This is a genomic window from Pseudomonas sp. HS6 (genome assembly GCF_023375815.1).
Taxonomy (GTDB): Bacteria; Pseudomonadota; Gammaproteobacteria; order Pseudomonadales; family Pseudomonadaceae; genus Aquipseudomonas.
The window spans coordinates 56895-167093 of record NZ_CP067412.1 but is presented as its reverse complement, the minus strand read 5'-3'; the positions used below and the strand labels follow the sequence as shown (position 1 = coordinate 167093).

Annotated in this window: 114 protein-coding genes, 2 tRNA genes and 2 pseudogenes (1 of these 118 cut by a window edge); 70 read left to right on the top strand and 48 right to left on the bottom strand. The window is 59.0% G+C overall.

The window, feature by feature from the left end; genetic code table 11:
* The first annotated feature begins 52 nt into the window (after positions 1-52).
* Together JJN09_RS00835 and JJN09_RS00830 are read left to right on the top strand one after the other, a co-directional pair.
* Complete coding sequence (locus JJN09_RS00835; protein ID WP_249485049.1) at positions 53-643, top strand: YceI family protein; 591 nt, start codon at positions 53-55, stop codon at positions 641-643.
* 1 nt (position 644) lies between these two features.
* Positions 645-1802, top strand: a complete 1158-nt coding sequence (locus JJN09_RS00830) for a phosphatidylserine/phosphatidylglycerophosphate/cardiolipin synthase family protein (protein WP_249485048.1) — start codon at positions 645-647, stop codon at positions 1800-1802.
* 155 nt (positions 1803-1957) lie between these two features.
* On the opposite strand, the gene bglX is transcribed toward JJN09_RS00830, so the two are convergent.
* Positions 1958-4249, bottom strand: a complete 2292-nt coding sequence (gene bglX / locus JJN09_RS00825; RefSeq protein WP_249485047.1) for a beta-glucosidase BglX — start codon at positions 4247-4249, stop codon at positions 1958-1960.
* Positions 4250-4509: 260 nt separating this feature from the next.
* On the opposite strand from bglX, the gene JJN09_RS00820 reads away from it, so the two are divergent.
* The 4 genes from JJN09_RS00820 (at position 4510) to JJN09_RS00805 (ending at position 8068) form a co-directional block, all read left to right on the top strand.
* Positions 4510-5118: a LemA family protein gene (locus JJN09_RS00820; RefSeq protein WP_007957897.1), complete on the top strand. Its 609-nt coding sequence runs from the start codon at positions 4510-4512 to the stop codon at positions 5116-5118.
* A gap of 13 nt (positions 5119-5131) precedes the next feature.
* On the top strand, positions 5132-5884 hold the full coding sequence (locus JJN09_RS00815) for a YgcG family protein (protein WP_249485046.1): 753 nt from the start codon (positions 5132-5134) through the stop codon (positions 5882-5884).
* A 28-nt stretch (positions 5885-5912) separates the two neighbouring features.
* Positions 5913-6530: a TPM domain-containing protein gene (locus tag JJN09_RS00810; RefSeq protein WP_249485045.1), complete on the top strand. Its 618-nt coding sequence runs from the start codon at positions 5913-5915 to the stop codon at positions 6528-6530.
* A 311-nt stretch (positions 6531-6841) separates the two neighbouring features.
* On the top strand, positions 6842-8068 hold the full coding sequence (locus tag JJN09_RS00805; protein WP_249485044.1) for an SAM-dependent methyltransferase: 1227 nt from the start codon (positions 6842-6844) through the stop codon (positions 8066-8068).
* Here the strand turns inward: JJN09_RS00805 and JJN09_RS00800 are convergent.
* Complete coding sequence (locus JJN09_RS00800; RefSeq protein ID WP_096819455.1) at positions 8058-8972, bottom strand: DMT family transporter; 915 nt, start codon at positions 8970-8972, stop codon at positions 8058-8060. The two genes, JJN09_RS00805 and JJN09_RS00800, sit on opposite strands and share 11 nt — an antisense overlap.
* Before the next feature lie 169 nt (positions 8973-9141).
* On the opposite strand from JJN09_RS00800, the gene JJN09_RS00795 reads away from it, so the two are divergent.
* Positions 9142-9723, top strand: a complete 582-nt coding sequence (locus tag JJN09_RS00795; RefSeq protein WP_007957909.1) for a DJ-1/PfpI family protein — start codon at positions 9142-9144, stop codon at positions 9721-9723.
* Between the two features lie 22 nt (positions 9724-9745).
* Positions 9746-10090: a YegP family protein gene (locus tag JJN09_RS00790; protein ID WP_249485043.1), complete on the top strand. Its 345-nt coding sequence runs from the start codon at positions 9746-9748 to the stop codon at positions 10088-10090.
* 129 nt (positions 10091-10219) lie between these two features.
* Here the strand turns inward: JJN09_RS00790 and JJN09_RS00785 are convergent, their stop codons facing one another.
* Positions 10220-11101, bottom strand: a complete 882-nt coding sequence (locus JJN09_RS00785; RefSeq protein WP_249485042.1) for a dihydrodipicolinate synthase family protein — start codon at positions 11099-11101, stop codon at positions 10220-10222.
* A gap of 26 nt (positions 11102-11127) precedes the next feature.
* Positions 11128-11910: an aldolase gene (locus tag JJN09_RS00780; RefSeq protein WP_102622181.1), complete on the bottom strand. Its 783-nt coding sequence runs from the start codon at positions 11908-11910 to the stop codon at positions 11128-11130.
* Positions 11911-12018: 108 nt separating this feature from the next.
* Between JJN09_RS00780 and JJN09_RS00775 the strand changes: the two genes are divergently transcribed.
* Positions 12019-12561, top strand: a complete 543-nt coding sequence (locus tag JJN09_RS00775; RefSeq protein WP_249485041.1) for a helix-turn-helix domain-containing protein — start codon at positions 12019-12021, stop codon at positions 12559-12561.
* Here the strand turns inward: JJN09_RS00775 and JJN09_RS00770 are convergent, their stop codons facing one another.
* Positions 12562-13581 carry a DUF4917 family protein gene (locus JJN09_RS00770; RefSeq protein WP_249485040.1) on the bottom strand — a complete coding sequence of 340 codons (1020 nt, stop codon included), beginning with the start codon at positions 13579-13581 and terminating at the stop codon, positions 12562-12564. It lies immediately after the preceding gene.
* A gap of 154 nt (positions 13582-13735) precedes the next feature.
* On the opposite strand from JJN09_RS00770, the gene yiaY reads away from it, so the two are divergent.
* Complete coding sequence (yiaY, locus tag JJN09_RS00765; protein WP_249485039.1) at positions 13736-14884, top strand: L-threonine dehydrogenase; 1149 nt, start codon at positions 13736-13738, stop codon at positions 14882-14884.
* Here the strand turns inward: yiaY and JJN09_RS00760 are convergent.
* From JJN09_RS00760 to JJN09_RS00750, 3 genes are all read right to left on the bottom strand, one after another.
* On the bottom strand, positions 14881-16047 hold the full coding sequence (locus tag JJN09_RS00760; RefSeq protein ID WP_249485038.1) for a multidrug effflux MFS transporter: 1167 nt from the start codon (positions 16045-16047) through the stop codon (positions 14881-14883). The genes yiaY and JJN09_RS00760 overlap by 4 nt on opposite strands.
* 17 nt (positions 16048-16064) lie before the next feature.
* Positions 16065-17300: an aminotransferase class I/II-fold pyridoxal phosphate-dependent enzyme gene (locus tag JJN09_RS00755; protein WP_249485037.1), complete on the bottom strand. Its 1236-nt coding sequence runs from the start codon at positions 17298-17300 to the stop codon at positions 16065-16067.
* Between the two features lie 208 nt (positions 17301-17508).
* A complete protein-coding gene (locus JJN09_RS00750) occupies positions 17509-17997 on the bottom strand; it encodes a DMT family transporter (RefSeq protein WP_249485036.1) in 489 nt (162 codons plus the stop codon).
* 79 nt (positions 17998-18076) lie between these two features.
* On the opposite strand from JJN09_RS00750, the gene JJN09_RS00745 reads away from it, so the two are divergent.
* The 8 genes from JJN09_RS00745 to JJN09_RS00710 all read left to right on the top strand — a co-directional run bounded on the left by JJN09_RS00745 (position 18077) and on the right by JJN09_RS00710 (position 23900).
* Positions 18077-18988 (top strand): LysR family transcriptional regulator, encoded by a 912-nt coding sequence (locus tag JJN09_RS00745; protein ID WP_249485035.1) that lies wholly within the window; start codon positions 18077-18079, stop codon positions 18986-18988.
* 20 nt (positions 18989-19008) lie between these two features.
* Complete coding sequence (locus JJN09_RS00740) at positions 19009-19746, top strand: hypothetical protein (RefSeq protein WP_249485034.1); 738 nt, start codon at positions 19009-19011, stop codon at positions 19744-19746.
* Between the two features lie 35 nt (positions 19747-19781).
* Entirely contained in the window at positions 19782-20498 is a 717-nt protein-coding gene (locus JJN09_RS00735) for a hypothetical protein (RefSeq protein ID WP_249485033.1), read from the top strand.
* Between the two features lie 4 nt (positions 20499-20502).
* On the top strand, positions 20503-20919 hold the full coding sequence (gene fos / locus JJN09_RS00730; RefSeq protein ID WP_249485032.1) for a fosfomycin resistance glutathione transferase: 417 nt from the start codon (positions 20503-20505) through the stop codon (positions 20917-20919).
* A 60-nt stretch (positions 20920-20979) separates the two neighbouring features.
* Positions 20980-21618: a LysE family translocator gene (locus JJN09_RS00725; protein WP_249485031.1), complete on the top strand. Its 639-nt coding sequence runs from the start codon at positions 20980-20982 to the stop codon at positions 21616-21618.
* A gap of 77 nt (positions 21619-21695) precedes the next feature.
* Positions 21696-23045, top strand: coding sequence for a bifunctional diguanylate cyclase/phosphodiesterase (locus JJN09_RS00720; protein ID WP_249485030.1), 1350 nt, complete (start codon positions 21696-21698; stop codon positions 23043-23045).
* A gap of 117 nt (positions 23046-23162) precedes the next feature.
* Entirely contained in the window at positions 23163-23321 is a 159-nt protein-coding gene (locus tag JJN09_RS00715) for a KGG domain-containing protein (RefSeq protein WP_249485029.1), read from the top strand.
* A gap of 75 nt (positions 23322-23396) precedes the next feature.
* The gene (locus JJN09_RS00710; protein WP_249485028.1) at positions 23397-23900 is read left to right on the top strand and encodes a DUF4142 domain-containing protein; all 504 of its coding nucleotides are present in this window, start codon (positions 23397-23399) and stop codon (positions 23898-23900) included.
* 48 nt (positions 23901-23948) lie between these two features.
* On the opposite strand, the gene JJN09_RS00705 is transcribed toward JJN09_RS00710, so the two are convergent.
* From JJN09_RS00705 to JJN09_RS00695, 3 genes are all read right to left on the bottom strand, one after another.
* The gene (locus JJN09_RS00705) at positions 23949-24359 is read right to left on the bottom strand and encodes a low affinity iron permease family protein (RefSeq protein WP_249485027.1); all 411 of its coding nucleotides are present in this window, start codon (positions 24357-24359) and stop codon (positions 23949-23951) included.
* Between the two features lie 144 nt (positions 24360-24503).
* Complete coding sequence (locus tag JJN09_RS00700) at positions 24504-25043, bottom strand: AidA/PixA family protein (protein WP_249485026.1); 540 nt, start codon at positions 25041-25043, stop codon at positions 24504-24506.
* A 123-nt stretch (positions 25044-25166) separates the two neighbouring features.
* On the bottom strand, positions 25167-25670 hold the full coding sequence (locus JJN09_RS00695; protein WP_007957947.1) for an inclusion body family protein: 504 nt from the start codon (positions 25668-25670) through the stop codon (positions 25167-25169).
* A gap of 374 nt (positions 25671-26044) precedes the next feature.
* Between JJN09_RS00695 and tam the strand changes: the two genes are divergently transcribed.
* Positions 26045-26815, top strand: a complete 771-nt coding sequence (gene tam / locus JJN09_RS00690) for a trans-aconitate 2-methyltransferase (protein WP_249485025.1) — start codon at positions 26045-26047, stop codon at positions 26813-26815.
* 39 nt (positions 26816-26854) lie between these two features.
* Here tam and JJN09_RS00685 read toward each other — a convergent pair whose 3' ends face one another.
* From JJN09_RS00685 to JJN09_RS00650, 8 genes are all read right to left on the bottom strand, one after another.
* On the bottom strand, positions 26855-27583 hold the full coding sequence (locus tag JJN09_RS00685) for a bifunctional 2-polyprenyl-6-hydroxyphenol methylase/3-demethylubiquinol 3-O-methyltransferase UbiG (RefSeq protein ID WP_249485024.1): 729 nt from the start codon (positions 27581-27583) through the stop codon (positions 26855-26857).
* 235 nt (positions 27584-27818) lie between these two features.
* Positions 27819-28226: a type II toxin-antitoxin system HicB family antitoxin gene (locus JJN09_RS00680; RefSeq protein WP_085710213.1), complete on the bottom strand. Its 408-nt coding sequence runs from the start codon at positions 28224-28226 to the stop codon at positions 27819-27821.
* Positions 28227-28262: 36 nt separating this feature from the next.
* Positions 28263-28442 carry a type II toxin-antitoxin system HicA family toxin gene (locus JJN09_RS00675; RefSeq protein WP_007957952.1) on the bottom strand — a complete coding sequence of 60 codons (180 nt, stop codon included), beginning with the start codon at positions 28440-28442 and terminating at the stop codon, positions 28263-28265.
* A gap of 447 nt (positions 28443-28889) precedes the next feature.
* Positions 28890-28963, bottom strand: a tRNA-Gly gene (locus tag JJN09_RS00670).
* 169 nt (positions 28964-29132) lie between these two features.
* Entirely contained in the window at positions 29133-30017 is an 885-nt protein-coding gene (locus JJN09_RS00665; RefSeq protein ID WP_249485023.1) for an alpha/beta fold hydrolase, read from the bottom strand.
* 316 nt (positions 30018-30333) lie between these two features.
* Complete coding sequence (locus JJN09_RS00660; RefSeq protein ID WP_249485022.1) at positions 30334-31026, bottom strand: pseudouridine synthase; 693 nt, start codon at positions 31024-31026, stop codon at positions 30334-30336.
* 33 nt (positions 31027-31059) lie between these two features.
* Positions 31060-31278 (bottom strand): cysteine-rich CWC family protein, encoded by a 219-nt coding sequence (locus JJN09_RS00655; protein WP_302852072.1) that lies wholly within the window; start codon positions 31276-31278, stop codon positions 31060-31062.
* Between the two features lie 4 nt (positions 31279-31282).
* Positions 31283-32770: a sensor domain-containing diguanylate cyclase gene (locus JJN09_RS00650; protein ID WP_249485020.1), complete on the bottom strand. Its 1488-nt coding sequence runs from the start codon at positions 32768-32770 to the stop codon at positions 31283-31285.
* A gap of 207 nt (positions 32771-32977) precedes the next feature.
* Between JJN09_RS00650 and JJN09_RS00645 the strand changes: the two genes are divergently transcribed.
* From JJN09_RS00645 to JJN09_RS00625, 5 genes are all read left to right on the top strand, one after another.
* A complete protein-coding gene (locus JJN09_RS00645) occupies positions 32978-33241 on the top strand; it encodes a hypothetical protein (RefSeq protein ID WP_249485019.1) in 264 nt (87 codons plus the stop codon).
* Between the two features lie 178 nt (positions 33242-33419).
* Entirely contained in the window at positions 33420-33821 is a 402-nt protein-coding gene (locus JJN09_RS00640) for a hypothetical protein (protein ID WP_249485018.1), read from the top strand.
* A 202-nt stretch (positions 33822-34023) separates the two neighbouring features.
* Positions 34024-35223 carry a glycosyltransferase family 4 protein gene (locus JJN09_RS00635; RefSeq protein WP_249485017.1) on the top strand — a complete coding sequence of 400 codons (1200 nt, stop codon included), beginning with the start codon at positions 34024-34026 and terminating at the stop codon, positions 35221-35223.
* Positions 35224-35269: 46 nt separating this feature from the next.
* Positions 35270-36130 carry a hypothetical protein gene (locus tag JJN09_RS00630; protein WP_249485016.1) on the top strand — a complete coding sequence of 287 codons (861 nt, stop codon included), beginning with the start codon at positions 35270-35272 and terminating at the stop codon, positions 36128-36130.
* A gap of 2 nt (positions 36131-36132) precedes the next feature.
* A complete protein-coding gene (locus tag JJN09_RS00625; RefSeq protein WP_249485015.1) occupies positions 36133-41691 on the top strand; it encodes a calcium-binding protein in 5559 nt (1852 codons plus the stop codon).
* A 76-nt stretch (positions 41692-41767) separates the two neighbouring features.
* Here JJN09_RS00625 and JJN09_RS00620 read toward each other — a convergent pair whose 3' ends face one another.
* Positions 41768-42880 (bottom strand): enoyl-CoA hydratase/isomerase family protein, encoded by a 1113-nt coding sequence (locus JJN09_RS00620; RefSeq protein ID WP_249485014.1) that lies wholly within the window; start codon positions 42878-42880, stop codon positions 41768-41770.
* 132 nt (positions 42881-43012) lie between these two features.
* Between JJN09_RS00620 and ung the strand changes: the two genes are divergently transcribed.
* Positions 43013-43708, top strand: a complete 696-nt coding sequence (gene ung / locus JJN09_RS00615) for a uracil-DNA glycosylase (RefSeq protein ID WP_085605867.1) — start codon at positions 43013-43015, stop codon at positions 43706-43708.
* 3 nt (positions 43709-43711) lie between these two features.
* Here ung and JJN09_RS00610 read toward each other — a convergent pair whose 3' ends face one another.
* The 5 genes from JJN09_RS00610 to JJN09_RS00590 are packed head-to-tail and all read right to left on the bottom strand — an operon-like array spanning position 43712 to position 49075.
* Positions 43712-44740, bottom strand: coding sequence for an AbrB family transcriptional regulator (locus JJN09_RS00610; protein ID WP_249485013.1), 1029 nt, complete (start codon positions 44738-44740; stop codon positions 43712-43714).
* Positions 44733-46247 (bottom strand): tripartite tricarboxylate transporter permease, encoded by a 1515-nt coding sequence (locus JJN09_RS00605; RefSeq protein ID WP_249485012.1) that lies wholly within the window; start codon positions 46245-46247, stop codon positions 44733-44735. The genes JJN09_RS00610 and JJN09_RS00605 overlap by 8 nt, the downstream gene beginning before the upstream one ends.
* A gap of 1 nt (position 46248) precedes the next feature.
* Positions 46249-46707 (bottom strand): tripartite tricarboxylate transporter TctB family protein, encoded by a 459-nt coding sequence (locus tag JJN09_RS00600; protein WP_249485011.1) that lies wholly within the window; start codon positions 46705-46707, stop codon positions 46249-46251.
* Between the two features lie 58 nt (positions 46708-46765).
* Positions 46766-47743, bottom strand: coding sequence for a tripartite tricarboxylate transporter substrate binding protein (locus JJN09_RS00595; RefSeq protein ID WP_249485010.1), 978 nt, complete (start codon positions 47741-47743; stop codon positions 46766-46768).
* Between the two features lie 39 nt (positions 47744-47782).
* Positions 47783-49075, bottom strand: coding sequence for an OprD family porin (locus tag JJN09_RS00590; protein ID WP_192560018.1), 1293 nt, complete (start codon positions 49073-49075; stop codon positions 47783-47785).
* Positions 49076-49312: 237 nt separating this feature from the next.
* On the opposite strand from JJN09_RS00590, the gene JJN09_RS00585 reads away from it, so the two are divergent.
* Complete coding sequence (locus JJN09_RS00585) at positions 49313-49984, top strand: response regulator (protein ID WP_249485009.1); 672 nt, start codon at positions 49313-49315, stop codon at positions 49982-49984.
* On the top strand, positions 49977-51362 hold the full coding sequence (locus JJN09_RS00580) for a sensor histidine kinase (RefSeq protein ID WP_249485008.1): 1386 nt from the start codon (positions 49977-49979) through the stop codon (positions 51360-51362). Before JJN09_RS00585 ends, JJN09_RS00580 begins: the two co-directional genes overlap by 8 nt.
* A gap of 3 nt (positions 51363-51365) precedes the next feature.
* On the opposite strand, the gene JJN09_RS00575 is transcribed toward JJN09_RS00580, so the two are convergent.
* Positions 51366-52187, bottom strand: coding sequence for an HDOD domain-containing protein (locus tag JJN09_RS00575; RefSeq protein WP_096819418.1), 822 nt, complete (start codon positions 52185-52187; stop codon positions 51366-51368).
* A 34-nt stretch (positions 52188-52221) separates the two neighbouring features.
* Positions 52222-53163, bottom strand: coding sequence for a folate-binding protein YgfZ (locus tag JJN09_RS00570; RefSeq protein WP_249485007.1), 942 nt, complete (start codon positions 53161-53163; stop codon positions 52222-52224).
* Between the two features lie 149 nt (positions 53164-53312).
* Between JJN09_RS00570 and JJN09_RS00565 the strand changes: the two genes are divergently transcribed.
* Together JJN09_RS00565 and JJN09_RS00560 are read left to right on the top strand one after the other, a co-directional pair.
* Positions 53313-53567 (top strand): succinate dehydrogenase assembly factor 2, encoded by a 255-nt coding sequence (locus JJN09_RS00565; protein WP_007957989.1) that lies wholly within the window; start codon positions 53313-53315, stop codon positions 53565-53567.
* Positions 53551-54003: a protein YgfX gene (locus JJN09_RS00560; RefSeq protein ID WP_249485006.1), complete on the top strand. Its 453-nt coding sequence runs from the start codon at positions 53551-53553 to the stop codon at positions 54001-54003. The genes JJN09_RS00565 and JJN09_RS00560 overlap by 17 nt, the downstream gene beginning before the upstream one ends.
* On the opposite strand, the gene nadB is transcribed toward JJN09_RS00560, so the two are convergent.
* Positions 53972-55588, bottom strand: coding sequence for an L-aspartate oxidase (nadB, locus tag JJN09_RS00555; protein WP_249485005.1), 1617 nt, complete (start codon positions 55586-55588; stop codon positions 53972-53974). The two genes, JJN09_RS00560 and nadB, sit on opposite strands and share 32 nt — an antisense overlap.
* A gap of 558 nt (positions 55589-56146) precedes the next feature.
* On the opposite strand from nadB, the gene rpoE reads away from it, so the two are divergent.
* The 4 genes from rpoE (at position 56147) to JJN09_RS00535 (ending at position 59974) form a co-directional block, all read left to right on the top strand.
* Positions 56147-56728: an RNA polymerase sigma factor RpoE gene (gene rpoE, locus JJN09_RS00550; protein WP_003172477.1), complete on the top strand. Its 582-nt coding sequence runs from the start codon at positions 56147-56149 to the stop codon at positions 56726-56728.
* Positions 56729-56759: 31 nt separating this feature from the next.
* A complete protein-coding gene (locus JJN09_RS00545; RefSeq protein WP_065257639.1) occupies positions 56760-57347 on the top strand; it encodes a sigma-E factor negative regulatory protein in 588 nt (195 codons plus the stop codon).
* Between the two features lie 8 nt (positions 57348-57355).
* Positions 57356-58318, top strand: coding sequence for a MucB/RseB C-terminal domain-containing protein (locus tag JJN09_RS00540; RefSeq protein WP_249485004.1), 963 nt, complete (start codon positions 57356-57358; stop codon positions 58316-58318).
* Between the two features lie 207 nt (positions 58319-58525).
* Entirely contained in the window at positions 58526-59974 is a 1449-nt protein-coding gene (locus JJN09_RS00535; RefSeq protein ID WP_249485003.1) for a DegQ family serine endoprotease, read from the top strand.
* Positions 59975-60052: 78 nt separating this feature from the next.
* Here JJN09_RS00535 and JJN09_RS00530 read toward each other — a convergent pair whose 3' ends face one another.
* Entirely contained in the window at positions 60053-61486 is a 1434-nt protein-coding gene (locus tag JJN09_RS00530; protein WP_249485002.1) for a M48 family metalloprotease, read from the bottom strand.
* Positions 61487-61583: 97 nt separating this feature from the next.
* Here JJN09_RS00530 and JJN09_RS00525 point away from each other — a divergent pair, with 97 nt between their 5' ends.
* On the top strand, positions 61584-61823 hold the full coding sequence (locus JJN09_RS00525) for a sulfurtransferase TusA family protein (RefSeq protein WP_249485001.1): 240 nt from the start codon (positions 61584-61586) through the stop codon (positions 61821-61823).
* A gap of 32 nt (positions 61824-61855) precedes the next feature.
* The gene (locus JJN09_RS00520) at positions 61856-62926 is read left to right on the top strand and encodes an AI-2E family transporter (RefSeq protein WP_249485000.1); all 1071 of its coding nucleotides are present in this window, start codon (positions 61856-61858) and stop codon (positions 62924-62926) included.
* A 34-nt stretch (positions 62927-62960) separates the two neighbouring features.
* Here the strand turns inward: JJN09_RS00520 and JJN09_RS00515 are convergent, their stop codons facing one another.
* Both JJN09_RS00515 and JJN09_RS00510 read right to left on the bottom strand, forming a co-directional pair.
* Entirely contained in the window at positions 62961-63434 is a 474-nt protein-coding gene (locus tag JJN09_RS00515) for a peroxiredoxin (protein ID WP_249484999.1), read from the bottom strand.
* Positions 63435-63444: 10 nt separating this feature from the next.
* Positions 63445-64005, bottom strand: coding sequence for a glycine cleavage system protein R (locus tag JJN09_RS00510; protein ID WP_249484998.1), 561 nt, complete (start codon positions 64003-64005; stop codon positions 63445-63447).
* Positions 64006-64315: 310 nt separating this feature from the next.
* On the opposite strand from JJN09_RS00510, the gene dapA reads away from it, so the two are divergent.
* The 8 genes from dapA to JJN09_RS00470 all read left to right on the top strand — a co-directional run bounded on the left by dapA (position 64316) and on the right by JJN09_RS00470 (position 70094).
* On the top strand, positions 64316-65194 hold the full coding sequence (dapA, locus tag JJN09_RS00505) for a 4-hydroxy-tetrahydrodipicolinate synthase (RefSeq protein WP_096819406.1): 879 nt from the start codon (positions 64316-64318) through the stop codon (positions 65192-65194).
* A gap of 17 nt (positions 65195-65211) precedes the next feature.
* The gene (bamC, locus tag JJN09_RS00500; RefSeq protein WP_249484997.1) at positions 65212-66327 is read left to right on the top strand and encodes an outer membrane protein assembly factor BamC; all 1116 of its coding nucleotides are present in this window, start codon (positions 65212-65214) and stop codon (positions 66325-66327) included.
* A 4-nt stretch (positions 66328-66331) separates the two neighbouring features.
* Positions 66332-67090: an MBL fold metallo-hydrolase gene (locus JJN09_RS00495; protein ID WP_249484996.1), complete on the top strand. Its 759-nt coding sequence runs from the start codon at positions 66332-66334 to the stop codon at positions 67088-67090.
* A 28-nt stretch (positions 67091-67118) separates the two neighbouring features.
* On the top strand, positions 67119-67832 hold the full coding sequence (gene purC / locus JJN09_RS00490; RefSeq protein WP_077571533.1) for a phosphoribosylaminoimidazolesuccinocarboxamide synthase: 714 nt from the start codon (positions 67119-67121) through the stop codon (positions 67830-67832).
* 83 nt (positions 67833-67915) lie between these two features.
* Positions 67916-68005 (top strand) — tRNA-Ser (locus tag JJN09_RS00485).
* 381 nt (positions 68006-68386) lie between these two features.
* Positions 68387-69046, top strand: coding sequence for a hypothetical protein (locus JJN09_RS00480; protein ID WP_249484995.1), 660 nt, complete (start codon positions 68387-68389; stop codon positions 69044-69046).
* An 8-nt stretch (positions 69047-69054) separates the two neighbouring features.
* A complete protein-coding gene (locus tag JJN09_RS00475) occupies positions 69055-69498 on the top strand; it encodes a DUF488 family protein (protein ID WP_249484994.1) in 444 nt (147 codons plus the stop codon).
* Positions 69495-70094 (top strand): DUF4326 domain-containing protein, encoded by a 600-nt coding sequence (locus JJN09_RS00470; RefSeq protein ID WP_249484993.1) that lies wholly within the window; start codon positions 69495-69497, stop codon positions 70092-70094. Before JJN09_RS00475 ends, JJN09_RS00470 begins: the two co-directional genes overlap by 4 nt.
* 200 nt (positions 70095-70294) lie before the next feature.
* On the opposite strand, the gene JJN09_RS00465 is transcribed toward JJN09_RS00470, so the two are convergent.
* Positions 70295-70585, bottom strand: a complete 291-nt coding sequence (locus tag JJN09_RS00465) for a DUF3077 domain-containing protein (RefSeq protein WP_249484992.1) — start codon at positions 70583-70585, stop codon at positions 70295-70297.
* Positions 70586-71069: 484 nt separating this feature from the next.
* On the opposite strand from JJN09_RS00465, the pseudogene JJN09_RS00460 reads away from it, so the two are divergent.
* Together JJN09_RS00460 and ppk2 are read left to right on the top strand one after the other, a co-directional pair.
* Positions 71070-71270, top strand: a pseudogene (locus JJN09_RS00460) (type II toxin-antitoxin system HicB family antitoxin); the annotation flags it as partial.
* A 112-nt stretch (positions 71271-71382) separates the two neighbouring features.
* Positions 71383-72207 (top strand): polyphosphate kinase 2, encoded by an 825-nt coding sequence (gene ppk2 / locus JJN09_RS00455; RefSeq protein WP_249484991.1) that lies wholly within the window; start codon positions 71383-71385, stop codon positions 72205-72207.
* Positions 72208-72293: 86 nt separating this feature from the next.
* On the opposite strand, the gene JJN09_RS00450 is transcribed toward ppk2, so the two are convergent.
* Positions 72294-72485: a DUF1508 domain-containing protein gene (locus tag JJN09_RS00450; protein WP_249484990.1), complete on the bottom strand. Its 192-nt coding sequence runs from the start codon at positions 72483-72485 to the stop codon at positions 72294-72296.
* Positions 72486-72766: 281 nt separating this feature from the next.
* Here JJN09_RS00450 and JJN09_RS00445 point away from each other — a divergent pair, with 281 nt between their 5' ends.
* The 7 genes from JJN09_RS00445 (at position 72767) to JJN09_RS00415 (ending at position 79616) form a co-directional block, all read left to right on the top strand.
* The gene (locus JJN09_RS00445) at positions 72767-73732 is read left to right on the top strand and encodes a glycosyltransferase family 2 protein (protein WP_249490876.1); all 966 of its coding nucleotides are present in this window, start codon (positions 72767-72769) and stop codon (positions 73730-73732) included.
* 3 nt (positions 73733-73735) lie between these two features.
* Positions 73736-74446 carry a bifunctional 2-polyprenyl-6-hydroxyphenol methylase/3-demethylubiquinol 3-O-methyltransferase UbiG gene (locus JJN09_RS00440; protein WP_249484989.1) on the top strand — a complete coding sequence of 237 codons (711 nt, stop codon included), beginning with the start codon at positions 73736-73738 and terminating at the stop codon, positions 74444-74446.
* On the top strand, positions 74443-74829 hold the full coding sequence (locus tag JJN09_RS00435; RefSeq protein WP_249484988.1) for a GtrA family protein: 387 nt from the start codon (positions 74443-74445) through the stop codon (positions 74827-74829). The genes JJN09_RS00440 and JJN09_RS00435 overlap by 4 nt, the downstream gene beginning before the upstream one ends.
* The gene (locus JJN09_RS00430) at positions 74826-76934 is read left to right on the top strand and encodes a DUF6311 domain-containing protein (RefSeq protein WP_249490875.1); all 2109 of its coding nucleotides are present in this window, start codon (positions 74826-74828) and stop codon (positions 76932-76934) included. The genes JJN09_RS00435 and JJN09_RS00430 overlap by 4 nt, the downstream gene beginning before the upstream one ends.
* Before the next feature lie 71 nt (positions 76935-77005).
* Positions 77006-77926, top strand: coding sequence for a LysR substrate-binding domain-containing protein (locus tag JJN09_RS00425; RefSeq protein ID WP_249484987.1), 921 nt, complete (start codon positions 77006-77008; stop codon positions 77924-77926).
* Between the two features lie 62 nt (positions 77927-77988).
* Entirely contained in the window at positions 77989-79197 is a 1209-nt protein-coding gene (locus JJN09_RS00420) for a low temperature requirement protein A (RefSeq protein WP_249484986.1), read from the top strand.
* 53 nt (positions 79198-79250) lie between these two features.
* On the top strand, positions 79251-79616 hold the full coding sequence (locus JJN09_RS00415) for a 5-carboxymethyl-2-hydroxymuconate Delta-isomerase (RefSeq protein WP_114881804.1): 366 nt from the start codon (positions 79251-79253) through the stop codon (positions 79614-79616).
* A gap of 3 nt (positions 79617-79619) precedes the next feature.
* On the opposite strand, the gene JJN09_RS00410 is transcribed toward JJN09_RS00415, so the two are convergent.
* The gene (locus JJN09_RS00410; protein WP_249484985.1) at positions 79620-80555 is read right to left on the bottom strand and encodes a LysR family transcriptional regulator; all 936 of its coding nucleotides are present in this window, start codon (positions 80553-80555) and stop codon (positions 79620-79622) included.
* A gap of 213 nt (positions 80556-80768) precedes the next feature.
* A complete protein-coding gene (locus JJN09_RS00405) occupies positions 80769-81953 on the bottom strand; it encodes a cyanate transporter (protein ID WP_249484984.1) in 1185 nt (394 codons plus the stop codon).
* Between the two features lie 308 nt (positions 81954-82261).
* On the opposite strand from JJN09_RS00405, the gene JJN09_RS00400 reads away from it, so the two are divergent.
* The 4 genes from JJN09_RS00400 to JJN09_RS00385 all read left to right on the top strand — a co-directional run bounded on the left by JJN09_RS00400 (position 82262) and on the right by JJN09_RS00385 (position 86505).
* On the top strand, positions 82262-83911 hold the full coding sequence (locus JJN09_RS00400) for a phosphoethanolamine transferase (RefSeq protein WP_249484983.1): 1650 nt from the start codon (positions 82262-82264) through the stop codon (positions 83909-83911).
* Positions 83912-84042: 131 nt separating this feature from the next.
* Positions 84043-85176, top strand: a complete 1134-nt coding sequence (gene rnd, locus JJN09_RS00395; protein WP_249484982.1) for a ribonuclease D — start codon at positions 84043-84045, stop codon at positions 85174-85176.
* Entirely contained in the window at positions 85173-85466 is a 294-nt protein-coding gene (locus JJN09_RS00390; RefSeq protein WP_249484981.1) for a YcgL domain-containing protein, read from the top strand. The genes rnd and JJN09_RS00390 overlap by 4 nt, the downstream gene beginning before the upstream one ends.
* Before the next feature lie 106 nt (positions 85467-85572).
* Positions 85573-86505 carry a D-2-hydroxyacid dehydrogenase gene (locus JJN09_RS00385; protein WP_249484980.1) on the top strand — a complete coding sequence of 311 codons (933 nt, stop codon included), beginning with the start codon at positions 85573-85575 and terminating at the stop codon, positions 86503-86505.
* Between the two features lie 52 nt (positions 86506-86557).
* Here the strand turns inward: JJN09_RS00385 and JJN09_RS00380 are convergent, their stop codons facing one another.
* On the bottom strand, positions 86558-87151 hold the full coding sequence (locus JJN09_RS00380) for a nitroreductase family protein (protein ID WP_249484979.1): 594 nt from the start codon (positions 87149-87151) through the stop codon (positions 86558-86560).
* A gap of 283 nt (positions 87152-87434) precedes the next feature.
* Here JJN09_RS00380 and JJN09_RS00375 point away from each other — a divergent pair, with 283 nt between their 5' ends.
* Together JJN09_RS00375 and JJN09_RS00370 are read left to right on the top strand one after the other, a co-directional pair.
* Positions 87435-87884, top strand: coding sequence for a YcgN family cysteine cluster protein (locus tag JJN09_RS00375; protein WP_025110643.1), 450 nt, complete (start codon positions 87435-87437; stop codon positions 87882-87884).
* Positions 87885-87980: 96 nt separating this feature from the next.
* A complete protein-coding gene (locus tag JJN09_RS00370; RefSeq protein WP_249484978.1) occupies positions 87981-89210 on the top strand; it encodes a hypothetical protein in 1230 nt (409 codons plus the stop codon).
* Between the two features lie 127 nt (positions 89211-89337).
* Here JJN09_RS00370 and JJN09_RS00365 read toward each other — a convergent pair whose 3' ends face one another.
* From JJN09_RS00365 to JJN09_RS00350, 4 genes are all read right to left on the bottom strand, one after another.
* Positions 89338-89715: a DUF2892 domain-containing protein gene (locus JJN09_RS00365; RefSeq protein WP_096819384.1), complete on the bottom strand. Its 378-nt coding sequence runs from the start codon at positions 89713-89715 to the stop codon at positions 89338-89340.
* An 81-nt stretch (positions 89716-89796) separates the two neighbouring features.
* Positions 89797-90267, bottom strand: a complete 471-nt coding sequence (locus JJN09_RS00360) for an RNA methyltransferase (RefSeq protein ID WP_007958066.1) — start codon at positions 90265-90267, stop codon at positions 89797-89799.
* Between the two features lie 134 nt (positions 90268-90401).
* A complete protein-coding gene (locus tag JJN09_RS00355) occupies positions 90402-90773 on the bottom strand; it encodes a YajD family HNH nuclease (RefSeq protein ID WP_007944009.1) in 372 nt (123 codons plus the stop codon).
* Between the two features lie 49 nt (positions 90774-90822).
* Complete coding sequence (locus JJN09_RS00350) at positions 90823-91509, bottom strand: hypothetical protein (protein ID WP_011332930.1); 687 nt, start codon at positions 91507-91509, stop codon at positions 90823-90825.
* A 79-nt stretch (positions 91510-91588) separates the two neighbouring features.
* Between JJN09_RS00350 and JJN09_RS00345 the strand changes: the two genes are divergently transcribed.
* Positions 91589-91873 carry a hypothetical protein gene (locus tag JJN09_RS00345; protein ID WP_249484977.1) on the top strand — a complete coding sequence of 95 codons (285 nt, stop codon included), beginning with the start codon at positions 91589-91591 and terminating at the stop codon, positions 91871-91873.
* On the opposite strand, the gene JJN09_RS00340 is transcribed toward JJN09_RS00345, so the two are convergent.
* Positions 91870-92343, bottom strand: a complete 474-nt coding sequence (locus JJN09_RS00340) for a cyclic nucleotide-binding domain-containing protein (RefSeq protein WP_249484976.1) — start codon at positions 92341-92343, stop codon at positions 91870-91872. The genes JJN09_RS00345 and JJN09_RS00340 overlap by 4 nt on opposite strands.
* A 108-nt stretch (positions 92344-92451) precedes the next feature.
* Positions 92452-94506: a S9 family peptidase gene (locus JJN09_RS00335; RefSeq protein ID WP_249484975.1), complete on the bottom strand. Its 2055-nt coding sequence runs from the start codon at positions 94504-94506 to the stop codon at positions 92452-92454.
* 99 nt (positions 94507-94605) lie between these two features.
* Between JJN09_RS00335 and JJN09_RS00330 the strand changes: the two genes are divergently transcribed.
* From JJN09_RS00330 to JJN09_RS00320, 3 genes are read left to right on the top strand one after another with little or no spacing between them, the layout of a single operon-like run.
* A complete protein-coding gene (locus JJN09_RS00330) occupies positions 94606-95106 on the top strand; it encodes an MFS transporter (protein WP_249484974.1) in 501 nt (166 codons plus the stop codon).
* 16 nt (positions 95107-95122) lie between these two features.
* Positions 95123-95899 (top strand): class II glutamine amidotransferase, encoded by a 777-nt coding sequence (locus JJN09_RS00325; RefSeq protein WP_100847538.1) that lies wholly within the window; start codon positions 95123-95125, stop codon positions 95897-95899.
* Between the two features lie 13 nt (positions 95900-95912).
* Positions 95913-96455, top strand: coding sequence for a DUF2937 family protein (locus JJN09_RS00320; protein ID WP_102620227.1), 543 nt, complete (start codon positions 95913-95915; stop codon positions 96453-96455).
* 4 nt (positions 96456-96459) lie between these two features.
* On the opposite strand, the gene JJN09_RS00315 is transcribed toward JJN09_RS00320, so the two are convergent.
* On the bottom strand, positions 96460-97374 hold the full coding sequence (locus tag JJN09_RS00315; RefSeq protein ID WP_249484973.1) for a LysR family transcriptional regulator: 915 nt from the start codon (positions 97372-97374) through the stop codon (positions 96460-96462).
* Positions 97375-97520: 146 nt separating this feature from the next.
* Between JJN09_RS00315 and JJN09_RS00310 the strand changes: the two genes are divergently transcribed.
* From JJN09_RS00310 to JJN09_RS00295, 4 genes are all read left to right on the top strand, one after another.
* Positions 97521-98807 (top strand): MFS transporter, encoded by a 1287-nt coding sequence (locus JJN09_RS00310; RefSeq protein WP_249484972.1) that lies wholly within the window; start codon positions 97521-97523, stop codon positions 98805-98807.
* 66 nt (positions 98808-98873) lie between these two features.
* On the top strand, positions 98874-99626 hold the full coding sequence (locus JJN09_RS00305; RefSeq protein ID WP_249484971.1) for a 5-oxoprolinase subunit PxpA: 753 nt from the start codon (positions 98874-98876) through the stop codon (positions 99624-99626).
* Positions 99623-100327, top strand: coding sequence for an allophanate hydrolase subunit 1 (locus tag JJN09_RS00300; protein WP_249484970.1), 705 nt, complete (start codon positions 99623-99625; stop codon positions 100325-100327). The genes JJN09_RS00305 and JJN09_RS00300 overlap by 4 nt, the downstream gene beginning before the upstream one ends.
* Positions 100324-101238, top strand: a complete 915-nt coding sequence (locus JJN09_RS00295) for a biotin-dependent carboxyltransferase family protein (protein ID WP_249484969.1) — start codon at positions 100324-100326, stop codon at positions 101236-101238. The genes JJN09_RS00300 and JJN09_RS00295 overlap by 4 nt, the downstream gene beginning before the upstream one ends.
* A 37-nt stretch (positions 101239-101275) precedes the next feature.
* On the opposite strand, the gene JJN09_RS00290 is transcribed toward JJN09_RS00295, so the two are convergent.
* Together JJN09_RS00290 and JJN09_RS00285 are read right to left on the bottom strand one after the other, a co-directional pair.
* Entirely contained in the window at positions 101276-102454 is a 1179-nt protein-coding gene (locus JJN09_RS00290) for a VWA domain-containing protein (protein ID WP_064388394.1), read from the bottom strand.
* A 12-nt stretch (positions 102455-102466) separates the two neighbouring features.
* Entirely contained in the window at positions 102467-103312 is an 846-nt protein-coding gene (locus tag JJN09_RS00285; RefSeq protein ID WP_007911294.1) for a MoxR family ATPase, read from the bottom strand.
* Between the two features lie 225 nt (positions 103313-103537).
* Between JJN09_RS00285 and JJN09_RS00280 the strand changes: the two are divergent.
* Positions 103538-103804 (top strand): annotated as a pseudogene (locus JJN09_RS00280) (DUF2442 domain-containing protein); the annotation flags it as partial.
* On the opposite strand, the gene JJN09_RS00275 reads toward JJN09_RS00280, so the two are convergent.
* Complete coding sequence (locus JJN09_RS00275; RefSeq protein WP_249484967.1) at positions 103800-104876, bottom strand: DUF748 domain-containing protein; 1077 nt, start codon at positions 104874-104876, stop codon at positions 103800-103802. The pseudogene JJN09_RS00280 and the gene JJN09_RS00275 overlap by 5 nt on opposite strands.
* A gap of 129 nt (positions 104877-105005) precedes the next feature.
* On the opposite strand from JJN09_RS00275, the gene cysK reads away from it, so the two are divergent.
* The 3 genes from cysK to JJN09_RS00260 all read left to right on the top strand — a co-directional run bounded on the left by cysK (position 105006) and on the right by JJN09_RS00260 (position 108622).
* Positions 105006-105980 carry a cysteine synthase A gene (gene cysK, locus JJN09_RS00270; RefSeq protein WP_249484966.1) on the top strand — a complete coding sequence of 325 codons (975 nt, stop codon included), beginning with the start codon at positions 105006-105008 and terminating at the stop codon, positions 105978-105980.
* Positions 105981-106167: 187 nt separating this feature from the next.
* Positions 106168-107106: an aspartyl/asparaginyl beta-hydroxylase domain-containing protein gene (locus JJN09_RS00265; RefSeq protein ID WP_249484965.1), complete on the top strand. Its 939-nt coding sequence runs from the start codon at positions 106168-106170 to the stop codon at positions 107104-107106.
* Positions 107107-107758: 652 nt separating this feature from the next.
* Positions 107759-108622, top strand: coding sequence for a DMT family transporter (locus tag JJN09_RS00260; protein ID WP_249484964.1), 864 nt, complete (start codon positions 107759-107761; stop codon positions 108620-108622).
* Positions 108623-108679: 57 nt separating this feature from the next.
* Here JJN09_RS00260 and JJN09_RS00255 read toward each other — a convergent pair whose 3' ends face one another.
* A complete protein-coding gene (locus JJN09_RS00255) occupies positions 108680-109588 on the bottom strand; it encodes a DMT family transporter (RefSeq protein WP_249484963.1) in 909 nt (302 codons plus the stop codon).
* Between the two features lie 84 nt (positions 109589-109672).
* Positions 109673-110199: the final stretch of a methyl-accepting chemotaxis protein gene (locus tag JJN09_RS00250; RefSeq protein ID WP_249484962.1), read on the bottom strand. Its footprint extends 1099 nt past the window's final position; 527 of the gene's 1626 nt are visible here — the last part of the coding sequence; its start codon lies off the right edge, out of view; the stop codon is at positions 109673-109675.

The window sequence follows — 110199 nt, the reverse complement described above, 5'->3', positions numbered from 1 at the left end:
CCGCCACAGGCAGTTAAGGTTCGTGCAGGTTTATCGGCCCCACGAGTCTTCAATGTTCAACCGTTCTCTGTGCAACGCCTTGGCGGGCCTGCTGCTGGGCGCCGCTACGCTGCCGGCCCAGGCCAACTGGTATCTGGACGGCGAGTCGTCGCGGCTGTCGTTCGTCAGCACGAAAAACGCCAATATTTCCGAGGTGCAGCGTTTTCTGGTGCTGCACGGCAAAGTCGATCCCGATGGCCGCGCCGAAGTCGAGGTCGAGCTGGACTCGATCAACAGCGGCATCCCGCTGCGTGACGAGCGCATGCGCAAGGAACTGTTCCAGATCGAGCAATTCCCCGAAGCGACCATCACCACGCAAATCGACCTGCGCCCGATCAATGATCTGGCCCCCGGCGCGCAGCTTGAATTGCGCCTGTCGTTGACCGTCAACCTGCACGGCAAACAGCACGAATACCCCGCCGAACTGCTCGCCACGCGCCTCGATGACCGACGCTTTCAAGTGGTAACGCTGGAGCCGCTGGTGATCAGCGCCGAGGATTTCGATCTGCTGTCGGGCCTGGAAAGCTTGCGCAACATGGCCGGCCTGTCGGCCATCAGTCTGTCGGTGCCGGTGGGTGCGGTGCTGATCTTCACGGCGCGCTGACATGCGCGGCGCAGTGTTTCCGTGGCGTGACGGCAATCGCTTCGAACTGTTGATCGACGGCCCGCAATTCTTCCCGCGCATGCTCGAAGAAATCGCCCGCGCCCATGAACAGATCGAACTGGAGCTGTACCTGGTGGAGGCCGGCGCCTGTGCCGAAACCGTGGTTCAGGCGCTGGTGCTGGCGGCGGAGCGGGGCGTGCGGGTGCGTTGCCTGTTCGATGATTACGGCAGCCTGGCTTTTACCCTGACCTTGCGTCAGCGCCTGACGCTCGCCGGTGTCGAGCTGCGTTTTTACAATCGCCTGAACTGGCGGCGCTGGGTCGGTAATTTCTATCGCGACCACCGCAAGCTGTTGCTGGTCGATCAGCGTCTGGCGGTGGTCGGCGGCACCGGGGTGACCGACGAATTCTGGACGCCGGGCCACGACACCAGCGAATGGCACGAAGTGATGGTGCAGATCACGGGCCCCTTGGTGCTCGACTGGCAATTGCTGTTCGACCGCCAATGGATCGCTAACCGCCATCGACGCGCCTGGAAGCCCCATGCGAATTTCGGCCTGCCGCGGTTGCCGCGTGTACCCGACACGGGCGAGGGCATGGGCCGCGTGGCCTACGCCGACGCCCGCCAGCATCGCGACATTCTGCAATCGCTGTTCCGCGCGCTGAACAGCGGCCAGAAGCGCATCTGGTTGGCGACGCCGTACTTCCTGCCGACCTGGAAAATCCGCCGCTCCCTGCGCAAGGCTGCCGCTCGTGGCCTCGACGTGCGCCTGCTGCTCACCGGGCCGCGCACCGATCACCCGTCGGTCCGTTACGCCGGGCATCGCTACTACCCGCGCCTGCTCAAGGCCGGGGTGAAGATCTTCGAATATCAGCCGTGTTTCCTGCACCTGAAAATGGTGTTGGTGGACGATTGGGTGAGCATCGGTTCGTGCAATTTCGATCACTGGAACCTGCGCTTCAACCTTGAGGCGAATCTGGAGGCGCTGGATCCGTCACTGACGGCCGCGGTGGTGGGGAGTTTCGAGAATGACTTCGGCCTGAGTCAGCAAGTGAGTCTGGAGGAATGGCAGCGCCGGCCATTGTGGCGGCGGGTGAAGCAGCGGATCTGGGGCTGGGTGGATCGGGTGGTGGTCAACCTGTTGGATAGACGCGGATAGTCGCAGTTTTCATACCTTTATAAGGACCTGTGGGAGCTGCGGTGCGACGACTCGACTTGCCAGCGATGAGGCCGGCACATTCAACATCTTCGTTGACTGTCCGTCCGCCATCGCTGGCAAGCCAGCTCCCACAGGTTTTTGCAGTGTGACAACTGTTACAGCAATTCAAAGCTCTGCTGCGTCACGTCCTGGGAATCCAGGCCGATCTGCACGTTGAACTTGCCAGGCTCTGCCGCGTACTTGAGCTGGGCGTTGTAGAACTTCAGGTCATCTTCGGTGATGGTGAAGTGCACGACTTTCTGCTCGCCGGCCTTGAGCATGATTTTCTGGAAGTTCTTCAGCTCCTTGACCGGACGGATCATCGAGCCGGTGACGTCCTGGATGTACAGCTGCACCACGGTTTCGCCGTCACGTTTGCCGGTGTTTTTCACCGTGACACTGGCGTCGAGCTTGCCGGTGGTGTTCAGGGTGGTCGACGACAGCGCCATGTCGCTCAGGCTGAAATCGGTGTAGCTCAGGCCGTAGCCGAACGGGAACAGGGGCCCGGTGGTGTCATCGAAATACTGCGAGGTGTAGTTGCCCGGTTTGCCCGGCGTGAACGGCCGGCCAATGCTCAGGTGGTTGTAGTAGGTCGGGATCTGGCCCACGGAACGCGGGAAGGTCACTGGCAGTTTGCCCGACGGGTTGTAGTCGCCGAACAGCACGTCGGCAATGGCGTTGCCGCCCTCGGTGCCGCTGAACCAGGTTTCCAGAATCGCGTCAGCCTGTTCTTTTTCCTGAAGGATCGTCAGCGGACGGCCGTTCATCAGCACCAGCACCAACGGCTTGCCGGTGGCTTTCAGGGCACGGATCAGCTCGCGCTGGTTTTCCGGGATGTTCAGGTCGGTACGGCTGGACGATTCGTGGGACATGCCACGGGACTCGCCCACGGCCGCAACGATTACGTCAGCGTCCTTGGCGGCTTTCACCGCTTCGTCGATCAGCACGTTGGCCGGGCGCGGGTCATCGACCACTTCCGGCGCATCGAAGTTGAGGAAGTTCAGGTAGTCGAGGACCTTCTTGTCGCTGGTGATGTTGGCACCACGGGCGTAGATCAGGTTCGACTTGTCGCCGATGACGCTGCTCATACCATCGAACAGAGTGACCGATTGCGCCGGACGACCAGCAGCGGCCCAACTGCCCATCATGTCGATCGGCGCCTTGGCCAGCGGGCCGACCAGCGCGACTTTCGCGGTTTTCTTCAGCGGCAGGGTTTCGTTCTGGTTCTTCAGCAGTACCAGGCTGCGACGGGCGACGTCACGGGCGTCGGCGCGGTGCAGACGGCTGTCGGCGTAGGTGTCGACCGGATCGTCTTCAGCCTTGCCGATGCGCAGGTACGGGTCCTTGAACAGGCCCATGTCGTACTTGGCCCCGAGCACTTCACGCACGGCGTTGTCGATGTCTTTCTGTTCGATTTCGCCGGACTTGAGCAGCCCCGGCAGTTCTTTGCCGTACAGGGTGTCGTTCATGCTCATGTCGATGCCGGCCTTGATCGCCAGTTTCGCGGCTTCACGACCGTCGGCGGCCACGCCGTGTTTGATCAGCTCGAAGATCGCGCCGTGGTCGCTGACCGCCAGACCCTTGAAGCCCCAGTCCTTGCGCAGCAAATCGTTCATCAGCCAGGTGTTGGCGGTGGCCGGGATACCGTTGATCGAGTTCAACGCGACCATCACGCCACCGGCGCCGGCATCAATCGCAGCGCGGTACGGCGGAAGGTAATCCTGGTACATCTTCACCGGGCTCATGTCCACGGTGTTGTAGTCGCGACCACCCTCGACCGCGCCATACAGGGCGAAGTGCTTGACGCTGGCCATGATGCTGTCGGCCGCGCTCGGCGTGTCGCCCTGATAGGCCTTGACCATGACTTTGGCAATGCGCGAGGTCAGGTAGGTGTCTTCACCGAAACCTTCGGAGCTGCGGCCCCAGCGCGGGTCGCGGGAAATGTCGACCATCGGCGCGAAGGTGATGTCGAGACTGTCGGCTGCGGCTTCCTTGGCGGCAACGCGCCCGGACTGACCGATGGCGTCCATGTCCCAGCTCGACGCCAGGGCCAGGGGAATCGGGAAAATCGTACGGTGACCGTGGATCACGTCGTACGCGAAAAACATCGGGATCTTCAGGCGGCTGCGCATGGCAGCGTCCTGCATCGGACGGTTTTCCGGGCGGGTGATCGAGTTGAACGTGCCACCGATGTTGCCAGCGGCGATCTCTTTACGGATCAGTTCGCGCGGCATTTCCGGGCCGATGCTGATCAGGCGCAACTGGCCGATCTTCTCGTCGAGGGTCATTTGCTTCATCAGGTTGCTGATGAACGCGTCCTTGTTTTCCAGGGGTACCGGGGTCGTGGCGGCCAGTACTTGATGACTGGCCAGGCTGACGAACAGGCCCAGCAAACACAGCTTCTTCATGAATAGTTTTCTCAAGGGCCTAAACGGCGTTGCAATGCCGGCCAGCCAAAATTTAGGGAGCGACTATTGTTGTTCGGGTGCTGATTCAGAAAACGACAGCCGAATGTACGTCGAAATTTTCGGCGACGTGATCGCGCAGGGCCTCTTTTTAGCCCATCGGCCCGCCGCAATCCAGTGGCGCGGGCGATTATGCCCCAACCGTCGGCTGAGAATGTTTCGCGAGTCATTATTCATGAAATGTGCAAGGGAGCACCCGTCCGATGAATGTCAGTCCTGTCTACCGCTCGCGTTTGCAGGTCGCCACCTTGCTGGTGCTGGCCACGTTGTTGACCGCCTGCGGCATCAACAACATTCCCACCCTCGACGAACAGGCCAAGGCCGCCTGGGGCCAGGTGCAGAACCAGTATCAGCGCCGCGCCGACCTGATCCCCAATCTAGTGGAAACCGTGAAGGGTTACGCCAAGCATGAGGAAGAAACTCTGACCGCCGTCATCGAGGCCCGGGCCAAGGCGACGTCGATCCAGGTCGATGCCAGCACCCTCGACAACCCGGAAAAACTCAAGCAGTTCCAGCAGGCCCAGGATCAACTGACCGGTGCCTTGAGCCGCTTGATGGTGGTGTCCGAGCGTTATCCGGACCTGAAGGCCAACCAGAACTTCCTCGCCCTGCAATCGCAACTTGAAGGCACGGAAAACCGCATCGCCGTGGCCCGCCGGGATTTCATTCTGGCGGTGCAGAAATACAACACCGAGATTCGCACCTTTCCCGGTCGCCTGTGGCACAGCGTGATGTACAGCGACTTGCCGATCCGCGAAACCTTTGAAGCCACCAGCCCCGGCGCGGACAAGGCCCCGGAAGTGAAGTTCTGAGCCGGGGATGCCCATGCGTGTGTTGAAGATGGGCCTGGTGCTGATGCTGTGGCTGTTCGCCGTCAGCGCCCGGGCCGAGTTGACCTTTCCGGCGCTGACCGGACGGGTGGTGGACGACGCGCAGATGATCGAGCCGTCGGTACGCGCGCAACTGAATCAACAGTTGCAGGCCCACGAGCAGGCGACCGGCGAGCAGTTGGTGGTCGTGACGTTGCCGAACCTGCAAGGTTCCACCATCGAGGACTACGGCGTCGAACTCGGGCGGCACTGGGGCATCGGCCAGAAGGACAAGAACAACGGCGCACTGTTGATCGTCGCCCGGGACGAGCGCAAATTGCGCATCGAAGTCGGCTACGGGCTGGAGGATCGCCTCACCGATGCCCAGAGTTCGGTGATCATCCATCAGGTGATCACGCCGTCGTTCAAGGCGGGTAATTTCAGCAAGGGCATCAGCGACGGTGTCGCGGCGATGCTGGTGGTGCTGGGCGGTAATCCGCTGGACGAACCTTCCACGGTGTATGAATCGGCTGGCGATCCGTCGGACGATTTTGTCTCGCGGCACCCGGCGCTGTTTGTATTTCTGGTGATGTTGTTCATCCTGACTGTTTTTGTCTGCCAGATGCTCGGTATCCTTCCCGCCGGCCGGGGCGGCTCCGGAGGAGGGGGCGGCTTTGGTGGCGGAGGTTTTGGCGGCGGCGGTGGAGGCGGGGGCTTCAGCGGCGGCGGTGGCAGTTTCGGCGGGGGCGGATCCTCCGGCGGCTGGTGATAACAATAATGAGCAGGCACTTCACGACATGGCATTACTGACTGAACACGAACAACGCAAAGTCGCCGAGGCCATCGCCCGGGTCGAGCGCGACACCGACGCCGAGCTGGTGACGGTGCTCGCGGCCCGCGCCGACGACTACGCATACATCCCGCTGCTGTGGGGCAGCTTGCTGGCGCTGGTGGTCCCGGGCATCGTGCACTACCTGACCGGGTGGCTGACGATGCACAGCCTGCTGCTGGTGCAGTGGGTCAGTTTTGTCGTGCTGTGCCTGGTGTTTCGCCTGCCCAAGGTCACCACCCATCTGATCCCTCGCCATGTCCGCCACTGGCGCGCCTCGAACCTGGCGCGTCGGCAGTTTCTCGAACAGAACCTGCATCACACGGTGGGCAGCACCGGCATGCTGATTTTTGTCTGCGAGGCCGAGCGGTATGTGGAAATTCTGGTGGATGAAGGGATTTCCAAAAAACTGGATAACAAGAGCTGGGATTCGATTGTTGCGGTGTTTACCGAGCAGGTGCGGCAGGGGCAGACGTTGCAGGGCTTCGTGACCTGTATCGAGGCGTGCGGGGAATTGCTCAAGGTGCATGTGCCGGTGACGCAGGTGAGGAATGAGTTGCCGAATCGGTTGGTGGTGTTGGGGTAGTTTCGGCAGTTTTATAGGACTTGAGATCGCAGCCCTCACCCCAGCCCTCTCCCGGTGGGAGAGGGAGCCGACCGAGTTGTCTGCCGCTATCCATCGACCTGAAATATCGAGTCGATTATGGATTCACGTGCACTCGTTCAAGTCGGTGTACCTCCTCAATATCCCCCAATCGGTCCCCTCTCCCTCCGGGAGAGGGCTAGGGTGAGGGCCGCTTTTAAAAACCGTTCGGTAAATAAGAGCGTGTCCCCAACCCCCATCCCCCCTAAAATAGCGGCCATTCCCGATTTGCCCGTCCGAGGCCGCTTTTTCTCATGTCCGTTACCACCCCATCTGCCAAACCGGCCCCCGATCACCACGCCCAGTTCATCGAGCTGCTGCAAACCAGCCTCGAACAGAACGGCTTCATCAAACTGGTGCTGGCCAAGTACGTCGGCGAAGAAGCGGACTTGCAGCGGATCATCATCAAGCCGGTGACGGTCAAGGCACAGCCGTGCCTGTCGTTCGTTTATCGCTACAAGACCCGCGACATCACCAAGAACCTGCCGCTGGACGAAGCGGTGGCGACGATTGCCGGGCTGCTGCCGGCGGCGTTCAAAAATGCGCATTTGCTGGCGCTGACTGACGAAGCTCAGCTCGAATACAGCAAAAAGGGCAAGAGTTCGCTGTTCATGAGCAAACCCCAGCAATTGCGCGAAGTGCCGTCCGCCGAGCATAACCGCGAGAAGAACCGCTTCCTCGATCTGAACCGGCCGTTCCTCAAGGACCTGGGCGTGACCAACGCGCAACACGAGCTGATCCCGGCGATGTCGCGCAAGTGGAAGCAGATCAACAAGTTCATCGAAGTGTTCAGCCACGCCCTGACGTCCTCGCCGCTGGCTCTGGACAAACCGGTGCGGGTGGCGGATTTCGGTTCGGGCAAGGGTTACCTGACGTTCGCCATTCATGACTATCTGCGCAACACGTTAAAGGCCGAGGGCGAAGTCACCGGCGTCGAGCTGCGTGAAGAGATGGTCAACCTGTGCAACGCCGCCGCTACGAAACTCGAACACCCGGGGTTGGTGTTCAAGTGTGGCGATGTGCGCAGCGTGGCGCCGAGCGAGCTGGAGGTGATGATCGCCCTGCATGCCTGCGACATCGCCACCGACTACGCGATCCACACCGGTATCCGTTCCGGCGCATCGATCATCATGTGCTCGCCGTGCTGCCACAAACAGATCCGCTTGCAGATCCAGAGCCCGGCGCTGCTCAAACCGATGCTGCAATACGGTCTGCATCTGGGCCAGCAGGCGGAAATGGTCACCGACAGTCTGCGTGCGCTGTTCCTCGAAGCCTGCGGTTACGAGACCAAGGTGTTCGAGTTCATCTCCCTGGACCACACCAACAAGAACAAGATGATTCTGGCGGTGAAGCGCGCCGAGCCTGTGGACCCGACTCAGCTGCTGGTGAAAATCCAGGAACTGAAAGCGTTCTACCAGATCAGCGAGCACTGTCTCGAAACGCTGCTGCTTGCCGATGGCCTGCTGCCGCTCAAGGCTTGAGCTGAACCCCGGCCGGTAACGTGCCCGGTTGAGCCGGGCGCACCGCGGTCTTGCGCCCGAGCATCACCGTCGCGATCACGCCACAGGCGAACAGCCAGGTGATCGGCTCCACGTGTTCCCCGAAGAACAGTGCGGAAAACGCGATGGTGAAGAAGATCTGCAACAACTGGATCTGACTGACCCGGGCAATGCCGCCCATGGCCAGGCCGGCGTACCAGGCGAAGAACCCCAGGAACTGCGAAAACAGCGCGACGTAGCCGAAGGCCCACCAGGTTTTCGTCGACACCGCGCCCTGATGCTGGATCGCCAGATACAACACCGGGCCGATCAACAACGGCGTCGACAGCACCAGCGCCCAGCAGATCACCTGCCATCCGCCCATCTCCCGGGCCAGGCGTCCGCCCTCGGCATAACCCAGACCGCCCACCGCAATCGCACCCAACATCAACAAATCCCCGGCCTGAATGCTGCCGGCGCCGGTGTACAGCGCATAACCCAGCACCAGCGCACTGCCCAGCGCGGCGCAGGCCCAGAAGGCTTTCGACGGTCGTTCATGGGACAGCCATGCGGCGTACAGCGCCACGCACAGCGGCTGTAAACCGTTGACCAGCGCGCCGTGGGACGCTGGCAACGTCTGCATGGCCCACGCGGAGAGCACCGGGAAACCGAGAATCACCCCGGCGATCACCAGACTCAGGCCTTTGACCTGCTGCCAGGTCGGCCACTTTTCCCGTCGCCACAACAACAGCAGTGCCGCCGGAATTGCCGCGAACAACGCGCGGCCGAGGCCGTTGAGCAGCGGGTGCAGTTCCTGCACCACGATGCGGGTGAAGGGCAGGGTAAGGCTGAAAATCACCACGCCGAGCAGGCCGAGGGCCATGCCGGTGTTTTCGCGCGAAGACATGAGATAAACCAGATTCGAAGGTGACAGGGAGGTGTCTTCATCTAGCCACAAACCGCGGCAATCGGGCTGTTACAGCTAGGCGCAGAGTTATCCATACAGTTTGCGAACGGCATCGCGGTCCTTGGGCTACTTTGAATACTCCTGTGCATTCACCAGAGGAGTCCTGTCCATGGCCGCGAAAAAGATTCTGATGCTGGTCGGCGATTACGTCGAAGACTACGAAGTGATGGTGCCGTTCCAGGCCCTGCAAATGGTCGGTCACACCGTGCACGCCGTGTGCCCGGACAAGGCCGCCGGCAAGACCGTGCGCACCGCGATCCATGACTTCGAAGGCGACCAGACCTACAGCGAGAAACCCGGTCACCAGTTTGCCCTGAACTTCGATTTCGCCAAGGTCGATGCCAAGGATTACGACGCGTTGCTGGTGCCCGGTGGTCGCGCGCCGGAATACCTGCGGCTGAACGAAAAAGTCCTGGAACTGGTGCGAGCCTTCGACAAGGCCGGCAAGCCGATTGCTGCTGTCTGCCATGGCGCGCAACTGCTGGCGGCGGCGGGGATTCTCGAGGGCCGAGAGTGCAGCGCCTATCCGGCCTGTGCCCCGGAAGTGCGGCTGGCCGGCGGTACCTACATCGACATCCCGGTCACGGACGGCCATGTCCAGGGCAATCTGGCCACGGCTCCCGCCTGGCCGGCGCATCCGAAATGGCTGGCCGGTTTCCTTGGTTTGCTTGGGACCAAAATCACCCTGTGACACCTCGAAAAGGAGAAACAGTATGTCCGGATGGTACGAAGTCAGTAAAAGCAGCAATGGCCAGTTCAGGTTCGTGCTGAAAGCGGCGAATGCCGAAACGATTCTGACCAGCGAGCTCTACACCACCCGCAGCGCCGCCGACAACGGCATCGCCTCGGTGCAGGCCAACAGTCCGCTGGACGAGCGTTACGAGAAGAAATCGACGAAGGACGGGCATCCGTACTTCAACCTCAAGGCTGCCAATCACCAGATCATTGGCAGCAGCGAGTCGTATTCATCGGACGCGGCGTGCGCCAAAGGCATTGCTGCCGTGAAGGCCAACGGGCCGACCAAAGTGATCAAGGACAAAACCCTGCCCGTCCTCTGAATTCAATACATATCCCTGTGGGAGCCGGGCTTGCCCGCGATGGCGATATATCAGTCAACACCAGTGTTGAATGTTATGGCCTCATCGCGGGCAAGCCCGGCTCCCACAGGTTTTTTGTGTGGCTGAAGGTCAGCCCAGGGTTTTGAGAATGACCTGCAACTGATTGCGCCCGGCCTCGCTCAACGGGAACACCGGCAAACGTGGATCGCCGACTTCCAGCCCGGTGTCACGCAGCCCGGCCTTGATCGTCGCCGGCAAGCCGCCCTTGAGAATGAAGTCCAGCAGCGGCAACTGGCGGTAGAACAGCTCCCGCGCCTTGCCCAGATCCCCCGCCAGTGTGGCTTCGTACAGATCCAGATTGAGTTGCGGAATCAGGTTCGGCGCCGCCGTGCACCAGCCCTTGGCCCCGGCCGCAAAGGCCTCCAGCGCCAGCGGATTGCAGCCGTTGTAGAACGGCACCCGGCCTTCGCCGAGCAGTTGCAGCTTGTGCATGCGCTGGATGTCGCCGGTGCTCTCCTTGACCATGGTCACGTTTTCCACGCCGTTGACGATGCGCAGGATCAGCTCCACCGACATGTCGGTGCCGCTGGTGGCCGGGTTGTTGTAGAGCATGATCGGCACGCCGATGCTGTCGCCGATGGCACGGTAATGGGCGAGGATTTCCGCCTCGGTGAGCTTCCAGTAAGACGCCGGCAGCACCATCACCACATCGGCGCCGTGAGCTTCGGCAAAGCGTGCACGGCGTACGGCTTTGGCGGTGGTCAGGTCGGACACGCTGACCACGGTCGGCACGCGTTTGGCCACGTGCTTGATGCTGAATTCGGCGACCTGGTCCCACTCCGCATCGCTCAGGTAGGCGCCTTCGCCGGTGCTGCCCAGCGGCGCGATGGCATGGACGCCGCCGTCGATCAGCCGATCGATCGAACGACCCAGGGCCGGCAGATCAAGACCTTCGCCATGGGCGCTGAACGGGGTGATGGTGTAGCCGATGATGCCGTGAATGTTGGACATGAGAGTGCTCCGCAAGGATGAGGTGTTCAGTTCAGGCAATCGGCGTGTTGGCGCAGGTTCTGCCGGGCGTAGTAGTTGAATGCGGCAGCGTGGCGTTTGGGTTTCGACACCCAGTCGTGCGCCTCGCGACCCAGTTCGGGAATGATCGGTTTGATCGTCCCGGCGGCCATCGCCAGCAATTGCAGTTTGGCGGCGCGCTCGATCAGTTGCGCGATGACACACGCTTCCTCGATGGTCGTACCGGTGGACAACTGACCGTGGTGGGAAAGCAGGATCGCCCGTTTGTCGCCCAACGCGCCGGCAATCAACTCGCCTTCTTCGTTGCCCACCGGCACACCCGGCCAGCCTTCAAGGAACGCGCAATCGTCGTACAGCGGACACAGGTCCATGTGGGAAATCTGCAACGGTACTTCGAGCATCGACAGCGCGGCAATGTGCGTCGGGTGGGTGTGGATGATGCAGTTCACGTCCGGCCGGGCGCGGTACACCCAGCTGTGGAAACGGTTGGCCGGGTTGGCCATGCCGTGGCCCTCGAGCACCTCCAGGTCTTCGTTGACCAGCAGCAGATTGCTCGCGGTGATTTCATCGAAACCCAGGCCCAGTTGCTGAGTGTAGTAAGTGCCCGGCTGCGGACCACGGGCGGTAATCTGCCCGGCGAGGCCCGAATCGTGGCCGCTTTCGAAGAGGATCCGGCAGGTCAGGGCCAGCTTTTGCCGGTCCGTCCACGTATTATCCGCCAGGCTTTTTTGCATCTGGGTCAGCGCTTGCTTGACCAGTTCGTCTTTGGGTAGTGCTAATGTCTTCGCCATATCCGTGTCCTGTGGTGGTTGCCATGGATGACACTTAAGAGGCTATATGACACTTTGTGTCATTGGCAAGGACAAATCGTCTTTCCTTTGCTGGATTAATCGCTTCGCATGTCTATCCGTTTGAAATTATTGAGAAAAAAACTTGGCGTAACCCTTGAGGCACTGGCCGAGAAATCCGGCATGACCAAGAGTTATCTGTCGAAAGTCGAGCGTGGGTTGAACACGCCGTCGATTGCCGCCGCGCTGAAACTGGCGAAAGCGCTGAACGTGAAGGTCGAGGAATTGTTCTCCGAAGACAACGTCAGCCTCGACAGCTACAGCCTGGTGCGTAGCCACGAGCGCCAGTCGCTGGCGGCCAACGATCACAGCCCGGGTTATGCGGTGCTGGCCCATCAGGTCAGCGAGCGCAGTCTGCTGCCGTTCATCATTTATCCGCCGAGCGAATTCACCGACAAGACCTTCAAGGAACACTTGGGCGAGGAATTCCTGTTCGTCCACGAAGGCCGGGTCGAAGTGGACTTCGTGAGCGAACGGGTGCTGCTGGAGCGGGGCGATGCGCTGCACTTCAATGCGCAGAAACCCCATCGCATCCGCTCAGTGGGCGAGGTGCAGGCGCAGTTGCTGGTGGTGGTGCACAGCAGCGAGGAGTGATCAGACTTCGACGGGCACCGACAGCTTTGGATGGCCCAGTGCATGGCTCTTCGAATCAAAGAAGCGCAACTCGGCGCCCGTACCCTCGAACACCTTTGCGTAGTGGCGCTTCTGGTGCTGGATGAACGCCGCGCTGCGCGGATAGATCGAGATCGCCACGGTCTGCGGTTTCGCCAGACGCAGGGCGCGGACGATGTGATCGTCCTGCTCGCCCAAGGCATGGCCGAAGATGCACAGGCTGTCGCCGTGCGCGAGTAACTGGTCGTAGCAGAACGACAGGTAATCGGAACTGCGGATGGTCTTGAGTTTGTCCGCGCTCGGCCCTTCATTGACGAACAACGGCACATCATCAAGGGTTTTGATCGTGTTGTTGATCGCGAAGCTGCCCAGTAGGGTGCCCTCGGTGGCAGTCATTTTGCGGGCGCTGCCGTTCAGATTGCGCACCAGATGCAGGCCGCCGTGCAGGTACAGCAGACGCGGTTTTTCGGTGTGGCTTTCGCACAAGTCGAAACTGGCGTCGGGACCGTTGAACAGGTCGTCGATGGCTTCGCCCTGGTGTTGCAGGGCCCAGTAGTTGAGCAGGTCGTAATTGGTGGTGAACACCGTACGGTAACTCGCCAGTTCACGGTTCAGAATGCTCAGGGTCGAGGCTTCGACCAGTCGCCACGGAATGTGCAAATCGTGGACGGCGTTGATCAGCGCTTCCTTGATCGCGTAGTAGCGATTGCGCGGCGCGGCCGAACTGACGGCCAGTGCCTTGTTGACCCGGCTGGTGGTTTTCAGGGCGCCAAGTACCTGTTCGAAACTGCGCGTCTGCATTGCGTCGAACACGCTCAGTTCCGATGGACTCAGAGGTTTTTCTTCCACCGTGCGGGCGCTTTCGAACAGCGAGTCGTAGCCGAAATCGTCCCACACCGCGCGACTGGCGCCGTTGCCCACCAGCAAACCACGGAAGTCGGTGGTGGCGCGCAACGCGTTCCAGTCTTCGAGTGTGGCGTCGACATCCAGAAAATCGGTCATTGCAGGGCACGTCTCAAAACAAGGGGCAGATGGGCGGCGACTTTATCACGAGCGGGCATTGAGCCAGATCAACATCCGCCGTGACCGATCGGTCGATCCTGTATGCATCCGCCGAATCGCAGGAGTCGATTCGGCCCCTGTCAGGAGACGCGCCATGAGCAGCACCTTTTTTATTCCCGCGGTAAACATCATGGGCAGCGGCTGCCTGGACGAGGCCATGAATGCGATCCGCAACTACGGTTTTCGCAAGGCGCTGATTGTCACCGACGCCGGATTGGCCAAAGCCGGTGTGGCGACCATGATCGCCGAGAAACTGGCGATGCAGGACATCGATTCGGTGATCTTCGACGGCGCCAAGCCGAATCCGAGCATCGCCAATGTCGAAGCCGGGCTGGAACTGCTCAAGGACAGTCGTTGCGATTTCGTGGTGTCACTCGGCGGCGGCTCGCCCCACGACTGCGCCAAGGGCATCGCCCTGTGTGCGACCAACGGCGGACAGATCCGCGACTATGAAGGCGTCGATCAATCGGCCAAGCCGCAATTGCCTTTGATCGCCATCAACACCACCGCCGGCACGGCCAGCGAGATGACGCGCTTCTGCATCATCACCGACGAAACCCGTCACGTGAAAATGGCCATTGTCGACCGTAACGTCACGCCGCTGCTGTCGGTCAACGACCCGGCGCTGATGGTCGCCATGCCGAAAGGCCTGACCGCCGCCACCGGCATGGACGCGCTGACCCACGCCATCGAAGCCTACGTGTCCACCGCCGCCAACCCGATCACCGACGCCTGCGCGTTGAAGGCGATGACCCTGATCAGCAACAACCTGCGCCTGGCGGTTCGCGACGGCAGCGACCTCGCCGCACGGGAAAACATGGCGTATGCGCAGTTCCTCGCCGGCATGGCGTTCAACAATGCGTCGCTTGGCTACGTGCACGCGATGGCGCACCAGTTGGGCGGTTTCTACGATTTGCCTCACGGGGTGTGCAACGCGGTGTTGTTGCCCCATGTGCAGACGTTCAACGCGCTGGTCTGCGCCGATCGCCTCACCGATGTGGCTCACGCCATGGGTGCCGACATTCGCGGTTTCAGCCCGGAGGAGGGTGCGCAAGCCGCGATTGCCGCGATCCGTTGCCTGGCCAAAGACGTCGATATCCCCGGTGGCCTGCGTGACCTCGGCGCCAAATGCACCGACATCCCGATACTCGCCGCCAACGCACTGAAAGACGCCTGCGGTTTGACCAACCCGCGTGCGGCGGATCAACGGCAGATCGAAGAGATTTTCCGCAGCGCGTTTTAAGCGCGATGGCGACCGGGCGCGAACTTCACGCAGAGCACCGCGCCCAATGCCAGTACGCAACACAGCAGCGACAGCGGCCACGCTTGCGGACTGGCGAACAGGCTGGCCACCGCGCCGATCAGCGCAGCCATCAATTGGTGGATGAAACCGCTCAGGGCCATCGCGTAGGCGCCGGCAATCGGCGCTCCATCGTTGGCCCGTGACAGGCTGATCGGGTAGTTCAGCGACTGGCCGAACACGGCGACGCAGTAAGGCAGCCACAGCAACCAGGCTATCGAACTGGCCAGCAGGCTTCCAGCCAGCATCACCCCGCTGCCGGCCAGCACCAATCCCACACCCCACGCCATCAACCGATGTTGACCGGTACGCAGCACAAAGCGGTTGACCGCCAGCGCCCCCAGAAAATACGCCGCACTGATCGGCCAGCCCAGCAGCCCGTATTCGGTGGTCGACCAATTGAACGGGCCTTGCAGAATCAACGGTGCCGCGCTGTTGAATGCGATGATCACGCCATAGCCCAGACCGCCCGCGAGCGCCGGCAGTAGAAACGCCCGATGGGTCAGAATCCTTCCGTAGACCGCCCAGGGCGAAGCGGTTGTGGGAGCCTCGACAAGCTCCGGAAAGTTCAGGCGCGAGACAATCGCGGCCATCAACAGGCTGACCGCACCCAGCAGATAAAAGATCGCCTGCCAGCCCAGCGTCACCTGAATGAGCGAACCGGCGTATTGCCCGATGCCGAGCGCGACAACGAACGAAATCGAAATCCACGACAGTGCCTTCGCCAGCAGATCACCCCGGAAACTGTCACGAATCAGCACCCGCGCCATCACCGAAATGCCGCTGGCGCCAATCCCCTGAAGCAGTCGCATCAGCAGGAATGACTCCAGTGTCGAGCCCAGCGGCAACGCCAGATTTGCCAGCCCATAAATCCCCAGCGCTGCCAACAGCACCGGTTTACGGCCGATGCGCTGCGCCAGACTGCCCCAGAGCAGCATCGGCAGCGCCATGCCGATCAGGTACAGCGACAAGCCCCAGGCCACCTGCGTTGCATCGACCTGCAAATGCCCGGCGATCTGCGGCAACGCCGGCAGGTAAATGCTCATGCCCAGTTGGGCGAGGAACACGGTGGAGCAGGTGATGAGCAGGATGAGGCTGGGGTTCATGAGTCGTCCGTGAGGGTTCAGCGGTCGCGATGGCCGCCGTGCGTCAGTAACAGTTCGATGATCAGATCACAGAAGTGGTGGATCAATGGGGTTTCCATATCGGCACGCAGGGTAACTCGGATCGCGGCTTTACCTTGAGCCACCACCGGGAAAAATACCGCGCTGGTGAAAAAGCCATGTTCGGCCAGTTCAATGGCGATTCGATTAGCCAGAGCGGCTTCGCCGCAGTTGATCAGGCGGATGGCCATCGGGCTGCCGTGTTGTTCGGTGCTCAACAGACTGTCGAACAGACGAATATTGGCCTGGAGCCGAACCTGCAAGACCCGCAGTTCGGCACTGCGATGCAGTTCGATTGACGCCATTCCCGCGCCGATGGCCGCGCAGTTGAGGCTTTGCGACCAGTTGCTCGGACCGCCGTAACGCTGGATCAATTTCTTCTGCCGCTCATTCCCGAGCATCACCAGACCGCCGCTGGCCCCGAACGACTTGGCCAGCGAAGCCACGATCAGGCAATCCTCTTCCAGCGCCGGCATTCTAGGCCGCACAAGGCCGGCACCGTTGCTGCCGACCGCCGACAACGCGTGGGAATCGTCCAGATAAAGAAACAGGCCATAGCGTTCTTTCAGATATAGCAGACCGTCCAGATTGGCGACGCCACCCATGCTGTAGGCACCGTCGGCGATGTAGGCGACGCAGGTGTGGCGCTGGCAAACCGATTCGAGAAAATCCATGTCGTTGTGGGGCGATGTCAGCACTTGGGTTTCATCGGCGCAGCTGGCTTTCAGGTGATGCATCGAATAGTGGGCCAGGCGATCGAACACCATCATCGGCGGGCGGTTTTGGGTGAACACGCCACTGGCCAGCAGCGGCAGGATGCCGGCGCTCGCAGCGCTGCAGGACAGACTGCTCAGACACACCGCGCTAAATAATTGCGACAGTTCGCTTTCGTATTGATCGAGCAATGCCAGCTTGCAGCGGTTTTTCGAGTTGGCAACGCGCAGGGTGCCGGTTTCACGTAGCGCCGCGATGGCACCTTCAAGCAGGGCAGGATGGTGATCGAGCCCCAGATAGGACGTGGTGCAGAAGTGATGAAACTGGCGCCCGTGCTGATCGAGCAAGTGGTTGCAGCCTTTGACCTCGACGTTGAGGGCGGCGATTTTTCCAGCTTCGGCGGCTTCCCAATCGTGGTCTGCCAAAGCGATGACTTTGCGATAGTTGGAGAAGGTGTTGAGGGAATCCGTCAGATGATTCAAAGGCAGCTCTCCTTGAGCATGGCAATCCATGGGGTGTTTCAATTTGTGTGTGTTGCCAGACTTTACAGAGAGCTTCGCAGGGCCATAATCGGCTGTATCCGATAGCGCTGAGGGCCGTTGGAGTTTTGCTTGTAGGGCGATGCCTTGTCGGGTTGTAAGGCGATGAAATGCCCGACAACCCTTGTAGTGAAGGGCTTACCTTTGTCTGTTATCCGACGGCTGTTGCGCTCTTTTCCAGCGCCGGGGAGAACTGGATCAACACCACGCCCGCCATCAACAGCACCGCGCCGAGTACCCGAGGCAATGTGAGTTGCTTCTCCAGTAGCCCGAACAAACCGAAGTGATCCAGCACCATCGACGCCAGCACTTGTCCGGCCAACGCCAGCGCGACAAAGCCTGAAGCGCCGAGCTTCGGCACAAGCATCACCGCCAATGCCACAAAACACACCCCGAACGCGCCCCCGGCCCACATCCACAGCGGCGCCTTGCCGATGAACGCCAGCGATGGCAACGGCAAACGCAGCGCGACGATCACCGGCAACAACACCAGAACGCTCACCAGCAGTGACGCCAATGTCGCCCACAAGGGATGTCCAAGCCCCCTGGCCAGATTGGTGTTGATTGCACTTTGAAAAGGCACCACCGCCCCGGCCAATGCCGCGAGCAACAACAGGCCGGCCCACTGCAACGTACTCATGATCGTTCTCCAGCAAAGGTTTTGCTGGACTCTAGGGTATTCGTCGCGCAGATTTAAATTCTGTTTTGTCATCCGGAACATGCATCAGATGAATGATCTGCGGCGCATCGATCTCAACCTGCTGGTGATCCTCGAAGCCTTGCTCAGCGAGCAGCACGTGACCCGCGCCGCCGAGCGTCTGCACTTGAGTCAACCGGCGGTCAGCCATGCGTTGGCCCGCTTGCGCGACTTGCTGGGTGATCCACTGCTGGTGCGTGCCGGTGCGGGGCTGGTGCCGACCGCTCGGGCGCTGGAGCTGGTTGCGCCGCTGGCCGAAGCGCTGGCTCAGGTGCAATCGCTGCTGGCGCCGAACACCTTTGACCCGGCCAGCGCGCGCCGGACCTTTCGGCTTGCGATGTCGGATTACGGCGCGGCGATTATCTTGCCCAGCCTGATTCGCACATTGCGCACGGAAGCCCCGGGCATCGATCTGCAAATCAGCCATGCCAGCCGTGAAGGCATGGTTGAAGGTTTGCTCAACGGCGACATCGACCTCGCGGCCGGTGTGCTCCCGGAATTGCCCGGCGAATTGCACAGCACGCCGCTGTTCGAGGAGCGCTATGTCTGTCTGTTGGACCGCCAGAGCCTTCCTGCCGATGGGCATCTGGACATGGCAACCTACCTCGCACGTCCTCATGTCCTACTGGAAATGCGCGGCAGCGGCACCCCGGAAATCGAACGAACCCTGACCGCCCTGCGCGAACGCCGCCGCGTCGCCATCAGCCTGCCGCACTGGAGCGTTGCACCGCAGTTCATCAGCGGCACGGATCTGATTTTGACTGTGGCCTCGCGGGCGTTGAACGATATTGATGAAGAGGCGCTGATCGTCGTGACACCGCCGTTCGAGATCGCGCCATTCACCTTCGTCTCGGCGTGGCACAAGCGGCGGGGCGGGGATCAGGCGTTGAACTGGTTGAATCGGCGGATCGGGGAGGGGATAGTGCGCGGCTGAAAAATATCAAGGAGCGGGGCGTGACAGTGAAGTCTTGGGTGGTGGGGTATCTGGCGCTTTGCGGGGCGTTGCTGGCAGGGCAGGTGTTGGCTGATTGTGTGCCTGCGCCGGTGGCGGGGGAGCGAGACTTTTCTGTTTGCAAGGAGTGGCCGGCTTATCCTGGTATGACGCTCAAGGCCGTCTCTAAATTTGAGCCGGATCCGGTGTATGGCAAAACCGGTGATGTCGGTAGTTACGATCTTGCTCTCTCTGTTGTTTCGGTCGAGGATTCAGAACCTCTGGCCACCTATTACAAGCTTTCTGCATTCCAGTCCGATGCTTTCGCTCTGGAAAGTGTTGAGTTCGATACCGCGCGCTACAAATTGACCCCTGAAATTCGGGCTTTTGGTGTTCGGGTCGTCTTCAAAGGCTCCTCCCGCGTCAATCCCATGGATGAGACTTCGCTGTCCCTTTACGTGAAAGAAGGCGACACGTTACGCCCAGTGCTGGATCGGCTTGTGGTGTATGGCTACAACGGAGAGTGGGATGGAAATTGTGAGGGCGAGCGTGCCAGTACCCTCCGCACGATCGAGATTGGAAAGACCAGTTCTCATGGTTACGCCGATCTGATTGTCAAATCGGTGACTACGGGAATTGTTGGCAAAGGTGATCCAGACACTTGTGATGAGAAAACCACAACCGCTAAACCTGTACTGACCACCCTTCACTACGACGGAAAATCATACGTCTTGCCTAAAGGTTTCCAGGCCATCGAGTGATACAGATCCAACGCGACTTATTTCAAGGAAGAACAATGCTCACCCCGACCCGACTTTTCATAGCCCTCAGCTTTTTCGCGATCACCGCTCAGGCGCAGCCAGCCTGCGTGACAAAGAATCACGACGACCAATCGCTCTCGCGCTGCAAACCATGGCCGGCGTTCAAGGAGCAAGTGATTGCCCTCAAGTCCACGTATGTACCGGACGCAGGCAGTGACGATGCGGGTGTGTTTGATCTGGATCTGGCGGTGCTGAACAGCACCAACGCCAAGCCGATTGCCACTTACACCAAACCCGGGGCTTACAACACTGATGCCATCCGGTTCGACGACCTGGTGATCGATACGGCCCGTTACAGGCTGGCGCCGGATGTCCGTGCCTTTGGTCTGCGGTCGAAGTTCGAGCACAGTTCAAGTGCCATTCCCTACGAAAAAACCGACCTGACACTTTATGTGCGCGAGGGTAATAAACTGCGCCCGGTTCTGGATGGCCTGGTGGTTTACAAGAATAACGGTGAGTGGCTGGAAAACTGTGTGGGTGAAGGTCAGCAAATTCGCCGAACCGTGGAAATCGGCCCGACCAGCCACAACGGTTATTCCGACCTGATCATTACTTCAAGCGGCACGGCGATGAAAACCGTCAAATCCGGCAAGGAATGCGTTTCCCAGGATTCCCCACTGAAGAAAACCCAAATCACCCTGACCTACGACGGCAAGCAATACACCATCCCTGAAGACTTCAGAGGTTACTGACCCGATGCTCACCGGCCTCAACCACCTGACCCTCGCCGTCACCGACCTGGACCGCAGCCTCGCGTTCTACCGTGACGTCCTGAAGTTGCGAGTCGAGGCCACGTGGGATGCCGGTGCCTATCTGTCACTCCCGGGCCTGTGGCTGTGCCTGTCGCTTGATGCGCAACGCCAATCCGAGCCCGCCGTCGACTACACCCACTACGCCTTCAGCCTCGATGCGGCGGACTTTCCGCTGTTCGTGCAACAGCTTCGCGCCGCGAATGTGCAGGAATGGCGCGACAACCGCAGCGAAGGTGCGTCGTTCTACTTCCTCGACCCAGACGGCCACAAACTTGAAGCCCACGTGGGCGACCTCGCCTCGCGACTGGCCGCGTGTCGGCAAAAGCCCTACGTGGGGATGCGTTTTTTCAACGAGTCGTGAATATTCACAAACCGCTGGGATAGACTGGCGGCCACGTTTTCCGGCGCTTGCAGGTTTTCCATGACTCCATCGTTGCTTATGGCCGTGCTGGCCTCGGGTTTCATCTACGGCATCACACCGGGGCCGGGTGTACTGGCGGTGTTTGGCATCGGCGCCGCGCGGGGCCGGCGGGCCGGGGCGGGGTTCCTGTGCGGGCATTTACTGGGCGATGTGATCTGGTGCAGCACGGCGTTGATCGCGATTGTCGGCGCCCGGGAAATCGGTAGCACCGCGTTCGATGTGCTCGGAGTGCTCAGCGGTCTGTACCTGTTCTGGCTCGGCTGGCGCGCGGTGCGGGCCAAACGCAGCAACGGTGATCAGCCCCAGGGCGCTGCGCGTCAGCCGTTCTGGCACGGCATCCTGTTCGGGTTGACCAACCCCAAGGCCTACCCGGTGGCAGTGGCGACGTTCACCGCGCTGCTGTCGAGCCGCGCCGAACTGCTCAACTGGTCGATGCTGCCGATGCTGATCGCCTTGAGCTTCCTCGGCGGATTGCTCGCCTACGCTATTCTCATTGGCATTGTCGGCGCCCGACAGGTGCGCACGCTGTATCAGCGCCATGAACTGGCCATCACCCGGTTGTGCGGGGTAATGTTTATCGGTTTCGCCATCAACGCCCTGGTGCATGCGTTACCGGGGCTGATGCCGAACAAGGCTTGAAATTGATCGCTGGGATGCGAGGTCGAGGTCAGGGACGGTTGATCAGTGCTGCATTGTCCGGACACCCACGCTGAACCATGGAAAGTCGAAATTCTGCACCGTTGGCGAGTTATATCGATCTGTTGCTGGACGCCGTGTGCGCAGTCGACAAGCAGGGCCGTTTCGTTTTTGTCAGCGCGGCCTGCGAGCGGATTCTCGGCTACACGCCTGACGAACTGATCGGCCAGTCGATGATCGACTATGTCTATCCCGCCGACCGCGAACGCACCTTGTCCGCCGCCAGCGACATCATGGGCGGCGAGCCCAAGCACAATTTCGAGAACCGCTACGTGCGCAAGGACGGCAGCGTCGTGCACATTCTATGGTCGGCGCGCTGGTCTGAAGTCGATCAACTGCGCATTGCCGTGGCTCGGGACATCACCGAGCGCAAACTCGCCGAATCCCGGCAGGCGGCGTTGTATGCGATCTCCGAAGCGGCGCATGCGGCGGAGGATCTGCTGGCGCTGTTCAAGCGCATTCACATGATTATTGGCGAGTGGCTGCCGGCGCTGAATTTCTCCGTGGCGCTGTACGACGAACACTGCGCACAGCTGAATTTCCCCTACCACGTCGACGATGACGAGTTGCAACCGGAGCAACCCGGCACCGTGACCGGCCGGCTGTGCGCCGAAGTGATCCGCAGCGGCCAACCGATCCTGCTGACTCCGGATTGCCCGCACGCACCACCGGGTTTCGAAGCTCTGGTGGCGGGGCAGCAATCGCCGTGCTGGCTCGGCGTGCCACTAAGCTCGAAGAATGGCACCATTGGCGCGTTGATCGTCAAAAGCCTGGCCGGCGGCGAGCGCTACACTGAGCGCGACAAGGAACTGCTGCAATATGTCTGTGCCCAGGTCGCCACGGCCATCGAGCGCCAGCAATTGCACGCCCGTCTGCGGCGCATGGCGCAATACGATCAGTTGACCCAGTTGCCCAACCGCGAATTGCTGCGTGATCGGCTCAAGGCTGCGCTTGCTGGTGCGCGGGAGCAGTCGGGGTTCATGGCGCTGCTGTATGTCGATCTGGATCGCTTCAAACAGGTCAATGACACCTACGGTCACGGCGTTGGCGACATGCTCCTGCAAACTGTGGCCAATCGGCTCAAGGGCTGCGTGCGCGAGACCGACACAGTGGCGCGGATTGGCGGCGATGAGTTTGTGGTGCTACTGCATAGCGTCCATGCCTCCGACGATGCCGACGGCGTCGCGGAAAAAATCCGACAAGTGTTGGTGCAACCGATGCGTCTGGACGGGCACAACCTGCACATCGAACCGAGCATCGGCGTCGCCCGCTATCCCGAGCATGGCAGCGAAGAACAGCAACTGTTCCGCCACGCTGACCAGGCCATGTATGCCGCCAAACGGCAGAATCACCGGGCACGGGATATCTGACTGCCATCATCCGTTCGTCGCGGCAACGGCAACTTTTCTAAACCTTTGGCGGCTGGTGAATTCACAATCCAGGTGGGCATCTGCTCGCTACGATCAAATACCAAGAGGTAGAGAATCATGCCTAATTCAAGAAACTCGAACTCGGGAAACTTCGCCAACGATAAGACGAAGGCCTCTGAAGCCGGTCGCAAGGGTGGGAAAACCACCACCACGACGGTCGATAAAGAGCCTGCGAAAACAGACATGGGCCGCAAGCCTGCTCAGAAATCGAAGTAGTCGGCGAGGGTTGTTTTGATTGAGAGGCGGGGGCGAAAGCTCCCGTTTGAATTTCGAGAGAAGGAGGGCGCGACCATGAACCGCATGGCCACCCGAGTACGCAACGCAAGTTTTGTCACCCTGCTGGGGCTGTGCGCCGGCAGTGCTTTCGCCCAGTCGCCCGCCGACTTCATCAACGATGCATCGGCCAAAGGCATGGCCGACATCGAGGCCAGTCGTCTGGCGCATCAGAAGTCCGAGTCCAAGGAGGTCAAGGACTACACCATCGTGGTCATCAACGACCGCACGACCGCCAACCAGCACCTGGCGAAAATCGCCAAGAAGCTGGATCTGCCTGTCGCCCCCCGTGAAGAAGTCGCGGACAAGGCCAAGGCGTTGATGCCGGAAGTGAAGGATGGCGCAACCTTCGATCAGGCCTACGCCGCCAGTCAGGTCAAAGCCACCGAGGAAGCCATCCAGCAGATCCAGCAGGAAGCGCAGACCACCGACGTGCCAGAGATCAAAGCCTTCGCCGACGAGACCCTGCCGAAACTGCAAAACCATCTGCAAATGGCCCGGGCGCTGCAAGCCAGCCGCTGATAACGGGTCAAACAAAAACGGCGCTCAACGCGCCGTTTTTTGTTTTGCTCAGCAATCATTCAAATCCTGTTTCGGCTGGCTCTTGTGGCCGAGCCCCTCAAGATTGAACACCTCGCCTTCACCCATGGCGCGGTAGTGTCGGCGCAGGGCCTCCAGTTGTTTTAGGTCCAGCGACTCCAGCCCAAGCATCGCGTTCTGCGCCTCCTTGTTCACCCGCAGCAACTCATCGAGTTTCAAATGCAGGATGTCAGTGTCACGGTTCTGGGTGTTCTGGATCAGGAACACCATCAGGAACGTGATGATCGTGGTCGAGGTATTGATGATCAGTTGCCAGGTGTCGTTGAAATGAAAAAACGGCCCGCTCAACCCCCACAACCCAATCAGAATCAAAGCCCCCATGAACGTCTTGGGGCTGCCGGCCCAGAGTGCGAGCGTCTGGGAAATCTTTGCGAATTTCATGGCTGTGTTCCTTGTTGGAGGGAGCTTGAAATTCAGACAGCGGGGCGGGTGTGAAAATTCTACTGACACCCCGTTGTTCCTCACGACAGTTGGCTACTACGACTGACAAAGAAACCGGCTCAAGTGGCCGGTTTCTTTTGCGACTTAGTTCGTCACCTCTATGTTTGCAGCCCACCTGAAATAACCCACGGCCTCACATTGCTGATTGACCAGCATGAAGTTCGTTTCGAGTCTGGCCATACCTGATGCCCTGGTCGTACACGCCCAGAAGTGATCGTGGGCCTTCTGGCTAGCGGGTTCGGTCGGAGCGTCGGGGTTGGGAGCGGGAATGGTGAGGTTCGGGTGAACTTCCAGATGAAGCCCTGAAAGAACGGTGCTGGTATCAATTTTCATGTCGTAGACCACAACGCTGTGCTCGGCGATGAGGCTGACGGTTCTCCCGCGCAAATGAACAATACGACCAATGTCGATGGGTAAAGTGATGTTGCTGTCACTTTTGGCTTTTTTTTGAGAGTTATCATCTGTAGCAAAAAAGACGAACCCATCACTGATGCTCGTGGGTGAACTGGCATCCAGACTGGGGGCCGGATAGCGCGAGCGTATTGATTCGGCATCGACAATCAACAGAATGTCGTGCGCGTTTTCGGTGATGGATGACGGTGAGGGGATCGGTTCGGAGGTCATCATGGATTCCTTTCATGATGTTGGCGCAGGACGCCAACCGCCTCGGCCGGCCGTGCATCCTGGTATGGCCGAGGCGGTAGCGAATCCGTCGAGCCCCTTGTCGCCAAGGGGCCCAAAGCAACGTCAGTTGTGAATGGAAATGAACGGATCCCACGAGCAGCAGCCGATGATCTGGCAGTTGCGGTCAACGATCAGGAAGTGGAAGTGATAGGTCACGCGACCGCACGACAGGGTCTCCGACGACCAGTAGTGGTTATCGACTTTCTGGCAGCTGGGGACCGATGGATTGCTGGTGTTTGGTACCGCAACGCAGGCCGTAGCCTTGCGCGGCGAGGGCGGGGAGATCAGGTCGGCGCCCTGGTTGCCGATGAATTTGTAGAAGATCACGGCGGTTTCGAAGCTTTGCGACAGGCTGGTTTCACGCCAGCGAATCAAATCGCCGACCTGTGCCTTCAGGTCCAGTTCACCACCGGCCTGGCCGCTGACCACGTTGTCCTGGTTGGTGACCATGTACACATGATGCCAGTCGATCAGCGTCGGATTTTTCGGATCTTTGCTGATGCCAGGATACTTTTTCAGAATGGTTTCGGTGTCGATCGTGACCAGCACATCCGTGACTCGAGACATGGTAAAGCTCCTTGTTCATAGTGATTGCCTGATATTGGTTTCAGGCACGACAACGTTGCTTGCCATTCGGCCGTTGCGAGCACACTACTGCCGGAACCCATCGGTCACGAGAGATGAGCGGACCTGCTCCCTGCAGGACTACTGATAGATCGGGTTCCTTCCGATTGCCGCAAACTGACTATAGGCAGGTATTGCAGGCTGTCAAAATTGCGTTTAATCCGTTCGACGGACGGTCAGTTGAGTGATAAGCCCCAGCGATTTGGCGATAAGCATCGAAACGCCGGACATGGTTTGCAATCTGTCGGTCTGGAGCTGAGTGCGGCCTAGCCTGTATCGTAACGAACCGCTGGAATGCCCCCCGACAGGAGAACGCAATGACCTGGTCCGCCAAGCAATACGTCGCTTTTGAAGATGAACGCACCCGCCCGGCCCGTGACTTGCTGGCAGCGATTCCCACGCCCGAGGCCCGTTCCGTGGTCGATATTGGTTGTGGCCCCGGCAACTCGACCGAGCTTCTGGTGGATCGTTTTCCGGGGGCGAAAGTGCAGGGGCTCGACAGCTCGGCGGACATGATCGATGCCGCGCGCAAGCGTCTGCCGCAGTTGCAGTTCGAAGTGGCGGACATTGATAAATGGGCCGATGAAGGGCCGTTCGATGTGATCTTCGCCAACGCGGTGTTGCAGTGGGTGCCGGATCACGGGACGTTGCTGCCGGCGTTGGCAGGCAAGTTGGCGCAGGGTGGCAGTCTGGCGATCCAGATGCCGGACAACCTCAATGAGCCGTCTCACCGGTTGATGCGCGAAGTCGCCGCCAACGGGCCTTGGGCCCGCAAACTGGCGGGTGCGGCTGGGCAGCGGACCGAGATGGCGGATGCCAGTGCCTATTTCTCAATGTTGCGCCCGCATTGCACACGGGTCGATGTGTGGCGCACCACGTATCACCATCAATTGGCGGGCGGGGCTTCAGGCGTCGTTGAATGGTTCAAGGGCAGCGGTTTGATTCCGTTCCTCAGTCCGCTGACGGAAACGGAGCGGGCGGAATATCTGGCGCAATATCTGGCGGAGGTTGCGAAGGCTTATCCGGCGCTGGCGGATGGTTCGGTGTTGTTGCCGTTCCCTCGGTTGTTCATTGTCGCCACTCGCTGATACGAAAAGGGCCGATTTGATCGGCCCTTTCTTTTGCGGTCAGCGCTGTACGGCGACCAGCATCATCATCGGCCGCTCGCGTTCTTCGGCGAGGGCCGGTTGTGCGGCCACTTCAGCATCGCTCGGGCCCCACTCATTGACGTGTTGAATCGTAAACCCGGCGTCGATCAACGTGTTGAGCAGCGTGCCGACCGTACGATGCTGCTTGATCACACCTTCAGCGAGCCAGTTGGTCACTCGTTCGCCTTCCATCTGATAGCTGTCCAGCGGCCAGCGCTTATTGCCTTCGCTGTCGATCAGCCATCCCGGATTACGCGGCGCCATGAAGATCGGGTGCTCGATGGAGAACACGAAATGCGCACCGGGTTTAAGCGCGTCATGCAGCTTGGCAAACAGCCCCGAGAGATCCTTGATGTAATGCAGGGCCAGTGAGCTGTAGGCCAGATCGAAAGTGCAGGTAGGCAAATCGAGCTGTTCCAGGTCGGCACGTTCGTAGCGAATGTTCGCGGCTGAGGTGGTTTCCTTCGCCCGTTCGAGCATTTTCTCCGAGACATCCAGCCCCAGTACTTCGGCCGCGCCTTGTTCGCTTGCCCAGCGGCAGAGCCAGCCGTAGCCGCAACCCAAGTCCACCACCTGCAAACCGTGCAGGGAGGGCAACAAGGCTTTCAGCGCGGGCCATTCCGGCGCGGCATCGAGGCCGCCGATGGAGCGGTTCATCTGGCTGTAGCCCTGAAAAAATTCGGGATCGTCGTAGATGTTCTGGGTCATGGGTTTGCTGCTCTTTTAAATTTGATTTGAGTGGCTTGGGAGCCACGGTTTTGAATCCCTCGAAAGGTGATGGCGCGTATTCGTCGATGGCCGCGCAGGGGGAGGGTGGTGTGCGATGGGGAAATGCTAGCGGGTCGTGGCGAGGGTGAGAACCGTACGAGTGTTGGGGATCTGTAATCGCGGTTTTTCGTAAAAGCAAGAAACCGGTCTTCAAGACCGGCTTTCAGTAATCAGTTCAACCCTGCTGCAACACCTTAAGCGCCGCTGAAGCCAAGAACCCGGAGCGGCTTTTTTCCTCCGGATGGTGCAACACGTATTCATCGATACGGTTGAGTAGATAGCCCGGCAAAGTGATGTTGAGTTTCTGAGCTTTGCCCAGGTATTTGGTTACATCGATGTCCACCAACGCCCACGTGCAGCCAGCGTATTTTGGATTGGCGGCATGCAGCGTGACCTTGTTGGCGGGCGGGATGGGCGAGCCGTCTTCGGCCAGAATCTCGAAATGGCCTTCAATGGCTTCGCGGGCCATCGCCATCGCGTCATCCAGATCATCTCCAGCGGAGAAACAGCCCGGAATATCCGGCACCTCCACTCCCCAGGCATGTCCTTCATCACCCACTGAAATCGCAATTGGGTAAAGCATGTGTGTTGTCCTCCGCAGCGCAATCGACTTGACGGGTCAAAGCAGCGCCTGCTGCAAAATACTGATGGCCGTTTTCTTGAGCAGATCCTTCTTCGGGTGAGGCACTGTGACCAAACCAGGTTTGGTCGGATGCTTGAAGTGATGATGACTGCCCCTGACCCGCACCAGATACCAACCGTCTGCGACGAGTTGGCCAATTAGAAAACGGCTGTTCACAACACCTCCTTGTGGTGTGCTTGGTGGGTACTATACCCGCGATTTTTTCTCGATCAACACTATAACCACCGAGCGGTCATCGTCCTGTGATGGGGCTGGTGTTCACGAAGGAGTCTAGGCGGGGATACTTCAGCAGGATTGGGAGTGTATTGCGGGCCGTTTCCATGAAATCCAATGGGTTGGCGTTGAGGCTGAACAGGCGTGGGGCCCTGGCCAAAGTAAATTTTTGAGGCAGGTAGTGGTTCTAACTCCAATATTTTGGGGCTTATCCCGATTTGGGCGCGATAACCCACAGTTAAATGGAGTTAAGCAGTCGAAGTAATGTCCGCCCTCGGCGTATTGGGGGGATTCGCTCCAAATCCCAGACACAAAAAAACCGGCCATCAAGGCCGGTTTTTTCTGTTTGCGTATCCCCCGTCAAACCACGACGCAGGACATAAATTCAATTGGAGCGGGTGAAGGGAATCGAACCCTCGTTATCAGCTTGGGAAGCTGGAGTAATGCCATTATACGACACCCGCTCAGAGCGGCTGACTTTGTACCAGACTCGGCCACTGATTTGAAGTTTTCTTTGCGTGTGGCGAGCGGAAAAGCCTGAATCAGAGCCAAATCGGTCAATCGCGGGCAAGCGCTACGGGCTGGAGGACGGCTAAAACTCAGACCCGCAGGCTTGCTCGCGATGACACTGTTTCAAATGGCCAATGCATGGTGATCCTGGACTAACTGGTAACGCGTTCGGCTGGCCTGTTGCGCCGGTTTCAGGAAACCGAGCAGGGCGTTCTGGCTGTCCCGGCAGGCCGACTTGTGTTCCATGTCGAGGAAGTGACCGGTGGCCTGCAGGGTGGTGAAGGTGCTTTGCGCCACGTGGTTGCCGAACAGGCGGGCATCTTCAGCGGCGGTGTATTCGTCCCATTCGCCGTTCATGAACAGCACCGGTACGTTGATTTTCTTCGCCGCGTTCAGATAGCACTGACGGTCACTGTGCAGCACGTTGCTGATGTGAAAGTGCATCTGCCCGTATTCGTGTTCGGCGAGGCTGCTGACGTGGCGATAATTGAAGCGCTTGAACAGCGACGGCAGGTGTTTGCCGATGGTGTTGTTGACCAGATGCCCGACCCGGTCGCCGTCGCGTTTGCCGAGGCATTCGACGCCGCGCTCGAGGTAATCGAGCATGTGCGCGTTGACCACCGGAGAGAACGAGCTGATCACGGCTTTTTCGATGCGCCGGGGTTGATGGGCGAGGGCGACCATGGTCGCGGCGCCACCCCAGGAGAACGACAGCACGTGTTCGGCCGCGAAGTGGTCGATCAGCTCCAGCAGGATCAGACCTTCGACTTCTTTCGTCAGATGTTTCTCGTGACGGTTGTGGACTTTCGACTTGCCCGCGTAGGGCTGGTCGTAGCAGACCACGTTGAATTGCGGGTGCAGATTTTTCACGGTTTGTGCAAACGACGCAGTCGTGGCCATCGAGCCGTTGACCAGGATGATGGTCTTTTCTGCGGCGTCTGCGCGATAGAACTCCGTGTAAACCCGATACTGACCCTGTATATCCAGCACAGCGATTTCTGGCCTCATGTCATAAGACTCCTGGCAAGCAAGCGGGTATGCGCGCAAATAGAGATTGCACGAGCTTTGTGACAGGTAGGCATACGCCTGGAATTTTGGAGCCCATGTCGATCCGTTACGGCAGGTCGACGGGTATTGTTATTGGCGGGCAATTTGCCGGCTGAGGCGGAGCCCTGAGGGCTCTCTACCGGCAAAAGGTTTCTTAGAAGTTATGTGTGACTCATCGGTCACAATTTGGCCGACGTCCTGATTCAAGCAGGGGGATCCGGATCGCGCAAGTGCCGTTGGTAAATTGTTCGACAACTTCTGCTGAGCGGTCGGCTGCTTAGAACAAATGAATCTCTTCGGTGCGCAAGGCGCGGTACTCGCCCGGTTTTAGCGCGTGATCCAGCGGCAGCGGGCCCATGGATTCACGGTGCAGGCGCAGCACTTTGTTGTTGAAGTGGCCGAACATGCGCTTCACCTGATGGTAACGACCCTCGACGATACTCAGCCGCGCCGTTCGTGGGCCAAGCACTTCCAACTGCGCCGGTTGGGTGGTCAGGTCCTCGAAGGCGAAGTAGATCCCCTCTGCAAACTTGATCGCATATTCCGGGCCGATGTCCTGTTCGGTCTCGACGTAATAGACCTTCGGCAGTTTGGTTTGCGGCTGGGTCAGGCGCCGGGACCAAGTGCCATCGTTGGTGATCAGCATCAGGCCGGTGGTGTTGAAGTCCAGGCGCCCGGCGATGTGCAGGTCGTCCTTGTCCGGCTCATGGATCAGATCGAGCACGGTCGGATGCTCGGGATCGCGGGTGGCGCTGACACAGCCCTGAGGTTTGTAGAGCATGAAATAGCGCGCCGGTTTGCCGCTTTGCAGCACTTCGTCGTCGACTTCGACACGACTGAATTCCAGGACTTCGCAGTGGGGATCGCTGACGACTTTTCCGTCAACGCGCACGCGCTTTTCCACCAGCAACAGGCGAACCTGCTTGCGGTTGTAGCGGGGCAGGTTACTGAGGAAACGGTCGACGCGCATGATCAGGAATCGGCAGGTAGCGGGGCGCGCATCTTACGGGATCGACGGCGTGGCCGCTTGCAGTTGCGCCTCGACCTGGGCGCAACGCGGGCACAGGCAGGATTGGTCGCGCAGTTCCGGCGGCAGGGCTTCGAGTACCGCCGGGTCGATGCTCACGCCGTAGCACCAGCAGGCACGGTCGGCGGTGCGCGGGTCGGCCAGGGTGCAGTCGTTGCGGGCACCGCAGGCCGGGCAGAGGTCAGGTTTGTTCAGAGTTTCAGGCATAGGTCGATTGATGCATTTCCACGCAGGTGCGGTTGCGGCCGGTTTGTTTGGCCCGGTACATCGCATGATCGGCCCGGGACAGCAGGCTGTGCAAGGTGTCATCACGTTGCAGTGTGGTGGCGCCGATGCTGACCGTCAGATTCAGGGTGTGACCGTTGTAGGCATATTCATGCTGTTCGACGTGCTGGCGGATCTTCTCGGCAATTTTCTGACCGGTCTCACCGTCGGTGTCCTTCAGCAGAACGATGAATTCCTCACCGCCCCAACGGCAGACGATGTCGGAATGGCGCAGGCAGCTTTGCAGGTCCCGGGCAAAACCGATCAAAACCTGATCGCCGGCCATGTGCCCGTAGGTGTCGTTCAATACCTTGAAGTGATCGAGGTCCAGCAGCAGCGCAGTCAGCGGTTTCGGTTCGCGATGGGCTTCCTGCAAGGCCTGCGCGGCGAGCAGGTCGAATCCGCGCCGGTTGGGCAGTTCGGTGAGGCTGTCGAGGGTGGCCTGGGCCTGGATTTTTTCCTGATAGCGTCGGATCAACCGGTTGACCAGCGCCAGCACGATCAACGTCACCAATAGGCAGATCAGCAGGTTGAGGTACAGCGACTGGCGGATTTCGCTCAGCGCACCGTCCTCACGTTTGTCGACAAACAGGTACCAGTTCAGCTCCGGAATAAACCGCACGTTGAGGAAATGTCCCTGGCCGTGGGCGGAATATTCATAGCTGCCGCTGTGGGGTTTAGGCAACTGGGTGACCAGACTTTTCATGCTGTCGAGGTCCGTCAGGCTTTTCCCGACCCGCGCACCTTCCGGCCCGCCCTCGGCGCCGGTCAAGACCAGTCGGCCGAAGGTGTCGACAAAGTACACGCTGCGTTGGTAACGCTGCTGATACTTGTCGATCAGCTTGATCACCGCGTCCACCGTTAGCCCGACGCCGGCGGCGCCGATGAAGCGGTCGTTGTAATCGAAGACCTTGTAGTTGATGAAGAAGGTCATGTTGTCTTTGTTGGCCAGGTCCGGGTCGACGTTGATCTCGTACGGATCCTTCATGTCGCGCACGCGGAAGTACCAGGCGTCGCGCGGCTCGTCGATTTTCACCTGCTTGAGCACACCCTTGGCGTGGTAGTAGGTGTGGGTGCTGTTGGAAACGAAGAACGCGGTATAGGCGCCGTAATGGGTCATGACCTCGTCGAGATAACGGGTCATCTGATCACTGTCTTTCTCGCCGTTCACCACCCAGTCGCGCATGAAGGTGTCACGGGACATCATCGAGGAAATCAGGATCGGTCTGACGAGGTCTTTCTGGATTTCCGAATACACCGTGTCGGACGTCAGCGGCAGTTCGGTGTTGACGATGTTGTCGCGGATCGATGCCCGCGAGGCGTAGTAGCTGAGCAGCGAAGTGGCGAGAAAACCTGCGCCGAGGAGGGCGACCAGAGTCAATACCAGCGAACGTTGAGAGTAAAACGCAGATCTGAGCGGCATTGGCAATTCCGTCGACGGTGGCCCGATGGCAGCATTCTAGTGGCAGTGACGGGGAAAAGGTTGCGGCATATTTGCCTGAAATGAGCAGCCTGTTGCGCCGCTGATCCGACGGGCGCTGGAAGTTGGCACTCGGTAACGGTTTACCAGTCAAAACTCTTGTCAGCCGGTCTGTGCCGACTGCTGTCGCAGGTCTTTCAGGAGGCCGTCATGCGTATTTCAAAATTGCTGCGTCGGGTGCTGCTGGGAGCAGTGCTCGGTCTTGGGCTGTCCGGTTGTTACTACTACGGTGGCGGCTACGACGTTTACTCCCCGCCTTACTACTATCCCGGCTACTACTCGCCCTATTACTACGGTGGTTATTACGGCCCGCGCTACTACGGTGGCGGCCGCTATTACTATGGTGGCTATGGCTATCGCGGCGGTTACGGACGGGGTTATCACGGCGGTGGATACCATGGCGGTCACCACTAATCAGCGGCTGAATGGCGGCGTTTGCGGATGAACAAGATTTCATGAATCACTTGTTTCAAGTTGTTACTGAAACGCACCAGATTCAGAAAACGCTGTCAGACATTTCGTCAGTCGCCGAATAAAAGACTGACGCCTGCCAGCGTCGCTGGTGTGGCTACCCGCGGTCCAGGAGGCCGCCATGTATCGCCGAATTCTTCTGCTTGCCGTGATGCTTTTTTCGATTGGCGGTTGCGTCCCTTATTCCTACGGAGACAGCTATTACAGGTCAGAGGTCTACAGCTCTCAGTCTCCTTCGTACTACAACAGCGGTGGCACTTATTACAGCGGCGGCAGCACCTACTATTCGGCCCCGCGTTACTACCAGCCAGCGCCACGCTATTACCATCCGGCTCCACGCTACTATTCGGCGCCTCGTTACTATCAACCGGCCCCGCGTTACTACGAGAGCCGCCGCTGGCATGGCGATGATCGCGGACGCTGGGATGGCCACCGTCGCGGTGGTTGGGACGACCACCGCGGTCGTGGCGACTATGACCGCCATAGCGGACGCGGCGATCACTGGCGCGGCAACCGCTGGTAACTACCCGCAAAAAAGCGGCGCATTGAGCGCCGCTTTTTTTGCCTGTTTTTCGGCAATAACGTGTATCGAACCATCTCCTAGGAGGTTCTCGGAACCCTCCTACAGTTTTATTTCTGAACATTTGTTAGCGTTTGTATGCACATATTGATGTTGAAAAACTTCAATTTCAGTGAGGTGTATAAGCGCGGGATATTGCTCAGATATGAATCTTCTTATCATTCATCAGAATTTTCCCGGTCAATTTCGTCATGTGGCGTTGGAAGCATTGCGCAGGCGTCTGGGAGTCATTGCAGTTGGACGTGATACAGCACCAGGTGTTGCCGGTGTAAGGTTGTATCGATATAGGCCGTCAAGAAAGAAATTTAACGGCGTTCATTGCTATTTACATAAGTATGAAGAAGCTGTTTCCGATGGGCAGAAAGTTAAAAGAATATTGTTGGGGCTTAATCGGGCAGGTTTTCAGCCTGATGTAATACTCGCACATCCAGGGTGGGGCGAAACGCTATTCGTCAAGGATGTGTACCCCGATGTGCCTCTAGTTCATTTCTGTGAGTACTATTACCGAGCGCATGGGGCAGACTCTGGTTTCGATCCTGAATTTCCCTGTGCGATGGACGCGTCTTCAAGACTTAGAGTTTTGAACTCGCTGCATCTTCTGAGTATTGAACAATGTGATGTCGGGATTGCGCCTACACAATGGCAGCGCAGTCTTTTTCCACAAGCGTACCAATCTAAGATTCGTGTCATTCACGAAGGTGTTGTCCAAGTTGTCGAGTTGGAAAAGGTCGAGTCTGTAACGTTGCCAAACGGGTGCGTGATAAAAGCAGGTCAGCCTGTCGTGACTTATGTCGCCAGAAATCTTGAACCGTATCGTGGGTTTCATAGTTTTATGAGAGCCATTCCCTGTATTCAGGAAAAGTGCCCGAGTGCGCAGATCATTGTAGTGGGCGGGGATGATGTCAGTTATGGACGGATGCCCGTTGGATACCCGAACTGGCGGAGCAAGATGCTCGCGGAAGTGGATGTTGATATTTCTAGCGTTCACTTTGTAGGGAGGTTGCCTTATCAAACCTATAGATCGGTTCTTGTTCTTTCAAAGGCTCACGTGTATTTGACATATCCGTTTGTACTGTCGTGGTCTCTATTGGAGGCAATGGCGTCTGGCTGTGTTGTCGTCGGCTCAGATACCGCTCCCGTACGGGAAGTTATCGAGAGTGAAGTCAACGGAATACTTGTGGACTTTTTTGATGCTGAAAAAATCGCCACGGCAGTGTGTAGGGTTTTAACGTCTTTCGGTGGCTTTGAGTCTATGAAGGACGCGGCGAGGTTGAAGGCAAGCGAATTCGATGTGGTTAAAGGAGTAAGCGGCTACTTCGAAGTGTTCAAGGAGTTGATGAGGTGAGTTGTCTCGAGTGATGTGATTGGTCATTTTAAAATGGAGATTTGAAATGCTGAAGATGTCTCGCAGGGAAGTTTTTCGTCAGTGCAGACGGGCGGTTAAATATGGTGTGTTGCTAGCGATCTGTTATTGGATGGTTGATTTCTATATCCGGTGGGAAGAGGCAGCAGAAAAGCGGGCGATTTATCAGAAAAAACAGGGGGAGTGCAGCAGGAAACTGGCGGGTATGGAGCAGGTCCCTATCCTTGGCGGCAGTCTGCTGGACCGGACAAGGATTCCCGGGTTCCATTTTGGGTCGACAGTAAGGAGCGACGGTTCCTGTATTGCCGATCTTCTTGATGGGTCATTCTGGTGGACGGGAAAAGAACTGTTTCCTGTGTATGAAACTCTTGGGGTAGAACCACCCAGCAGCTGGACGCATTACCACGTTACCGCCAGGCTTTTCACAAGAAGGGATACCACGGCACCGCACAACATGGGCGGGCGGCATGTGAATTGGCCGGATGAACTGATTGTTAAGCTGAAAAATTATCCAGGCCTGGAACTTTGGCTTACCGCGCCTCCACCCAGTATCAAAAATGAATTCTCTGTTCGAATTTTTGTTATGCAGGACTGGCGCCGGCGTGATGGAACACCACGGAAGATAAATTGTATTGGTTTAAATTCGCCCGAATCTAAAGCTTCTGCCAGTGGTTTGAGTAAAGCATATCTTTTGAAAATGAATAAGGAGCAGTTGGAGAATTTGGAGTTTGGGAGTTTACGTACGTATTGTACGGTCGAGTTGCACCATTTCGACTTTGCAGGTGGGGATGCTCGTATACATTTGGGTACCGAGGGCTTGCGGGGTGCTCCAGAAGCGCTTAAGGCTGTCAGCGACTATCTTTCACATTCAATTATTACAGGGAAGTGAATATGAGCTATATATTCAGTGATTTGGAAAAGTCGGAAATTTTGCAGGCTGCAAATATTTGTGAGGGAATGAAATTCAATGTCGAGGAGGAAGAGTATTTTGCGATGGCAGTGGAGGGGCGAAACTGTGCTGTACTTTATCGTACATTGTCGAATATTTTGGGTGGGAAGTTTTTAGGCGGTTCTGCGTTCGATGAGAGCGTAATGGGCATTTTTAAAGATGCCAAACTCTGGCTCGATGTAGCAATTGATGCAAATGGCGGAGTGGGCGCTTATTCTGCATTGATCCGAGCTTATACCCTGCGGCAGGGGGAGTTAAGGTTAAATAAAAAAATCAGCGATTCGAAGATGCAACAGTCATCTAATCAGGTGGCTGTCAATCTCATGAATACGTTGATAAAAGGCTCCGTTGAGCATGATTTGGCTCCATGGACTGTGCCCTCCATAAGCCAAATTGCAGAAATCGATGCGAGCGCTATTGGTAAAGTATTATTTCGTGAAGATGTTGGTGACATTGATACGGCTACCAGTCGTAATGCGGGATGGTCTGGAACAATCGGCTTTAGCCTGCTGGGTGGAGAAAGACCCTATGAAACCTGGCGATTGATCTCCGCCGGTGACCCGGATTCCCATATAAAAGGGAATCATGGTCTTGCCAGATTCAACAGGCTAGATGACCTAAAGAATATTCTGTTTGCCGTGGATTCATACGGCATGGCCTTGCAGGCGGTGATCAAAAACTTCGGGTTGAATATGGTCGAAAGCCTGTTCTCAGTCCTACCCGAACAAATAAATATCGCTCTCGCCAGTGGCAGTATCAATCCGCTTATTCAGCACGTGGTGAGAGGTACGCCAATTTCACCTATTGTCAGACTGATATTGCGATATAACCTGAATGACTTCTTTGACATGCTCAGGCGGACATACGATGGAAATTCGGCCGCCACACCTACCACCGATGAAACCTTCGTCTCCAACGCCTACACATTTTTCTCCGCACTTTCTCCGGCTCAATCGCAAAGTATCGTTACCAGAACCATTGGCGAGTACGGCAGCGCCAGCGACTGGGCCAAGTTGGCCGCCCAGGCAACGCCCATCGGCGTCGCGTTACGCAATTCTCTCCAGCAGTTAAGTGAGGTCGTGATTGAACGATCCGATGGTTTTTCCGGACACGGATTGGAGCTTTACGATCCCGAAACGGGGGAGGGCTTCATCACTGAGCAATGGCTTGCTGATCGCTCTGAAATGCTGGCCCGGCTGATTTCCCGAACCAATGGATCGTTCGGTCGAAACACTGTCCAGACCTTTTCCTATTCGGATTTGGCGTCGGGCAAACAGGCCCCGATGACCACAGGCGTCGCGAACCCCCTGGTCATGTTTGGTGATGACGGCGGACGATCATTTGGTGGCGGGGCAAATACCGATCATCTTTACGGCGGTGGCGGCAACGATTCAATCAGTGGGCTGTCCGGTAATGACGTTATCCAGGCGGGTAGCGGTAACGACTCTATAACAGGAGACGAAGGGAACGACGCGTTGTACGGGATGGCGGGTAATGATGTTTTGGTGGGTGGCAGAGGCGATGACTTTCTGGCCGGTGGGTCGGGGAAGGATCGGTATGAGTTTTCCAGCGGAGATGGGATAGACGAGATCTTTGAGGCGGACGTTGAGGGCGCGTTGCTGATAAATGGACTTCCGATTCCACCTCTCGAACGCAGTGCTCCCCTCAGCAATATCTGGCTTACGGAAGATCGAGCCATCAGCTTGACCCTCATTGAAGATCAGGCTGAAAACACGCTGAACATCAAATACGGACTGAGTGATCTCATCGTCGTAAAGAACTTCAAGCCGGGGATGCTTGGCATTGATCTTCCTGATTACCAGGACCAGACGTTCCCCGCTCCAGATCTGGTCCTTCAAGGCGACTGGAAAGTTAAAGATAACGACCCGAATGTTCGTGGGGATCAACCTTCCTATGATCAGTTGGGCAACGCCCTGCTTATGCCCAACGTCAAGCAGAGGAACAAAGCCGATTTGCTTTACGGGTCACCGAAGGATGACCTCATCGTTGGTCTTGGCGGGTCTGATCGATTGTTCGGCAAAGAGGGGAACGACCGCTTATTCGGCTACAAACAGTCGACGCTAGAAAAAGCCCTTGCTGATACTGCAAAGGGGAAGAACAGCCGTGGAGATTGGCTGGATGGAGGGCCGGGTGATGATCTGCTTGTCGGCACTGCCTCGCGAGACGTGCTGCTCGGTGGAAACGGTCGAGACACGTTGATTGGGGGAGCAGGCGACGACAATTTATCCGGAGATGAGGCGACCGGAATGCTCGAGCAAAACTGGGAATACAAGAGAGTTAACGTTCTAATCCCCGGTGGAATCACGAGCATGCGTACGGTTTTCGATAACGCTTCTCTGAACAAAACCTTGGAGGGAGGCAATGATGTTCTCTATGGCCAGGGTGGCCGGGACTTTATCAATGGAGGCGGGGGAGATGATCTGCTTGACGGCGGAAGTGAAGACGACATGTTGGCCGGTGAAGGAGGTAATGACACGCTGTCCGGCGGGACCGGCAATGACACATTGTTCGGAGATAACCTGGATTGGGGCGGTGGTCTCCACAGCCGCCACCATGGCAACGATTTGTTGGAGGGTGGCAGTGGCGATGACGCTTTAGCCGGCAACGGTGGTAGCGACGTGTTGTACGGAGGCTCCGGCAATGATGTTCTGAACGGTGATGACGATGTGTTGCGAGGTATTTCGGGTGATGCCGCCCATTTTTTTGGAAGTGATTTTCTGGATGGCGGCGCGGGCAACGACACCCTTTGGGGCGGCGGTGCTGGGGATTCACTTTTCGGTGGCTCCGGTAACGATGATTTGGCAGGTGATTACCCCGACCACCCGATTCATTATCACGGTGATGATTTTCTTGATGGCGGTACGGGTGACGACACACTCCGAGGTTTTGGTGGCTCCGACACTCTGATAGGCGGGGCAGGCGCTGATGCTCTGGATGGCGATGCACATGAATTGCAAGCGGGCGGAACCAACAATGACCAGATTCGAGGCGATGCAGGAAACGACACGCTATGGGGAGGTTTGGGTGCCGATACGCTTTTCGGAGGTGCCGATGACGACATCTTGATGGGGGACTACGAGCAAACCTCCGAAGAGGAACACGGCGCCGATTATCTTGACGGTGGTTCAGGCAACGACACTTTACTGGGCGGTGGTGGAAACGACACTTTGGTTGGCGGGGAGGGAGTCGATTATTTACGCGGCGGCCGTGGCGATAATGTGTTCGATGGTGGCGCCGGCAACGATTATCTGGAAGGGATGCAGGGTAACGATGTTTTCTATTTCGGAGTGGGCGATGGACTGGATGTTGTTACCGATACAGGTGGCAACAATGTCGTAAGTTTTGGCGATGGATTTTCTGCGGAGAACCTGCAGGCCAAGATCGTCAATCTTGAGGCGGGCACGGCGTTGCGGCTCTCGAATGGTTTTGGTGACGCACTTCTGATTCGTCACCATGAAAAGTGGGCAGGTTCGACGTTCAGATTTAACGATGGCGTGATCCTGAACTTTCAGGATGTAATCAAATTAACGGTGCAACCGGCAGATGTAACGGATCCGTCCGCGACTATTGCTGCGGTACCCGATCCCGAAAAAAAGCAGGACATTGAGAGTGAGAGCGAAGCAGTCGTCCAGACACTGCCCGATGACTTAGCCGCTTCTACTGAGAGGGAAGACAGTGACGCGGGTCATCACACCGCGTGGCATATCCTTTTTCTTTCGGAACTGAAAGCAAAGCGCTCAGCGGACAGGCAGGCATCAGGATTTGCACTGAACGAGCAGGGTGTTTGGGTTCGAAGTCATATTGCTACCGACGAAAGTGGCTACGCCATTAGCGCCGAACTGATCCATGAGGATGTTGAAGTCGGAGTCTTTTCCAAAACACCTGAGTGGATGGGGGCGATTGCCGCTGACGCCGTGGTGAGTGAAAGGCAGTCAATCTTTGCAACGAAAACCACGTTCAAGTTTGTAAAAACTGAAGCAGCGCAATTACCGGAACAAAAGCCAAAGTATTATCCGTCTGGCTCCAGTTATTCAGGGTTTTCGTTCAATTTGGGCGATGCTGTAGTCGAAGATATAGACCAAATGGGCGCTATTCAGGGGTGGTATGTGTATCCCGCTGGCAGTTTCGAAAATCATGAAACTGTTCGTAAAGCGTTTCGCTGGAGTTTTACTACCCAAACGATCAAGCATAAAGTTGTTCATGGTAATGACGCTGGCGGCAGGGTAAATCTCGAAGTGGGAAATCTCTTTCATGGCGGTGCAGGAGATGACTTGGTGGTTACCTATGCTGGTTCAGTGCTTGAGTACGGCGGGGGGAACGACAGGATCCCTGGCGCATTTTTATCGGCTGGCGCAGGCAACGACACACTGCTCGGCTCCGCGGGGGCCGATTATTTGATCAGTGGGCCGGGAGAAGATCGGCTTTACGGCGAAAACGGTCCCGACACTTACATCGTAGAAGCGCATGATGGCGCAACCACCATTATTGCCGACGTTCTTGACCCCGTTTTTTTGCGTCCCGAGGTTGGAGACTCTGGGTGGCATGAAGAGTTAGGGGCGCTTGATATGGATACAGTCGTTCTTCCAGAAGAGGCGAACCCAGATAAGCTGCAGTTAACCTGGGGCGCTGTGTTGGTTGAGGTGGTAAATATTGAACTGTTACCCGTTCCAACACAGGGTGCTTATCGCCAACCGCCTCGAGCCCAGATGCTATACACCACACTCAATATCACATGGGGCGGATCTCAAACAGTACGAATTGTTTTGCCAAATCCGAATGATCTCAGTGGTTCCGGAATAGAAAGGGTGAGGTTTTCCGACGGATCGAACATCAGTTTGAAAGACCTCGTTAGCCGATTAGGCAATGCCCCCGATACTTATCAACACGGCATCACCGTTCAGGGCGCTGCTCAGGTTAAGTCTTTTCGAGACAATCTTTTTTTGCCGCTTGTGGGCGGTCGCGGTAATGACACCCTCAACGGCGCTGGTGAAATAAAGGGAATGCAAGGAGATGACCTGCTCGGCGGTGGCTCAGGCGATGACGTGATTTACGGTGGGCCGGGCAATGACACCTTGTCCGGTGGTGGGGGCAATGATGTGTATAAATATGATGGTCTCGGACGAGACCTGGTAGTCAATGCCGGTGGCGGAACTGACGGTATAGACTTTTCTGAGGTCGGGCTGTCGATTGATCAACTCAAGTTCCACCGTGAACGGGATGATCTCGTCATCGTAGTCAGTTATGGCATGTCTCCAAAGATTCGTGTCTCCGAACACTTTTCAGGAGGCGATGCCGCTATCAGCTTCATCCGCGTTCAAGGAGAAGAGGGAGCTGTTAAAAATTACACGGCGAACCAGCTCGCTGAGCTTTTGCACCCTCTACCTCCGTTACGGGATGTAGAGGGTCTCTTGTCGAGAAACGATGAGGAGTCGTTGCAGGCAATGAAGGAAATAATCGAGTTTTACGAGTTGAATGTCTGATCGCAGCCAATTCGCGATTGGCTCGAGCTTCCCTCGACAGAGCCCAAGAGACTGCCATCGCGGGCAATAATCGGTTTTAGTATTGCGACAGATCCGCCAACGGATGCCGTCCCTCCCAGACTTTGTGAAAGTGCGCCTCGACCACCGCGTCCGGCACCCGCGCGATGTCCGGCCAGTGCCAGTGCGGTTTGTGATCCTTGTCGATCAGTCGCGCCCGAACCCCTTCGCTGAATTCCGGATGCCGACAGCAATTGAGGCTCAGGGTGTATTCCATCTGAAAGACTTCGGCCAGCGACAAGTGGCGGGCGCGGACAATCTGCTCCCAGACCAAGTGCGCGGTCAGTGGTGAGCCTTCGCTCATGGTTTTTGCCGCCCGGGCAATCAACAGATCACTGCTGTCCCGTTGCAGGCTGATGGCTTTCCAGGCGCAGGTCACGTCGCTGACATCCAACAGTTCATCGATCTGCCGACGGCGCGGCAACCATTGCGCTTCCGGCATTTGCGCCACGGCTTCCTGCTGCAACGCCTTGAGCAGGCTGTTGAGCTGCATCGCGGTCTGTTCCTGCCAGTTCAACTGCAACAAACCGTCGATCAGTTCCTGCTGCTGTTCATCGAGCAGGAAGCGGTCGGCCAGATCCAGATCGATCGCATCGCGACCGTTCATGTGCGCGCCGGTCAGACCAAGGAACAAACCGAGCTTGCCCGGTAGCCGCGACAGAAACCAACTGGCGCCGACATCCGGGTACAGGCCGATGCTGATCTCCGGCATTGCCAGACGACTGCTCGGCGTGACGATCCGGATGCTCGCGCCTTGCAGCAGACCCATACCGCCGCCGAGCACATAACCATGTCCCCAGCAGATCAACGGTTTCGGGTAGGTGTGCAGGCTGTAATCCAGACGGTATTCAGCGTTGAAAAACTGTGCGGCCAGCGGCGGCACTTCGCCGGGATGGGCGCGACAGGCCTCCACCAGGCTGCGCACTTCGCCGCCGGCGCAGAAGGCCTTGGCGCCATTGCCTCGCAGCAGCACGCAGACGATTTGCGGATCCTTGGCCCAGGCGTTCAGTTTGTCGCTCAGGGCGTGGATCATCGGCAGGGACAGCGCATTGAGCGACTTTTCGGCATCCAGACTGGCCACGCCGATGCGCGCGCCGTCGGTGCCGGTGAGTTCTTCGAAGTGCAGATTCATCGTGACCTCGATCGGGAATTTGAACGATCAGTATGATCGCTGTGTGGGAAAGTGCCGGATCTGCGTCAGATCAATTGACAAGCGTGGTCGGCTTTCCTAGGGTTCGCCCCATTGTTTTTGCCGGGTATGACCATGACTGCTGACGACCGTATCAAACTCGAACCGAGCTGGAAGGAGGCACTGCGTGCCGAATTCGACCAGCCTTACATGGCAGAGTTGCGCACTTTTCTGCAGCAGGAGCGGGCGGCCGGCAAGGAAATCTATCCGCCGGGCCCAATGATTTTCAACGCGTTGAATTCGACGCCGCTGGACAAAGTAAAAGTGGTCATCCTCGGCCAGGACCCGTACCACGGCCCGGGCCAGGCCCACGGCTTGTGCTTCTCGGTGCAACCGGGCGTGCCGGCGCCGCCGTCGCTGGTCAACATCTATAAAGAGTTGAAACGCGACCTGAACATCGACATTCCCAACCACGGCTACTTGCAGAGCTGGGCCGATCAGGGCGTGTTGATGCTCAACACCACCATGACCGTCGAGCGCGCCAACGCCAATGCGCACAAGGACAAGGGCTGGCAGTTCTTTACGGACCGGATCATCGAAGTGGTCAGCCAGCAGCAACCGCATCTGGTGTTCATGCTCTGGGGCGCGCATGCGCAGAGTAAACAGAAGCTGATCGACGCCACCAAGCATCTGGTGTTGACGTCGGTGCACCCGTCGCCGCTGTCGGCCTATCGTGGCTTCCTCGGCTGCGGGCACTTCAGCCGCACCAACAAATTCCTCGAACAGAATGGCGAGGCGCCGATCGAGTGGCGCCTGCCGTCGGTGGTCTGATGCTCAGGGCTGGCGGTTCCAGTATTTAAACAACGGTTCCGCCAGAAACAACACGAATAACAATCGCATCACCTGCATCGCCGTCACCAGCGGCACCGACAGTTGCAGGGTTTCTGCCGTCAGGCTCATCTCTGCGATCCCGCCAGGCATCATGCCCAACGTCAGCGAACGCAGATCCAGATGCGTCATTGCACTCAGTCCCAACGCCGCCAGCGTCGCGATCAGCATGGTCAACGCCGTGCCAATCAGCGTGCGCCCCATGAACGACGGTGCTCGGCGGAAGAACTGTCGGTTGAAGTGACAACCCAGACCGCTGCCGATCAGCCACTGGCCAATCTGGCTGCCGCCATTGGGCAGACCGATGTGCAGATCCCAGCCGATACTCACCGCCGCGCTGACCAGCAACGGCCCGAACAACCATGGATTGGGTTGACGCAGGCGTTGCCAGATCCACGCGAGCAAGCCGCCCGCCGGAAACAGAATCGCCAGCCAGCGCCAATCGACGCTGCCGGCGTGAGAAATCGGATTGCCGTCGCCCAGCAGGTACTTGAACGCCGCCGGCACACACAACACCACCACCAACACCCGCAAACTCTGCCCGGCCGCGACATGGCTGAGCATCGCGCCGTTGCGTGCGCCGAGGTTGACCATTTCGCCGGAGCCGCCGGGCATGCTGGAGAAAAACGCCGTGGCGCGATCCTCGCCGGTGCGGCGCATCAGCCACACGCCGACCACCGCTGACAGGCTGGTGACCAGCGCACCGAAGAAGATCAGGCCAAAGTGACTCAACACCTGCTCCATCACCAGTGGGGTGAAGTGCAGGCCGATACCGATCCCGACGATCCACTGGCCGCACTTGCGGCCGCCAGGGATTTCCGTGAGTTGCCACGGGGTCAGGCAGCGCACCAGGATGATCGCCAGCAACGAGCCGACCATCCACGGCAGCGGCCAGCCGATCTGGCTGGCGACATAGCCGCCCAGCAGACCGACCAGCGGGGTTCCCCACCAGGTTTTGAAGGACCGATCAAACATCGGCCACAGCACGCCGTGCGACGGAGCGTTTACGCCAGATGCGGATGATCGGCACCAGCAACATCGCCACGATCAGCCCCCAGACGCTGAGGGTGATCCCGCTCGACCAGAGGATGTCCAGCGAACCGTTGGAGATCGACAGCGCGCGGCGCAGGTTTTGCTCCATCAGACCGCCGAGGATGAAACCCAGCAGCACCGGCGACAACGGGAAGTCGAGCTTGCGCAGGATGTAACCGAAGATACCGATGCCGATCATCAGGAACAGATCGAACGTGGTCGCGTGCACCGCGTACACGCCGATGGCGGTGATGATCGCGATCATCGGCACCAGCGCCCAGTTCGGCACGGCGAGGATGCGGGTGAAGATACGGATCATCGGGATGTTCAGGATCACCAGCATGATGTTGGCGATGAACAGCGAAGCGATCAGGCCCCAGACAATGTCCGGTTGTTGCTGGAACAGCAGCGGGCCGGGGGTGATGTTGTACAGCGACAGCGCGCCGATCATCACCGCCGTGGTGCCCGAACCCGGCACGCCGAGGGTCAGCATTGGCACCAGCGCACCGCAGGCTTCGGCACCGATAGCGGTTTCCGGTGCGGCGAGACCACGCTTGTCGCCCTGTCCGAATTTGCTGTTGGGGCCGGCGATTTTCTTCTCGGTCATGTAGGCCACGGCGCTGGCCAGGGTCGCGCCGGCACCCGGCAACACGCCCATGATGAAACCGAGCACGCCGCAGCGCAGGTTCACCGCGAACACCGACGCGGCTTCCTTGAAGTTGAACATCATGCGTCCGGTGGCTTTGAACGCTTCCTGGCCACGGTGGGTTTTTTCCAGCAGCAAAAGGATTTCACTGATGGAGAACAGACCCAGCACCAACACCACAAACTGAATGCCGTCGGTAAGGTGAATGTTGTCCCCGGTGAAGCGATAGACGCCGCTGTTGGCGTCGATCCCGACGGTGGACAGGAACAGACCGATCAGCGCCGCAATAAAGGTTTTCAGCGGTCGGTCACCAGCCATGCCGCCGAGACAGACGATCGCGAACACCATCAGCACGAAGTATTCGGCAGGCCCGAACGCAATCGCCCACTTCGCCAGAATCGGCGCAAAGATCACCATGCCGCAGGTCGCGATAAACGCGCCGATGAACGAGCTCCAGGCCGACAGTGACAACGCCACACCGGCCAGGCCCTGACGAGCCATCGGGTAACCGTCGAGGGTGGTCATTACGGTGGAGGCTTCGCCCGGGATGTTCAGCAGGATCGAACTGATCCGGCCGCCGTATTCGCAACCCAGATACACCGCCGCCAGCAGAATCAGCGCCGATTCCGGTGGCAGACCGAGAGCAAAGGCAATCGGGATCAGCAGCGCCACGCCGTTGATCGGCCCCAGCCCCGGCAACAGGCCGACGATGGTGCCGATCAAGGTGCCGCTCAGCGCGGTGACGAGGTTGTAAGGCGTCAGCGCGACCCCGAAACCGTGACTCAAATATCCAAGCGTATCCATATCAGTTCTCCAGAACGTCGAGCAGGCCCAGAGGCAGTGGAACGTCCATGACTTTGTCGAACAGCAGGTACAGGCCGATGCTCAGCAAACTGATGATGATCGAGCCGGGCAGCCAGCGGCCTCCGTACAGACGGGCCATCGGAATGCCGACCAGAATGCTGCTGAGGATGAAGCCCAAGGGTTCGAACAGACCGGCGAACACCACCAGCAACAACACGCAGACACCGATTTTCTTCAGTGTTTCGCGGTCCAGCGGCGGGTCTTCTTCGGTGTGTTTGATCGGGGAGGGGCGGTAGATCATGTAGACCAGCGCCAGCCCCATCAGCCCGAGCATCAGCAACGGGAAGGCGCGAGGGCCGATCGGTTCGTAGGAAAAGGGTGCCTGATAAGGCCAGGCCATCAGTATCAGGCTGACGCAAGCCAGCAGCAGTACCGACGCAAAGATGCGTTGAACGAGCATGAGGAACTCCTGGGCCACGGCCTCGATGCGCGAGGCCATGACCGCTAGACAGAGACGATCACTGGATCAGGCCGAACTCTTTGGCCAGCACTTTGTAGTCCGCGACTTGCTTCTTCACGTAGGTGTCCAGCTCCGGGCCGGTCATGGCGAACGGGAACAGTTCACGCTGATCGCGCAGCTTGGCGAACTCTTCGGAGGCCAGCAGTTTGTCGAAGGCGTTTTTCCACCAGGCGTAGTCTTCGTCGCTGACTTTCGGCCCGAGGTAGAAGCCGCGCACCACCGGCCAGACGATGTCGTAACCCTGTTCCCTGGCAGTCGGGATGCCTTTCATTTCCGGCTCGTCGAGGCGGTTTTCGGCGAAGACTGCCAGCAGGCGCATATCACCGCTCTGGATGTGTGGCATGGAGTCGGAGATGTCGGTGCTGCCGACCTGGATGTGGCCGCCGAGCAGAGCGGTGGCGATTTCGCCGCCACCTTCGAGGGCGACGTAACGCAGGTCGCGCGGGTTGATCCCGGCGGCTTTTGCGATCAGTGCGGTCTGCATCCAGTCCTGGCTACCCACGGTGCCGCCGGAACCGATCACCACTTTGCTCGGGTCTTTTTTCAGCGCCTGTACCAGATCGTCGAGGTTCTTGTAGGGCGAATCGCTTTTCACCGCGATGGCACCGTAACTGGTGCCGACCGCCGCCAGCCAGCGCACGTTGGTTTCATCGAAACGTCCGAACTTGCCCTGTGCCAGGTTCAGCAGAGAACCGCTCGACCACGCCACCAGTGTGCCCGCATCCGCCGGACGCTGGGCGACCACCGCGTTGTACGCCACCGCGCCGACACCGCCGGGCATGTAGGTCACGCGCATCGGTTTGGTCAGCAGTTTTTCGTTGACCAGCGCGCTTTGCGCCAGTTTGCAGGTCAGGTCAAAACCGCCGCCGGGGGAGGCTGGGGCGATGCATTCCGGACGCTTCGGTTCGGCCATCAGTTGGCCGGCGAACAGCATGACGCCAGCGGCTAGAGCAACTTTACGCAGTGATAAGTTCATCTATGTCTCCTTGGGAGTTGTTGTTATGGACGTACTGAATTACCAAAGGGCAACGCTATAGCTCACCAGCAGACGCACTTCATCGGCATCGCGAGCGGAGTAGTTGGAACGGTAAGTGGCATTACGCAAACGCACGGCAACGTCCTTCAGGGCGCCGCTTTGTACTACATATTTGATCTCGGTGTTGCGCTCCCACTCTTTGCCTTCGTCACCGTTCTTGAGCTTGATGTTGTCACCGCTCAAGTAGCGACTCATGAAGCTCAGGCCGGGGATACCGAGTTTGGCGAAGTCGAAGTCGTAGCGCGCCTGCCACGAGCGTTCTTCGGCGCCGGCGAAGTCGTTGATCTGCACGAAGTTGACCAGGTACGGGTCGCTGCCATCGACATACGGGAATGCGCTGTCGCCGGACATGTGCTGATAACCGGCGGTGAACTTGTGACCGCTCAGGGCATAACTGACCAGACCGTTGAGCGAGCGGTTGTCGATCTCGCCACCACGGGCGGCACCTTGATCGTCACTGACGGCGAAACGCAGATCGGTGGCGAAAGTGCCTGGACCCATCGGCCGCGAAGCGACCAGTCCGAAGAAGTGCTGGTTGTAGACTTCGTCGAGTTGGGCGAAGTGGTAACTGCCGGTGATCTTGTCGGTGAACTTGTAGTCCACGCCGGCAAAGTCGAAATGCTTGCCGGCAACGGTGCCAGCAAAGCGGCCATTCTTGTTGTTGAGGGCAATGTCCTCGAAATCGGTACTGTCGCGGTCCTTGGCTTTGTCCAGGCGTCCGCCGGTGAAGGTCAGGTTCTTGATCTCCTTGGAGGTCAGCAAACCGCCTTCGAAGGTCTGCGGCAGGATGCGTCCGTCGTTCGGCTTGAGGATCGGCAATTCCGGAATCAGGCTACCGATTTTCAGTTCGGTGGCGGAGATCTTCACTTTGCCGGTCAGGCCGACCTTGGAATATTCGTCCGCCGCGCGTCCGTCATCGTGGGTTGGCAGCAGGCCAGTGCCGGTGCGGTCCGGGCTCGAATCGAGCTTGACCCCCAGCATCCCCAGCGCATCGACACCGAACCCCACGGTGCCGTCGGTGTAGCCCGATTGCAGATTGAGCATGAAACCCTGGGCCCATTCATCGCGCTTGGATTGCTGGGCGCTGGTGCCGTCGCGAAAGTCGCGGTTGAAATACATGTTGCGGGTTTCGAAGGTGGCGGAGCTGTCTTCGATGAAATCGGCGTAGCTCATCGGTGCGAAACCGGCGAGGGCGGCGGCACTGGCAAGGGCGGTGTGGCTGAAACGGGAAGGACGAACAGGCGTAAGAGCCTTGGTCTGCAAGGACGGCATGCGAGGTGTACTCCGTTTATTGTTCTTATTGGTCGAAAACGCTTCGAGGCGTTTTTCTTATCGCTGTGTGGCATCAGCGACGGCAGTCGGAACTGTCCGTGGGCCGACTCTAACGGCCTAACCTTTCGCTAACCTTTCAGCTGACTTTCCCGGATTTCGGGCTTCACAGCGGCGGTTGCGGCTGTAAACTCCGCGACAAAGAATGGCGTCGGCCATCCCTGAATGAGGTAAAGATCCATGCGTGTTCTGCTCGTCGAAGACCATTTGCCACTGGCCGAAAGCGTCGCCCAGGCGCTCAAGAGCACCGGTCTGACCGTGGACGTGTTGCACGATGGCGTGGCCGCTGACCTGGCGCTGGGCAGCGAGGAATACGCGGTGGCGATCCTCGATGTCGGCCTGCCGCGCATGGACGGATTTGAAGTGCTGGCGCGCCTGCGGGCCCGGGGCAAGAACCTGCCGGTGCTGATGCTGACGGCCCGCAGTGACGTCAAGGATCGGGTCCATGGGCTCAATCTCGGTGCCGACGATTATCTGGCCAAGCCGTTCGAACTGACCGAGCTTGAGGCACGGGTCAAAGCCTTGCTGCGCCGCAGTGTGCTCGGCGGCGAGCGTCAGCAACGCTGCGGTGTGCTGGCTTATGACCTGGATACTCGGCGCTTCACCCTCGGCGATGAATTGCTGACGCTGACGTCCCGCGAGCAAGCGGTGCTTGAAGCGCTGATCGCGCGCCCGGGCCGGGTAATGAGCAAGGAACAACTGGCGTCGCAAGTGTTCGGTCTCGACGAAGAGGCCAGCCCCGACGCCATCGAAATCTACGTGCATCGCCTGCGCAAGAAACTCGACGGCCAACCGGTGGCCATCGTGACCTTCCGTGGTCTTGGCTACCTGCTGGAAAGCCGTGATGCATAAGCCCAGCAGCCTGCGCTGGCGGTTGTTGTGGAACCTCGCGCTGTTGCTGGTGGTATTGATGCTGGCCAGCGGCCTGAGCGCTTACTGGAATGGCCGCGAAGCTGCCGACACCGCTTATGACCGCACCTTGCTGGCGTCGGCGCGCACCATCGCCGCCGGCCTCTCGCAGCGTGACGGCAGCCTCAGCGCCGACGTGCCTTACGTGGCCCTCGACACCTTCGCCTACGACAGCGCGGGACGCATTTATTACCAGGTCAACGACATCCATCAGAAGCTGATTTCCGGCTACGAAAACCTGCCGGGCCCGCCGCCGGGAACACCGAGAACCGACAGCTACCCGGCGCTCGCGCGTTTTTACAACGCCACGTATCAGGGCCAGAACGTGCGGGTCGTCAGTCTGTTGAAAGCCGTAACCGAGCCCAACATGAACGGTATGGCGGAAATCCGTGTCGCCGAAACCGACGAAGCACGCGTCAGCATGGCCCGCAGTCTGGCGGCCGACACCTTGCTGCGATTGGGCATGTTGGCGATTGGCGCGTTGTTGCTGGTGTGGTTTGCGGTCAGCGCGGCGTTGCGGCCGATCGAGCGTTTGCGCACCGCAGTCGAAGAGCGTCAGCCCGACGACCTGCGGCCCTTGCCGCTGGTGGAAGTGCAGCACGAATTGTGGCCGTTGGTGCGGGCGCTCAATCACTTCACCGAGCGTTTGCGCGGGCAGTTCGAACGTCAGGCGCAATTCATCGCCGATGCGGCTCACGAACTGCGCACGCCGCTGGCGGCGCTCAAGGCGCGTCTTGAATTGGGCTTGCGCTCGAGCGAGCCGCAGACCTGGCGCGACACCCTGGAATCATCGGCGCAAAGCACCGATCGGCTGACCCATCTGGCCAACCAGTTGCTGTCGCTGGCCCGGGTGGAAAACGGCGCCCGGGCGATTGCCGAGGGTGGCGCGCAGTTGCTTGATCTGAGCCAGCTGGCCCGTGAACTGGGCATGGCCATGGCGCCGCTGGCCCATGCGCGTGGCGTGGCATTGGCGCTGGAGGCGGACGAACCGGTCTGGTTGCGCGGCGAGCCGACATTGCTCAACGAACTGCTGAGCAATCTGGTGGACAACGCACTGGCGCACACGCCGTCGGGCGGTAATGTGATCTTGCGGGTGCTGTCGCCGGCAGTGCTGGAGGTTGAAGACGACGGCCCGGGCATTCCACAGGATGATCGGGATCGGGTGTTCGAGCGCTTCTACCGGCGCAACCAGCAGGTTGCCGGTTCCGGGCTGGGGCTGGCGATTGTCGGGGAAATCTGCCGCGCGCATCTGGCACAGATCACGTTGCACGATGGCGAGCAGGCGGGGTTAAAGGTGCGGGTCAGCTTTATTGCCGGCTGACGATCAGTAAAACATCGATCGCGACTCTTCCAGGTCGGCACACAAAACTTTGTTGTCCGGATCGATCCCCAGTTTGCGGAAGGCTGGCACGCTGAAAGGGTCGATGCGGGCGAGGGGATGGTCAGTGTCTTTGTGGCAATACAGGCTGGCCACTTGCACCAGATCCACGTAATCGATCTGCGACGAGTCGCGCTTCAAGTCCTGATACAGCCCCGGCAACTCCACCAGCCGCTCGGGGAACTCCCAGACCCGCAGCAACTTGTCGCCCAGCAGCGGATGAATGTGGTCGATCACATGGTTGAGGCTGACCGGGTCGGACAGCAATTCATAGTGGTCTTCGGCATAGGTCAGGATTGGCAGCACACCGATCTGGTGCACCAATCCGCCCAGCGCGGCCTGGTCAGGCTTGAGCTGGGTATAGCGACGGCACAGGGCGTAGCTGACCCCGGCAATTTCCAGGCTCTTGCGCCAGACTTCGCGCATCTTCTGTTCGACCACGTCGGAGCGGGCGTGGAAGATCTGCTCCATCACCAGGCCGATCGCCAGGTTGCTGCTGTAATTGACGCCCAGCCGGGTGATCGCGGTGTGCAGGTCGGTGACTTCCTGGGTCGCGCGCAGCAGCGGGCTGTTGACCACTTTGATCAGCCGCGCCGACAGCGCCGTGTCACGGCCGATCACTTTGCTCAGGTCGCTGACGCTGATATCCGGATCTTCAGCGGCCTTGCGAATCTGCAGGGCCACTTCCGGTAACGTTGGCAGAACCAGGTCATCGTTATCGATGGCCTCAACCAAATCCTGTTGGACCTTATCCGCCAGCTCACTCATGTCGTTTCTCTAGGGCGTTGCACAAATGCTGCGATCAACGCTGGATTTCGCGGTCGCGATCCAGTTCGTAAGGCAGGTCGAGCAAGTGCAGCGCCGGACCTTCGGCCGTGCCCAGATGCAAATCGCCCGCTTCGGCAGCTTCGGCCTGCAACACCGCCAGCAGTTCAATATTCTTTTCACTTCGGGCGGCCAGCACCACTTCGCCGATGGAGCTGCCGTGGCTCGGGGCGAACAGCGGGGTGCCCGGTTCCGGCAATTCGCTCGCATCCAGTTGCACGCGGTACAGGCGACGCTTGAGCTTGCCCAGGTACTGCATGCGCGCGACGATTTCCTGACCGGTGTAGCAGCCTTTCTTGAAACTCACGCCGCCGACGGCTTGCAGGTTGAGCATCTGCGGGATGAACAACTCACGGGTGCTCGGCATGACCTGGCCGATACCGGCGCGGATCTGTCCCAGCAGCCATTGATTGAGTTCGCCTTCGCTCAGTTGCGCGGACAGCTTGCCTTTGATGCTGTCGGCTTGATCGGCCGGCACCCAGAGCTCGGCCCGGTTCGGGGAGACGCGAATAGCGATCAGCCCTTCGTGGCGGGCCACGCTGTCGGTTTCTGCCGGCAGTTCCAGACCCAGGATGCTCAGGGCTGCATCGCCATGGTCCAGACCGAAGCGCACCCATGAGGCGCTTTCGTCGGTCAGTTTCGATTTGGAGAACACGGCGTACTTTTTCAGATCTGCCAGTTGTGGCTCCAGCAACTCGCCGGCCATTGCCAGCAGTACGCCGTCGCCTTCCAGCACGATGCGGAAACTCGACTGCATCCGGCCTTTCTGCGTGCAGCGGGCACCGAGGCTGGCCTGGGTATCACTCAAGTAATTGATGTTGCAGGTCAACTGGCCTTGCAGAAATTTGCCGGCATCCGCGCCGCGAACCGCGAGAACGCCTTCATGAGACAGGGTGCAGAAAAAAGCAGAATCGGCCATGGGTCATCGCAGGGTAAATAGACTGGGGCACATCATAAGGGGGTGGTGGTGAAATGGGTAGTTGATAAAGGATCGGTGGTGCCCGACCAAAGCCGACTGTTCGCCCCGTGTCGGGCCTGTATACTTGCCGCCTATTTGAGGAGGGCTCCATGGTCGAACAAGTTGAACTGAATCGCCTCTTTTGGCACAGCCGTCGCGGCATGCTTGAGCTTGACGTGCTGCTGGTGCCGTTCGTGAAAGAGGTCTACGCGAATCTGAACGAGGTGGATCGCGCGCTGTATGTCCGCCTGCTCGAGTGCGAGGATCAGGACATGTTCGGCTGGTTCATGGAGCGCAGCGAGTCTGAAGATCCCGAGCTGCAACGCATGGTTCGCATGATTCTGGATCGTGTCCAGCCCAAGTAACACGTTCGAATGCCGCTGGCAGGCCTCACAGCAATTGCTGGCGGCGTATCTCCTGGCCCAGGCGTTCGCCCTGTGCGCTCTGTTTCTGCTTGTCCTGCCTTTCTGGGTCAGCCTGCTCGGTGCAGGCGCCTGTCTGATCCATGCTGCGCGGGTGTTGCCCCGTCAGATTCTGTTGAGTCATCCCAAGGCATTCTGTGGGTTGCGTCGTGACGCCGATGGTTGGCAGTTGTGGAATCAGGCCGATGGCTGGCAACCGGTGCAGTTGCACCCGGACAGCCTGGCGTTGCCATTGATCGTGTTGCTGCGCTTTCGTCTGCGCGATGAGCGGAGAGTCAGAGCGATCTGTGTGCCATGGGACTCGCAGGCGGCGGATCTGCACCGACGCCTGCGGGTACGGCTCAAGTTCAGCCGGCGTAGGTGGGCGGCACCAGAATAGTGTCGAGGGCTTCGGGCAGCAGATCCGGGTAGTCGAGGGTGTAGTGCAAGCCTCGGCTCTCTTTGCGTTCCATGGCTGAGCGGATCATCAACTCCGCCACTTGTGCCAGGTTGCGCAATTCGATCAGGTCGCGACTGACTTTATAGTTGCTGTAGAACTCGTCGATTTCGTCCAGCAACAGACGCACGCGATGTTGTGCGCGTTGCAGGCGTTTGTTGGTGCGCACGATGCCGACGTAGTCCCACATGAAGCGCCGCAGCTCGTCCCAGTTGTGCGCGATGATCACGTCTTCGTCGGAATCGGTCACCTGGCTCGCGTCCCAGGCGGGCAGGGCGCGGGGGATGGCGATGTCGGACAGTTGCTCGAGAATGTCAGCGGCTGCCGAACGGGCATAAACGAAGCATTCCAGCAAAGAGTTGCTGGCCATGCGGTTGGCGCCGTGCAGGCCGGTGAAGCTGGTTTCGCCGATGGCGTACAGCCCGGGTACGTCGGTGCGACCCTGTTGGTCAACCATGACGCCACCGCAGGTGTAGTGCGCTGCCGGTACGACCGGTATTGGTTGTTTGGTGATGTCGATGCCGAATCCGAGGCAGCGCTCGTAAACCGTCGGAAAGTGCGTCTTGATGAACGCTTCGGGTTTGTGGCTGATGTCGAGATAAACGCAATCGACACCCAGGCGCTTCATTTCATGGTCGATGGCTCGAGCGACGATGTCCCGTGGGGCCAGTTCGGCGCGTGGGTCGAAACGCTGCATGAAGCGTTCGCCGTTCGGCAGTTTCAAATGCGCGCCTTCACCGCGCAGGGCTTCGGTGATCAGGAAGCTCTTTGCCTGCGGGTGATACAGGCAAGTGGGGTGGAACTGATTGAATTCCAGGTTCGCTACCCGGCAGCCCGAGCGCCAGGCCATGGCGATGCCATCACCGCAGGCGCCGTCGGGATTGCTGGTATAGAGGTAGACCTTGGCGGCACCGCCGGAAGCCAAGATCACGAATCGAGCGCCGTAGGTGTCGACTTCACCGGTCTTGCGATTGAGCACGTAGGCGCCGAGGCAGCGGTCGCCGTCCAGCCCAAGGCGTCGTTCGGTGATCAGATCGACCGCTACGCGCTGTTCCAGCAACTCGATGTTCGGCCGCTGTTTGGCCTGGGTCAGCAAGGTTGTGAAGATGGCCGCGCCGGTAGCATCGGCGGCATGAATGATGCGGCGGTGGCTGTGGCCGCCTTCGCGGGTGAGATGGAACTCGAAGCCGCCATCTTCCGTGCCGGATTGTTCATCGCGCGTGAACGGTACGCCTTGATCGATCAGCCACTGGATCGCCTCTTTGCTGTGCTCGACGGTGAAACGCACCGCATCTTCATGGCACAAGCCGCCACCGGCATTGAGCGTGTCGTCGACATGGGATTCGACTGTGTCGGTGTCGTCCAGCACAGCTGCGACGCCACCCTGGGCCCAATAGGTCGAACCGTTGGCGAGATCGCCCTTGCTCAATACGGCGATGCGCAAGTGACCGGGCAGGGTCAGCGCGAGACTCAAACCGGCAGCGCCGCTGCCGATCACCAGAACATCGTGTTGAAACTGTTGGCTCATTTCAGGATTCCGCTCAAAGCGACCCGGGTCGGGGTTGGCGCAAGACAGGCGGATGGGCGAGTCGAGACAGCCACACAGCCCACTAGTATATAGAGGGGTGGGGCGGCACAATAGCCGGGCCGATATGGCATTGTGAAACTACCGTGACGGAAAAATACGAACGCTTTGTCGGATGTTTTTTTCACCGGTTTTGGGAAAAAGCGACTGTATCGCAGATGAAACACGCTTTTTCCGCTCATGGTTGCCCAATGTCGGCGTGGCCCGTCTATAAATATTTGGAACTTTTGCCAGAGGCCCAAGATCAATAGACAGTTGCCCGAAACAAGGGAAAGTGTCGGCTTCAATGCGGAACCTGCGATTGGGTTCTAGCCGGCGAGCCGATGAAAAGATTATTCGCGCAGCCGGTTTATCCCGCGCTGCGTTTTTCGTGCGTGCCAAATCAGAGCCCGCAGGAAACTTGCTTGGAGGGGGAGAACTTTTGCGAAAAGCCCGAGTCTATGTTTGCAAGTCCGGTCGTTTAGCCATGCAAGCTTCCTCCGAGTTTATCGAGGAGTGTTCATGCTAACCCAGGAAGAGGATCAGCAGCTGGTCGAGCGCGTTCAGCGCGGTGACAAGCGAGCTTTCGATCTGCTCGTGTTGAAGTATCAGCACAAAATTCTCGGGTTGATCGTGCGTTTTGTGCACGACACCCATGAAGCCCAGGATGTCGCTCAAGAAGCCTTTATCAAGGCTTACCGGGCACTAGGAAATTTTCGCGGAGACAGCGCGTTTTATACGTGGCTTTACCGCATCGCCATTAACACGGCGAAGAACTATCTGGTTTCACGCGGCCGCCGGCCGCCGGATAGCGATGTCAGTTCCGAAGATGCAGAGTTCTATGACGGCGATCACGGCCTGAAGGATCTCGAATCTCCTGAACGCGCATTGCTGCGGGATGAGATCGAAGGCACTGTCCATCGAACCATTCAGCAACTGCCAGAGGATTTGCGCACGGCTTTAACTTTGCGCGAATTCGATGGTCTGAGTTACGAGGACATCGCGAGCGTCATGCAATGTCCGGTTGGTACCGTGCGCTCCCGGATTTTCCGCGCCCGGGAGGCCATCGATAAAGCCCTGCAGCCGTTGTTGCAGGAAAACTAAAGACAGCGGCGACAGCCAAGAGAGGAACGCCATGAGTCGTGAAGCCCTGCAGGAATCGCTGTCCGCAGTGATGGATAACGAAGCGGACGAACTGGAATTGCGTCGAGTGCTCAATGCACTGGACGATGTTGAAACCCGTGAAACCTGGGCTCGTTATCAGATCGCTCGGGCAGCCATGCACAAGGATCTGCTGCTTCCACGCCTGGATCTCGCTGCGGCAGTGTCTGCTGCGCTGGAAGATGAAGCCACGCCAGCCAAAGTGTCCCGCGGTCCATGGCGCAGCCTGGGTCGTCTGGCCGTTGCAGCCTCGGTGACCGTTGCCGTTCTGGCGGGTGTTCGTCTGTACAACCAGGACGAAATCGCCGGCGTCGAACTGGCGCAGCAATCCAATCAGCCAGCATTGGCCGTTCCTCAAGTCAAAGGCCCGGCAGTATTGGCAGGCTACAATGAGAGTTCGGAAGCCACCGGCCCTATGGCCAACGGTGTGCTGCAAGGCCAGCCAGGCTGGCACGATCAGCGTCTACCAGGTTATTTGCGCCAACACGCTCAACAAGCTGCGCTGAAGGGTACTGAAAGCGCATTGCCATACGCGCGTGCAGCAAGTCTGGAAAACCGTTAAGGAGGATCATGCGCGCCATACCTCTACTTTCGCTTCTGCTCAGTGGCTGGTTCATTGTTCCAGCCCACGCCGACGAGGCCCAGGATTGGCTGACCCGTCTGGGCCAGGCCGAGCAGCAGCAAAGCTTTCACGGCACATTCGTTTACGAGCGTAACGGTAGTTTCTCTACCCATAACATCTGGCATCGCGTCCAGAATGGCCAGGTCCGCGAGCGTTTGCTTCAGCTCGACGGCTCGGCTCAGGAAGTCGTGCGCGTTGATGGGCATACTCAATGCGTCAGCGGCACCCTGATTGCGGGGCTGGGGGACTCTCCTAACTCTGCTGCTCGTCCGCTTGATCCTCAAAAGCTGAAGAATTGGTACGACCTTGCCGTCATCGGCAAGTCGCGTGTGGCCGGGCGTGAAGCGGTGATCGTGTCGCTGACGCCGCGCGATCAGCATCGCTACGGATTCGAGTTGCATCTGGACAAGGAAACGGGCTTGCCGCTCAAGTCGTTGCTGCTCAACGACAACGGGCAGTTGCTTGAAAGATTCCAGTTCACTCGACTGGAGACTTCTGAGGTTCCGTCCGACAAGGATCTCCAGGCCGATGCCGATTGCAAGCCTGTGAACCTTGAAGGCGACAAGGCTTCTGCCGTCAAGACAGCACAGGTCTGGCGCTCTGACTGGCTGCCTCCTGGCTTTGAACTCACCAGCAGTTCTTCGCACAAGGACCCCGAGACCAGGACGCAGGTCAACAGCCTGCTGTATGACGATGGTCTGGCGCGTTTCTCTGTATTCCTCGAGCCGCTGAACGGTGCAACCGTCACCGATACCCGGACTCAGTTGGGCCCTACCGTTGCCGTATCCCGTCGCTTGACCACGCCTCAAGGTGAAGTGATGGTGACGGTTGTCGGCGAGATTCCAATCGGCACCGCTGAGCGGATTGCTTTGTCGATACGCAATGATGGCGCTGCAACCAGCAAGCAGTGAGCTGATTCCAGCTGTTTCCACCTCGTCATCGAGACGTGAAATGTTTGCTGAGCATTTTCATTTGCAAATAATCCGAAAATTTTTTATAGGTCAGAGCCTCACGGCTCTGGCCTTGTTTTGTTGTTCCCGGAACAAAAATGCCGGCCTGTGGTTCCCGGTGTTCCTTGCTCCATATCGCTTAACCCTGCTCGTCGTAACGGGAGCTGTATGTCGATACCAAGCTTGAAGTCTTATCTTTCCATTGTCGCCACCGTGCTCGTGCTCGGTCAGGCTGTTCCTGCAGTCCAGGCGGCTGAAGCGGCCAGTTCGGTCAACCTGCCGGATTTCACCCAGCTGGTCGAACAGGCCTCGCCTGCGGTGGTGAACATCAGTACCACGCAAAAGCTGCCGGATCGCAAAGTGAACCAGCAGATGCCAGACCTGGAAGGCTTGCCGCCGATGCTGCGCGAGTTCTTCGAGCGAGGCATGCCGCCGCAACAGCGTTCTCCGCGTGGTGATCGCCAGCGTGAGGCGCAATCGTTGGGTTCAGGCTTCATCATCTCGCCGGATGGCTACATCCTGACCAACAACCACGTAATCGCCGACGCCGACGAAATCCTCGTTCGTCTGGCGGATCGCAGTGAAATGAAAGCCAAGCTGATCGGCACTGACCCGCGCTCCGACGTGGCCCTGCTGAAAATCGAAGGCAAGGATCTGCCGGTACTCAAACTCGGCAAATCCCAGGATCTGAAAGCAGGGCAGTGGGTGGTCGCGATCGGCTCGCCGTTCGGTTTCGATCACACGGTGACCCAGGGCATCGTCAGCGCCGTTGGCCGCAGCTTGCCAAACGAAAACTATGTGCCGTTCATTCAGACCGACGTGCCGATCAACCCGGGCAACTCCGGTGGTCCGCTGTTCAACCTGAACGGTGAAGTGGTGGGGATCAACTCGCAGATCTACACCCGCTCCGGTGGCTTCATGGGCGTTTCGTTCGCCATTCCGATCGACGTTGCCATGGATGTATCCAACCAGCTGAAGAGCGGTGGCAAGGTCAGCCGTGGCTGGCTGGGCGTGGTCATTCAGGAAGTGAACAAGGATCTGGCCGAGTCGTTCGGTCTGGAAAAACCGGCCGGTGCGCTGGTGGCGCAGATCCAGGATGACGGTCCGGCAGCCAAGGGCGGCCTGCAAGTGGGCGACGTGATCCTGAGCATGAACGGTCAACCGATCGTTATGTCCGCTGATCTGCCTCATCTGGTCGGCGCGCTGAAGGCTGGCGCCAAGGCCAATCTGGAAGTGATTCGTGAAGGCAAACGCAAGAATGTCGAGCTGACTGTCGGTGCGATTCCTGATGAAGACAAGGAACTGGATGCCCTGCCGAAGTCCGGTGCCGAGACCAACAGCAATCGCCTGGGTGTTTCGGTCGCTGAGCTGTCTGCCGACCAGAAGAAAACCTACGACCTCAAGGGTGGTGTGGTGATCAAGGAAGTGCAGGACGGTCCTGCCGCCCTGATAGGCCTGCAGCCAGGCGACATCATCACTCATCTAAACAATCAGGCCATTGGTTCGGCCAAGGAGTTCTCCGAGATCGCCAAGGCGCTGCCGAAGAATCGCTCCGTTTCGATGCGGGTTCTGCGTCAGGGTCGTGCCAGCTTCATAACGTTCAAGCTGGCTGAATGATCCAATAGCGGTTGAGTAAAAAAAAACCGCCTCGAAAGAGGCGGTTTTTTTGTGTCCGGAGTTTTTCCTGGATCAGGCTTATCCCATCATGTCCTTGATCATGCGTTCCTGCTCCATCAGCTCGCGCTGACGAGCATCGATACGCGACGACAGTGGGAAGTTGCTGCCAGCCTTGCGTTTGGCGAAGTCCAGTTGCTGGATGGCCTGGCGATAATCGCCAACCAGCGCGAAGTACTCGGCACGAGCTTGATGCAGGCCGATGATATTGCCCGACAGGCCGCGGGTCTCAGCCACCTGATACCAGACATCCGGATCGTTCGGGCGTGATTTCAAGAGACCTTCCAGGGCTTTTTCCGCATCGGCGGTACGGTTCTGCTTCAACAGCAGATCGACTCGCACCTGATTCAACGGGTAGTTGCCCGGATACTGCGTCAGCATGCGGTCGACCCGCGACTGCGCCTCCGCCAGACGATTGTTGGTGATATCAAGATCGACCTGCGCGAGGTTATAGATAATCTCGTTCGGCGATTTTTCCAGTAGTTGCTTCAGGTTTTCCCGCGCTTCATTCAACTGGCCGCCCTTGATCTGGGCAATCGCCAGGCCGTAACGGGCCACGTCGTTTTTCGGGTTCTCATCCAGCTGTGCACGGAAACGCTTGGCGCCAAGGCCCGGGGTTTCCTCGTAGATCAGTTGCACCCGCGCGCGGATCAGTTGATAGCGCATGCTGTCTTCAATGCCGCCGGGCTTGGCCTGTTCTGCACGGTTGCGAGTGTCGGCGATCCGCGACTCGGTCACCGGGTGAGTCAGCAGGAATTCTGGCGGCTTGGCGTCGTAGCGGTACTGGCGCATCAGGCGTTCGAACATGGTCGGCATGGAGCGCGGGTCGTAGCCGGCCTTCTCGAGGTTGAGGATGCCGATGCGGTCGGCTTCTTGTTCGTTCTGGCGGGAGAAGGTCCGTTGCGACTGGATTGCCGCCGCCTGGGTGCCGGCGATGGTCGCGATACCAGCCTCGCCGCCACCGGCGGCCGCAATGACGATCCCGGCCAGCAAAGCTGCCATCATCGGCACCTGCATGCGCTGCGACGCCTCGACGCCTCGGGCGAAGTGGCGTTGCGACAAGTGAGCCAGTTCGTGAGCCAGTACCGAGGCGTATTCACCTTCGGTCTGGGCATTGAGGAACAGGCCGCCGTTGACCCCGACAATTCCGCCCGGTGCCGCGAAGGCGTTGAGCTGCGGGCTGTTGATCAGGATGAACTCCAGGCGTCGGTCGTTGACCTGGCTGGTTTCCACCAGTTTATAGACGCTGGATTCGACGTAGTCCTTGAGCTGTGGATCGTTGAGCTGTGAAACCTGACTGCGCAGCAGCGCCAACCAGGCGCGGCCCAGTTGGTATTCCTGTTGTGGCGAGACAATGGCAGAACTGGCGTCACCGAGTGACGGCAGGTCGTCGGCGAAGCCCGGTGAGGCGAGCAGGCAAGCGAGCGTCAGCAGGGTAGGGCGCAAAAATGTCATGCACAAAGCCTTAGTCGACAAAGACCTTACTGTAGCCGGACACCGGGCTTGCGACCAGATATTCTAGGCAGCCTGACCCTCTGAACCGGAGTAACGCATGATCGACGCTGTAGCCCATGACTGTGAACTGGACGCCAGCGGCCTGAACTGTCCATTGCCGTTGCTCAAGGCCAAGATGGAACTGAACAAGTTGCCCAGCGGCGCGGTACTCAAGGTGATCGCCACTGACGCCGGCTCGCAACGCGACTTTCGCACCTTTGCCCGGTTGGCCGGTCATACGCTGCTGCGTGAAGAAGACGAGGCGGGCGTCTACCGGTACTGGTTGAAAAAAGCCTGAAATCGACAGCGTAAAAGACCTAAGGATTATTGATGTTCAAAGTGTTACGCGACTGGATTCAGCGCTACTTTTCCGATGAGGAAGCGGTGGTGCTGGCGGTGTTGTTGTTTCTCGCCTTCACCGCCGTGCTTACCCTTGGCGGAATGCTTGCGCCCGTGCTGGCCGGGATGGTGCTGGCGTACCTGATGCAAGGGCTGGTGGTTACCCTTGAACGCTTGCGCATGCCGGGTGGTGTGGCGGTTGGTCTGGTGTTTGCCCTGTTCATGGGCGTGCTGATGCTATTCATTGTCGTGGTGCTTCCACTGCTCTGGCATCAATTGATCACGCTGTTCAACGAGTTACCGGGCATGCTCGCCAAGTGGCAATCGCTGCTGTTGCTGCTGCCGGAGCGCTATCCGCATCTGGTGTCCGACGAGCAGGTGCTGCAAGCCATCGAAGCCGCGCGCGGGGAGATCGGCAAATTCGGTCAATGGGCGCTGACGTTCTCGCTGTCGAGCCTGCCGCTGCTGGTGAACATCATGATCTACCTGGTCCTGGTGCCGATCCTGGTGTTCTTCTTCCTCAAGGATCGGGTAATGATCGGCGAGTGGGTGCGCGGCTATTTGCCACGTGAGCGGGCCCTGATCACCCGGGTTGCCGAGGAAATGAACCGACAGATCGCCAACTACATTCGCGGCAAGGTCATCGAGATCGTGATCTGTGGCGGGGTGACCTACATTGCCTTCGTCGCCCTCGGGTTGAACTACGCGGCGCTGCTGGCTTTGCTGGTGGGCGTGTCGGTGGTGGTGCCATATGTCGGGGCGGTGGTGGTGACGGTGCCGGTGATGCTGATTGCGCTGTTCCAGTGGGGCTGGAGTGATCAGTTCATCTATCTGATGGCGGTCTACGGGATCATCCAGACACTGGATGGCAACGTGCTGGTGCCGTTGCTGTTTTCCGAAGCGGTCAACCTGCACCCGGTGGCGATCATCTGCGCGGTGCTGTTGTTCGGCGGATTGTGGGGCTTCTGGGGCGTGTTCTTCGCGATTCCGCTGGCGACGCTGTTCAAGGCTGTGCTTGATGCGTGGCCGCGCAAGGAGCCGGTGGTGGCGCCGCTGCTTTGAAAGCAATTCGGCGCCCGCCAGGGCGCCGAAAGGGTCAGGCCTTGTTCAGCGTCTGAGCGGCGGCCAGCACCGCATCAACGTGAGCCGGCACCTTCACGCCGCGCCATTCCTGGCGCAGTACGCCATTCTTGTCGATCAGGAAAGTGCTGCGATCCACGCCCAGGTATTCCTTGCCGTAGAGCTTTTTCAACTTGATCACGTCGAACAGCTGGCAGACGGCTTCGTCCTTGTCGCTGATCAGCTCGAACGGAAACTCCTGCTTGCACTTGAAGTTTTCGTGGGACTTCAGGCTGTCGCGGGAGATGCCGAAGATTTCCGTGTTGGCAGCCTTGAACGCCGCGTACTGATCACGAAAACCCTGACCTTCGGTGGTGCAGCCCGGGGTGCTGTCCTTCGGGTAGAAGTAGATCACCACTTGCTTGCCCTTGAGAGCCGAAAGGCTGACGGTCTGCCCCCTGGTGGCGGGCGCTTCGAAATCGGCAACCGGTTGATCGATAGCTACGGCCATGAAAGTTTCCTTACATTGGGTTCTGTGGGCGCCACGGTTCGATCAGTGCGTCCAGGTTCATGGCATCGGCGAAGTCCAGGAACTGGTCGCGCAGCCAGCTGATCTGAGTGCCGGCTGGCAGGGTCACGGTGAACGTGGCGTTGAGCATGGTGCCGCCGGTCTGTGGCGCCTGATAGGTATCGCAGGTCAGGTTTTCCAGCTCGACGTTGTGATCCATGAAGAACTGGCACAGCTCGTTGATGATGTCCGGGCGATAGGCCGAGGACACGTAAGCCACGTAAGGCAGGGCCTGAGGACGATTTTCCAGGGCGGCGCTGCGCACGACATTGACGGTGAACGCATGCTTCTTGGCCAGGCTCGGCAGGCTGCCTTCCAGGCGCGCCAGGGCGTCCCAACTGCCGGAGATCTCGAGGATCAGCGCGCTGCACTCGCCGTGACGGGTCAGGCGTGAGGTGACGACCGCGCAGCGGTTTTCATGGCTGGCGCGGCACAGGACGTTGGTCAGCTCCATGGGATTGGCGCCGAGGGCACTGACGACAAGGAATTGTTCGCGAACTGTGGGGGTGGACATGCAGCATTCCTAAAGCGATGAGCGGTCGGTAGGGTGAGGGCTTAAATGCCGGGACATACCAGTCCGAGAGGCCCGATTCCTTTGTCGCTACGGTTCCAATAATAAGGAAGCGTAAGGCGGCGACAGTAGAAGGGGTCTGGGAGGCCGAAACGGGGGGCTGGAACCCGGCGTACAAACTGATCAGTACCGATCAAAGTCTGAAGGGTAGCGAAAAGCGGCGCCAAGGGGAATGGCGGCGCAGTACTTCGCTTGTGCAAGCATCTTGGCGCCAGTACCATTACCGCTCTCTTTTTCCGGCAGGAGCGGTTTCATGATTGCGGGCAGTATGGTGGCACTGGTCACACCCATGGATGCACAAGGGCGTCTTGACTGGGACAGCCTCAGCAAACTCGTGGACTTCCATCTCAAGAACGGCACCCATGCCATTGTCGCGGTCGGTACTACCGGCGAGTCGGCAACCCTTGATGTAGAAGAACACATTGCTGTCATCAAAGCCGTGGTCAAACAGGTGGCCGGTCGCATTCCGGTCATCGCCGGTACTGGCGCCAACTCGACCCGCGAAGCCGTCGAGCTGACCCGCAACGCCAAGGCGGCCGGTGCCGATGCCTGCCTGCTGGTAGTCCCGTACTACAACAAGCCGACCCAGGAAGGCCTGTACCAGCACTTCAAGCACATCGCCGAAGCGGTCGACATCCCGCAGATCCTCTACAACGTTCCTGGCCGCACTTCCTGCGACATGCAGGCCGAGACCGTGATCCGCCTGTCCACCGTGCCGAACATCATCGGTATCAAGGAAGCCACTGGCGACCTGAAGCGTGCCAAGGCAATCCTCGACGGCGTGAGCAAAGACTTCATCGTGTTGTCCGGCGATGATCCGACCGCAGTCGAGCTGATCCTGCTGGGCGGCAAAGGCAATATCTCCGTCACCGCCAACGTCGCCCCGCGCGAAATGGCCGACCTGTGCGAGGCCGCGCTCAAGGGCGACGCCGAGACCGCACGGGCCATCAACGAAAAACTGATGCCGCTGCACAAGGACCTGTTCATCGAAGCCAACCCGATCCCGGTGAAATGGGCTTTGGTCGAAATGGGCCTGATGCACGAAGGCATCCGCCTGCCGCTGACCTGGCTGAGCGCTCCTTGTCATGAAACGTTGCGCTCGGCCCTGCGCCAGTGCAGCGTCCTGGTTTAATTGAGGAAGTACAACGCATGAAGCGAATGGCCGGACTTTCCGCACTTGCCTTGATTATCTCCAGCACCAGTGGCTGCGGATGGATCTGGGGCCCGGAAGGTTATTTCCGCGACCGTGGTAGCGACTACCTGGAAGCGAAACAGACTGCACCGATGCAATTGCCACCGGATGTCAGCACCTCCAAACGCCTGGATCCGCTGCTGCCGATCCCGCGTAACGTAGCCGACGACACCGCCACCGGCGAATACGTGGTTCCTCGTCCTCTACCGCTGTCGGCGATTGCCGACGCCAGCGACTACTCGCTGCAGAAGAGCGGTGATTCGCGCTGGGTCATGGGCCAGCATCCACCGGCCGAAGTCTGGCCAGTGGCTGTGCAGTTCTTCCAGGACAACGGTTTCCGTCTGGATGAACAGCGTCCGCAAACCGGCGAATTCACCACCACCTGGCAACATTCCGACGAATTGTCCGCCGCCATGGCCAAGCGCCTGAGCGCCGCCGGCGTCGGTGCCGACAGCGAAACCCGCGTGCGGGTACGCATCGAGCCGGGCGTTCAGCGCAATACCAGTGAAATCTACGTGGTCAGCGCCGAGCGTCCTGCCGGCAGCACCGCCAATGTCGATTTCACCAACCGTTCGGTCAACACTGGCCTGGACGCTGCTTTGGTCGACGACATGCTCGCGAGCATGAGCCGTACCTCCGAGAAGGGCGGTTCGGTGTCGATGCTGGCATCGCGTGATTTCGATACCCCGAGCCGTGTCAGCCTCAACGAAGACGGCAGCGGCAACCCGGTATTGAACGTCGGTTCGGACCTGGACCGTGCCTGGTCGAGCGTTGGTCGTGCCCTGGAGCAAGGCCAATGGCGCGTTGAAGACATCAACCGCAGCCTGGGCCTGTACTACATCAACCTGGCCGAAAAAGCCGAGAAGAAAGACGAGAAGCCTGGTTTCTTCAGCAGCCTGTTCGGCAGTGCGCCGACCAAGGAAGAAGTTGAAGCCCGTGCCGAGCGTTATCAGGTTCGCCTGAGCAAGGTTGGCGACAACGTTCAGGTCACCGTCGAGAAAAACATCAACACCGTTGCCCCGGCCGATGTGGCCCGCAAAGTGTTGAGCGTGATTCAGGATAATCTGGGCTGATCCCATGCGTTTTGCCGTTCTCGGCAGCGGTAGCCAAGGGAACGGCACGCTGATCGCCAGTGCTGATACGTATGTGCTGGTGGATTGTGGTTTTTCCCTGCGGGAAACCGAAAAACGCCTGTTGCGCCTGGGTGTGAGCCCGGCGCAACTGAGCGCGATACTCGTAACCCACGAACATGCCGACCACGTGCATGGCGTGGGTTTGCTGTCTCGGCGCTACAATCTGCCGGTCTACCTCAGTCGCGGCACACTGCGCGGGATGCGCAAACCGATTGAGCCCGCAGGCTTCGTGGCCGGCGGCGAGCAACTGCAGATCGGTGCTCTGGACATCGGGGTCATTGCCGTGGCCCATGATGCACAGGAACCGACCCAGTATGTGTTCAGCGACGGAGAGCGGCGTTTCGGCCTGTTGACCGATCTGGGTTCATACTGCGAGCGGGTGCTGGACGGTTATCGGGACCTCGATGCGTTGATGATCGAGTCCAATCATTGTCGCGACATGCTGGCCCGTGGTCATTACCCGTACTTTCTCAAGCAACGGGTGGGCGGCGAGCTGGGACATTTGAACAACCATCAGGCGGCATTCCTGGTGGCCGAGTTGGGCTGGCAAGGTCTGCAACATCTGGTCCTGGCCCATCTGAGCAGCAAGAACAACCTGCCGCAGCTGGCCCGGCAATGTTTTGTCGACACCCTCGGGTGCGACCCGGACTGGCTGCAACTGGCCGATCAAGATTCAGGGCTCGACTGGCGCCACATCGCCTAGCCCATCTACTTAGCAAGCGGAGCCCATCATGGAAAAACGTGAAGAACTCTACCGCGGCAAAGCCAAATCGGTTTACAAGACCGACGACGCTGACCGCTTGATCCTGCTGTTTCGCAACGACACTTCGGCGTTCGACGGCAAGCGCATCGAGCAGCTCGACCGCAAAGGCATGGTGAACAACAAGTTCAACGCCTTCATCATGCAGAAACTCGAAGCGGCCGGCATTCCGACCCAATTCGACAAACTGCTGGCCGACAACGAAGTGCTGGTGAAAAAACTCGACATGATTCCGGTCGAGTGCGTTGTGCGTAACTACGCCGCCGGCAGCCTGGTCAAGCGCCTGGGCGTTGAAGAAGGCCTGAAGCTCAACCCTTACACCTTCGAACTGTTCCTGAAGGACGACGCCAAGGGCGACCCGTTCATCAACGAGTCCCACGTTGTGGCATTCGGCTGGGGCACCGCCGAGCAACTGGTTCGCATGAAAGAGCTGTCGCTCAAGGTCAACGAAGTCCTGAGTAAACTGTTCGACGACGCCGGCCTGCTGTTGGTGGACTTCAAGCTTGAGTTCGGCGTGTTCAGCGACGGCTCCATCGTCCTGGGCGACGAGTTCAGCCCGGACGGCTGCCGTCTGTGGGACAAGGACACCAAGAAGAAGATGGACAAGGACCGCTTCCGTCAGGGCCTCGGTGACGTCATCGAAGCCTACGAAGAAGTCGCCAACCGTCTGGGCGTGCCGCTTTAATCGACGCAAGCATCTGATAGCACGAAGAAATTTTCGAAAGAGGGTTTGCTTTCGGTAAAAGTGTTGTTATGATGCGCGCCGTTGGAGAGATGCCAGAGTGGCCGAATGGGACGGATTCGAAATCCGTTGTACCTTCACCGGTACCTAGGGTTCGAATCCCTATCTCTCCGCCATTACAGAAAAACTTTTGTAATTCAATGAGTTACGAGGGTTCAGAAACAGCGATTTGTAGCAGTGGTTTGTAGCAATTTTTTGCCAAACTGCAGCGGTCAAATCGCTGTTTTTTTTCGCCTGTATTTTTTGTTGAATAATGAAGTCCTACCGTCACGTCTGGCCAGCACCCTCTATGACCGACTATGGTGCGAAACGCCGGGGTTCGCCTCGCTTTGCACTGCACGCGAGCGATTGAGCGTCAGAAGCTCTTGCTCAGCGGCAGAGCCGCTTGACATGGTGCGGTCTGCAGTAGTGCAGGAAAGACTGAACCAAGGTAGTGTTGCGCCTAAGACAAATGTCAGTGAGTATGGAGGCATTACGCCACCAAGGAAAGGGTCACCATGTCTTACCAGATCGTCTGTCTAGCAAACTCTTGGAAGCACAAGGCACGATGTGTTGCCGGAAAAATCGTTACTGGCCAATACAAAGGGTATTGGGTTCGACCTGTTGGCAACAGAGAAGATAACAGAGCGATTTTAGATGCGGAACGCCAATATGCCACGGGTGGGTTTGCGGTTCCTCTTGACGTGATGCAAATTTCTTTTTCTGCTAAGCAGGAAGGAACATTTCAACAAGAAAACCTGATTATATCTGATGAAAAATGGCAGCGAGTGGGGCGGCTGACAATTGCTGATTTAGCGGGTTATGTGGATTCTCCAGATCAGCTTTGGGAAAATGGTCATGACAGTACCTATGGTAAAAATGACAAGGTTCCTAGCGTTTTTCTGGCCAACCCAATCAAATCCCTCTATTTAATCAGACCCGAAAATGTCCATATTCGGGTTGCTATGGAGCATGGTGATAAGCCGAAGGTTCGAGTTTTTTTCGACTATAACGGCGTCAATTATGGTCTGACCGCAACTGACTCAACACTAGTATTTGATTATCAAAATAGAGCGGTTGGAAGCTATCAGCTAGGCAATATTTCCTATTTGACGATTAGCTTAGGTGAAAAACTGGCCTCTGGTGATAGTTATAAGCTGATTGCTCACGCTTTCTGAGGCAACCAATGAAAATATTTACTATCGGATTCACAGAGAAAAAAGCAGAACGCTTTTTCTCTTTGATAAAATTATCAGGTACAAAGCGGATTGTTGATGTTCGATTGAATAATATTTCTCAGCTCTCAGGCTTTGCCAAAAGGGATGACTTGAAATATTTCCTAAAAGAATTATGCGACGTTGACTACGTGCACCTGCCAGAATTGGCACCAACAAAAGAGATTTTGTCGCCATACCAAAAAAAGGAAATTTCGTGGCAGCAGTATGAGGATAAATTCCTCAATCTCATGGCGAAACGAAATATTGAAAAGCACGTTAAACCAGACGTCATTGACGAAGGGTGTTTGCTTTGCAGTGAACATCAACCGCACCAGTGTCATCGACGTCTGGTTGCGAACTATCTTAAGGAAGCGTGGGATCAGTCCGATGCGGTTGTTAAAGATCTAGTATGAAAGAAGATGCAAAAGTTTTAATTGCATACCCTAACGAATTCCTTTCTTACTCTAAGTTTGAAAGGAAAGTCGATAGGATCATCAGCTCTCTTGAAAAAGTAGAGCTTATTTTCGTTCGTGATGAAAATGGTTTTATCGAAAAATATTCGACGTCTCAGGGGTTGCAGACGACCTCTTTTAAGTCAGATAAAGATGCGTTAGAGGTCGTTACGCATGCCGTGCTTTTTCAAGATGAGGAAAGAAACTGTTTCTTCACCTTGTATGATGAACTGCAAGAAAAAAAAATACCTACAAGGGTGATAAATTTAAGAATCACCAAAGTCTCTAACAAAGACATGGGCGATAGTTACGATGTGTACATTGGTAGAGGAACCCTATGGGGCAATCCTTACCAGATGGGCAAGGAAGGCACTCGCGATGAGGTAATAGCCAAATTCGCTTATGATTTTGATAAGCGATTTTTGAAATTACCCGAAAAATTTGATGAGAACATCGAAAAGCTCAGAGGCAAGACGCTAGGTTGTCACTGCAAGCCTGCGGCCTGTCACGGAGACGTAATCGCAAATTATCTAAACTCCCAAGATGATGGGAAGTGACCATGGTTCAGCTAGTAGCGTTTCGTAATGTCGATGGTCACTTAGGATTTATTCAAACGAAATGGGGGCGTATTTGTTTTTTTGTTCGAATACCATGGGGTCGACGCCATTTTTTCCTCCGTCTATATTTGAAAAGCCCCGTGTCTAGAAAGAAGCGGGGCTTTTTCGTTTTTGCTGGAAAGCGGTGTGTTACGTGATCGTTATTTTTCTGTGCTCAGTTCTCTGGCCGTCTTCGGTGAAACTACCTTCATCACATCATCAACAACCGCCTTACCCATCTCCGTCAGGAAATGCGCTGCCCAGGCATATCGGTCGGTTTCTCGAATGAACGCTGCATCCTCTGCAAGTGCTTTGGCAAGGGCCAGTAGGTCGGAGGCCTGAGACAACGCTTTGCTTATGGGGACTCCAGCGCTAACGGTGAATAATGGGTTGTCCGAGCAGTAGAGAAACGGTGTGGAGCCGAGAGTTTTTTCTTCTGTTTTGTCAGTCATTCTTCACCTCCGTATGTGCTCGACATGAGGAGAGGTAAAGCGGGGAGGGGAGGCTTTCGTAATCGGTTGCTGATGTGCATTTTTTAATTCCCTTGATTTTTGAGCTGCCGCATCCGATACCAAGCGAATGGGGTGGCAGCTATGCGCGGGTTGGTAAACCGGGGAATCAAGGAAACCGGCACGGCCGAAGCCGTCCCACGCACAGCCGCCATAAAACAGAACTACAGACGAATATCGGCCGTAATTGTATGGGGACGCTGGTGCGCCTTATTCCGTCGGGTTACCAAGCCCAGTCGCTGATGTGCAGCGACGTCTTGAGAATATCCCGCCGAAAGAAAGGCCAACAAGGCAGCAACCGGCAAGTATGCACAGCTACAGCCCATTCACACGCAACTCGCGGATTCTGCCTACAAGCCCGTTTTGAGTCACCTGATTATTCTTGTCGGCGTGATGCTCAACCCCTCGAACGAGCAGGTGCAATCCGATGAACGAGATGAACTACAGCGGTTACAGCGCCCGTATTGAATACTGTGACGACGACGGTCTGCTTGTTGGCCGCATCGCGGGAATAAAGGATGTCGTTGGATTTCACTGCAAGTCGATCAAAGAACTCCGAGAGACATTTGAAGAAGCCGTCACCGACTATCTGGAAACCTGCGCCAAGCTTGGGAGAGAGCCGCAGAAACCTAAGATGAGTCGTGGCTCACATTCCGCATTAACTGACTAAACTCCTGCATTCCAGGTCATGGACCACCGGGTCCCCGGCGGTCACCCCCTTCAATGCATGAGGTTCGGTCATGGCAAAGGGAAAGAAGAAAGACTCGCCCCAAAATACCCCCGCAGATCCCCCGAAGCTGTCGAGCAAGGACTATCTGGCGGAGCTGCGTCGACTGCACGTTGAGCTCGTCAAACTCCAGGAGTGGGTGAGAGCCGAAGGCATCAAGGTCTGTGTAATTTTCGAAGGGCGTGATGGTGCGGGCAAGGGCGGGACGATCAAGGCGCTTACCGATCGGGTCAGCCCGCGGGTCTTTCGGGTGGTAGCGTTGCCGGCCCCGAGCGAGCGTGAGAAGAGCCAGATGTATCTGCAGCGCTACCTGCCTTATCTGCCGGCGGCCGGTGAGGTGGTGATCTTCGATCGCAGTTGGTACAACCGCGCCGGTGTCGAGCGAGTGATGGGGTTCTGTACCGAGGATCAGGCCGAAAAGTTCCTCAAGACGGTGCCCCTGGTGGAGCACGCGATCGTCGATTCCGGTGTGATTCTGCTCAAATACTGGTTGAACGTCAGTCAGGAAGAACAGACGCGCCGGCTGGAGGAGCGTATCAAGGACGGTCGAAAGATCTGGAAACTGTCTCCCATGGATCTCAAGTCCTACAGCCGCTGGTACGACTATTCTCGGGCGCGCGATGACATGATCAAGGCGACCGATACCGAATATGCGCCCTGGCTGGTGGCCGACTCGAACGACAAACGGCGAGCGCGCCTGAATATCATCTCCGATCTCCTCAGCCGTATTCCGTACAAGAGTGTTTCGCGGGAGAAGGTTGAGTTGCCCAAGCGGCAGAAGCCTGGGGGCTACAAGGAATCGGATTATCCCTTCCGGCATATCCCCGAGAAGTTCTGAGGACTGGCGTCGTGTCAGTCGCGGAAAAGCCCCGTAGATGAAAATCTGCGGGGCTTTTTGGTTTCTGCAGGGTTACCAGCCAGCCCTCAAATCTCCTTCACCGGCGTATCCCCCTGCACACCCTTGATCAATTCGATCACGTGCAGGCAATCCGACTTGTTCACATACGATTCCCCGCTGGCAACCGTCTCATGGTTCCCTGCGCGCAGCCGCCAGCGCCATTGGCCCTTGCCGGTGCTCGGGGTGCCCTTGGATTGCCTGTAAATCTCGAAATACATTCAGCTCGCTCCATGCGATGGGATATTGCGACAACCTGTTTGGCGCATGGTCGCAAGCCTAGCGGAGCCGGGTTATTTGGCTATCGGGGATGTGTTTCCAATCGTTGACTAATGTTTCCGCGAGGCGCGGCGCAGAGCGTCGGGATCGGCCTTCGGATTGGCAGGTACGTCCTCGGGGCACCCTTGCATGACCTTCTGTGGTGCTGCTTAATACGGGGCGGCTCATGGCGTCAAACTAGGTTCGACGACCGACAAACACTATAAGAAAGAGCAGTCCATTGATCCCTTCGCATGGAACGCCAAACGCGGGCCCGGTGACATTGTCGCTGGTGGTTCCCGTCTTCAATGAAGAGGACAGCCTCGACGGCTTTCTCCTGCGCATTCGTCAGGTGTTCGAGCGTGAGGCGCAGATCAACCTTGAATTGGTGTTCGTCAACGACGGCAGCACCGATACGACGCTGGAGCGCCTGCTGCTCTGCCAGCAGAGCGATTCGCGCATTCGCATCGTCGATCTGAGCCGCAACTTCGGCAAGGAGGCTGCGCTTTCCGCCGGTTTGCAGATTGCCACCGGGCAGGTCGTGGTGCCGATCGATGTAGACCTTCAGGACCCGCCCGAGGTCATTCTGCAGATGATCGAGCGTTGGCGCGAAGGTTATGAAGTGGTGCTGGGGCATCGCCTCAGCCGTCGTAACGACTCTTGGGCCAAGCAGACTTCCGCCAACTGGTTCTATCGTCTGCACAACAAAATTGCCGAACAGGCATTGCCGGAAAACGTCGGCGATTTTCGTCTGATGGATCGTTGCGTGGTCGATGCGCTGCTGACGCTGCCGGAGTCGCGGCGGTTCATGAAAGGCCTGTTTGCCTGGGTCGGGTTTCGTACCACCCAGGTCGAATACGAGCGCCCGGAGCGGGCGGCGGGGCAGAGCAAATTCAATGGCTGGCGGCTGTGGAATTTCGCGCTCGAAGGCATCACCAGTTTCAGCACCGAGCCCTTGCGGATCTGGACATACCTGGGGGCGTTGGTGTCTCTGGTGTCGTTTGCCTTCGCCATGTTCATTGTGGTGCGCACGCTGATCCATGGTGTCGACATGCCGGGTTACGCCTCGCTGATGGTTGCAGTGACCTTTCTTGGTGGCCTGCAACTGATCGGTATCGGTGTACTGGGTGAATATCTGGGCCGAACCTATATCGAAGCGAAGCGCCGGCCGGTTTTCCTGGTGCGCCGCATTTACGAATCCAAGGACTGAAGCATGGATCTCAAGGAAACCGACATCCTCGGCGACAGCATCGGCGAGCATTGGTATTACTGTTCCAAGGCAGCGGCGACCCGCCGATTGCTGGGGGAAGCACCCATCATTCGAATTCTCGATGTCGGCGCCGGCTCCGGGTTCTTTTCCCATCATTTATTGACCCATACGGCGGCGCGTGAGGCGTGGTGTGTGGACATCAGCTACCCGGCCGACTCCAGCGTCACCACGGCCGGCAAACCGGTGCATTACCGTCGCTCGATCGACACCGTTGATGCTGATCTGGTATTGCTTATGGATGTGCTGGAGCACGTCGATGACGACCTCGGCCTGCTCAAGTCATACGTCGACAAAGTGCCGTCCGGCAGTCGTTTCCTGATGACTGTGCCGGCGTTTCAGTTCATGTGGAGCGGGCACGATGATTTCCTCGAACACAAGCGTCGCTACACCCTGGCTCAGTTCGAAACCCTGGCAAAACGAGCCGGGTTGACTGTAGAGCGAGGTGCCTATTACTTCGGTGCGGTGTTCCCGATTGCGGCAGCGTCGCGATTGTTGTCCAGCGGCGCAATGGGCTCGGCAGCGCGCTCGCAGCTCAAGCGTCATCATCCGCTGGTCAATTCGCTGCTGAAGACAATGTGCCGACTGGAGCTGCCCTTGATGGGCATGAATCGTCTCGCGGGTTTGAGTGTGTTCGTGCTGGCGCGCAAACTGTGACGTCCGCCGAGAAAGCCGCATTTTTGCGGCGCGGTCTGCGCTTTGCTGTGACAGGCGTTTTCGTCACGGCGTTGCATGCATTGGTGGCGGTATTGTTCATCAATTTCGTGAGCCCTCAACCTCCTCTGGCCAACGGCGTGGCGTTTGTCGTCGCGACGGTGGTGTCCTATGTGATCAACACCACCTGGAGTTTTTCCGCCCCGTTGCACGGCAAGACCCTGCTGCGTTTTCTGCTGGTTTCGGCGGGAGGATTTGTGTTGGCGATGTGCGTGGCCTGGGCTGCCCAAATGGCCGGGCTGCACTACTTGATCGGGATCGTTGCCGTCGCGCTGACCATTCCGGCATTCACCTTTGTACTGCACAATTTCTGGACGTACCGATGAAGGATTCGGCAAAGCGCCTGGCAGTCACTCTGTTGCCTTTAATGATCGGCGTTCTGGCCTTTTTTATCGTGGTCGGCCCTCGCGCACTCAACCCGATGAACATTGCCTGGCTGGGGCAGGGGGATCCTGCAACGCATTATCTGGGGTGGGTGTTCTTTCGTCAGGCGCCCTGGACGTTTCCGTTGGGACTGAACCCTACGTATGGTCTGGAGTTGGGCAACGGGCTGATTTTTTCAGATTCCAATCCGCTGCTGGCGCTGTTGTTCAAGCCTTTCGCCGCGCTGTTGCCTGAGACGTTCCAGTATTTCGGACTCTGGTTTCTGGGGTGCTTCGTGTTGCAGGCATGGTTCGCGTGGAAATTGGTGGGGTTGATCACACCACGCGTTTCATTGCGGGCGTTGGGCGCTGCACTGTTTCTGTTTGCTCCGCCGATGATCATGCGCATGCCGGTGCATCTGTCACTGGCCGGGCACTTCGTGATTCTGGCGGCGCTTTATCTGGCGTTGCGCCCGGGCGATGAGCGCCGACGCCTGGCCTGGGGGGCGCTGCTGGGTTGTACCGCACTGATTCACGCCTATCTGCTGGCAATGGTCGGGCTTATCTGGGTGGCGGACCTTGCTGCCCGTTGCTTCAAAAGCAAGCTGACGTTACGCAGCGCGGCGGTCGAACTGGTCATGTTGTTCGCCCTGGTCAGCGTCTGTTGCTGGCAAGCCGGTTATTTTTCAGTGAGTGGCGCCGATGCGGCATCTGAAGGGTTCGGGTTATACCGGGCCAATCTCCTGACGCTGTTCAGTGCCAGTGCGTGGTCTTACGTCTTGCAGGATATACCGGGGCGACCGGGGGATTTTGAAGGGTTCGGCTTTCTCGGGCTTGGACTCCTGCTGCTGGCAATCTGCGGTTTTGTGGGGTGGGTGCAGGGGCAGACAGGCGTAGGGGCGAGATTGCGTCGGTATCGTTTTTTGCTGCTGGCCCTGATCGGACTGACGATTTTTGCCGTTTCCAACAACATTGCACTGGGGGCGTTGGGTTTCGCTTATCCGCTACCGGAAAAGGTCATCGCGATAGCCAATATCTTTCGGGCATCCGGGCGCATGTTCTGGCCGGTTTATTACGCAATCATTCTGCTGATTGTTTTTCTGGTGATTCGCGCCAACTCGCCTCGCACGGCAATCTGTCTGCTGGCGCTGGCTCTCGTGGTGCAAGTCCTGGACACGCGCAGTGGCTGGTCTGTGGTGCGCAAGCATTTGATGGTCGAGCCGGCGACCGAATGGGCCAGTCCTTTTGTCGATCCGTTCTGGCAACGCGCGGCTGTGCATTATTCGAAAATTCGCTGGATCGTGCCGCAGAACCAGTCGCCGCAATGGCTCGATATCGCCTCTTTTGCTGCGAGCCATGGTTTGTCGACGGATGCGGTCTACCTCGGGCGAATGGGCCGTGAGCAATGGCTTCGTGCCGATCAGCGTACGTCCGAGATACTGGGTACCGGACAATATGACGCCGATTCGTTGTACCTGCTCAGTGACCGTGCGCTCTTGCAAGCAGTACAGACCGTCAATACCCGCAACGATCTGTTGGCCAGTATCGACGGTTTTACCGTGCTGGCGCCAGGCTGGAAGCAGTGTCGCGAGTGTGTGCAAGTGTTCGCAGAAACGACACCGCAACAACTGGTTCCCGAATTATCTTCCGGCCAAAAGACGCCATTCGGCTTCGGTGCCGCAGGGAATGCATTGCTTGCGCAAGGTTGGTCGGATCCGGAGCCATGGGGTGTCTGGTCCAGTGGCCCTGCCGCCGAACTCGTGATGCGGGTTCCTGAATCGGCCCGCACCTTGCGTCTGGAGACCACCGCGTTCCTGGTGCCGGACCATGCCCGGCAGGGTGTCGTGGTCAAGCTCAATGGCGTCGAGGCATTGACGACCTCACTGGATAAGGCTGATGGCAACTCGCTCGAACTGAACCTGACCCCGGCGATCCGTCAACGGATCAGGGATGAAGGTTTGCTCCGGTTGCAGTTGCAGTTTGCCGACGCGATCAGCCCCCAGCAGTTGGGAATGGGACAAGACCCTAGAAAACTGGCCCTGGGATTGAAGGCGCTGACCGTCAACTGATCCATGGGCGCATAGACGATATCGGCGGAGCTTTCTACACTGCCCGCAATCTGGGGACCGGGGTGCAATGGATGAACCGCAATGAACTTCGCAAGGCCGACATCAACCTGATGGTGGTGTTCGAAACCTTGATGCTCGAACGCAACGTGACCCGGGCCGCCGAGAAGCTGTTTCTCGGCCAGCCAACCATCAGTTCGGCGCTCAATCGTTTGCGCACCATGCTCAACGATCCGTTGTTCATCCGCGTCGGCCACCGCATGGAGCCGACCGCCCGGGCCGAAGACATCTATCGCCATCTGAAGCCGGCGCTGGACTCGTTGTCGGTTGCATTGAGCCTGACCCGGGATTTCGATCCCGCCGTCAGCACCATGACGTTTCGCATCGGCCTGTCGGATGATGTCGAATTCGGTCTGCTGCCGCCGCTGTTGCGTGCCTTGCGCCAGGAAGCGCCGAGCGTGGTGTTCGTGGTGCAACATGTCGATTACTGGCGAATTCCCGATCTGCTGGCCGCTGGCGACATCACCGTCGGCATCAGTCAGACCCGTGGCCTGCCGGCCAACGCCAAGCGCAAACTGCTGCGACATATCCAGCCGAGCATCCTGCGTGCCGACAAGTCCGCCACACCGCTGACCCTCGATGAATATTGCGCCCGCCCGCATGTATTGGTTTCCCACACCGCCAATGTCAGTGGCTACGCCGATGAGTGGCTGGCGGACATCGGCCGCACCCGTCAGGTGGTGCTGTCGGTGCCGCAGTACAGTTCGTTGCCGGCGCTGCTGGCCGGCACCGATCTGATCGCCAGCCTGCCGGACTACACCGCCGAAGCCATGGCGGCTTCGGGCCTGCTGTTCAAGGAACCGTTCCCGTTCAAGACCCCGACGCTCGACCTGTCGATGGTCTGGCTCAGCCATGTCGACAGCGACCCGGCCGAGCGCTGGCTGCGTTCGCGGCTGGAGCAGTTCATGAGTGAGCGCCCGCACACGCCGTTCTGACTTGCCGACCCGTTGTCCGGCTGCTTTGCTGAGTACACCTGAATTCGGCGGAGCCTCGTCCCATGAGCATTTCCCGTGGTTTGTTGCGTGGGCGCGGCAGTCTCGACAGTGGCAAGGTCGGTATGGTCGAGCTGTTCTTCGATCTGGTGTTCGTGTTTGCCGTGACTCAGTTGTCCCACACGTTGCTCGCGCATCTGTCGATTATTGGTGCGGTGCAGGTGACCCTGATGATGGTCGCGGTGTGGTGGGTGTGGATCTTCACGTCCTGGATCACCAACTGGCTCGACCCGGAGAAACTGCCGGTGCGTCTTGGGCTGTTCGGCCTGATGATCGCCGGTTTGCTGTTGTCTTCCTCGATCCCCAAGGCATTCACCGAGCGCGGTCTGATGTTCGCGGCAGCATTCGTGTTCATGCAGGTCGGGCGCACGCTGTTCGCGCTCTGGGCGGTGCGCGGCGAGTCATTGAGCATGACGCGCAACTTCCAGCGCATCCTCGCGTGGCTGACGTTGTCCGGGGTGTTCTGGATCGGCGGAGCGTTTGTCGAAGGCGAACAGCGGCTGTTCTGCTGGTCGCTGGCGCTGCTGATCGAACTGATTTCTCCGTCGCTGTATTTCTGGGTGCCGGGGCTGGGCCGCTCGTCGCTGAGCGACTGGAACGTCGAAGGCAATCACATGGCCGAACGTTGCGCGCTGTTCGTGATCATCGCCCTGGGTGAATCGTTGCTGGTGACGGGCGCGACCTTCGCCGAGCTGACGCCGGGCCGCGATGGATTGCTGGCGTTTCTGGTGGCGGTACTGGGCAGCATCGCCATGTGGTGGGTGTACTTCGACAGCGGTGCGGAGCGCGCGCACCACCGTATCGCCCATTCCGCCGACCCCGGACGACAGGCGCGAATCGCTTACACCTACCTGCATGTGCTGATCGTCGCCGGGGTCATCGTCAGCGCGGTGGCCGATGAACTGGTGCTGGTGCACCCGGATCACGCCAGCGACACCGGCATCGTCGTGATCGTTGCCGGGCCGTGGTTGTTCCTGCTCGGTAATGCACTGTTCAAATGGGTCATGGCTGACCGAGCGTTTCCACCGTTATCCCATGTGATCGGGCTGATAGCGCTGACGCTGCTGTTGCCGCTGGCACTGAATCACTGGTTTTCGGCGTTGACGCTCGGTGCGCTGACCACGGCAGCCGTGGTGCTGGTGGCGATCTGGGAAAGCCTGGCGTTGCGTCTGGCGCTACCGGTTCCAGTGTCGGAAAAAGCCGCAGGAGAGTAGGGCGGTGCTGTGTTATATGTACGACCTTTCTGCCGACTGACTGGAGTCTCCCGATGCCACACCTGCACATGGAATACACCGCCAACCTGCCGCAACTGAACGCCGACGTGGCGTTGATCCGGCTCAACAACACCCTGGTGGGTTCCGGTCAGTTCGCGGCGGAGTTCGATATCAAGAGCCGTGCGATCAAGGTGGAAACCTTCAAGGTCGGCACCGCGATGAGCGAGCGGGCCTTTGTCGCGGTGAGGCTGGCGCTGCTCAGCGGTCGTTCCCCGGAGATCAAGAAGCAACTCTCGCAAAACCTGTTGGCGGTGCTGCAGGACCTGTGCGAATGGCCGGCCGGTGTCGAAGTGCAGTTGAGCGTGGAACTGCTGGATATCGACCGCGAGTCCTACAGCAAGGTCGCCATCGGCGTGTAAGACTCAGGCCGCCTCCAGCTCCGCGCAGGTCTTGATGACCTGCTCGCGCAGCCAGAGGTTGGCGCTGTCCTGATCGACGTTGTGGCTCCACTGCATGTCGAGGGTGAACCCCGGCAGGCCATTGGGTGCCTCGCAGTGATTGAACACCGCGTCGTTGGTCAGCAAACGCTGGATCCGCCGGGGCAGGGTGAGGATGAAATCGGTGCCGGTGATCATCTTCAAGGCTGCGCTGTAGCTGTTGGAACGGGCGACTATCTGGCGTTTCTGCGCCTGCCGCGCGAGCCAGCCATCGACCATGTTGGTGGTGGACGTCCAGGGCGTCGGGAACACGTGCCGGCGTTCGGTAAAGGCTTGCAGGCTGAGGCGCGGTTCCAGCGGCGTCGCGCGTTTGTCGAAGACGCAGACCAGATCATCTTCCAGCAGCATCCGGGATTTCAGATCGGTATGGCTGCGATGGAAGTTGGGGCCGAAACAGACCACCAGGTCGAGGCTGCCATCGCGCAGTTCTTCAGCCGGCACGTCGGTTTCGAACTTGTGCATGTTGACCATCACCGGCAGATCGTCGAAGTCGAAACGCTTCAACAGTCGAGGCAGGATCAGTTGTTCGAAATATTCCGGTGCGCAGATGTTGAACGTCACCGGTTGCGCCATCGGGTCGAAGGTCGGGGCGCCGGCGTGGCAGAGGTTGATGCTTTCGAGGATCTTCTGCACATGGCCATACATGCTGCTGGCCTTGTAGGTCGGACGCATGCCGGTGCGGGTGTTGACGAACAAATCATCTTCGAAACTGGTGCGCAGTTTTTTCAGGCAGTAACTGACGGTGGATTGACTGACAAACAGCGCCTCCGACACATCGGTGACGCTGCTTCGCTCATACACGGCGACAAACACCATGAGATCCTGCATGTCGAGCTTTCTAAGCAAGTTACTGTTCAGCATCCGTTCTGTCTCGCTGTGCTCCTTGCGCTGAATCCGCGCAAACGTGTGCGCATGATCGTAACGGAACGATGGTGCCAGGAGAAACCCCTGTAGGATTTTTCACGGACAGTTGTGGGACAGAAAGTTTTAGTAATACGACGTGCCGATTCAAACCTGAAAAAGATGGCCACAAGCCTTTAGCTAGAGACCTGAAGCACCGTGCACAACGCCCGATCAGCGAAAGTGTCGGGGGTAATGCCGAGGGTCGAAGTGCCACACGATCAGCAGCATGACTACCATGATGGTGGTCAGCGACCACCAGGCCCATTCGAAGCTGCCCAGTTGATCTCGGATCATCCCGGCCAGCAGCGGTGAAAGACCTGCAATCAGATAGCCGATACCTTGCACGAAGGCGGTCAGACCGCCAGCGCGCTGCGGATCGTCGAGGTGATCGAGGGAGACGATCAGGCTCATTGGAAACAGCCCGCCAATCCCCAGACCCAGCAGACATGGCCAGAGCAGGCTCAGGTGTTGCGGGCTGAGGATCAGGCCGCAGAAGCCGCCAATGATCAGCATCAGCAGGGCGACCAGCACCCCGCGTCGATCACGACTGCGATTGGCGATAGCGGGAACCACCAGACCGGAAATCACCTCCATGGCCGTCAGAAAACCCAACAGCAGACCGGCGTTCTGTTCACTCCAGCCGTTTTCCACGTAGTACGGCGCAAGCCATGCCAGCACACAGGTGTAGGACGCCGTCCCCAGACCGAAGAAGATTGCCAGGAGCCAGGCGCGGGAATGGGTGAAGAAGGATTCTTTCTTTGCCTTGGAGGCTGTGTCAGGCGCTGTTTCGTTACCCTGCAATAACCAGAACAGCAGCGCGAGCAACGCCAGTACCGCCCAGATCGCCAGACCTGCCCGCCAACTGCCGGTATCGAGCATCACCCGTGGCGCAAAAGAGGCTGCCAGTGCGGCGCCGCCCATGATCGACGTGACATACAGCCCCATGCACAGCGCCACGTTGTCGGGAAACCGCGATTTGATCAGGGCCGGCATCAACGCCTGAATCAGCGCGATGCCGATCCCGGCCAGTACGGCACTGACGATCAGTTGCGCCGCCGAATCGAGAAACAGCCGCGACAGAGTCGCCAGGCCAATGATCAGCAACGACAGCACCACCGTGCGCCGTTCGCCCAGACGCTGGCTGATGCCAATCCCGAAAAACATCGCCAGTCCCATGGCCATCACCGGCAGCATGGTCAGCAGCGAGGCGAGGCTGAAGCTCAACGGAATATCGCCGCGAATCGCCGACAGCAAAGGCCCGACGGCGGCCATCGACGGGCGCAGGTTAAGGGCGACAAGGACGATACCGAGCATCAGCCAGACGGCGGGGCGGGCAGTGGCGCGAACGTTTTCCATCTTCAGACCTTTGAATCAGAGGCTGTCGATTAGGCGGGCGTGGTGCGGGGCCGGCAAATCAGAAAATCCCGAGGGGTATTTAAAAAGTCGATACGTCTCCCGAGCCCTCTGCGCAAGCCAGCGGTGATTTTTTACTGAATCAGGCCTGACGCATTTTCAAGTTTCATGGTTATTTCATGAGCTAACTAATCGTTGGCTTCTTTTTCACAAAATATTGATGGTTTTCTGCGTAGAGTTTTTGTCGCCTTAGTCAATGAAATTTTCACAATTGGCGACGGCGCTTCTTTTCAGGAAATCGCCTCTTCATCATGTTCAAGTTAAAAGCCGTGCGCCCGGAATGGGTGACGTTGTTTGCCAGCGCCTTTCTTTTGGCCGGATTCAATTTCGTACTCTGGGAACACCTTTTCGAGATCACCGCTGCCGACGGCAAGGGCATCGCCATGCGCATTGCGTTCGGGGTGATGATCTTCGCGGCGTACAACATCGTGCTGACATTTCTGAGCTTTCGCCCGGTATTGAAACCGGTGTTGACCGTGTTGTTTCTGATCAGTGCCGGCGTGGCTTATTTCATGAGCCAATATGGCGTGATGATAGACGCGGGCATGTTTCGCAACTTCGCTGAAACCAATGCCACGGAAGTTCGCGATCTACTGTCGTTGAAGTTGTTCGCTTATATAGTATTCCTGGGTGTCTTGCCGTCCTGGTTGTTGTGGAAGTTACCCGTCAACTATCGTCGCTGGCACCGAGAGTTATTAAGCAAAGTTGTGGTGTGTGCAGCATCGGTCGCCGTCATTGGCGGTGTGGCGCTGGCCAACTATCAGGGCCTGTCCTCGCTGTTTCGCAACCACCATGAATTGCGCCTGATGCTGGTGCCGAGCAACTACATCGGCGCGTCGGCCGGCTATCTGCGTGAACAGGTGGTTTCCGCGCAGCAACCGTTCATCAAGATCGGCGAAGACGCCCAGCGCAACCCGGCACTGCAAAACCGTCCGCGCAAGTCGCTGACCGTGCTGGTGGTGGGCGAAAGTGCCCGGGCGGAGAACTTCGGCATCCTCGGCTACAACCGTGATACGACGCCGAAACTGGACAAGGAGGCGGGTTTGATCGCCTTCACCGACGTGCATTCCTGCGGCACTGAAACGGCCGTGTCGGTGCCCTGCATGTTCTCCAACATGGGCCGAAAGGATTACGACGCCAGCAAGGCGAAGAATGAAGAAGGGCTGCTCGACGTGCTCAAACGCGCCGGCATCGATGTGATCTGGCGCGACAACCAGTCGGGCTGCAAAGGCACCTGCGATCGCGTCACCCTGCAGGACGTGAGCAATCTGAAAGACCCGGCACTGTGCGCCAACAGCGAATGCCGCGATGAAATCCTCCTGCAAGGCCTGCAGAGCTTCATCGACCATCTGGACAAGGACACTGTGCTGGTCCTGCACCAGATGGGCAGCCACGGCCCGGAATACTTCAAGCGTTATCCGAAGGAATACGAACACTTCACCCCGGTGTGTGAAAGCAACGCGCTGAACAATTGCAGCCGCGACAGTATCGTCAACGGTTATGACAACACGCTGGTGTACACCGACCATGTGTTGTCGAGTCTGATCGATGTGTTGCGCAGCAATCAGGAAAAAGTCGATACGGCGATGCTGTACCTCTCCGATCACGGCGAGTCGCTGGGCGAGTACAACCTGTTCCTGCACGGCACGCCGTACATGCTGGCGCCGGAACAACAGAAACATGTGGCGATGCTGGCCTGGTTCTCCGACAGCTATCAGAAGTCCTACTCGGTCGACACCCATTGTCTGCAATTGAGTCGCGACAAACCGTTGAGCCAGGACAACCTGTTCCATTCGATCCTCGGTTTGCTGGAAGTGCAGAGCAAGGTCTATCAGCACGATCTGGACCTGTTCGCCGGTTGCCGCGGTGCGGTCATCGACGGGGTTCTGGCCAAGGACTGAGCCTGCGGAATCTTTCTGTAAGACTATTCTTGCTATCCAGCAGGAGATTTCATCAAAGCACTTGCCCTGCGGAGGCGCGGAAAGCGCCGGTGGCGATATATACTGCGCGCCATTCTTGAAGGGAGAGCCGTGTGGCCATCGATATTCACTGGATTCGCGACAACGATAGCCTCGCGCAGTTTTGCGCCGAGTGGCAGCAGCTGCCTTTCGTTGCCCTCGACACCGAATTCATGCGGGTCGACACCTTCTACCCGATTGCCGGCCTGTTGCAGGTTGGCGACGGCAAACGCGCCTATCTGATCGACCCGCTGACCATTGACGCCTGGCAACCGCTGGCGGCGTTGCTGGAAAACCCGGCGGTGCTCAAAGTCCTGCACGCGTGCAGCGAAGACCTCGAAGTCCTGCTGCGCCTGACCGGCAGCCTGCCAGCGCCGATGTTCGACACGCAACTGGCCGCCGCCTACCTGAACCTCGGGTTCTCGATGGGTTACTCGCGTCTGGTGCAGGAAGTGCTCGGCATCGAACTGCCGAAGGGCGAAACCCGTTCCGACTGGTTGCAGCGGCCGTTGTCCGACACGCAAATCAGCTATGCCGCTGAAGATGCCGTGCATCTGGCGGAGGTTTTCGTACAACTGCGTCCGAAACTGTCTGACGACAAATTCGCCTGGGTGTTGGAGGACGGCGCCGAATTGGTCGCCAACCTGCGCCGCGAGACCGATCCGTACGAGGTGTATCGCGAGGCGAAGCTGGCGTGGAAACTGTCCCGCGCCCAACTCGCCGTTCTGCGCGAGCTGTGCGCCTGGCGTGAGCGCGAGGCCCGTGCCCGCGATCTGCCGCGTAACCGCATCGTCCGTGAGCACTCGCTGTGGCCGCTGGCTCGCACGCAACCGGACAACCTCAGCGCGCTGGGCAAGATCGAAGACATGCACCCGCGTACCGTGCGTCAGGACGGCGAGTTTCTGCTTGATCTGATCAAGCGCTCTGGCAGTGTGGGGCCTGATCAATGGCCGCCAGCCGTGCCGGAGCCGCTGCCGATCGAAGCCGCCGCGCTGATCAAACAGCTGCGGGCCCTGGGTCAGGCCGAGGCCGAGCGTCTGGGCATCGCGCCGGAGCTGATGCTGCGCAAGAAAACCCTCGAAGCGCTGGTCAAAAGCGGCTTCCCCGAGGGTCCTTACCAATTGCCTGATTCGCTGCGTGGCTGGCGCCGCGAATTGATGGGCCAGAAGCTGCTCGACAGCCTGGCCACCGCCGGAGAACAGCCTTGAAACGTATTTGCTCGATTTACCAAAGTTCGAAACGCAGCGGCATGTACCTTTACGTGCTCAAGAGCGATGCGCTGGAGCGTGTGCCGGAAGCCTTGATGCTGGCATTCGGCAAGGCCAAGCACTCCTTCGATCTGGTGCTGACTCCCGAGCGCAAGCTGGCCAGCGAAGACATCGTCGTCGTGCTGGAAAACCTCGACAAGCAGGGTTACCACCTGCAAATGCCGCCGGCCGAGGATGAGTACATCGAACACTTGCCCGAAGAGTTGCTGCGACGCAACGACCCGGTCTGACCTGCGAGGCCCTGTCCTGGGCCTCCTGTAATCCCTGGAACTGTTTTTACGGCGACGACCGCCACGAAGTGGGCGGCCGTCTGCACGGTTTGCGAAAGGTTTGAACATGCGCGTTCTGATTGCTGAACACGACCACGCCGTATATGCCCGACTGTTGCGTCAGGCAGCCCCGGAGCTTGAAGTGCTGACCAGCGGCGATTCCGCCGAATTGGCTCGCCAGGCCGTCGATTGCCCTGTGTGGCTGGGTCAGCCGGATCTGTTGGCGACCCTGCTGCGTCAGGGCCACCAGCCACAATGGCTGCAATCGACCTGGGCCGGCATCACGCCGTTGCTGGCCGACGGCCTGCGCCGGGATTACCGCTTGACCCGGGCGGTCGGCATTTTCGGTCAGGTGATGGCCGAGTACGTGCTGACCTACATGCTCGGCCACGAGCGCGAAGTGCTGGCACGGCTGGTCAGCCAGGTCGAGCGCAAGTGGGACAGTCGCACCGGCCAGAGTCTGGTCGGGCGCAAGGTGCTGATCGTCGGCACCGGTGACATCGGCCAGAGCGTGGCGCAGTTTCTGCTGCCGTTCGGCGTCGAGTTGTACGGCATCGCCAGCAGCGCCCGCGAGCAGGCGCCGTTTGTCGAAGTCGGTTCGATGGCGGATCTGCCACGGCTGGTGAGCGAAGTGGATTACGTGGTCAATCTGCTGCCCAACACCGAGCACACCCACGACATCTATGACGCGGCGCTGTTCAAGCAATTCAAGCCGACCGGGTTGTTCATCAACGCCGGGCGCGGTGTGGCCGTTGTCGATGCGGATCTGGTTGAAGCGTTGAAGGAAGGCCATCTGGCGGGCGCGGTGATCGACGTCTGCCGCCAGGAACCGTTGCCGCAACGTCATCCGTTCTGGACCGCGTGGGGCTTGCTGTTGACCGGGCACAGCTCGGCACCGACATCGCCGCCGATGATGGTGCAGTTGTTTCTGGATAACTTGCGGGCGTATCAGGCGGGCGAGGCGTTGCGTGGGGAAGTGGATTTCTCGCGCGGTTACTGAGTTCTGAGGGATCGTTCCCACGCCCTGCGTGGGAACGATCAAACGATGGGGCTTAGAGGGTGAAATCCCCTTCAGCCGCGAGCTCGCTCAGCGGACGACGCGGGCTCGGTGTTTCCCGCGCTTGCAGGTAATCCGCCAGGGTTGACTTGTCACCCAGCTTGCCTACCGCAACAGCGGCGTGTAGCGCATAACCTTCCGGAATGTTCAGCTCTTTGCGGGTCAGCTCCTGATCGAAGCCGGCCATGCCGTGGGTGTGCCAGCCGCTCAGGCTCGCCTGCAGCGCCAGATGGCCCCACGCGGAACCGGTGTCGAAGGTGTGCCACAGCGCTGGCGTTTCTTCGGTCGCGCCCGGTGCGGTGAAGGTGGTTTTCGAAATCACGATCACCAGCGCCGAGGCGTGCTGCGCCCAGCTGCGGTTGAACTCATTGAGCAGGCCCAGGTAACGCTCCCAGTTCGGCGTGTCGCGACGGGCGTAGAGAAAACGCCACGGCTGCGAGTTGTACGCCGATGGTGCCCAACGTGCGGCTTCGAAGAAGCTCAGCAGGGTTTCCTCGGAAATCGCTTCGCCGGTGAAGGCGCGGGGCGACCAGCGATCGGTGAACTGCGGGTGAATGGCGTATTCGGCAACGCGAGGGTTGGCACTCATCGAGAGATTCCTTGCTACGTTTGAGGATAGGTTTGAAGCAAAACCCGGCGGGATCAGTTGGGCTGAACGATGGGGGGCTGTATCTGAAGCCGTGCAGTTCACCGGAATGCAACGCGGTCGAGCGTTAATGGCACCCAGCCAGGGCTTCTTGAGACTGGCAAAGCTACTTGGCCGCGCAAAAACTGACAAGCCCTGCACAACCGGCAGTCGCCAGCGCTTGGCCCACGGGGCCTTGGGCACTAGACTGGCGGCCTTTTCACCACCTGATGTTGATGCTTGAGCCATGGCCGCCAAAGTCGAACCGTTCTGGATACGCAAAACCCTCGATCAACTGGATCACGAGGAATGGGAATCGCTGTGCGACGGATGTGGCCTGTGCTGCCTGCAGAAGCTCGAGGATGAAGAAGACAACAGCGTCTATTACACGCGCATCGCCTGCAAACTGCTGGACCTGAAAACCTGCCAGTGCAGCGATTATCCAAATCGCATCAAGTTTGTCCCGGACTGCATCCAGCTCACCCCGGGCCAGGCCGAAGAGTTCAAATGGCTGCCGCCGACCTGCGGTTATCGACTGGTCAGCGAAGGCAAGGACTTGCCGTTGTGGCATCACCTGGTCTGCGGTGATCGCGATGCCGTGCACCACGAACGGATTTCCCAGTCCGGGCGCATGCTCGCCGAAGGCAGCGTGCCGGAAGACGATTGGGAAGATCACCTGATTTTCCGGGCCGGCTAAGTTCTGAGGGGCTAAATTCTGAGGAGCTAAGTTCTGAGGAGCTAAGTTCTGAGGAGTAAGCCCCGCCGAGAATTCAAGTTTCAACAAGGAGTGTGTATGGCTGTGGGATTGCGCCGGACGCTGATCGTCGGACTGCTGATGCTGAGCGCGCCGGTGTGGGCGGCGAAGAAGGTCGATCTGGATTACCACGTGCGTCTGTTGCCGCAAAGCGATCAGGCGGAAGTGCGCCTGACCCTTGCCAAAGGCGAGGCCGTGCGCAGTCTGGATTTCGACCTCGGCGACGGCAGCCACTACAGCGACTTCAAGGCCGACGGCCAATGGCAACTGACGCCGGGCCAGCAGGCGCGCGGCGTGTGGCGCCCGACGGCGGACAAGGCCAGCCTGACCTACCGCGTGCGCATCAGCCACGGCCGCAAGAACGGCAGCTTCGACACGCGCATGACCCCGACCTGGGCGCTGATGCGCGGCGATGAACTGGTGCCGCCGGCCAAACTCGATCAGCAGGACGGCATTGAACTGGTCTCACGCCTGCAATTCGAACTGCCCGACGGCTGGAAAAGCGTCGAAACCGCCTGGCCGCGCATCGGCAAGAACAAATTCCGCATCGACAATCCGTCCCGTCTGTTCGACCGGCCCACGGGATGGATGCTTGCCGGTCATCTCGGCAGCCGCCGCACGCGGCTGGGTGAAACCGAAGTGACGGTGGCGTCGCCGCAAGGGCAGGGCATGCGCCGGATGGACGTGCTGACATTGCTGACGTTTGTCTGGCCGCAGGTGCAGGCGGTGTTTCCCCGCCACCCGACCAAACTGCTGATCGTCGGCGCCAACGACCCGATGTGGCGCGGCAGTCTGGCGGCGCGGGAGTCGATCTACCTGAACACGCGCTTGCCGCTGGTCAGCGAGAGCGGCAGCAGCCCCTTGGTCCGTGAGCTGGCGCAGGTGTTCGGACGGATCAACGACGAGCAGCGCAGTGACTGGATCAAGGAAGGATTCGCCGAGTATTACGCCGTCGAACTGGTGCGCCGTGCTGGCGGCATGAGCGACGAGCGTTATCAGGCATTGCAGGTGAAACTGGCCAAGGACAGCCAGAAGGTCAGCACACTGCGCGGCGAGCAGATCAGCCCGGCGCAGCTGTCGAAAACGGTGCTGTTGTTACAGGAGCTCGATGGCGAGATTCGCCTGAAGACACGCAACAAGCGCTCGCTGGACGACGTGCTGCGCGGGGCGATGCATCTGGGGACGGTGGATACCAAGGCATTTGTGCAACTCGCCGAAAGCATTCTCGGCGAGTCGTCCAAAGTCCTCGATACTGCGTTACTGCAGTAATACCGTCATCGCTGGCAAGCCAGCTCCCACAGGTTTGTGTGGTGACCACCGATTGGTCTCCAGCCCAAAACATTGTGGGAGCTGGCTTGCCAGCGATGAGGCCATCAGCCTCAACGCAAGTTCAGGATCAAACCCCGGCCTTTGGCGATTTCACCGAATCATTGCCGGTCACGGTGGCGGTTTTGGTCGCCGCTTCGGCATTGGCTTTGAGCTTGCTCAGCTCTTCACCGGCCCGCTCGATCTTCGTGCGCACGTTGTTCATGTCCTGACGGCTTTTCTCCAGCAGGCTTTTCACCGAACTGTGCCCGGTAATGCCACGGGCCATGGCCACGCCGCCAATCGCCACCTGAATCAAACCGAACACGCCGCCACGGCGCAGGCCCTTGCCGACCATGATCACGCCGCCGGCCAGCGAGCCGATGCGCTCCCAGCCTTCCACGTTCTGTTCGGAACGGGTCTGGAACGGGGTGGATTCGATACGCTCGACGCGTTTGAGCTCGGTCATGATCTTTCTCCAGGCAATGAGTAATGGATAAACAAGCTGACTGCATTGGCGGTCAGCTCGTTCCATCGGATGTGCGGCGGTTCAGCGGAATTTCGGCCCGGAACGGGTGTTCAAGCCTTTGGCCATACGGTCGTAAAGCACGACGTTGACCGTGGCGGCGAGGTTCATGCAACCGGTGGTCGGGATGTACACGACGTCTTCGCACCAGTCGCGGATCTCTTGATCCAGCGAGCCGTCTTCGGGGCCGAAGATGTACAAGGCACGATCCGGGTGAGTGTATTCCGGCAGCGGACGGGCACCGTCGACCAGTTCCACGGCGACAGGTACGCAGTTGAGCGGCAGGATCTTTTTCAGATCGTCGATGCCGATCAGCGGGATGTCGTAGTGCACGCGCTTGGTGTCGGTGACGAAATCGGCGGCGCGTTCATAGCGCTTGCCGGTGTAGAACACGGTCGACACGCCGTAACAGCCTGCGGCGCGCATCACCGAACCGACGTTTTCCGGTGATTTGGGGTTATACAAACCAATGCAGCTGTACCGTTTGTCTGCCACGAGCGGGGTGCCTTCGGGAAAAAGAGGGCGATTATACGGGGATTGGGAGAGGGCGGGCAGATTCAGGATCTGTGGCGTCGGTGATGGCCTCTTCGCTGGCTTGCCAGCGAAGAGGCCCTTTCAGGCAATGAAGATCAGTCTTCTTTTTTCATCAGGCCGGCCAGCGCCGCAAACGGGTTGTGCGTGGCCTTGGCGATTTTCGGCGTGCTCAGCGAGCCTTCGCCGAAATACTGCTGGTCGGTGTAGCGCGAGTGCTCGTTGTCGTGGCAGTACAGGCACAGCAGTTCCCAGTTGGAACCGTCCTGCGGGTTGTTGTCGTGGTTGTGGTCACGGTGATGCACGGTCAGCTCGCTCAGGCGCTTGCCGGAAAACTCACGGGCGCAGCGGCCGCACACATGCGGGTACATCTTCAGGGCCTTGTCGCGGTAGCCCATTTCCTTGTCGCGCTGGTTGTCGGCGAGGATGCGATCCAGCTTCGAAGTGTTGGTCGGGGTGGACGAACTCATGGGTTCACCTTTGTAGAAAGACTAATGACGGTTATGACGCAAGTTTAGCTCAGCCCTTGAGCTTCTCGGCAATCCAGATCGTGTGGCGGGTGCCCTTGTTGCCGTGGGCGAAGACCTGCACTTCCTCGGCCTTGAAACCGGCCTTCTTCAATTTGTCGGAAAACTGCCGGTCGGCGCTGGCCGACCACACCGCCAGCACGCCTTTGGGCCGCATCGCCTTGGCGCACGCGGCCAGGCCTGCGGCGGAATACAGCCAGCTGTTGGCCTTCTGGGTCAGGCCTTCGGGGCCGTTGTCGACGTCGAGCATGATTGCGTCGAAACCGTTCGGCTCGCTTTGCAGCACCTTGGCCACGTCTTCCTGACGGATCACCGTGCGTGGGTCGAGCAGCGGGCGCCCGGACTTTTCGCCAAGCGGGCCACGGTTCCATTCAACGACGCCGGGCACCAGTTCGGCAACCACCACTTCGGCGCTCTTGCCCAGGTGCTTTAGCGCGGAAGCGAGGGTGAAGCCCATGCCCAGGCCGCCGATCAGCACCCGCGAGTTCGGCCGGCCGGCAACCTTGCGGCACGGAATCTCGGCCAATGCGTCTTCGGAACCGTGCATGCGGGTGTTCATCAATTGCCCGCCGTCGCCGCCCTGGATCTTGATGACAAAGTCCTCGCCGTACTCGAACAGGCACAGGGCTCCGCCGTTGTCAGGGATCGGCGTGGTGTCGAGCAGAACGAAACGTTTCATGGAAATCTCTAAAGAGGGGAAGGCAAGCAGGCGCGTTGGGAGTAGCCTGAACGCAGACTTCAGGCCAACGGAGCCCTTGATGAAGCGCACCATTCTAACGGTCATTACCCTGGCCGCGCTCTCGATAACTGCAGTGCACGCCCAACAGACGATTCCCGTCAGCCCGACGCCGCAACCGGGTTCGCCCGGCACTGCGACGCCAACCCCGTATCCGCAAATCAGCCCGGTACCGATTCCCAAGACCGGTTCAGGCAGTGGCGGGCCGCCACTGGTGCCGATCGAAATGCCCAGCCCGCCGTCCAAGGATCAGCCGGTGCCGGGTATCGAACCCAGCGACGGCAAAGCCAAATCCCCCGGCGGCTAGATCTGTTGCGCCGCCAGTTGGCCGTCGGCCATGCGCAGGCGTTTGGACAGGGAGACGGCGAGGGCGCGGATGATCTTGGCGGCGATTTTCGGCGCGTCGTTGAGCATTTTTTCCAGCGAGTCCTTGCCGAGGTTGAGCAACTGACAGTTGCTCGCTGCCACGCAAGTCGCTGAGCGACGTTCGCCATCCAGCACCGCCATTTCGCCGAACGCCCGTCCGCCACGCAGGGTGGCCATGGTCACGACCTGGCCGTCGCTGCCGGTTTTCTGCACGGCCACCTGGCCGGTGTGGATGATGCACATGAAACTGCCGGCATCGCCTTCGCGAAAGATCGCTTCGCCCTCGGCCACGGTACTGATGCTGAAGTAGCCCGAAGCGGCGGCGAAATCCGCCAGTTGCAATTGATCGAACAGGCCGCAGTCCATCAGCCAGTCGCGGATTTCGTTGTTCAACAAGGTTGGTTCTGACATGTCGTGCGGTCTTTTTGTTGTGTCGGTTTGCAGGCTCGCCACCGGGCGCCGACTTGATTATCGGCGCCCGGCGTCGGGAATTAAGACCTGACTGACCGGCGGAGTTCCTCAGGCGATGCCCAGAACCTTGAAAACAAATGCATATTCGAGGGCTACGTCACGTAATCCCTGATAACGACCACTCATGCCGCCGTGGCCGGCGCCCAGTTCGGTCTTGAGCAGCAGCGGATTGTCGTCGGTCTTGGTCGCGCGCAACTTCGCCACCCACTTGGCCGCTTCCCAGTACTGCACGCGGCTGTCGTTGTAGCCGGCGATCACCAGGGTTGCGGGATAAGCCTGCGCGCTGACGTTTTCGTACGGCGCGTAGGCCTTGATCCGTTCGTAAACGTCTGGCTCCTCGGGGTTGCCCCACTCGTCGTATTCGGTGACGGTCAGCGGCAGATCCGGGTCGAGCATGGTGTTGAGTACATCGACGAACGGCACTTCGGCAATCGCCACGCCGAACAGCTCCGGGCGCTGATTGAGCACCGCGCCAATCAGCAAACCACCGGCGCTGCCGCCGCTGATCGCCAGTTGCGGCGCGGTCGTGACGCCGTTGAGGATCAAGAACTCGGCGCAGGCAATGAAGTCGCTGAAGGTGTTTTGCTTGTGTTCCTGCTTGCCGGCGCGGTACCAGGCTTCGCCCAGTTCACCGCCGCCGCGCACGTGGGCGATGGCGAACGCCATGCCGCGATCCAGCGGGCTCAGACGGGCGTGGGAGAACCACGGATCGAGGCTCGAACCGTAGGCGCCGTAACCGTAGAGGTACAGCGGTACCGGTTTGCCGACCATTTCCCGCTTCATCACCAGGCTGATCGGCACCAGCGTGCCGTCCGGTGCGCTGGCCCACAGGCGCTGGCTGACGTAGGCGTCGGCGTCGAACGGGCCGAGCACCGGGGTTTCCTTGAGCACTTCCTGCGCGCCGGTGGCGAGAATCAATTGGCGAACCTGAGCCGGACGATTGAGCGCCTCGTAGCGCAGGCGGATACGGTCGCTTTCGAATTCCAGGCTGTTTTGCACATAGAGGCTGTAGGCCGCGTCCGGCAATTGCACGCGATAAGGCGCCAGACCGTGTGGGCGAACCTCGATGATCGGCAAGCCGCCTTCACGCAAGCTCAGGGTCAAGGCTTCGGCGTTGAGAGTCACCCCATCGAGCATCACCGCATCACTGTGCGGGATCAGGTTCTGCCAGTCGGCTTCGCTCGGTGCGCTGCCGGTGTCCGGCGTCTGGTAAAGGGCGAAGTTGATGCCGTCGCGGTTGGTGCGGATGAACCAGGTCCATTCGCCATCGAGCTTGCCGTGGTCGACGTCGTATTCGTGATCCTCGACCCGTGGCGCCAGGCAGGTGAACGGCTGGTGCGGCTGATTGGCATCCAGCGCCCAGATTTCGCTGGTGGTCTTGCTGCCCAGGGACAGCAGCAATTGCTGCTCGGAGCTGGCGCGGTAGCAATGCAGGAAGAAACGCCCGTCCGGCTCGTGGAACACCTCTTCAGCGGCGGTGCCGTCGAGGCGGTAGCGGAACAGTTTATGCGGGCGATGGGTGTCGTCGAGCTCGCCGAAGAACAGGGTCAGGCTGTCGTTGGCCCAGGTCATGCTGCCGTCGCAGTCCTGGAACTCCAGTTCGCTGACACGTTCGCTGGATAATTCCTTCACGAACAGCGTGTAAATCTCGTCGCCCGAGGCATCGACGCTGTAGGCCAGACGCTGGTGATCCGGGCTGATGCTGAACGCGCCGAGGGAGAAAAAACCGCCATTGGCCAGGGCGTTCGGGTCAAGCAGCAACTGCTCGCGGCTTTCGTCCAGTGTCAGGCTGTCGTCGACCGGACGCGGGCAGCGGTAGTGGCGAGGGTATTCGTCACCGGCCGTGGTGCGCGTGTAATACAAATACGGGCCCCACGGCGACGGCAGGGACAGGTCGGTTTCGAGGATCCGGCCCTTGATCTCCTCGAACAGGGTTTCACGCAGTTCGGCCTGATCGGCGGTCTGCGCCTGCTGGTAGTCGTTTTCGGCCTTGAGGTAGTCGAGCACCGCGTCGGTGTCGCGTTCCTGCAGCCAGGCATACGGGTCCTGACCGGCATCCTTGCGGGCAATCGGGGCGCTGGTGATGTTGGCGGATACAGGCATGGAGGGCTCTCGAACATGACAAATGAGGACCGCACGGACGGCGGGGAAGCCTGATGTGCGAAAAGTCGTTACTATAAGCGCCTCTTTGCCTGCCTTGCCATGGACACCATGACCGAGAACGACTATCTGATCGCCTGGGGCCTCTACGCCTTTGCCGCCGTGGGCTGCCTGTTGGTGTGGATGCGCATGACCCGCTGGATGTGGCGCTGGCTGCGCGAGCCGCTGCGTGTGCTGATGGCGGTGTTGCTGTTCAGCCCGACCATCATCGACCCGGTGAAGGAAAAATTCGCCCCGGCCATCGCCATCACGGCGCTGGATCTGGCGTTCAAGGTGGGCAACAACGCCTGGCGCGCGATTTCCGAATTGCTCATGTACGCCATGATCGCGTTCGGCCTGTACCTGATTTTCGTGCTGATCCGCTTCCCGATCGAACGCGCTTCGAAGGCGCGCAAGGAGCAGGCCGAGGCCGCCCGCGCAGCCGCCCGTGCCGATGACGAGCGTGACGGCGATCAACCGTTCGGCGCCGCCGGCGATGATCGTTATGGCCGTCCACCGCTGCCGAACAATCCGCAGCGCATGCGCGTCGAGCCGCGTCTGTAATCACGAGAGTCCGCACATGTGTGAACTATTGGGCATGAGCGCCAACGTGCCGACCGATATCGTGTTCAGCTTCACCGGGCTGATGCAGCGTGGCGGTCGGACCGGCCCGCACCGCGATGGCTGGGGCATCGCGTTCTATGAAGGTCGCGGGTTGCGGCTGTTCCAGGACCCGGCGGCCAGCTGCGAATCGGAAGTCGCCAATCTGGTGCAGCGTTATCCGATCAAGAGCGAAGTGGTGATCGGTCATATCCGCCAGGCCAACGTCGGCAAGGTCTGCCTGTCCAACACCCACCCGTTCGTCCGCGAACTGTGGGGGCGCAACTGGTGCTTCGCACACAATGGCCAGCTCGCCGATTTCACCCCGATCAAGAGTTTCTACCGCCCGGTCGGCGATACCGACAGCGAAGCGGCGTTCTGCGATTTGCTCAACCGCGTACGTGCAGCGTTTCCGGAACCGGTCGATATAGAAGTACTGCTGCCGGATCTGGTCGCCGCTTGCGCCGAATACCGCAGCAAAGGCGTGTTCAACTGCCTGCTCAGCGACGGCGACTGGCTGTTCTGCTATTGCTCGACCAAACTTGCACAGATCACCCGACGCGCACCGTTCGGCCCGGCGCGGCTCAAGGACGTCGATGTGATCGTCGATTTCCAGGCCGAAACCACGCCCAACGACGTGGTCACGGTGATTGCCACCGAACCACTGACCGAAAATGAAACCTGGACCCGCTACGAACCGGGCCAATGGAGCCTGTGGCGACGCGGCGAATGCGTAAGCCAAGGCAAGACCGAATAAGGATTGCACCCCCATGTTGCTCAGTTATCTACGGCTGGTGTTGTTTGCGGCGGGCCTGTTGATCGGTGTCCAGGTGCCGGGATTCATCAACGATTACGCCAAGCGGGTCGAAGCGCATCTGATCGAGGCGCAGACCGGTCTGCGTGGCTTCCAGGGCACTGCCGAGCAGTTTTTCAAAGGTGATATTCAGGCGCTGGTCGCCCACTATCGCGCCAGTGAAGACCCGGTGTTTCGCAGCGATGCCGACAGCCTGAGCACCTTGCTCGCGCGTCAGACTGCGTTGGATAAGCAATTCCAGGCGATGCAGGGCCCGTGGTACATCCGTGTGCTGCAAGTGGCGCTGGCCGCTGATCCGGACATCCGCAAGGAGACCTGGAACGGCTACAGCTATCAGATTCTGCTGACGCCTGAGGCGATGATCTGGGGCATGAGCGGCGCGTTGCTGCTGTCGTTCGGCCTTGAATGCCTGTTCCGTCTGATCGACTGGGTGGTACTGGGCGGCAAGCGCCTGCGCCAGAGCCGTCCGATCGAAGACCGGGATGTGCGCGGGCTCTAACTGTTCAAGGGGCGAGGACGACGTAGTTCTCGCCCATTTTTTGCGCGTACCCCTCCAGCACTTGCTGACACAGCGTCACAATCTCTTCGACCCATTCCACGCCCACCCGCCACGACACCACGACCTGCAGGTTAGGCGGGCGCTGTTCGATGTCGAGCAGGGTCAGTTCCCCCCGCGCCAGTTCTTCTGCCACCAGCACCGGTGGCAACGCGCCAATGCCGAACCCATCGCGCAACAGCCGGGTAATCGCCGACACCGAATTCACGCAGTTCAACCGTGGCGCCAGCACGCCCTGGGCCTGCATCAGCGCCAGGATGTCCTGATGTGGCCGGGAGTTTTTCGAATAGGTGATGATCCGCTCCTGCGCCAGGTCGGTGAGACTTTGGTAGTCACGGTTGTAGATCGAGTTGCTGGCAACGATCCAGCCGATAGGGTGGCTGGCCAGCTCCAGGCTGCGCACGCTTTCATGGCGCACCAGATCGGTTTGCAGGATCAGATCGAGAAAGCCTTTTTGCAGCTGATCGCAGAGGTTAAGCGAGGTATCCGCCACCAGCTCGATTTCCACCCGAGGGTACAGATCAGTCATCTGCGCTACCAACGGGCTGAGCCAGGTGTGAATCACTGTATCCATCACCCCGATGCGCACCCGGCCAACCTTGCTCGATCGGGTTTCGATTGACTGTTTCAGTGCCTGCATCGTGTCGAGCATCTGCTCGGCGTATTCCAGCACTTTCAAGCCTTCGGGCGTCAGGCTGACACCGCGTGAATCGCGCAGGAACAGCTTCACCCCAAGTTCGCCTTCCAGCACCGCGATCCGGCTGGAAATCGATGCCTGAGTGGTGAACAGCTTGTCGGCGGTCAGGCGAAAACTCTTCAGCCGGGCGACCCAGACAAAGGTCTCGAGAAACTTCAGGTTCATGGCAACAAATTTTTCTTATGTCTTGGGCGGGTTTTTATTCGTTGGACGCGACCGGGTGTCGCACCCAAAAATCGACGCATCCGGTTCCCACGATAGGCGTCGTCGGAGCTTCGAACAAGACCAATAAAAGCCTGCGGAGACATGCCATGAGTGCGCCCGACACCCTCGACCTCCCCAAGACCACGGCCCGTCCCGGCCCGTTCGACTGGTATCGCAACATCAATCAGCAGGAGCGCCGGACCTTCTGGAGCTGCAAGATCGGCTACGGTCTGGACGGCATGGACACCCAGATGCTCAGCTTCGTGGTGCCAACCCTGATCGCGATGTGGGGCATCACCACGGGGCAGGCCGGTTTGATTCACACCAGCACGTTGATCGCCTCGGCCATCGGCGGCTGGGTGGCGGGGATTCTCTCCGACCGCATCGGCCGCGTGCGCACCCTGCAACTGACGGTACTGTGGTTTGCCTTCTTCACCTTCCTCTGCGGCTTCGCTCAGAACTACGAGCAATTGCTGATCGCCCGCACCCTGATGGGCTTCGGTTTCGGCGGCGAATGGACCGCCGGCGCGGTGCTGATCGGTGAAGTGATTCGGGCCAAGGATCGTGGCAAAGCGGTGGGCATGGTGCAATCCGGCTGGGCGTTGGGCTGGGGCCTGACGGCGATTCTGTATGCGCTGCTGTTCTCGGTGCTGCCACCGGAAGATGCCTGGCGAGCATTGTTCATCCTCGGCATCGTGCCGGCGGTGTTCGTGATTTTCGTCCGCCGTCTGGTGAAAGATCCGGAGATCTACCGCGAAGCCAAGGCCAGACAAACCCCGGAAAGTCCGTCGAAGTTCTACGAGATCTTCGCCCCCGGCATGCTCTTCACCACGATCCGCGCTTCGTTGCTGACCACCGGAGCCCTCGGCGGCTACTACGCGATCACCTCTTGGCTACCGACTTTTCTGAAGAACGAGCGCGGCTTGAGCGTACTCGGCACTGGCGGTTATCTGGCGATGGTGATCGTCGGTTCCTACGTCGGTTACGTGATCAGCGCTTATTTGACCGACCTGCTGGGGCGCAAGAAGAACTTCATTCTGTTCGCTGTCGGCTCGTTCACCATTGTTCTGCTCTACACCCAATTGCCGGTCAGCAACGGGGTGATGCTGTGGCTGGGTTTCCCGCTGGGATTCTTTGCTTCGGGGATTTTCAGCGGCATGGGTGCGTTCCTCACTGAGTTGTTTCCGACTCGGATTCGCGGTTCGGGGCAGGGCTTCTGCTACAACATCGGCCGGGCGCTGGCGGCGTTGTTCCCGCTGCTGATCGGGCTGCTCAGCCAGAAGGTGCCGCTGAGTGTAGGCATCGGTGCCTTTGCGGCAGTGTCCTACGGGGTGGTGATTCTTGCGGCACTGAGCCTGCCGGAAACCCGTGGCAAGCAACTGGACGCGCAGTAACTGATAACCTGCGGGACACTGTCTGTCCCACGGCAAAAAAAGAAAAGAGCTACAGGAGTGTTCACCGTGAGCCGCCTGCTATTGAACTGTGACATCGGCGAAAGCTTCGGCAACTGGACCATGGGTCTGGACGCGGAAGTCATGCCCTTCATCGATTGCGCCAACATTGCCTGCGGTTTCCACGCCGGCGACCCGAGCATCATGCGCAAGACCGTCAGCCTGGCCTTGAGTCATGGCGTGCAGATCGGCGCGCATCCGGCCTATCAGGATCTGGTGGGTTTCGGCCGGCGTTCCATGGCTTACACCGCCCAGGAACTGCAAGACATCCTGCATTACCAGATCGGTGCCCTTGACGGCATTTGCCGTGCCCAGGGTGGAAAAGTCAGCTACGTCAAACCCCACGGCGCGATGTACAACGACATGATGGCCAACCCGGCGCAGTTGCGGGCGGTGATTCAGGCCGTCGCGGCTTACGACCGCAGCTTGCCGCTGATGCTGATGGCGACCCGTGACAACACGGCGGCGCAACAACTCGGGGATGAATACGGCGTGACCCTGTGGTTTGAAGCTTTCGCCGACCGCGCCTACGACAGCGCCGGCCGACTGGTCTCGCGGCAACTGCCGGGCGCGGTCCATCACGACGCCGAAAGCATCATCGGGCAAGCGCTGACCATCGCCCGGGGCGACAACCTCACGGCCAGCGACGGCAGCGCGTTGCACCTGCAAGCCAACACCTTGTGCGTACACGGTGACAACGCCAGTTCTGTGGCAGCCGTGCAGCGCATTCGTCAGGCCCTGAACGAGCAGAGCGCGCCATGAATCCGCGGGTGGAAGTGGTGGCACTGGATTGCCTGATGCTGCGCCTGTTCGATGAAATCGCCGAAGCCAACATGCCGTGGATGCTCGCCGCAAGTGAGCGTTTACGCACGGTGTTCGGCGAGCATTTGATCGATCTGGTGCCGTCGTACACCACGCTGATGGTGCATTACGATCTGAGGGCATTGAGCCCGAGTCAGGCCCGTGAATTGATCGCCGAAGCGCTGATCGATCTGTCGCCGAATGCGCGAACCGGTGGCCAGTGTCATGTGCTGCCGGTGTGGTACGACTTGAGTGTCGGCCCGGAACTGAGCCTGCTATCGCAACGCAGCGGCTTGGCGGTAGAGGAGGTGATCCGTCGTCACAGTGCCCGGGAATATCAGGTGTTCGCCCTTGGCTTTGCTCCGGGGTTTGCCTTCATGGGGCTGGTGGAAGAAGTCCTCGCGGCGCCGCGTCTGAATACCCCACGCAAGAAAGTCGCCGCCGGCAGCGTAGGCATCGCCGAACGGCAAACCGCCGCGTATCCGGTGGTGTCCCCCGGCGGCTGGAACCTGATCGGTCGCACGCCGACAAAACTGTTCGACCGTGAGCGCGAGGGCTACAGCCTCATGCAGCCCGGCGATACCGTGCGTTTCGAAGCGGTGAGCCATGCCGAATTCATCCGTCTCGGCGGTGACGACACGCCTCTGGAGGCCCTGGCATGAGCCGACTGACGATTGAAGCGAGCACACCGCTGTGCCTGTTGCAGGACGCCGGACGATTCGGTGTGCGGCATCTGGGCGTAACCCAGGGCGGCGCGGCGGACTGGCGGTCGATGGCCTGGGTCAACTGGCTGCTGGGCAATGGCCTGGATTTGCCGGTGATCGAAATCACCCTTGGCGGGTTTGCGGTGGTGGCGGAGGAGGATTGCTTGCTGGCACTGGCCGGCGCCGATCTGGGCGCGCGGATTGACGGTGAAGCGCTGGCGCCATGGCGCAGTTTCAAACTGCGCAAAGGGCAGACCTTGAAGTTCACCCAGCCGTTGCTGGGGGCTCGGGCTTATCTGGCGGCGCCCGGTGGTTTCAGTGCGCCGAAAGTACTGGGCAGCAGTGCCACGGTGGTACGTGAAGAACTTGGCGGTCTTGATGGATTCGGCTTGCCATTGGCCAAGGGCGCCAGCCTGAGTTATCAGGGGGAAACCCTGCTGGTGCGCGAAGTCCCGGCACAGCATCGGCCGGATCTGCGCCTCGACGCGCCGCTGGATCTGGTGCTCGGTGCGCAGATCGGTCAGTTCAGCGGGCAGAGCCTGTTCGATGCATTCAACAGTGCCTGGACGCTGGACAGTCGCGCCGACCGCATGGGCATTCGTCTGTTGGGGACGGCGTTGCAGTATCAGGGTAAACCGATGATTTCCGAGGGCATTCCGCTGGGCGCGGTGCAGGTGCCGCCGGACGGGCAGCCGATCGTGTTGCTCAATGATCGGCAGACCATTGGCGGGTATCCGCGATTGGGAGCGTTGACGCCGTTGGCGCTGGCGCGTCTGGCGCAGTGTCTGCCGGGGGCGAAGGTCAGATTGCGCCCGGTGGTACAGGACGTCGCGCACCGGGAACATATCGAATATCTGAAGCGCTTTTGATCGTTTCCCCCGCCGCTGGCGGGGGAGCAATCCCGAATTACTTGGACAGAAACCGCATCCCTTCTTCCAGCCCGCGAAGCGTCAACGGATACATCTGATCCTCGATCAAATCCCGCACGATATTGGTCGACGAGGTGTAGCCCCAAGTGTCCTTCGGATACGGGTTGATCCAGATGAGCTTCTTGTACTTCTCCATGAAGCGCTGCATCCACACGTAACCCGGCTCTTCGTTCCAGTGCTCGACGCTGCCGCCGGCCTGGGTGATTTCATAGGGCGCCATGGCGGCGTCACCGATGAAGATCACTTTGTAGTCGGCGCCGTACTTGTGCAGCAAGTCCTGAGTCGAGGTGCGCTCGGAAGTGCGGCGCATGTTGTTCTTCCACACCGATTCATAAACGAAGTTGTGGAAGTAGAAGTACTCCAGGTGCTTGAACTCGGTCTTGCAGGCCGAGAACAGTTCCTCGCAGATCTTCACGTGTGCGTCCATCGAGCCGCCGATGTCGAACAGCAGCAACAACTTCACCGTGTTGCGCCGTTCCGGGCGCATCTGAATGTTCAGCAGGCCGGCGTCCTTGGCGGTGTGGTCGATGGTGCCGTCGATATCCAGCTCTTCGGCCGCACCCTGGCGAGCGAATTTGCGCAGACGGCGCAGGGCGACCTTGATGTTGCGGGTGCCCAGCTCAACGGAGTCGTCGAGGTTTTTGTACTCGCGCTGATCCCAGACTTTCACCGCTTTGCCCTGGCGCTTGCCGGCATCGCCGACCCGGATGCCTTCCGGGTTGAAACCGCCGGAGCCGAACGGGCTGGTGCCGCCGGTGCCGATCCATTTGTTGCCGCCGGCGTGGCGTTCCTTCTGCTCTTCCAGGCGTTTCTTGAACTCTTCGATCAGCTTGTCCAGGCCGCCGAGGGACTGGATCTGCGCGCGTTCCTCGTCGGTCAGCGAGCGCTCGAATTCCTTGCGCAGCCAGTCTTCGGGAATCAGCGCCTGCAAGTGATCGTCGAGCTTTTCCAGGCCATTGAAGTAGGCGCCGAACGCACGGTCGAACTTGTCGAAATGCCGTTCGTCCTTCACCAGGATCGCCCGGGACAAGTAGTAGAACTCGTCCATGTCGGCGAAGGTCACGCGCTGTTTCAGCGCGTTGATCAGGTCGAGCAGCTCGCGCACCGACACCGGCACCTTGGCTGCACGCATTTCATTGAACAGGTTGAGCAGCATGGCATCAGCCTCTTAGCGGGTGCCGCGACGGCTCATGAACGCCAGGCGCTCAAGCAATTGCACGTCCTGTTCGTTCTTCACCAGCGCACCGGCCAAAGGCGGGATGGCTTTGGTCGGATCGCGTTCGCGCAGTACGGCTTCGCCGATGTTGTCGGCCATCAACAGTTTCAGCCAGTCGACCAGTTCCGAAGTCGACGGCTTCTTCTTCAGGCCTGGCACCTTGCGCACGTCGAAGAACACGTCCAGCGCTTCGCTGACCAGGTCCTTCTTGATGTCCGGGTAGTGAACATCGACGATTTTCTGCAGGGTGGTGCGGTCGGGGAAGGCGATGTAATGGAAGAAGCAGCGGCGCAGGAAGGCGTCCGGCAGCTCTTTCTCGTTGTTGGAGGTAATGATGATGATCGGACGTTTCTTGGCCTTGATGGTCTCGTCGATCTCGTAAACGTAGAACTCCATCTTGTCGAGTTCTTGCAACAGATCGTTGGGGAACTCGATATCGGCCTTGTCGATTTCGTCGATCAGCAGGATGACGCGCTCTTCGGACTCGAACGCCTCCCAGAGCTTGCCCTTCTTCAGGTAGTTGCGCACGTCGTGGACTTTTTCATTGCCCAGTTGCGAGTCGCGCAGACGGCTGACTGCATCGTACTCGTACAGGCCCTGATGGGCCTTGGTGGTGGACTTGATGTGCCAGGTGATCAGCTTGGCGCCGAACGATTCGGCCAGTTGCTCGGCGAGCATGGTCTTGCCGGTGCCCGGTTCGCCCTTGACCAGCAGCGGCCGCTCCAGGGTGATGGCGGCGTTGACCGCGAGCTTCAGGTCATCGGTGGCGACGTAGGCCTGGGTGCCTTCGAACTTCATCTGCTAATCCTCGAACGGTAACGCCGACCTGAACGGGCAGGGCGGGGGCGAAATAATCGGATGCCCGACTATAACGCGCGGCCCGGTCGACTGTGAACGCAGACGGCTTATTCAGTCTCTGAATGGGGCGTCACATGTTGACTCAGTTTCGGCGCAAAGCCAGCATTCAGCGATCATCGGTTTGGAAGTAGCCTGCTGAACCTCTCTGATAGAGGATCTGAACCGATGCTGCCCAGGAAACGCCCTCGTTTATCGTCTGTACAACATTCGGAAGATTTTTGTCTGGCGCTGACCTTTGTTGATGGCCAGCAGTTGCGTGTCGATTTGAGCCAAGATCTTCAAAGGTATCCGGGCCTCAAGCCCTTACTTGATCCAAAGGTGTTCTGCGCAGCAAGCCTCGGAAATGAGGGTTGGACCGTGGAATGGCTGGATCCGGATATTCAGATCGGCGCCGATACCTTGTATCTGGATGCGCTCGCGCAGTGCGCTAGCCTGCATCCGGCTTCGGCCGCTCATACCGGGCATTGAATGCTTGGATGAAGCCATTGCGCAAAATCTGCAAAAACGCTTCGAACGCGCTGATATCTTGCTGATGGACGCTGCCGCTGAGTTCGACCTTGGTCGCGAACTGGTTTTTCGCCTGGTTTTTCAGCACGGTTTCAGTGCCGCCAACCAGTGCCTCCCAGACTGAGCGGAAGATGCTTTTGTTCTTGTTTTCCACGTCCTGTTGCCAGTTGAACACTTCGACATCCCGCAGCAACGGCTTGATGTAGCCCGTGAGCTGGGCTTTTTTGGCCTGAGCCTCGATGACCACGTCGCCGTGGCCGGCATTGAAGTCGAATTTGCCGTAGGCCGAGGCGAAGTCGTTCATGCGCTTGAGTTCGAGGTCGCGGGCGCGCAGGCGGAACTCGAAGTCTTCGAAGTTGCTCAGTGGGTCGAAGGTGGCGGAGGTTTCCAGTGGCGCCTGACCGAGCAGCAGAGCTTTACCTTCGAATCGGGCATCACGCTTGCCCTTGGTGTCGACCACGTTGGTCAGGTTATAAATGCTCGCCTCGACATTGGTGGCGTTCATGTTCACGGGCGGCTTGGAATTGAAGTTGCGGAAGCTGATGCGGCCATCGTGGATCTGCACTTCGTCGAGGGTGATCGGCAGCAGCTTGCCCAGCTGAGCGCGCCAGTCGGTGCCTTTACCGGTCTGGGAGTTCTGTTTGTTGGCGCCACCATCGACGAAGTTGATTTCGGGTTTGAGAAACTTAACTTGTGCTACCACCGCATGGTCGTACCACAGCGAGTGCCAGCTCACAGACAGGTCGATCAACGGCGCGTTGACGAACGGCACCGGCACCTTGCCGTCGACCTTGACGATCTTCAGGCCGTTGATCTTGTACGCACCGCGCCACAGCGCCAGATCGACGTCGGTGACCTGCCCGCGGTAGTCGCCCATGTTGGCCAGCTTGTCATTCAGATAGTCGCGCACAAGGTAGGGCAGGGCGATGTGCAGGGCGACCAGCAGTACAACGACAATGGCGAGGGTCCACAACAGCCAATGGTAGCGACGCTTCATGGCGGCAATTCCCGAACGGGTGTACAGCGATTGACTGCCGGCGGTTGCAGACGTTCGACCCGACTGGACTGGCAGGAACAACAGGCTTACCTTGGAGAGCTGAATTCAACGCTGCATAAGGACCCAGCCATGAGCCGTATTTTTGCTGACAACGCCCATTCCATCGGTAATACGCCGCTGGTGCAGATCAACCGCATTGCGCCTCGTGGCGTGACCATCCTGGCCAAGATCGAAGGTCGCAACCCGGGCTACTCGGTCAAGTGCCGGATCGGCGCGAACATGATCTGGGACGCCGAAAGCAGCGGCAAACTCAAGCCAGGCATGACCATCGTCGAGCCGACCTCGGGCAATACCGGTATCGGCCTGGCCTTCGTCGCGGCCGCTCGCGGTTATAAATTGATGCTGACCATGCCGGCTTCGATGAGCATCGAGCGGCGCAAGGTGCTCAAGGCGCTGGGTGCCGAGCTGGTGCTGACCGAGCCTGCCAAAGGCATGAAAGGCGCCATCGAGAAGGCTGCCGAGATCGTGGCCAGTGATGCGGGCAAATACTTTATGCCGGCCCAGTTCGACAACCCGGCCAACCCGGCCATTCACGAAAAAACCACCGGTCCGGAAATCTGGAACGACACCGACGGTGCGATCGATGTACTGGTGGCGGGCGTCGGCACCGGCGGAACCATCACCGGTGTGTCGCGGTATATCAAGAATACGGCGGGCAAACCGATTATCTCGGTGGCGGTGGAGCCAGTGTCTTCGCCGGTGATCACTCAGGCGCTGGCTGGCGAAGAGATCAAGCCGAGCCCGCACAAGATTCAGGGCATTGGCGCCGGTTTCGTGCCGAAAAACCTTGATCTGTCGATGGTCGACCGGGTCGAGCGTGTGACTGATGAAGAGTCCAAGGCTATGGCTTTGCGCCTGATGCAGGAAGAAGGGATCTTGTGCGGCATTTCCTGCGGTGCGGCGATGGCTGTTGCTGTGCGCTTGGCGGAAACTCCGGAAATGCAGGGCAAGACCATCGTGGTGGTGCTGCCGGACTCCGGTGAGCGTTATCTGTCGAGCATGCTGTTCAGCGATCTGTTTACCGATCAGGAAAACCAGCAGTAAGCGTCCCGTTGATTCAGGTCAGCCAGGGTTCAGGATCGTTATGTTAATTAATGCTTTGTTGCGCAATTCTTAACACTGAATCTTGGGGCGGGCGGGTTTTTCCCGGAGCCGGTAGTGTTTATCATGGCCGGCCGCCATGTCGGGTAAATGGCATTGCGTGGCGTTGTCTTATTTCAAGGAGTTGTTGATGACCTTTTCGTTAGCCGCCAAGGTGTCGGTGTTGCTGCTGTTTGTGGGCAGCATCCTCTACGTGCATTTGCGCGGCAAGGCGCGTTTGCCGGTGCTGCGTCAGTTCGTCAACCATTCGGCGCTGTTCGCTCCGTACAACGCTTTGATGTACCTGTTTTCCGGCGTGCCGTCCAAGCCCTATCTGGATCGCAGCAAATTCCCGGAGCTGGATGTGTTGCGCGACAACTGGGAAACCATCCGCGACGAAGCGATGCATCTGTTCGACGAGGGCTACATCCGCGCCGCCGAGAAGAACAACGACGCCGGTTTCGGCTCGTTCTTCAAGAAGGGCTGGAAGCGTTTCTATCTCAAGTGGTACGACAAACCGCTGCCTTCTGCCGAAACCCTGTGCCCGAAAACCGTGGCGCTGGTCAGTGCCATCCCCAACGTCAAGGGTGCGATGTTCGCGCTGTTGCCGGGCGGCAGCCATTTGAACCCGCACCGCGATCCGTTCGCCGGTTCCCTGCGCTATCACTTGGGCCTGTCGACGCCGAACTCCGACGATTGCCGGATCTTTGTCGATGGTCAGGTCTACGCCTGGCGCGACGGTGAAGACGTGATGTTTGACGAGACCTACGTGCACTGGGTCAAGAATGAAACCGAGAAGACCCGCGTCATCCTGTTCTGCGACATCGAGCGTCCGCTGAGCAACCGCGTCATGACCCGCATCAACCGTTTCATCAGCGCCTGGCTGGGCCGCGCCACCGCACCGCAGAACCTCGACGATGAACGCGTTGGCGGGATCAACCAGGCTTACGCCTGGAGCAAGAATTTCAGTGACAAGTTCAGCGGTAAGGTCAAACAGTGGAAGCGCCGCAATCCAAAGGCCTACCGCGTGATGCGGCCGGTGTTGGCGGTGGTGGTGTTGACGTTGCTGGGGTATTGGCTGTTTGGTTGAGGCTGGATGCAGACGCGTAAAAAACCGCTCCTTGTGAGCGGTTTTTTTTGTCTGCGAGTCAACGCCGTCCAGCGAGAACGTCGGGCTCGTCTTCGATGCCTGTCATCAGTAGCTGAAGAAAGCGCTGCTGATTGGTTGATAGTTCGGACGAGGTAAGCTTTTCATCCGTTTTGATTGATCTTTTCTTAGTGGGGGATTTTTTCACGGATTTGCGCATGAGCCCGCCCTCGTAGTGGATGTAGCCGTTGCTAATCAGCCTATTCAGCTCTAGTCCATCCGTCGCTAGAGGCCCTTTGCCCAAGTCGTTGCAATCCATGTCGAGGGCTGGTTATAGTCGGCGCTCGTGAGTTCGACGGCTCACCTTTCAACCCTTCAAAAAAGATCAGCCCAATGCCTGCATCTCTCATCAACGCGGTAGTCGATTCAGCGGTCAACGCTGGCGTCGTGCCGTGCGGGAATCAGCAGCCTGTGCAGATCAGCCATTACCCCCCACCTGTCAGTAGCACGCCGGTGTGCGCAGTCGTATCACCGCCGGGCGTTGGCGTTTCGGGCTGATCAGCGTTTTCTGCTGACCCCTGTGCCCGCCTGAAAAAAACCTACTGAATTTCAGCCTCGGCTGAGTTGGCTATTTGCCTGACTACAGGTGGTATTCATGTTTGTCCTTTCGAAAAAGTCCGCGCTCGCGGCGGCGTCCACGAGCCTGTTCGTTCTGCTGTGGAGCAGCGGGGCGATTTTCTCCAAGTGGGGGCTGGCCCACGCTTCGCCCTTTGCCTTTCTGCTGATCCGTTTTGTGATCGCTCTGTGCGGGCTGGTGCTGCTGGTGCCGTTGCTCAAGCTGAAACTGCCCAAGGGCGGCAAGCCGATGCTGTATGCGATGGCCACCGGGGTGGTGCTGTTGGGGGCTTATCAGATCTTCTATCTGCTGGCGCTGGACCTGAAGGTCACCCCCGGCGTGATGGCCACCATCATGGGCGTGCAACCGATCCTCACGGTGGTGATCATGGAGCGCCAGCGCTCGGCGAGCCGCATTTTCGGCCTGGCGCTGGGATTGGCCGGGTTGATCATGGTGGTCTACCAGGGTATTGGTCTGGCCGGGATGTCTTTGGCGGGAATGCTGTTCGGTCTGTTGGCGCTGGCGAGCATGACGCTCGGCTCGATCATGCAGAAACGCATCACCGACAATCCCCTCGGCACGCTGCCGGTGCAGTATCTGGCGGGGCTGTTGCTGTGCGGGATCTTCGTACCGTTCCAGCCTTTCCATTTCGAGCACAGTGCCGGTTTCATCGTGCCAGTGTTGTGGATGGGGCTGGTGGTTTCCGTGCTGGCAACCTTGCTGCTGTACCGACTGATCGCCCGGGGCAATCTGGTGAATGTCACCAGCCTTTTCTACCTGGTGCCGGCCGTGACGGCGGTGATGGACTACCTGATCTTCGGCAACCGCCTGGCGGCGTTGAGCGTGTTGGGGATGCTGTTGATCATCGTCGGTCTGGTATTCGTTTTCCGTAAATCGGCGTAAGAAACGCGCATAAAAAAGGCCCGGGAGGAAACTTCCGGGCCTTTGTGCATCTGCGAATCAGCGAGTCGCGACTTCTACCGGTTTCACCGCTGCCGGCTTCAACACCAGCCACAGCGCAATCGCGATCAACACCCCGCCATACACGTGGGCCATCGACAGCGGTTCATCCAGAAACAGTGCGCCCCACAGCACGCCAAACGGCGGGATCATGAACGTCACGGTCATCGATTTCACAGGCCCGATGGAGCTCAGCAGACGGAAGTAAATGATGTACGCGAACGCGGTGCAGCCCAGACCCAGGCCCAGCAGCGACAGCCAGACATTCCAGCCGCCCCAGCTTACCGGCGGTTGGGTGATGACGCTGTAGCCGAACAGTGGCAGCAGGAACAGGGTAGCGCCAAGCATGCTGCCCAACGCCGAAAGACGGCTGTCGAGTCCGCCGGCCTGATCCAGCCAGCGCCGGGCGAGGAAACCGGCGAAGCCGTAGCAGGTCGTTGCGAGCAGGCAGGCAACAGCGCCCATCAACAATGGCAGGTCGAACGCGACCGGGCCTGCGCGGGTCAGCACGCCCACACCGAGCAGGCCGAGGAATACGCCGCCAAGCTTGGCCAGGGTGAGTCTTTCACTGAAGAACAACCCGCCGATCAACACGCCCATCAGCGGCGTGGTGGCATTGAAGATTGCGGAGTACCCGGCTGGCAGCACCTGCGCTGCAACGGAATACAGGGTGGCCGGAACGCCGGAGTTGATGACGCCGAGCATCATCACGGTCTTGAGTTTGCCTTTGAAATCCCAGCTGATGCGCATCAGACCGAGGATCACCAGCAAACCGACCGTCGCGATCGAGACCCGGAAAAATCCGGTAGGAACGGTGCCAATCGTGGGGGCGATGATGCGCATGAACAGGAAGCTCGCACCCCAGATCGCAGCCAGCGACAACATGCGGAAAATATCGACAGGGCTCACGGGCAACTCCTTCCTTGATGGGGACGAGAGTGTTGCCGAGCGCCCTGACGATGGCAACCGCTAAACGGGCATTTTATTTCTTCTTCAGAGTACGAAGCGCGTCACCAGTCCGTTCAGGTCGACGGCCAGGCGCGAAAGTTCCTGACTGGCGGCAGAGGTCTGCGTGGCGCCGGCGGCCGTCTGGGTCGACAGGTCGCGGATGGTCACCAGATTTTCATCGACTTCCCGGGCCACCAGCGCCTGTTGCTCGGCGGCGCTGGCGATCACCAGGTTGCGCTGGTTGATCTGCGAAATCGACGCGGTGATTTTCTCCAGTGCATGGCCGGCGCTGTTGGCGCGGCGCAAGGTCTGGCTGGCCTGCTCGGCGCTGCTTTGCAAGGCGCCGACGGTGGCGCCGGTGCCTTGCTGGATGCTGCTGATCATCAGCTCGATTTCTTCGGTGGAGTTCTGCGTGCGCTGAGCCAGCGAGCGGACTTCATCGGCGACCACCGCAAACCCACGCCCGGCCTCACCGGCCCGCGCCGCTTCAATGGCGGCGTTGAGCGCAAGCAGGTTGGTCTGCCCGGCGATGCCGCGAATCACCTCCAGCACCTTGCTGATGTCCTGGGCCT

Bases quoted from the DNA above. Each gene is read 5' to 3' on its own strand.
- JJN09_RS00495 (WP_249484996.1), top strand. From the start codon at position 66,332: ATGCGTTTTGCCGTTCTCGGCAGCGGTAGCCAAGGGAACGGCACGCTG.
- JJN09_RS00525 (WP_249485001.1), top strand. From the start codon at position 61,584: ATGATCGACGCTGTAGCCCATGACTGTGAACTGGACGCCAGCGGCCTG.
- JJN09_RS00355 (WP_007944009.1), bottom strand. From the start codon at position 90,773: ATGAGTTCGTCCACCCCGACCAACACTTCGAAGCTGGATCGCATCCTC.
- JJN09_RS00790 (WP_249485043.1), top strand. From the start codon at position 9,746: ATGTCCGGATGGTACGAAGTCAGTAAAAGCAGCAATGGCCAGTTCAGG.
- JJN09_RS00700 (WP_249485026.1), bottom strand. From the start codon at position 25,043: ATGACCTCCGAACCGATCCCCTCACCGTCATCCATCACCGAAAACGCG.
- JJN09_RS00415 (WP_114881804.1), top strand. From the start codon at position 79,251: ATGCCACACCTGCACATGGAATACACCGCCAACCTGCCGCAACTGAAC.
- JJN09_RS00605 (WP_249485012.1), bottom strand. From the start codon at position 46,247: ATGGATACGCTTGGATATTTGAGTCACGGTTTCGGGGTCGCGCTGACG.
- JJN09_RS00300 (WP_249484970.1), top strand. From the start codon at position 99,623: ATGAATCCGCGGGTGGAAGTGGTGGCACTGGATTGCCTGATGCTGCGC.
- JJN09_RS00450 (WP_249484990.1), bottom strand. From the start codon at position 72,485: ATGTATTTCGAGATTTACAGGCAATCCAAGGGCACCCCGAGCACCGGC.
- JJN09_RS00745 (WP_249485035.1), top strand. From the start codon at position 18,077: ATGCATCAGATGAATGATCTGCGGCGCATCGATCTCAACCTGCTGGTG.
- JJN09_RS00475 (WP_249484994.1), top strand. From the start codon at position 69,055: ATGAAAATATTTACTATCGGATTCACAGAGAAAAAAGCAGAACGCTTT.
- JJN09_RS00335 (WP_249484975.1), bottom strand. From the start codon at position 94,506: ATGCCTGTATCCGCCAACATCACCAGCGCCCCGATTGCCCGCAAGGAT.
- JJN09_RS00440 (WP_249484989.1), top strand. From the start codon at position 73,736: ATGGATCTCAAGGAAACCGACATCCTCGGCGACAGCATCGGCGAGCAT.
- JJN09_RS00275 (WP_249484967.1), bottom strand. From the start codon at position 104,876: ATGAAGCGTCGCTACCATTGGCTGTTGTGGACCCTCGCCATTGTCGTT.
- JJN09_RS00620 (WP_249485014.1), bottom strand. From the start codon at position 42,880: ATGAATCTGCACTTCGAAGAACTCACCGGCACCGACGGCGCGCGCATC.
- JJN09_RS00425 (WP_249484987.1), top strand. From the start codon at position 77,006: ATGAACCGCAATGAACTTCGCAAGGCCGACATCAACCTGATGGTGGTG.
- JJN09_RS00330 (WP_249484974.1), top strand. From the start codon at position 94,606: ATGGACACCATGACCGAGAACGACTATCTGATCGCCTGGGGCCTCTAC.
- JJN09_RS00575 (WP_096819418.1), bottom strand. From the start codon at position 52,187: ATGAGTGAGCTGGCGGATAAGGTCCAACAGGATTTGGTTGAGGCCATC.
- JJN09_RS00310 (WP_249484972.1), top strand. From the start codon at position 97,521: ATGAGTGCGCCCGACACCCTCGACCTCCCCAAGACCACGGCCCGTCCC.
- JJN09_RS00430 (WP_249490875.1), top strand. From the start codon at position 74,826: ATGAAGGATTCGGCAAAGCGCCTGGCAGTCACTCTGTTGCCTTTAATG.
- JJN09_RS00715 (WP_249485029.1), top strand. From the start codon at position 23,163: ATGCCTAATTCAAGAAACTCGAACTCGGGAAACTTCGCCAACGATAAG.
- JJN09_RS00760 (WP_249485038.1), bottom strand. From the start codon at position 16,047: ATGAACCCCAGCCTCATCCTGCTCATCACCTGCTCCACCGTGTTCCTC.
- JJN09_RS00665 (WP_249485023.1), bottom strand. From the start codon at position 30,017: ATGAGGCCAGAAATCGCTGTGCTGGATATACAGGGTCAGTATCGGGTT.
- JJN09_RS00420 (WP_249484986.1), top strand. From the start codon at position 77,989: ATGAGCATTTCCCGTGGTTTGTTGCGTGGGCGCGGCAGTCTCGACAGT.
- JJN09_RS00375 (WP_025110643.1), top strand. From the start codon at position 87,435: ATGGCCGCCAAAGTCGAACCGTTCTGGATACGCAAAACCCTCGATCAA.
- JJN09_RS00810 (WP_249485045.1), top strand. From the start codon at position 5,913: ATGGCATTACTGACTGAACACGAACAACGCAAAGTCGCCGAGGCCATC.
- JJN09_RS00600 (WP_249485011.1), bottom strand. From the start codon at position 46,707: ATGCTCGTTCAACGCATCTTTGCGTCGGTACTGCTGCTGGCTTGCGTC.
- JJN09_RS00660 (WP_249485022.1), bottom strand. From the start codon at position 31,026: ATGCGCGTCGACCGTTTCCTCAGTAACCTGCCCCGCTACAACCGCAAG.
- rpoE (WP_003172477.1), top strand. From the start codon at position 56,147: ATGCTAACCCAGGAAGAGGATCAGCAGCTGGTCGAGCGCGTTCAGCGC.
- JJN09_RS00580 (WP_249485008.1), top strand. From the start codon at position 49,977: ATGCATAAGCCCAGCAGCCTGCGCTGGCGGTTGTTGTGGAACCTCGCG.
- cysK (WP_249484966.1), top strand. From the start codon at position 105,006: ATGAGCCGTATTTTTGCTGACAACGCCCATTCCATCGGTAATACGCCG.
- JJN09_RS00530 (WP_249485002.1), bottom strand. From the start codon at position 61,486: ATGACATTTTTGCGCCCTACCCTGCTGACGCTCGCTTGCCTGCTCGCC.
- JJN09_RS00340 (WP_249484976.1), bottom strand. From the start codon at position 92,343: ATGTCAGAACCAACCTTGTTGAACAACGAAATCCGCGACTGGCTGATG.
- ppk2 (WP_249484991.1), top strand. From the start codon at position 71,383: ATGGCAAAGGGAAAGAAGAAAGACTCGCCCCAAAATACCCCCGCAGAT.
- JJN09_RS00830 (WP_249485048.1), top strand. From the start codon at position 645: ATGCGCGGCGCAGTGTTTCCGTGGCGTGACGGCAATCGCTTCGAACTG.
- JJN09_RS00380 (WP_249484979.1), bottom strand. From the start codon at position 87,151: ATGAGTGCCAACCCTCGCGTTGCCGAATACGCCATTCACCCGCAGTTC.
- JJN09_RS00680 (WP_085710213.1), bottom strand. From the start codon at position 28,226: ATGCTTTACCCAATTGCGATTTCAGTGGGTGATGAAGGACATGCCTGG.
- fos (WP_249485032.1), top strand. From the start codon at position 20,503: ATGCTCACCGGCCTCAACCACCTGACCCTCGCCGTCACCGACCTGGAC.
- JJN09_RS00400 (WP_249484983.1), top strand. From the start codon at position 82,262: ATGTTCAAGTTAAAAGCCGTGCGCCCGGAATGGGTGACGTTGTTTGCC.
- JJN09_RS00625 (WP_249485015.1), top strand. From the start codon at position 36,133: ATGAGCTATATATTCAGTGATTTGGAAAAGTCGGAAATTTTGCAGGCT.
- JJN09_RS00650 (WP_249485020.1), bottom strand. From the start codon at position 32,770: ATGCCGCTCAGATCTGCGTTTTACTCTCAACGTTCGCTGGTATTGACT.
- JJN09_RS00540 (WP_249485004.1), top strand. From the start codon at position 57,356: ATGCGCGCCATACCTCTACTTTCGCTTCTGCTCAGTGGCTGGTTCATT.
- purC (WP_077571533.1), top strand. From the start codon at position 67,119: ATGGAAAAACGTGAAGAACTCTACCGCGGCAAAGCCAAATCGGTTTAC.
- JJN09_RS00685 (WP_249485024.1), bottom strand. From the start codon at position 27,583: ATGACCCAGAACATCTACGACGATCCCGAATTTTTTCAGGGCTACAGC.
- JJN09_RS00835 (WP_249485049.1), top strand. From the start codon at position 53: ATGTTCAACCGTTCTCTGTGCAACGCCTTGGCGGGCCTGCTGCTGGGC.
- JJN09_RS00350 (WP_011332930.1), bottom strand. From the start codon at position 91,509: ATGAAACGTTTCGTTCTGCTCGACACCACGCCGATCCCTGACAACGGC.
- JJN09_RS00570 (WP_249485007.1), bottom strand. From the start codon at position 53,163: ATGGCCGATTCTGCTTTTTTCTGCACCCTGTCTCATGAAGGCGTTCTC.
- JJN09_RS00545 (WP_065257639.1), top strand. From the start codon at position 56,760: ATGAGTCGTGAAGCCCTGCAGGAATCGCTGTCCGCAGTGATGGATAAC.
- JJN09_RS00775 (WP_249485041.1), top strand. From the start codon at position 12,019: ATGTCTATCCGTTTGAAATTATTGAGAAAAAAACTTGGCGTAACCCTT.
- JJN09_RS00800 (WP_096819455.1), bottom strand. From the start codon at position 8,972: ATGTCTTCGCGCGAAAACACCGGCATGGCCCTCGGCCTGCTCGGCGTG.
- tam (WP_249485025.1), top strand. From the start codon at position 26,045: ATGACCTGGTCCGCCAAGCAATACGTCGCTTTTGAAGATGAACGCACC.
- JJN09_RS00815 (WP_249485046.1), top strand. From the start codon at position 5,132: ATGCGTGTGTTGAAGATGGGCCTGGTGCTGATGCTGTGGCTGTTCGCC.
- JJN09_RS00515 (WP_249484999.1), bottom strand. From the start codon at position 63,434: ATGGCCGTAGCTATCGATCAACCGGTTGCCGATTTCGAAGCGCCCGCC.
- ung (WP_085605867.1), top strand. From the start codon at position 43,013: ATGACTGCTGACGACCGTATCAAACTCGAACCGAGCTGGAAGGAGGCA.
- JJN09_RS00470 (WP_249484993.1), top strand. From the start codon at position 69,495: ATGAAAGAAGATGCAAAAGTTTTAATTGCATACCCTAACGAATTCCTT.
- JJN09_RS00265 (WP_249484965.1), top strand. From the start codon at position 106,168: ATGACCTTTTCGTTAGCCGCCAAGGTGTCGGTGTTGCTGCTGTTTGTG.
- JJN09_RS00610 (WP_249485013.1), bottom strand. From the start codon at position 44,740: ATGTTTGATCGGTCCTTCAAAACCTGGTGGGGAACCCCGCTGGTCGGT.
- JJN09_RS00645 (WP_249485019.1), top strand. From the start codon at position 32,978: ATGCGTATTTCAAAATTGCTGCGTCGGGTGCTGCTGGGAGCAGTGCTC.
- JJN09_RS00590 (WP_192560018.1), bottom strand. From the start codon at position 49,075: ATGCCGTCCTTGCAGACCAAGGCTCTTACGCCTGTTCGTCCTTCCCGT.
- JJN09_RS00585 (WP_249485009.1), top strand. From the start codon at position 49,313: ATGCGTGTTCTGCTCGTCGAAGACCATTTGCCACTGGCCGAAAGCGTC.
- JJN09_RS00290 (WP_064388394.1), bottom strand. From the start codon at position 102,454: ATGCTGCTCAACCTGTTCAATGAAATGCGTGCAGCCAAGGTGCCGGTG.
- JJN09_RS00735 (WP_249485033.1), top strand. From the start codon at position 19,782: ATGCTCACCCCGACCCGACTTTTCATAGCCCTCAGCTTTTTCGCGATC.
- JJN09_RS00780 (WP_102622181.1), bottom strand. From the start codon at position 11,910: ATGGCGAAGACATTAGCACTACCCAAAGACGAACTGGTCAAGCAAGCG.
- dapA (WP_096819406.1), top strand. From the start codon at position 64,316: ATGATTGCGGGCAGTATGGTGGCACTGGTCACACCCATGGATGCACAA.
- JJN09_RS00710 (WP_249485028.1), top strand. From the start codon at position 23,397: ATGAACCGCATGGCCACCCGAGTACGCAACGCAAGTTTTGTCACCCTG.
- JJN09_RS00325 (WP_100847538.1), top strand. From the start codon at position 95,123: ATGTGTGAACTATTGGGCATGAGCGCCAACGTGCCGACCGATATCGTG.
- JJN09_RS00480 (WP_249484995.1), top strand. From the start codon at position 68,387: ATGTCTTACCAGATCGTCTGTCTAGCAAACTCTTGGAAGCACAAGGCA.
- JJN09_RS00770 (WP_249485040.1), bottom strand. From the start codon at position 13,581: ATGACCGATTTTCTGGATGTCGACGCCACACTCGAAGACTGGAACGCG.
- bglX (WP_249485047.1), bottom strand. From the start codon at position 4,249: ATGAAGAAGCTGTGTTTGCTGGGCCTGTTCGTCAGCCTGGCCAGTCAT.
- JJN09_RS00385 (WP_249484980.1), top strand. From the start codon at position 85,573: ATGCGCGTTCTGATTGCTGAACACGACCACGCCGTATATGCCCGACTG.
- JJN09_RS00285 (WP_007911294.1), bottom strand. From the start codon at position 103,312: ATGAAGTTCGAAGGCACCCAGGCCTACGTCGCCACCGATGACCTGAAG.
- JJN09_RS00565 (WP_007957989.1), top strand. From the start codon at position 53,313: ATGGTCGAACAAGTTGAACTGAATCGCCTCTTTTGGCACAGCCGTCGC.
- JJN09_RS00535 (WP_249485003.1), top strand. From the start codon at position 58,526: ATGTCGATACCAAGCTTGAAGTCTTATCTTTCCATTGTCGCCACCGTG.
- yiaY (WP_249485039.1), top strand. From the start codon at position 13,736: ATGAGCAGCACCTTTTTTATTCCCGCGGTAAACATCATGGGCAGCGGC.
- JJN09_RS00370 (WP_249484978.1), top strand. From the start codon at position 87,981: ATGGCTGTGGGATTGCGCCGGACGCTGATCGTCGGACTGCTGATGCTG.
- JJN09_RS00595 (WP_249485010.1), bottom strand. From the start codon at position 47,743: ATGAACTTATCACTGCGTAAAGTTGCTCTAGCCGCTGGCGTCATGCTG.
- JJN09_RS00785 (WP_249485042.1), bottom strand. From the start codon at position 11,101: ATGTCCAACATTCACGGCATCATCGGCTACACCATCACCCCGTTCAGC.
- JJN09_RS00345 (WP_249484977.1), top strand. From the start codon at position 91,589: ATGAAGCGCACCATTCTAACGGTCATTACCCTGGCCGCGCTCTCGATA.
- JJN09_RS00795 (WP_007957909.1), top strand. From the start codon at position 9,142: ATGGCCGCGAAAAAGATTCTGATGCTGGTCGGCGATTACGTCGAAGAC.
- JJN09_RS00320 (WP_102620227.1), top strand. From the start codon at position 95,913: ATGTTGCTCAGTTATCTACGGCTGGTGTTGTTTGCGGCGGGCCTGTTG.
- JJN09_RS00295 (WP_249484969.1), top strand. From the start codon at position 100,324: ATGAGCCGACTGACGATTGAAGCGAGCACACCGCTGTGCCTGTTGCAG.
- JJN09_RS00720 (WP_249485030.1), top strand. From the start codon at position 21,696: ATGGAAAGTCGAAATTCTGCACCGTTGGCGAGTTATATCGATCTGTTG.
- JJN09_RS00465 (WP_249484992.1), bottom strand. From the start codon at position 70,585: ATGACTGACAAAACAGAAGAAAAAACTCTCGGCTCCACACCGTTTCTC.
- JJN09_RS00405 (WP_249484984.1), bottom strand. From the start codon at position 81,953: ATGGAAAACGTTCGCGCCACTGCCCGCCCCGCCGTCTGGCTGATGCTC.
- JJN09_RS00805 (WP_249485044.1), top strand. From the start codon at position 6,842: ATGTCCGTTACCACCCCATCTGCCAAACCGGCCCCCGATCACCACGCC.
- JJN09_RS00410 (WP_249484985.1), bottom strand. From the start codon at position 80,555: ATGCTGAACAGTAACTTGCTTAGAAAGCTCGACATGCAGGATCTCATG.
- JJN09_RS00750 (WP_249485036.1), bottom strand. From the start codon at position 17,997: ATGAGTACGTTGCAGTGGGCCGGCCTGTTGTTGCTCGCGGCATTGGCC.
- JJN09_RS00635 (WP_249485017.1), top strand. From the start codon at position 34,024: ATGAATCTTCTTATCATTCATCAGAATTTTCCCGGTCAATTTCGTCAT.
- JJN09_RS00640 (WP_249485018.1), top strand. From the start codon at position 33,420: ATGTATCGCCGAATTCTTCTGCTTGCCGTGATGCTTTTTTCGATTGGC.
- JJN09_RS00520 (WP_249485000.1), top strand. From the start codon at position 61,856: ATGTTCAAAGTGTTACGCGACTGGATTCAGCGCTACTTTTCCGATGAG.
- JJN09_RS00820 (WP_007957897.1), top strand. From the start codon at position 4,510: ATGAATGTCAGTCCTGTCTACCGCTCGCGTTTGCAGGTCGCCACCTTG.
- JJN09_RS00695 (WP_007957947.1), bottom strand. From the start codon at position 25,670: ATGTCTCGAGTCACGGATGTGCTGGTCACGATCGACACCGAAACCATT.
- JJN09_RS00510 (WP_249484998.1), bottom strand. From the start codon at position 64,005: ATGTCCACCCCCACAGTTCGCGAACAATTCCTTGTCGTCAGTGCCCTC.
- JJN09_RS00630 (WP_249485016.1), top strand. From the start codon at position 35,270: ATGCTGAAGATGTCTCGCAGGGAAGTTTTTCGTCAGTGCAGACGGGCG.
- nadB (WP_249485005.1), bottom strand. From the start codon at position 55,588: ATGAGCCAACAGTTTCAACACGATGTTCTGGTGATCGGCAGCGGCGCT.
- JJN09_RS00365 (WP_096819384.1), bottom strand. From the start codon at position 89,715: ATGACCGAGCTCAAACGCGTCGAGCGTATCGAATCCACCCCGTTCCAG.
- JJN09_RS00260 (WP_249484964.1), top strand. From the start codon at position 107,759: ATGTTTGTCCTTTCGAAAAAGTCCGCGCTCGCGGCGGCGTCCACGAGC.
- JJN09_RS00705 (WP_249485027.1), bottom strand. From the start codon at position 24,359: ATGAAATTCGCAAAGATTTCCCAGACGCTCGCACTCTGGGCCGGCAGC.
- bamC (WP_249484997.1), top strand. From the start codon at position 65,212: ATGAAGCGAATGGCCGGACTTTCCGCACTTGCCTTGATTATCTCCAGC.
- JJN09_RS00315 (WP_249484973.1), bottom strand. From the start codon at position 97,374: ATGAACCTGAAGTTTCTCGAGACCTTTGTCTGGGTCGCCCGGCTGAAG.
- JJN09_RS00725 (WP_249485031.1), top strand. From the start codon at position 20,980: ATGACTCCATCGTTGCTTATGGCCGTGCTGGCCTCGGGTTTCATCTAC.